Source organism: Streptomyces mauvecolor (genome assembly GCF_039532965.1).
In the GTDB taxonomy this organism is placed as follows: domain Bacteria; phylum Actinomycetota; class Actinomycetes; order Streptomycetales; family Streptomycetaceae; genus Streptomyces; species Streptomyces violascens.
On the sequence record NZ_BAAASQ010000007.1, the window covers coordinates 1 to 110882 of the forward strand.

The 110882-nt window shown below is 72.0% G+C and carries 107 protein-coding genes and 1 riboswitch (1 of these 108 running past the window's edge); of the genes, 54 read left to right on the forward strand and 53 right to left on the reverse strand.

Translation table 11 applies throughout. The annotated features are described in order from the left end of the window. Nucleotides 1–57 precede the first annotated feature (57 nt). On the reverse strand, nucleotides 58–849 hold the full coding sequence (locus ABD346_RS06805; RefSeq protein WP_053724168.1) for an ABC transporter ATP-binding protein: 792 nt from the start codon (nucleotides 847–849) through the stop codon (nucleotides 58–60). Nucleotides 850–997: 148 nt separating this feature from the next. Between ABD346_RS06805 and ABD346_RS06810 the strand changes: the two genes are divergently transcribed. Continuing rightward, the gene (locus ABD346_RS06810) at nucleotides 998–1783 is read left to right on the forward strand and encodes a hypothetical protein (protein WP_344372893.1); all 786 of its coding nucleotides are present in this window, start codon (nucleotides 998–1000) and stop codon (nucleotides 1781–1783) included. A 134-nt stretch (nucleotides 1784–1917) separates the two neighbouring features. On the opposite strand, the gene ABD346_RS06815 is transcribed toward ABD346_RS06810, so the two are convergent. The 3 genes from ABD346_RS06815 to ABD346_RS06825 form a co-directional block, all read right to left on the reverse strand. After that, nucleotides 1918–2154, reverse strand: coding sequence for a chaplin (locus tag ABD346_RS06815; RefSeq protein ID WP_344372896.1), 237 nt, complete (start codon nucleotides 2152–2154; stop codon nucleotides 1918–1920). Between the two features lie 161 nt (nucleotides 2155–2315). Further along, entirely contained in the window at nucleotides 2316–2960 is a 645-nt protein-coding gene (locus ABD346_RS06820; protein WP_344372898.1) for a response regulator, read from the reverse strand. Further along, on the reverse strand, nucleotides 2953–4152 hold the full coding sequence (locus ABD346_RS06825) for a GAF domain-containing sensor histidine kinase (protein WP_344372901.1): 1200 nt from the start codon (nucleotides 4150–4152) through the stop codon (nucleotides 2953–2955). The genes ABD346_RS06820 and ABD346_RS06825 overlap by 8 nt, the downstream gene beginning before the upstream one ends. Before the next feature lie 185 nt (nucleotides 4153–4337). On the opposite strand from ABD346_RS06825, the gene ABD346_RS06830 reads away from it, so the two are divergent. The 3 genes from ABD346_RS06830 (at nucleotide 4338) to ABD346_RS06840 (ending at nucleotide 7064) form a co-directional block, all read left to right on the forward strand. Further along, a complete protein-coding gene (locus tag ABD346_RS06830; protein ID WP_344372903.1) occupies nucleotides 4338–5048 on the forward strand; it encodes an SDR family NAD(P)-dependent oxidoreductase in 711 nt (236 codons plus the stop codon). Next, nucleotides 5045–6124, forward strand: a complete 1080-nt coding sequence (locus tag ABD346_RS06835; protein WP_344372906.1) for an S-adenosylmethionine:tRNA ribosyltransferase-isomerase — start codon at nucleotides 5045–5047, stop codon at nucleotides 6122–6124. Before ABD346_RS06830 ends, ABD346_RS06835 begins: the two co-directional genes overlap by 4 nt. Before the next feature lie 268 nt (nucleotides 6125–6392). After that, nucleotides 6393–7064 (forward strand): transglycosylase SLT domain-containing protein, encoded by a 672-nt coding sequence (locus ABD346_RS06840; RefSeq protein ID WP_344372909.1) that lies wholly within the window; start codon nucleotides 6393–6395, stop codon nucleotides 7062–7064. A gap of 104 nt (nucleotides 7065–7168) precedes the next feature. On the opposite strand, the gene ABD346_RS06845 is transcribed toward ABD346_RS06840, so the two are convergent. After that, entirely contained in the window at nucleotides 7169–9682 is a 2514-nt protein-coding gene (locus ABD346_RS06845; RefSeq protein WP_344372912.1) for an ABC transporter ATP-binding protein/permease, read from the reverse strand. Between the two features lie 347 nt (nucleotides 9683–10029). On the opposite strand from ABD346_RS06845, the gene ABD346_RS06850 reads away from it, so the two are divergent. Next, nucleotides 10030–11631, forward strand: a complete 1602-nt coding sequence (locus ABD346_RS06850; RefSeq protein ID WP_344372915.1) for a streptophobe family protein — start codon at nucleotides 10030–10032, stop codon at nucleotides 11629–11631. Nucleotides 11632–11732: 101 nt separating this feature from the next. Beyond that, nucleotides 11733–12974, forward strand: a complete 1242-nt coding sequence (serB, locus tag ABD346_RS06855) for a phosphoserine phosphatase SerB (protein WP_344372917.1) — start codon at nucleotides 11733–11735, stop codon at nucleotides 12972–12974. A 79-nt stretch (nucleotides 12975–13053) separates the two neighbouring features. Here serB and ABD346_RS06860 read toward each other — a convergent pair whose 3' ends face one another. The 4 genes from ABD346_RS06860 to ABD346_RS06875 all read right to left on the reverse strand — a co-directional run bounded on the left by ABD346_RS06860 (nucleotide 13054) and on the right by ABD346_RS06875 (nucleotide 15535). Beyond that, entirely contained in the window at nucleotides 13054–13572 is a 519-nt protein-coding gene (locus ABD346_RS06860) for a SixA phosphatase family protein (RefSeq protein WP_344372920.1), read from the reverse strand. A gap of 95 nt (nucleotides 13573–13667) precedes the next feature. Beyond that, complete coding sequence (locus tag ABD346_RS06865) at nucleotides 13668–13874, reverse strand: hypothetical protein (protein WP_344372923.1); 207 nt, start codon at nucleotides 13872–13874, stop codon at nucleotides 13668–13670. A gap of 227 nt (nucleotides 13875–14101) precedes the next feature. After that, nucleotides 14102–14218, reverse strand: coding sequence for an SGM_5486 family transporter-associated protein (locus ABD346_RS06870; RefSeq protein WP_264197919.1), 117 nt, complete (start codon nucleotides 14216–14218; stop codon nucleotides 14102–14104). 30 nt (nucleotides 14219–14248) lie between these two features. Continuing rightward, nucleotides 14249–15535 (reverse strand): CynX/NimT family MFS transporter, encoded by a 1287-nt coding sequence (locus ABD346_RS06875; RefSeq protein WP_344372927.1) that lies wholly within the window; start codon nucleotides 15533–15535, stop codon nucleotides 14249–14251. Between the two features lie 93 nt (nucleotides 15536–15628). Here ABD346_RS06875 and ABD346_RS06880 point away from each other — a divergent pair, with 93 nt between their 5' ends. Further along, on the forward strand, nucleotides 15629–16321 hold the full coding sequence (locus tag ABD346_RS06880; RefSeq protein ID WP_344372930.1) for a FadR/GntR family transcriptional regulator: 693 nt from the start codon (nucleotides 15629–15631) through the stop codon (nucleotides 16319–16321). Between the two features lie 33 nt (nucleotides 16322–16354). Here ABD346_RS06880 and ABD346_RS06885 read toward each other — a convergent pair whose 3' ends face one another. The 3 genes from ABD346_RS06885 to fabG form a co-directional block, all read right to left on the reverse strand. Then, nucleotides 16355–16720: a hypothetical protein gene (locus ABD346_RS06885; RefSeq protein WP_344373323.1), complete on the reverse strand. Its 366-nt coding sequence runs from the start codon at nucleotides 16718–16720 to the stop codon at nucleotides 16355–16357. A gap of 165 nt (nucleotides 16721–16885) precedes the next feature. Then, nucleotides 16886–17656, reverse strand: a complete 771-nt coding sequence (gene fabI / locus ABD346_RS06890) for an enoyl-ACP reductase FabI (RefSeq protein ID WP_344372932.1) — start codon at nucleotides 17654–17656, stop codon at nucleotides 16886–16888. 5 nt (nucleotides 17657–17661) lie between these two features. Then, nucleotides 17662–18366 carry a 3-oxoacyl-[acyl-carrier-protein] reductase gene (fabG, locus tag ABD346_RS06895; protein WP_344372935.1) on the reverse strand — a complete coding sequence of 235 codons (705 nt, stop codon included), beginning with the start codon at nucleotides 18364–18366 and terminating at the stop codon, nucleotides 17662–17664. A gap of 209 nt (nucleotides 18367–18575) precedes the next feature. Here fabG and ABD346_RS06900 point away from each other — a divergent pair, with 209 nt between their 5' ends. The 3 genes from ABD346_RS06900 to tyrS are packed head-to-tail and all read left to right on the forward strand — an operon-like array spanning nucleotide 18576 to nucleotide 22801. Beyond that, entirely contained in the window at nucleotides 18576–20087 is a 1512-nt protein-coding gene (locus ABD346_RS06900) for a TldD/PmbA family protein (protein WP_381227082.1), read from the forward strand. Continuing rightward, on the forward strand, nucleotides 20084–21481 hold the full coding sequence (locus tag ABD346_RS06905) for a metallopeptidase TldD-related protein (RefSeq protein ID WP_344372940.1): 1398 nt from the start codon (nucleotides 20084–20086) through the stop codon (nucleotides 21479–21481). The genes ABD346_RS06900 and ABD346_RS06905 overlap by 4 nt, the downstream gene beginning before the upstream one ends. A gap of 51 nt (nucleotides 21482–21532) precedes the next feature. Next, nucleotides 21533–22801 carry a tyrosine--tRNA ligase gene (gene tyrS / locus ABD346_RS06910; RefSeq protein WP_344372943.1) on the forward strand — a complete coding sequence of 423 codons (1269 nt, stop codon included), beginning with the start codon at nucleotides 21533–21535 and terminating at the stop codon, nucleotides 22799–22801. 58 nt (nucleotides 22802–22859) lie between these two features. Here the strand turns inward: tyrS and ABD346_RS06915 are convergent, their stop codons facing one another. After that, complete coding sequence (locus ABD346_RS06915; protein ID WP_344372946.1) at nucleotides 22860–23135, reverse strand: GlsB/YeaQ/YmgE family stress response membrane protein; 276 nt, start codon at nucleotides 23133–23135, stop codon at nucleotides 22860–22862. Nucleotides 23136–23349: 214 nt separating this feature from the next. On the opposite strand from ABD346_RS06915, the gene ABD346_RS06920 reads away from it, so the two are divergent. Both ABD346_RS06920 and ABD346_RS06925 read left to right on the forward strand, forming a co-directional pair. Next, complete coding sequence (locus ABD346_RS06920) at nucleotides 23350–23724, forward strand: DUF3099 domain-containing protein (protein WP_344373324.1); 375 nt, start codon at nucleotides 23350–23352, stop codon at nucleotides 23722–23724. A 195-nt stretch (nucleotides 23725–23919) separates the two neighbouring features. Next, complete coding sequence (locus ABD346_RS06925) at nucleotides 23920–24159, forward strand: hypothetical protein (RefSeq protein WP_381227064.1); 240 nt, start codon at nucleotides 23920–23922, stop codon at nucleotides 24157–24159. Here the strand turns inward: ABD346_RS06925 and moaA are convergent. The 3 genes from moaA to ABD346_RS06940 all read right to left on the reverse strand — a co-directional run bounded on the left by moaA (nucleotide 24142) and on the right by ABD346_RS06940 (nucleotide 27297). Next, on the reverse strand, nucleotides 24142–25131 hold the full coding sequence (moaA, locus tag ABD346_RS06930) for a GTP 3',8-cyclase MoaA (protein ID WP_344372953.1): 990 nt from the start codon (nucleotides 25129–25131) through the stop codon (nucleotides 24142–24144). The genes ABD346_RS06925 and moaA overlap by 18 nt on opposite strands. Nucleotides 25132–25306: 175 nt before the next feature. After that, the gene (locus ABD346_RS06935; RefSeq protein WP_344372955.1) at nucleotides 25307–26935 is read right to left on the reverse strand and encodes a solute symporter family protein; all 1629 of its coding nucleotides are present in this window, start codon (nucleotides 26933–26935) and stop codon (nucleotides 25307–25309) included. Further along, the gene (locus ABD346_RS06940; protein ID WP_344372958.1) at nucleotides 26932–27297 is read right to left on the reverse strand and encodes a DUF485 domain-containing protein; all 366 of its coding nucleotides are present in this window, start codon (nucleotides 27295–27297) and stop codon (nucleotides 26932–26934) included. Before ABD346_RS06940 ends, ABD346_RS06935 begins: the two co-directional genes overlap by 4 nt. Nucleotides 27298–27661: 364 nt before the next feature. On the opposite strand from ABD346_RS06940, the gene ABD346_RS06945 reads away from it, so the two are divergent. Continuing rightward, nucleotides 27662–29212: a S8 family peptidase gene (locus ABD346_RS06945; protein ID WP_344372961.1), complete on the forward strand. Its 1551-nt coding sequence runs from the start codon at nucleotides 27662–27664 to the stop codon at nucleotides 29210–29212. A 53-nt stretch (nucleotides 29213–29265) separates the two neighbouring features. Here ABD346_RS06945 and ABD346_RS06950 read toward each other — a convergent pair whose 3' ends face one another. Genes ABD346_RS06950 through ABD346_RS06960 form a run of 3 tightly spaced genes read right to left on the reverse strand, consistent with a single transcriptional unit; the run spans nucleotide 29266 to nucleotide 31874 of the window. Beyond that, nucleotides 29266–30309: a zinc-dependent alcohol dehydrogenase family protein gene (locus ABD346_RS06950; protein ID WP_344372964.1), complete on the reverse strand. Its 1044-nt coding sequence runs from the start codon at nucleotides 30307–30309 to the stop codon at nucleotides 29266–29268. Nucleotides 30310–30327: 18 nt separating this feature from the next. Then, nucleotides 30328–30993, reverse strand: coding sequence for a lysoplasmalogenase (locus ABD346_RS06955; protein WP_344372967.1), 666 nt, complete (start codon nucleotides 30991–30993; stop codon nucleotides 30328–30330). Continuing rightward, on the reverse strand, nucleotides 30990–31874 hold the full coding sequence (locus ABD346_RS06960) for a sterol desaturase family protein (RefSeq protein ID WP_344372970.1): 885 nt from the start codon (nucleotides 31872–31874) through the stop codon (nucleotides 30990–30992). Before ABD346_RS06960 ends, ABD346_RS06955 begins: the two co-directional genes overlap by 4 nt. Nucleotides 31875–32035: 161 nt before the next feature. Here ABD346_RS06960 and ABD346_RS06965 point away from each other — a divergent pair, with 161 nt between their 5' ends. Both ABD346_RS06965 and ABD346_RS38770 read left to right on the forward strand, forming a co-directional pair. Further along, on the forward strand, nucleotides 32036–33553 hold the full coding sequence (locus ABD346_RS06965) for an NACHT domain-containing protein (protein WP_465270258.1): 1518 nt from the start codon (nucleotides 32036–32038) through the stop codon (nucleotides 33551–33553). A 48-nt stretch (nucleotides 33554–33601) separates the two neighbouring features. Beyond that, nucleotides 33602–34165 carry a hypothetical protein gene (locus ABD346_RS38770; protein WP_465270257.1) on the forward strand — a complete coding sequence of 188 codons (564 nt, stop codon included), beginning with the start codon at nucleotides 33602–33604 and terminating at the stop codon, nucleotides 34163–34165. Here ABD346_RS38770 and ABD346_RS06970 read toward each other — a convergent pair. The 5 genes from ABD346_RS06970 to ABD346_RS06990 are packed head-to-tail and all read right to left on the reverse strand — an operon-like array spanning nucleotide 34122 to nucleotide 39091. Next, a complete protein-coding gene (locus ABD346_RS06970) occupies nucleotides 34122–34835 on the reverse strand; it encodes a VIT1/CCC1 transporter family protein (protein ID WP_344372973.1) in 714 nt (237 codons plus the stop codon). The genes ABD346_RS38770 and ABD346_RS06970 overlap by 44 nt on opposite strands. 24 nt (nucleotides 34836–34859) lie before the next feature. Continuing rightward, nucleotides 34860–36086: an amidohydrolase family protein gene (locus tag ABD346_RS06975; RefSeq protein ID WP_344372976.1), complete on the reverse strand. Its 1227-nt coding sequence runs from the start codon at nucleotides 36084–36086 to the stop codon at nucleotides 34860–34862. Beyond that, complete coding sequence (locus ABD346_RS06980) at nucleotides 36083–37393, reverse strand: amidohydrolase family protein (protein WP_344372979.1); 1311 nt, start codon at nucleotides 37391–37393, stop codon at nucleotides 36083–36085. The genes ABD346_RS06975 and ABD346_RS06980 overlap by 4 nt, the downstream gene beginning before the upstream one ends. A gap of 13 nt (nucleotides 37394–37406) precedes the next feature. Then, entirely contained in the window at nucleotides 37407–38291 is an 885-nt protein-coding gene (locus ABD346_RS06985) for an SDR family NAD(P)-dependent oxidoreductase (protein ID WP_344372982.1), read from the reverse strand. Nucleotides 38292–38293: 2 nt separating this feature from the next. After that, nucleotides 38294–39091: an acetoacetate decarboxylase family protein gene (locus ABD346_RS06990; RefSeq protein WP_344372985.1), complete on the reverse strand. Its 798-nt coding sequence runs from the start codon at nucleotides 39089–39091 to the stop codon at nucleotides 38294–38296. 121 nt (nucleotides 39092–39212) lie between these two features. Between ABD346_RS06990 and ABD346_RS06995 the strand changes: the two genes are divergently transcribed. The 6 genes from ABD346_RS06995 to ABD346_RS07020 all read left to right on the forward strand — a co-directional run bounded on the left by ABD346_RS06995 (nucleotide 39213) and on the right by ABD346_RS07020 (nucleotide 44722). Further along, a complete protein-coding gene (locus tag ABD346_RS06995) occupies nucleotides 39213–39839 on the forward strand; it encodes a TetR/AcrR family transcriptional regulator (RefSeq protein WP_344372988.1) in 627 nt (208 codons plus the stop codon). Nucleotides 39840–39994: 155 nt separating this feature from the next. After that, complete coding sequence (locus ABD346_RS07000) at nucleotides 39995–40975, forward strand: DEDDh family exonuclease (RefSeq protein ID WP_344372990.1); 981 nt, start codon at nucleotides 39995–39997, stop codon at nucleotides 40973–40975. Nucleotides 40976–41028: 53 nt separating this feature from the next. Continuing rightward, nucleotides 41029–41262: a hypothetical protein gene (locus ABD346_RS07005; protein ID WP_078967008.1), complete on the forward strand. Its 234-nt coding sequence runs from the start codon at nucleotides 41029–41031 to the stop codon at nucleotides 41260–41262. A 78-nt stretch (nucleotides 41263–41340) separates the two neighbouring features. Next, nucleotides 41341–42129 (forward strand): SURF1 family cytochrome oxidase biogenesis protein, encoded by a 789-nt coding sequence (locus tag ABD346_RS07010; protein WP_344372995.1) that lies wholly within the window; start codon nucleotides 41341–41343, stop codon nucleotides 42127–42129. A 30-nt stretch (nucleotides 42130–42159) separates the two neighbouring features. Continuing rightward, nucleotides 42160–43962: a glycoside hydrolase family 15 protein gene (locus tag ABD346_RS07015; protein WP_344372998.1), complete on the forward strand. Its 1803-nt coding sequence runs from the start codon at nucleotides 42160–42162 to the stop codon at nucleotides 43960–43962. Nucleotides 43963–43966: 4 nt separating this feature from the next. Continuing rightward, nucleotides 43967–44722, forward strand: coding sequence for an SDR family oxidoreductase (locus ABD346_RS07020; protein ID WP_344373000.1), 756 nt, complete (start codon nucleotides 43967–43969; stop codon nucleotides 44720–44722). Nucleotides 44723–45040: 318 nt separating this feature from the next. Here the strand turns inward: ABD346_RS07020 and amaP are convergent, their stop codons facing one another. Genes amaP through ABD346_RS07045 form a run of 5 tightly spaced genes read right to left on the reverse strand, consistent with a single transcriptional unit; the run spans nucleotide 45041 to nucleotide 47421 of the window. After that, nucleotides 45041–45619, reverse strand: coding sequence for an alkaline shock response membrane anchor protein AmaP (amaP, locus tag ABD346_RS07025; protein ID WP_344373003.1), 579 nt, complete (start codon nucleotides 45617–45619; stop codon nucleotides 45041–45043). Nucleotides 45620–45622: 3 nt separating this feature from the next. After that, on the reverse strand, nucleotides 45623–46324 hold the full coding sequence (locus ABD346_RS07030) for a DUF6286 domain-containing protein (protein ID WP_344373006.1): 702 nt from the start codon (nucleotides 46322–46324) through the stop codon (nucleotides 45623–45625). Further along, complete coding sequence (locus ABD346_RS07035) at nucleotides 46321–46671, reverse strand: iron-sulfur cluster assembly protein (RefSeq protein WP_344373009.1); 351 nt, start codon at nucleotides 46669–46671, stop codon at nucleotides 46321–46323. The genes ABD346_RS07030 and ABD346_RS07035 overlap by 4 nt, the downstream gene beginning before the upstream one ends. Nucleotides 46672–46674: 3 nt before the next feature. Continuing rightward, a complete protein-coding gene (locus ABD346_RS07040) occupies nucleotides 46675–46866 on the reverse strand; it encodes a hypothetical protein (RefSeq protein WP_053730757.1) in 192 nt (63 codons plus the stop codon). Between the two features lie 57 nt (nucleotides 46867–46923). Continuing rightward, a complete protein-coding gene (locus ABD346_RS07045; RefSeq protein WP_344373012.1) occupies nucleotides 46924–47421 on the reverse strand; it encodes an Asp23/Gls24 family envelope stress response protein in 498 nt (165 codons plus the stop codon). 88 nt (nucleotides 47422–47509) lie between these two features. Here ABD346_RS07045 and ABD346_RS07050 point away from each other — a divergent pair, with 88 nt between their 5' ends. Continuing rightward, complete coding sequence (locus ABD346_RS07050) at nucleotides 47510–48172, forward strand: hypothetical protein (protein WP_344373015.1); 663 nt, start codon at nucleotides 47510–47512, stop codon at nucleotides 48170–48172. A gap of 207 nt (nucleotides 48173–48379) precedes the next feature. Here the strand turns inward: ABD346_RS07050 and ABD346_RS07055 are convergent, their stop codons facing one another. The 3 genes from ABD346_RS07055 to ABD346_RS07065 all read right to left on the reverse strand — a co-directional run bounded on the left by ABD346_RS07055 (nucleotide 48380) and on the right by ABD346_RS07065 (nucleotide 51529). Then, nucleotides 48380–49180 carry an enoyl-CoA hydratase/isomerase family protein gene (locus ABD346_RS07055; RefSeq protein ID WP_344373018.1) on the reverse strand — a complete coding sequence of 267 codons (801 nt, stop codon included), beginning with the start codon at nucleotides 49178–49180 and terminating at the stop codon, nucleotides 48380–48382. Nucleotides 49181–49330: 150 nt separating this feature from the next. After that, nucleotides 49331–49552, reverse strand: coding sequence for a helix-turn-helix domain-containing protein (locus tag ABD346_RS07060; RefSeq protein ID WP_006123601.1), 222 nt, complete (start codon nucleotides 49550–49552; stop codon nucleotides 49331–49333). A 378-nt stretch (nucleotides 49553–49930) separates the two neighbouring features. After that, nucleotides 49931–51529, reverse strand: a complete 1599-nt coding sequence (locus tag ABD346_RS07065; RefSeq protein ID WP_189961324.1) for an ABC-F family ATP-binding cassette domain-containing protein — start codon at nucleotides 51527–51529, stop codon at nucleotides 49931–49933. 388 nt (nucleotides 51530–51917) lie between these two features. On the opposite strand from ABD346_RS07065, the gene ypfJ reads away from it, so the two are divergent. Further along, entirely contained in the window at nucleotides 51918–52811 is an 894-nt protein-coding gene (gene ypfJ, locus ABD346_RS07070; protein WP_344373024.1) for a KPN_02809 family neutral zinc metallopeptidase, read from the forward strand. 90 nt (nucleotides 52812–52901) lie between these two features. Further along, the gene (locus ABD346_RS07075) at nucleotides 52902–53291 is read left to right on the forward strand and encodes a VOC family protein (RefSeq protein WP_344373027.1); all 390 of its coding nucleotides are present in this window, start codon (nucleotides 52902–52904) and stop codon (nucleotides 53289–53291) included. 108 nt (nucleotides 53292–53399) lie between these two features. Here ABD346_RS07075 and ABD346_RS07080 read toward each other — a convergent pair whose 3' ends face one another. The 3 genes from ABD346_RS07080 to ABD346_RS07090 form a co-directional block, all read right to left on the reverse strand. Beyond that, nucleotides 53400–54707, reverse strand: coding sequence for a hypothetical protein (locus ABD346_RS07080; RefSeq protein ID WP_344373030.1), 1308 nt, complete (start codon nucleotides 54705–54707; stop codon nucleotides 53400–53402). A gap of 398 nt (nucleotides 54708–55105) precedes the next feature. After that, on the reverse strand, nucleotides 55106–56233 hold the full coding sequence (locus ABD346_RS07085; RefSeq protein WP_344373033.1) for an alpha/beta hydrolase: 1128 nt from the start codon (nucleotides 56231–56233) through the stop codon (nucleotides 55106–55108). Nucleotides 56234–56296: 63 nt separating this feature from the next. Further along, entirely contained in the window at nucleotides 56297–56956 is a 660-nt protein-coding gene (locus ABD346_RS07090; RefSeq protein ID WP_344373035.1) for a class II aldolase/adducin family protein, read from the reverse strand. A 111-nt stretch (nucleotides 56957–57067) separates the two neighbouring features. On the opposite strand from ABD346_RS07090, the gene ABD346_RS07095 reads away from it, so the two are divergent. From ABD346_RS07095 to ABD346_RS07130, 8 genes are all read left to right on the forward strand, one after another. Further along, entirely contained in the window at nucleotides 57068–57847 is a 780-nt protein-coding gene (locus tag ABD346_RS07095; RefSeq protein WP_344373038.1) for a lysozyme, read from the forward strand. 131 nt (nucleotides 57848–57978) lie between these two features. After that, entirely contained in the window at nucleotides 57979–59247 is a 1269-nt protein-coding gene (locus tag ABD346_RS07100; RefSeq protein WP_344373041.1) for an inorganic phosphate transporter, read from the forward strand. A 31-nt stretch (nucleotides 59248–59278) separates the two neighbouring features. Continuing rightward, complete coding sequence (locus ABD346_RS07105; protein ID WP_189961316.1) at nucleotides 59279–59500, forward strand: hypothetical protein; 222 nt, start codon at nucleotides 59279–59281, stop codon at nucleotides 59498–59500. A gap of 101 nt (nucleotides 59501–59601) precedes the next feature. Then, nucleotides 59602–59740: riboswitch (cobalamin riboswitch) on the forward strand. Between the two features lie 98 nt (nucleotides 59741–59838). After that, complete coding sequence (locus ABD346_RS07110; protein WP_344373045.1) at nucleotides 59839–60795, forward strand: cobalamin biosynthesis protein; 957 nt, start codon at nucleotides 59839–59841, stop codon at nucleotides 60793–60795. Next, nucleotides 60777–62321: a cobyric acid synthase gene (locus ABD346_RS07115; RefSeq protein ID WP_344373048.1), complete on the forward strand. Its 1545-nt coding sequence runs from the start codon at nucleotides 60777–60779 to the stop codon at nucleotides 62319–62321. Before ABD346_RS07110 ends, ABD346_RS07115 begins: the two co-directional genes overlap by 19 nt. A 52-nt stretch (nucleotides 62322–62373) precedes the next feature. Then, a complete protein-coding gene (locus tag ABD346_RS07120; RefSeq protein WP_344373051.1) occupies nucleotides 62374–64398 on the forward strand; it encodes a putative cobaltochelatase in 2025 nt (674 codons plus the stop codon). Continuing rightward, a complete protein-coding gene (gene cobO, locus ABD346_RS07125; protein ID WP_344373054.1) occupies nucleotides 64398–65006 on the forward strand; it encodes a cob(I)yrinic acid a,c-diamide adenosyltransferase in 609 nt (202 codons plus the stop codon). The genes ABD346_RS07120 and cobO overlap by 1 nt, the downstream gene beginning before the upstream one ends. Continuing rightward, entirely contained in the window at nucleotides 65000–66532 is a 1533-nt protein-coding gene (locus tag ABD346_RS07130; RefSeq protein WP_344373056.1) for a cobyrinic acid a,c-diamide synthase CobB, read from the forward strand. The genes cobO and ABD346_RS07130 overlap by 7 nt, the downstream gene beginning before the upstream one ends. 5 nt (nucleotides 66533–66537) lie before the next feature. Here the strand turns inward: ABD346_RS07130 and ABD346_RS07135 are convergent, their stop codons facing one another. Further along, a complete protein-coding gene (locus tag ABD346_RS07135; RefSeq protein ID WP_344373059.1) occupies nucleotides 66538–67260 on the reverse strand; it encodes a ZIP family metal transporter in 723 nt (240 codons plus the stop codon). A gap of 87 nt (nucleotides 67261–67347) precedes the next feature. Between ABD346_RS07135 and cobC the strand changes: the two genes are divergently transcribed. After that, nucleotides 67348–68886: an Rv2231c family histidinol phosphate aminotransferase CobC gene (gene cobC, locus ABD346_RS07140; protein WP_344373062.1), complete on the forward strand. Its 1539-nt coding sequence runs from the start codon at nucleotides 67348–67350 to the stop codon at nucleotides 68884–68886. Nucleotides 68887–69189: 303 nt separating this feature from the next. On the opposite strand, the gene ABD346_RS07145 is transcribed toward cobC, so the two are convergent. Beyond that, nucleotides 69190–70182, reverse strand: coding sequence for an SCO1860 family LAETG-anchored protein (locus ABD346_RS07145; protein WP_381227044.1), 993 nt, complete (start codon nucleotides 70180–70182; stop codon nucleotides 69190–69192). Between the two features lie 519 nt (nucleotides 70183–70701). After that, a complete protein-coding gene (locus ABD346_RS07150; protein ID WP_344373065.1) occupies nucleotides 70702–71787 on the reverse strand; it encodes an amidohydrolase family protein in 1086 nt (361 codons plus the stop codon). A gap of 78 nt (nucleotides 71788–71865) precedes the next feature. Between ABD346_RS07150 and ABD346_RS07155 the strand changes: the two genes are divergently transcribed. The 6 genes from ABD346_RS07155 (at nucleotide 71866) to ABD346_RS07180 (ending at nucleotide 77225) form a co-directional block, all read left to right on the forward strand. Further along, complete coding sequence (locus ABD346_RS07155; RefSeq protein WP_344373068.1) at nucleotides 71866–72963, forward strand: pyridoxal-phosphate-dependent aminotransferase family protein; 1098 nt, start codon at nucleotides 71866–71868, stop codon at nucleotides 72961–72963. A 325-nt stretch (nucleotides 72964–73288) separates the two neighbouring features. Then, nucleotides 73289–73810, forward strand: coding sequence for a diaminobutyrate acetyltransferase (gene ectA, locus ABD346_RS07160; protein ID WP_344373071.1), 522 nt, complete (start codon nucleotides 73289–73291; stop codon nucleotides 73808–73810). Then, nucleotides 73807–75075 (forward strand): diaminobutyrate--2-oxoglutarate transaminase, encoded by a 1269-nt coding sequence (gene ectB / locus ABD346_RS07165; protein WP_344373074.1) that lies wholly within the window; start codon nucleotides 73807–73809, stop codon nucleotides 75073–75075. The genes ectA and ectB overlap by 4 nt, the downstream gene beginning before the upstream one ends. Before the next feature lie 82 nt (nucleotides 75076–75157). Further along, a complete protein-coding gene (locus ABD346_RS07170) occupies nucleotides 75158–75562 on the forward strand; it encodes an ectoine synthase (protein ID WP_189961302.1) in 405 nt (134 codons plus the stop codon). A gap of 2 nt (nucleotides 75563–75564) precedes the next feature. Next, nucleotides 75565–76425 (forward strand): ectoine hydroxylase, encoded by an 861-nt coding sequence (gene thpD / locus ABD346_RS07175; RefSeq protein WP_344373078.1) that lies wholly within the window; start codon nucleotides 75565–75567, stop codon nucleotides 76423–76425. A 149-nt stretch (nucleotides 76426–76574) separates the two neighbouring features. Further along, nucleotides 76575–77225: a hypothetical protein gene (locus tag ABD346_RS07180; RefSeq protein ID WP_344373081.1), complete on the forward strand. Its 651-nt coding sequence runs from the start codon at nucleotides 76575–76577 to the stop codon at nucleotides 77223–77225. A gap of 26 nt (nucleotides 77226–77251) precedes the next feature. On the opposite strand, the gene ABD346_RS07185 is transcribed toward ABD346_RS07180, so the two are convergent. Together ABD346_RS07185 and ABD346_RS07190 are read right to left on the reverse strand one after the other, a co-directional pair. Beyond that, a complete protein-coding gene (locus ABD346_RS07185) occupies nucleotides 77252–77953 on the reverse strand; it encodes a hypothetical protein (protein ID WP_344373326.1) in 702 nt (233 codons plus the stop codon). Between the two features lie 49 nt (nucleotides 77954–78002). After that, the gene (locus ABD346_RS07190) at nucleotides 78003–79076 is read right to left on the reverse strand and encodes an alkene reductase (RefSeq protein WP_344373084.1); all 1074 of its coding nucleotides are present in this window, start codon (nucleotides 79074–79076) and stop codon (nucleotides 78003–78005) included. Nucleotides 79077–79178: 102 nt separating this feature from the next. On the opposite strand from ABD346_RS07190, the gene ABD346_RS07195 reads away from it, so the two are divergent. Further along, complete coding sequence (locus ABD346_RS07195) at nucleotides 79179–79679, forward strand: MarR family winged helix-turn-helix transcriptional regulator (RefSeq protein WP_189961299.1); 501 nt, start codon at nucleotides 79179–79181, stop codon at nucleotides 79677–79679. Between the two features lie 40 nt (nucleotides 79680–79719). Here the strand turns inward: ABD346_RS07195 and ABD346_RS07200 are convergent, their stop codons facing one another. The 3 genes from ABD346_RS07200 to ABD346_RS07210 form a co-directional block, all read right to left on the reverse strand. After that, nucleotides 79720–80769: an aminotransferase class V-fold PLP-dependent enzyme gene (locus ABD346_RS07200; RefSeq protein WP_344373089.1), complete on the reverse strand. Its 1050-nt coding sequence runs from the start codon at nucleotides 80767–80769 to the stop codon at nucleotides 79720–79722. 83 nt (nucleotides 80770–80852) lie between these two features. Next, entirely contained in the window at nucleotides 80853–81560 is a 708-nt protein-coding gene (locus ABD346_RS07205) for a DsbA family oxidoreductase (protein ID WP_344373092.1), read from the reverse strand. An 85-nt stretch (nucleotides 81561–81645) separates the two neighbouring features. Further along, on the reverse strand, nucleotides 81646–82605 hold the full coding sequence (locus tag ABD346_RS07210) for a GlxA family transcriptional regulator (protein WP_344373095.1): 960 nt from the start codon (nucleotides 82603–82605) through the stop codon (nucleotides 81646–81648). 70 nt (nucleotides 82606–82675) lie between these two features. On the opposite strand from ABD346_RS07210, the gene ABD346_RS07215 reads away from it, so the two are divergent. After that, complete coding sequence (locus tag ABD346_RS07215) at nucleotides 82676–84055, forward strand: MFS transporter (RefSeq protein WP_344373098.1); 1380 nt, start codon at nucleotides 82676–82678, stop codon at nucleotides 84053–84055. 318 nt (nucleotides 84056–84373) lie between these two features. On the opposite strand, the gene ABD346_RS07220 is transcribed toward ABD346_RS07215, so the two are convergent. Continuing rightward, nucleotides 84374–84985 (reverse strand): DUF1349 domain-containing protein, encoded by a 612-nt coding sequence (locus ABD346_RS07220; RefSeq protein WP_344373101.1) that lies wholly within the window; start codon nucleotides 84983–84985, stop codon nucleotides 84374–84376. Continuing rightward, nucleotides 84982–86511, reverse strand: coding sequence for an aldehyde dehydrogenase (NADP(+)) (locus ABD346_RS07225; protein ID WP_344373104.1), 1530 nt, complete (start codon nucleotides 86509–86511; stop codon nucleotides 84982–84984). The genes ABD346_RS07220 and ABD346_RS07225 overlap by 4 nt, the downstream gene beginning before the upstream one ends. A gap of 152 nt (nucleotides 86512–86663) precedes the next feature. Here ABD346_RS07225 and ABD346_RS07230 point away from each other — a divergent pair, with 152 nt between their 5' ends. From ABD346_RS07230 to ABD346_RS07250, 5 genes are all read left to right on the forward strand, one after another. Beyond that, entirely contained in the window at nucleotides 86664–87434 is a 771-nt protein-coding gene (locus ABD346_RS07230; protein ID WP_053729383.1) for an IclR family transcriptional regulator, read from the forward strand. A gap of 89 nt (nucleotides 87435–87523) precedes the next feature. Beyond that, a complete protein-coding gene (locus ABD346_RS07235; RefSeq protein WP_344373107.1) occupies nucleotides 87524–88504 on the forward strand; it encodes a hypothetical protein in 981 nt (326 codons plus the stop codon). After that, on the forward strand, nucleotides 88504–89724 hold the full coding sequence (locus ABD346_RS07240) for a sensor histidine kinase (protein WP_344373110.1): 1221 nt from the start codon (nucleotides 88504–88506) through the stop codon (nucleotides 89722–89724). Before ABD346_RS07235 ends, ABD346_RS07240 begins: the two co-directional genes overlap by 1 nt. Then, on the forward strand, nucleotides 89721–90374 hold the full coding sequence (locus ABD346_RS07245; protein WP_344373113.1) for a response regulator transcription factor: 654 nt from the start codon (nucleotides 89721–89723) through the stop codon (nucleotides 90372–90374). The genes ABD346_RS07240 and ABD346_RS07245 overlap by 4 nt, the downstream gene beginning before the upstream one ends. Before the next feature lie 64 nt (nucleotides 90375–90438). After that, nucleotides 90439–91899, forward strand: coding sequence for a peptidoglycan D,D-transpeptidase FtsI family protein (locus ABD346_RS07250; protein ID WP_344373116.1), 1461 nt, complete (start codon nucleotides 90439–90441; stop codon nucleotides 91897–91899). Nucleotides 91900–91961: 62 nt separating this feature from the next. On the opposite strand, the gene ABD346_RS07255 is transcribed toward ABD346_RS07250, so the two are convergent. The 3 genes from ABD346_RS07255 to ABD346_RS07265 all read right to left on the reverse strand — a co-directional run bounded on the left by ABD346_RS07255 (nucleotide 91962) and on the right by ABD346_RS07265 (nucleotide 95384). Then, nucleotides 91962–92750, reverse strand: a complete 789-nt coding sequence (locus ABD346_RS07255; protein WP_344373119.1) for an HAD family acid phosphatase — start codon at nucleotides 92748–92750, stop codon at nucleotides 91962–91964. Nucleotides 92751–93279: 529 nt separating this feature from the next. Further along, nucleotides 93280–94419 carry a hypothetical protein gene (locus ABD346_RS07260; RefSeq protein ID WP_344373123.1) on the reverse strand — a complete coding sequence of 380 codons (1140 nt, stop codon included), beginning with the start codon at nucleotides 94417–94419 and terminating at the stop codon, nucleotides 93280–93282. Further along, nucleotides 94416–95384, reverse strand: a complete 969-nt coding sequence (locus ABD346_RS07265; RefSeq protein ID WP_344373126.1) for a 5-dehydro-4-deoxyglucarate dehydratase — start codon at nucleotides 95382–95384, stop codon at nucleotides 94416–94418. Before ABD346_RS07265 ends, ABD346_RS07260 begins: the two co-directional genes overlap by 4 nt. Nucleotides 95385–95644: 260 nt before the next feature. On the opposite strand from ABD346_RS07265, the gene ABD346_RS07270 reads away from it, so the two are divergent. The 4 genes from ABD346_RS07270 (at nucleotide 95645) to ABD346_RS07285 (ending at nucleotide 99994) form a co-directional block, all read left to right on the forward strand. Continuing rightward, nucleotides 95645–96457, forward strand: a complete 813-nt coding sequence (locus tag ABD346_RS07270) for an NAD-dependent epimerase/dehydratase family protein (protein WP_344373129.1) — start codon at nucleotides 95645–95647, stop codon at nucleotides 96455–96457. Nucleotides 96458–96541: 84 nt separating this feature from the next. Beyond that, the gene (locus tag ABD346_RS07275) at nucleotides 96542–97735 is read left to right on the forward strand and encodes a TerD family protein (protein WP_344373131.1); all 1194 of its coding nucleotides are present in this window, start codon (nucleotides 96542–96544) and stop codon (nucleotides 97733–97735) included. Between the two features lie 187 nt (nucleotides 97736–97922). Beyond that, the gene (locus tag ABD346_RS07280) at nucleotides 97923–99137 is read left to right on the forward strand and encodes a beta-ketoacyl-[acyl-carrier-protein] synthase family protein (protein WP_344373134.1); all 1215 of its coding nucleotides are present in this window, start codon (nucleotides 97923–97925) and stop codon (nucleotides 99135–99137) included. Between the two features lie 89 nt (nucleotides 99138–99226). Next, nucleotides 99227–99994: an SDR family NAD(P)-dependent oxidoreductase gene (locus tag ABD346_RS07285; protein ID WP_344373137.1), complete on the forward strand. Its 768-nt coding sequence runs from the start codon at nucleotides 99227–99229 to the stop codon at nucleotides 99992–99994. A gap of 65 nt (nucleotides 99995–100059) precedes the next feature. Here the strand turns inward: ABD346_RS07285 and ABD346_RS07290 are convergent, their stop codons facing one another. Further along, nucleotides 100060–101637: a TROVE domain-containing protein gene (locus ABD346_RS07290; protein ID WP_344373140.1), complete on the reverse strand. Its 1578-nt coding sequence runs from the start codon at nucleotides 101635–101637 to the stop codon at nucleotides 100060–100062. A gap of 308 nt (nucleotides 101638–101945) precedes the next feature. Further along, entirely contained in the window at nucleotides 101946–103412 is a 1467-nt protein-coding gene (locus tag ABD346_RS07295) for a hypothetical protein (protein ID WP_344373143.1), read from the reverse strand. A gap of 332 nt (nucleotides 103413–103744) precedes the next feature. Here ABD346_RS07295 and ABD346_RS07300 point away from each other — a divergent pair, with 332 nt between their 5' ends. Further along, complete coding sequence (locus ABD346_RS07300) at nucleotides 103745–105580, forward strand: endonuclease/exonuclease/phosphatase family protein (RefSeq protein WP_344373146.1); 1836 nt, start codon at nucleotides 103745–103747, stop codon at nucleotides 105578–105580. Between the two features lie 47 nt (nucleotides 105581–105627). Here ABD346_RS07300 and ABD346_RS07305 read toward each other — a convergent pair whose 3' ends face one another. Beyond that, nucleotides 105628–106071, reverse strand: a complete 444-nt coding sequence (locus ABD346_RS07305; protein ID WP_344373149.1) for a MarR family winged helix-turn-helix transcriptional regulator — start codon at nucleotides 106069–106071, stop codon at nucleotides 105628–105630. Nucleotides 106072–106138: 67 nt separating this feature from the next. On the opposite strand from ABD346_RS07305, the gene ABD346_RS07310 reads away from it, so the two are divergent. Both ABD346_RS07310 and dapA read left to right on the forward strand, forming a co-directional pair. After that, nucleotides 106139–106558 (forward strand): PPOX class F420-dependent oxidoreductase, encoded by a 420-nt coding sequence (locus tag ABD346_RS07310; RefSeq protein ID WP_344373152.1) that lies wholly within the window; start codon nucleotides 106139–106141, stop codon nucleotides 106556–106558. 85 nt (nucleotides 106559–106643) lie between these two features. Beyond that, complete coding sequence (gene dapA / locus ABD346_RS07315; protein WP_344373155.1) at nucleotides 106644–107537, forward strand: 4-hydroxy-tetrahydrodipicolinate synthase; 894 nt, start codon at nucleotides 106644–106646, stop codon at nucleotides 107535–107537. 241 nt (nucleotides 107538–107778) lie between these two features. Here the strand turns inward: dapA and dapD are convergent, their stop codons facing one another. Beyond that, nucleotides 107779–108771 carry a 2,3,4,5-tetrahydropyridine-2,6-dicarboxylate N-succinyltransferase gene (gene dapD, locus ABD346_RS07320; protein ID WP_344373158.1) on the reverse strand — a complete coding sequence of 331 codons (993 nt, stop codon included), beginning with the start codon at nucleotides 108769–108771 and terminating at the stop codon, nucleotides 107779–107781. Nucleotides 108772–108781: 10 nt separating this feature from the next. Beyond that, nucleotides 108782–110014 carry an MFS transporter gene (locus tag ABD346_RS07325; protein WP_344373161.1) on the reverse strand — a complete coding sequence of 411 codons (1233 nt, stop codon included), beginning with the start codon at nucleotides 110012–110014 and terminating at the stop codon, nucleotides 108782–108784. Nucleotides 110015–110139: 125 nt separating this feature from the next. Between ABD346_RS07325 and ABD346_RS07330 the strand changes: the two genes are divergently transcribed. Further along, nucleotides 110140–110882 carry the 5' portion of a winged helix-turn-helix transcriptional regulator gene (locus ABD346_RS07330; RefSeq protein WP_344373165.1) on the forward strand. Its footprint extends 142 nt past the window's final position, so 743 of the gene's 885 nt are visible here — the first part of the coding sequence; it begins with the start codon at nucleotides 110140–110142; its stop codon lies beyond the right edge, outside the window.

Sequence of the window (110882 nt, forward strand, 5' to 3'; positions counted from 1 at the left end):
GAGGTCTTCGCCATGATCAAGACCAACCAGCGTTAACAACGCTCGTGATCAATACACCTAGCCGAGGGGAAGGCCGGTCGCCGTGTAGCGGTCGCCGCGGTGCTCGACGAGGAGCGGGAGGCCGAAGCAGAGGGAGAGGTTGCGCGAGGTGAGCTCGGTCTCCATGGGGCCGGCGGCGAGGACCTTGCCCTGGCGGATCATGAGGACGTGGGTGAAGCCGGGGGCGATCTCCTCGACGTGGTGGGTGACCATCACCATCGAGGGCGCGTACGGGTCGCGGGCGAGCCGGCCCAGGCGCCGGACCAGGTCCTCGCGGCCGCCGAGGTCGAGGCCGGCGGCGGGCTCGTCGAGGAGGAGGAGCTCGGGGTCGGTCATCATGGCGCGGGCGATCAGGGTGCGCTTGCGCTCGCCCTCGGAGAGCGTGCCGAACTTGCGGTCCACGAAGTCCGTCATGCCGAGCCGGTCGAGGAAGGCGCGGGCGCGGTCCTCGTCGACGGCGTCGTACTCCTCCTGCCAGGTGGCGGTCATGCCGTACGCGGCGGTGAGCACGGTCTGCAGGACGGTCTGGCGCTTGGGAAGCTTGTCGGCCATGGCGACGCCGGCCATGCCGATGCGCGGGCGCAGCTCGAAGACGTCCACCTTGCCGAGCTGTTCACCGAGGATCTTGGCGGTGCCGGTGCTCGGGAAGAGGTAGCTGGAGGCGATGTTGAGGAGGGTGGTCTTGCCGGCGCCGTTGGGGCCGAGGATGACCCAGCGCTCGCCTTCCTTGACCGACCAGGAGACGTCGTCCACCAGAGCGCGTCCGTCGCGGACCACGGATACGTCCACCAGCTCCAGTACATCGCTCATGAGCGCGTTGTCTCCCCATGCCATCGTCTTGAGTTCGCGAGTGCTTGCCGGGGGCGCCTGTGGGCGCGGTCCCCAGGGAAAACCTACGCCACTGGCGAAGTGATCCCGCCTCTAGGTCCGGTCGTGCGGTTTCTCTAGGGTTGGAGGCATGTTCTCGGAACCACGTTCAGGTCGGCTGGCTGCTTGGGGAAATGCCCTGTTGGCCGGAAATGTCTCGCCGGACGATGCGGTGCTCGCGATCGTCGGGGACGACGCGGTGCACCGCGTGGAGGGGCTGCCCGGCGAGTCCGGGCCGGTGGGGCTCACGCTGGCGCTCGGCCGACTGCGCACCCTCGGGGTGACCGGATGGCGGGTCGCGCTCCCGGCGGCGGGGCATCCGCTGGGGCTCAGCGGCCCCCCGGAGTTCAACGCGCGCGCCCTCGATGCCGAGGAGGCCGTGGTCGGGTTCGGGGCGCCCTACGGTCTCGTGCCCGAGCTGTACGAGGCCGGGCCCGCCGGGGATGTGCACACGCAGGTGGTCTGGCACTGCCTGGCGGTGCGCGAGGCGCCGCCCGCGGACGTGCCCTCGCTCGGGGAGGCCGAGCGCGAGCTGGCGGAGGCGCTGCGGGAGGCGACGGTCGCGCTCACCCGGCTCGACGTGGCGGGCTCGGGTCCGGCCGCGGCCGCAGCGATCGACGCGTACCGGGCACGGGCCGAGGGCCCCGACGAGGAGGTGCTCGCACCTGGCTATCCGCCGCGGGCGGTACGGGTGCTGGAGCTGGCCCGGCGGGTCGGGCTCCTTGTGTCCCTCGCGTACGAGAGCGGGCACGGGGGCGCGGTGAGCGCCTCGGAGATCGCGGCGCGGGGCGAGCTGCTGCGCCCGGTCGAGCGGGTGGCCCGGCGGGCCAGGGTCGCGGCGTACAACGCGTATGTGGAGGAACGGGAGCGGGGCTGAGGTCGCGCGGGGACCGGGCCTGAGGGGCCGGAGCTTCGCGGGCCCGGGGCCCGGGGGCCGAAACGGTCCGGGCAAGGGACCGGCCCCCGGGTGGAACCCGGGGGCCGGAGGTCACTGCGCAGGCGCGAGGCCGGTCAGCTGTTGGAGGCCTCGTTCCCGAAGGCCGGGTTGAGCAGGCCGACCACGTTGAGCGTGTTGCCCGCGACGTTCACCGGGACGTGCACCGGCGCCTGCACCAGGTTGCCGGAGACGATGCCCGGGGAGTGCTCGGCCTTGCCGTTGGCCACCCCGTCGGCGGAGGCAGCGCCGGTCGCAGCGGCGAGGGCGCCGCCGGCGAGCACGGTGACGGCGAGAGCCTTGTTGAGCTTCATGTTCTGGATCCTCCTGGTCTTCGCCGCGGCCAACCGCCGCGGCATGCCTGGAGAACGGCCGTCGCCACCGGGGGGATGCGCTATGTGGGTGACATCCACACGACGGTATGAATCTTGCACCGGATGGTGACGATCCGGTTTACGTATGTCACACAGTCCGATCAGCCCGTCACGCCGTGCCGTACGGCCCACAGCGCGGCCTGTGTGCGGTCGGCCAGGTCCAGCTTCATCAGGATGTTGGAGACGTGGGTCTTGACGGTCTTCTCGGACAGCACGAGGTGGCGGGCGATCTCGCGGTTCGAGCGGCCGTCGGCGATCAGTGCCAGGACCTCCTTCTCCCGCTCGGTGAGGGTCGAGCCGCGGCCGGTGCCGCCGTGCCCGTCGTCCTGGCTGAGCAGGGCGCCCGCGACCTCGGGCTGGAGCAGTACATGGCCGGCGTGCACCGAGCGGATCGCTCCGGCCAGGGCGTCCGGGTCGACGTCCTTGTACACGTAGCCGGACGCTCCGGCGCGCAGGGCGGGGACCACGGTGCGCTGCTCGGTGAAGCTGGTGACGATGAGGACCTTGGCCCCGTTGGCGAGCTCGCGGAGCTTGCGCAGGGCCTCGATGCCGTCCATGCCCGGCATCTTCACGTCCATCAGGACGACGTCCGGCTTCAGCTCCTCGGCGCGAGCCACGCCCTCGGCGCCGTCGGAGGCCTCCCCCACCACCTCTATGTCGTCCTGTACTTCCAGGAACGTACGCAGTCCTCGGCGGACCACCTGGTGGTCGTCCACGAGCAGGACCCTGATCACCTTGTCAGCCACCGGGGACCTCCATCTCGATCGTGGCGCCCTCGCCGGGTGCCGATTGCACGGTGAGCCTGCCGCCGACGCCGCTCGCCCGGTGCCGCATCGACACCAGGCCGAGGTGGCGGCCCGCGCGGCGGACCCGGCTCGGCTCGAAGCCCCGGCCGTTGTCGGTGATCCGCAGGACCGCGCCCTGGCCGCGCCGCTCCAGGACGACGTCGACCCGGCCGGCGCCGGAGTGGCGCAGCGCGTTGTGCAGGGCCTCCTGGGCGACCCTCAGGAGGGCCTCCTCCTGGGCCGGGGGCAGCGCGCGCACCCCTTGGTTGTCGAAGGTGACGCGGGCCGCGTGGGCCCGGTCGAGGACCTGGATCTGGGTGCGCAGCGTGTGCACCAGGCCGTCCTCCTCCAGGGCCGCGGGCCTCAACTCGACCACGGCGGCGCGCAGTTCGTCGGCGGCTTCCGCCGCCAGGGCCGCGACCTGCTGGAGCTCGCCCTTGGCGCGGACCGGGTCGCGGTCCACCAGGGTGGCGGCCGCCTGGGCGGTGAGGCGGAGCGAGAAGAGCTTCTGGCTGACCGCGTCGTGCAGCTCGTGGGCGAGCCGGGAGCGCTCCTCGGCGATGGTCAGCTCGCGGCTGCGCTCGTACAGGCGGGCGTTGGTGAGGGCGATCGCGGCATGCTGGGCGAGCAGGCGGAGCAGCTCCTCGTCGTGCTCGGTGAAGCCGCAGCGGTCGCCCCTGCGGGAGAGGGAGACCTTGGGGCAGCGCTTGTTGGCGAGGAAGAGGGCGCCGAGCGTCTCGTCGCCGTCACGGATGGGCATGCCGAGGAAGTCGGACATGTCGGGGTGGGCGGAGGGCCAGCCCTCGAAGCGCGGGTCCTTGCGGACGTCGGCGAGGCGCTCGGCCTTCTCCTCGTGGAGCATCGCGGCGAGGATCCCGTGCTGGCGCGGCAGCGGCCCGATCGCCCGCCACTGCTCGTCGCTCACCCCGTCGACCACGAACTGGGCGAAGCCGCCGTGGTCGTCGGGGACGCCGAGCGCCGCGTACTCCGCGTCGAGCAGCTCGCGTGCCGACGCGGTGATCGTCTTGAGGACGTCGCCGACCTCCAGGTGCCTGCTCATGGCGAGCAGGGCGGTGCTCACGGCGGCGAGGCCCGCGCTCGGTGACGGACTCTCCCCTGGTCCGGGGGCGTGCGCAGGCTGGGAGCGGCTCATGTGGTCACCGTACCGGCGGGGTGTGACAGCGCGCCTCGGCCTGTGGACCACTGCCTATTAGGTCGCCGGGCCTAGGTCGAAGTGCCTTGCCGGGGTGGGGCCCGCGTCCGAGGCGGCCGGGGAGCACCCGGAGCCACTCTGAACGCATCGACGCACGGATCGACGTGACAGAGGGGTTGGTCATCATGCCGGTTGCGATCATCACGGGGGCCTCGAAGGGGCTCGGACGGGCGCTGGCCGGGGCGCTGGCGGAGCGGGGCTGGGACCTGGTCCTCGACGCCAGGACCGCCCCCGTACTGGAGGAGACGGCGCGCGGGCTCGATACGTACGGGTCGAAGGTCGTGGCGCTGCCCGGGGACGTCACCGACGCAGGGCACCGCGCGGAGCTGGTGGCCGCGGCCTGGGACCTGGGCGGGCTCGACCTGCTGGTGAACAACGCCTCCGCGCTGGGCGCCGAGCCGCTCGTACGGCTCGATGAGCTGGACCTGGCCGGTCTGCGGGCGGCCCTGGAGACCAATGTGGTCGCGGCGCTCGGCCTCGTGCAGGAGGCGCTGCCGCTGCTGCGGGAGTCTTCCGTGGGCGCGGTGGTCGCGGTCAGTTCGGACGCGGCGGTCGAGGCGTACGGGACATGGGGCGGGTACGGGGCCTCGAAGGCGGCCCTGGACCAGCTGGCGGCGGTGCTCGCCGCGGAGGAGCCGGGGCTTCGGGTGTGGGCGGTGGACCCGGGCGACATGCGCACCGACCTGTACGCCGCGGCGGTGCCGGGCGACGACTCGGGCCGGCCGGAGCCCGCGACGGTGGTGCCGGGATTCCTGCGGCTCCTCGACGAGCGGCCGGCGAGCGGGCGCTACAGCGCCCCCTCTCTTACGGAGGGCCTCGTGGAGGTGACCCGATGACCGTGCCGATGGTGGTGCGGGTGCCCGACGGCCTGCTCGCCTCGGTGCCCGCGGAGGTGCGCGGGACGGGGCGCGACGACGTACGGCTGATGGTGTCGCGCGGCACCCGGGTCTCCCACCACTCCTTCCGCGACCTGGCCGGGCAGCTGCGGGCCGGAGACGTCCTGGTCGTCAATACGTCGCAGACGATGCCCGCGGCGGTCGACGGCACGGTGGAGGACCGGCCGGTGGTGGTGCACTTCTCGACGCGGGGGCCCGACGGGCGCTGGGCGGTGGAGCTGCGTACGCCCACGGCGTCGGGGAGCACCGAGCGGCGGACCGGGGACCGGGCGGGGGCCGTGGTGGCGCTGCCCGGCGGGGAGCGGCTCGTGCTCGATGCGGCGCTGAGCCCGGACCGGCTGTGGTGGGCGCGGGTCTCCGCGGCCGATGTGCCGGGTCTGCTGCACCGGCACGGGCGGCCCATCCGGTACGGGTACACCGAGCGGGACCAGCCGCTCGCCGCCTACCAGACGGTGTTCGCGCTGCCGTCGCCCGGCGGGCTCGGCTCGGCGGAGATGCCGAGTGCGGCGCGGCCCTTCACGGTCGAGCTGGTCGCGGAGCTGGTGCGGCGCGGCGTGCAGTTCGCGCCGGTCACGCTGCACACGGGGGTGGCGTCGGCGGAGGCGCACGAGCCGCCGTACCCGGAGCGCTTCGAGGTGCCGGGGACGACGGCCCGCCTGGTGAACGCCGCCAGGGCAGGGGGCGGCCGGGTCGTGGCCGTGGGGACCACGGGGGTGCGCGCCCTGGAGTCGGCGGCCGGGGCCGACAAGGTGGTGCGCGCGGCCGCGGGCTGGACGGATCTCGTGGTGACCCCGGAGCGCGGGGTGCGGGTGGTGGACGGTCTGCTCACCGGGCTGCACGAGCCGGAGGCCTCCCACCTTCTGATGCTGGAGGCGATCGCGGGGCGCGAGGCGCTGGCCGTCGCCTACGACCAGGCACTGACCCGGCTCTACCTGTGGCACGAGTTCGGCGACGTCCACCTCATCCTTCCGGACGAGAACCCTCACCGTGTGCATTGCGACAGCAACGCCTGGTGAGACTGTTACGCGTCCGATGTGAGCCCGCGCATAGGACGCACATCACTTACGAAGCCGTTTAGTGGACAAATAAAGGCGGTGTGAGCGGGGCGAGAGTGGGTACGAGCCGACTTTCGCCCGGGCGTGATCCACTACCCGGCTTCGTATGTAGCACCTTTGCCACCAGATTTTGCGGCCGCTAACAATGGCTCCCGTCGCACAGCGCTGCGGCTCGATCGCCGCGGCGCTTCTGTGCGCCGTCCACGCCATTCGGAAGAGGTCCACAGCCATGCCCGAGTCCAGCAACCCTGGTCACAGTCGTCTGACCCAGACGCACAAGATCTCGATTGCCGGTGTCGCCGCCCTCGGCGCCGCCGCTCTCGCCCTCTCGGTCTTCCCCGGGACGGGTCAGTCGGGCAACGCCGTAGCTGCCGAGCCCGCCGCCTTCTCGGCGACCGTCGCCAGCACGAAGACCGTTTCGGAGTCCGTCTCCAAGCAGCACGTCACCGCCGCCCAGCAGGCCAAGACCGCCGCCAAGGCGAAGGCCGACGCGGACGCCAAGGCGAAGGCCGCGGCCGAGGCGAAGAAGCGGGACGAGGCGGCCGCCGCCAGCCGCTCCGCCGCCCGCAAGCCGGTGTACGCGAACAACCTCGACGGCTGGATCCGCCAGTCCCTCGACATCATGAAGAGCAAGGGCATTCCGGGCACCTACGACGGTCTGCACCGCAACATCATGCGCGAGTCGACCGGCAACCCGCTCGCCATCAACAACTGGGACATCAACGCCATCAACGGCATCCCGTCCAAGGGCCTGCTCCAGGTCATCCAGCCGACCTTCAACGCGTACCACGTGCCCGGAACGTCGTGGAACATCTACGACCCGGTCGCCAACATCACGGCCGCCGCCAACTACGCGGCCGACAAGTACGGCTCGATGGACAACGTGAACAGCGCCTACTGATCTGTTCAGGACCGCTGGTCCTCTCCGGACGGCTGATCTCTCCGGACGCAGCAGAAGGGCGGCACCCCTCGGGGTGCCGCCCTTCTCGCGTTGTCAGGCGCGGGCTACTTGCGCATGACCTCGGGCTCGTGGCGGCGCAGCAGGCGGGCGACCACGAAGCCGAGGGCGATGCCGATGAACAGCAGCACCGAGATGTTGATGAACCACTGCGACGCCTCGTGCTTCCACAGCGGGTCGAGGTTGGTCGGGTTGTTCTGGTCCATCGGCCCCATCAGGTGGGACAGGTCGAGCGTCGTGCCGACGCCCGCGATGGCCCAGCGCGACGGCATCAGCCAGGCGAACTGCTCCAGGCCGACCGAGTCGTACACCTTGAACAGGATGCCGGTGAAGACGACCTGCACGATGGCGAACATGACCAGGAGCGGCATCGTCTTCTCGGAGGTCTTCACCAGCGAGGAGATGATCAGGCCGAACATCATCGAGGTGAAGCCGAGCGCGATCACGACCAGGCACATCTCGACCGCGGGCGGCATCACGAGGCCCTCGGTGGGCAGCTTGCGGGTCGAGAAGCCGATCACGCAGAGGATCACGCCCTGGAAGGCCGTGATGACACCGAGCACGAGGATCTTGGACATCAGGTACGCCGAACGGGACAGGCCGGTGGCCCGTTCCCGCTCGTAGATGACCCGTTCCTTGATCAGTTCTCGTACGGAGTTGGCCGCGCCGGAGAAGCACATGCCGACCGCGAGGATCAGCATGATCGTGCCGGCGTCGCCGTTGAACCGGGACGGCGGCGTGGGCGGCGCGAGGCCGAACTTCGCCGGGATGACGACGCTGACCGAGCCGATCACCGCGGGCAGGGCCACCGACAGGGCGAGGAAGCCCTTGTCGGAGGCGATGACCGAGACGTAGCGGCGCATCAGGGTCCACAGCTGGGAGACCCAGCCCTGCGGCTTCGGCGGCTTCATCGCCTGGGCCGGCGGCATCTGTACGGACTGCGGGGCGACGGCGTCGATGTCCGCGGCGTACATCTGGTAGTGCTGCGAGCCCTTCCAGCGGCCCGCCCAGTCGTAGTCGCGGTAGCTCTCGAAGGCGGAGAAGACGTCGGCCCAGGTGCTGTAGCCGAAGAAGTTCAGCGCCTCCTCGGGCGGACCGAAGTACGCCACCGAGCCGCCCGGCGCCATCACCAGGAGCTTGTCGCAGATGGCGAGCTCGGCCACCGAGTGGGTCACCACGAGGACCGTGCGGCCGTCGTCGGCGAGGCCGCGGAGCAGCTGCATGACGTCGCGGTCCATGCCCGGGTCGAGGCCCGAGGTGGGCTCGTCCAGGAAGATCAGCGACGGCTTGGTCAGGAGCTCCAGGGCCACCGAGACGCGCTTGCGCTGGCCACCGGAGAGGGAGGTGACCTTCTTCTCCTTGTGGATGTCCAGCTTGAGCTCGCGCAGCACCTCGTCGATGCGCTGCTGGCGCTCGTTCTCGGTGGTGTCGGCGGGGAAGCGCAGCTTGGCCGCGTACTTCAGCGCCTTCTTGACGGTCAGTTCCTTGTGCAGGATGTCGTCCTGCGGGACCAGACCGATGCGCTGACGCAGCTCGGCGAACTGCTTGTACAGGTTCCGGTTGTCGTAGAGGACGTCGCCCTTGTTGGCGGGCCGGTAGCCGGTGAGCGCCTTGAGCAGGGTGGACTTTCCGGAGCCCGAGGGGCCGATGACCGCGATGAGGGACTTCTCGGGGACGCCGAAGGAGACGTCCTTGAGGATGTCCTTTCCGCCGTCGACCGTGACGGTCAGGTGGCGGGCCGAGAAGGAGACGTCACCGGTGTCGACGAACTCTTCGAGCCGGTCCCCGACGATGCGGAAGGTCGAGTGGCCGACGCCGACGATGTCCTGCGGGCCGAGCAGGACGCTGCCGCCCTTGGCGATCGGCTGGCCGTTGACGTACGTGCCGTTGTGGGACCCGAGGTCGCGGATCTCCATCCGGCCGTCGGGCGTCGCGTGGAACTCGGCGTGGTGGCGCGAGACCTGGAGGTCGGAGACCACCAGCTCGTTCTCCAGCGCACGGCCGATCCGCATGACGCGGCCGAGCGCGACCTGGTGGAACGTGGTCGGGCTGCGGTCGCCGTAGACCGGCGCAGCACCCGCGCCGCCGCCCTGCTGCTGCGGGACCTGCGGCTGCTGAGGCTGTGGCTGCTGCCACTGCTGCTGCTGCGGGACCTGCGCCTGCTGGGGCTGCTGCTGCCACTGCTGCGGCGGGGCCTGCTGGGGCTGCGGGTGGGCGGGCGCGGCCTGCGCCTGCTGGGCGGGGGCGGGCTGCGCGTAGGCGGCCGCGGCGGCACCGCTCAGATTCAGCCGCGGGCCGTCGGTGGCGTTGCCGAGGTGGACGGAAGAGCCGGGGCCGATTTCCATCTGGTGGATCCGCTGGCCCTGCACGTAGGTGCCGTTGGTCGATCCGTGATCCTCGATGACCCAACTGCGGCCGCCCCAGCTGATCGTGGCGTGGCGCCACGAGACTCTGGCGTCGTCGACCACGAGGTCACCCTGCGGATCACGCCCGAGGGTGTACGACCTGGACGGATCGAGCGTCCAGGTGCTGCCATTCAATTCCAGTACGAGTTCCGGCACTCCAGCCCCACTTATCGTCCCCCGAAAGACCTCCGCACCGGAGGCCTGTGACTCCCGACACAGGGAGTCTAGGGATGGTGAACATCGTGGGGAACTATTTCAGGCCCGGGCTCGTATCCGAAACCCGGGCCTTGTGAATTACGTGCACAGACCCGGCACAGTCCGGTCGCGGTCGTGCAACAGGCGCCCGCGGTCCGCCCGTTGACGTGGACCAAACACCCCCCGAGAGTAGTAAGCACCCATGACTGCGTACGGATCATGATGTCCGCCCATAAATGAACATGGGAGCGGATGAAATGGTCTCTCTGCATGAAGAGGGGCAAGTCGGCTCGTATCGGGGGGTCCTGATGAGCGTGGGCGACAACGACGTCCGAGGTGCGATCCGGTGGGGCGATGTCGTGCTCGCCTCGATCGCGTCGGTGAGCTGGGCGCTGGTCGCGATGGCGGGCACGGCCGCGCTCGGACTGCATCTGCTCGGGGCCGACGCGGCGGGGGCGCTCGGCCCGATGACCGCGGCCGTGGTGGTGCTCGGCGCGGGCGGTTCGGTCACCCCGTCCGGCGACGTCTCGGCGTTCGGGCTCACCGGCGCGGAGGCGAAAACCGCCGTCGATTTCACGCCACTGGGCGTCGGGCTCGCGGGCGCCCTGCTGCTCGCCTTCTTCTTCCTCCGCTCGCTGCGGGCCGCCGGAGCCTGGATCTCCGGCGCCGAACTCACGGCCCGCGCGGCCGCGGTGGCCGTTCTGTTCGTCGCCGTCGTCGGCGGGCTCGCCTGGGCCGGCCACGACCTCATCACGCTCGACGGATCCCAGCTGGGCCTCGGCCGGGTGAAGGTGCCCGGCGTGCCGGCCATCCCCGGCCTGGGTGACGTCGGCGGCCTGCTGCCCGGCCGGCTCGCCGATCTCGCGGACGCCCGGGCGAAGGTCGGCTTCAGCGTCCGGACGACCCGCTCGCTGGTGGGCGCGGCGTGCTGGGTGCTCGCGGTCCTGGTGATCGCCCTGCTCGCCTCGCGCCGCACCCCGCTGCCGCGCGGCTGGTCGGCGCTGCACCGGGTGGTGCGGCCCGCGGTGTCCGCGCTGGTGACGGTGGTCCTGGTGGCGGTCGTGGCGGGGCTCGCCGCGGCGGCGTACGCGGCGATCGGCGACGCCCACCCGAAGCGGATCGCGGGCGCGGCCCTGCTCGGCGCGCCCAACGGCGTATGGCCGGCGATCCCGCTCAGCCTGTTCGTGCCCTGGCACGGCCATGCCACGGGCACCCTCTCCACCGTCCTGCCCGACCCGCTCGACCGGCTCATCGGGGCGAAGAGCGACGAGCCGGTGACGCTGGGGCGGATCGCCCAACTCGACCATCGGGTCTGGCTGTTGGCGGTCGCGACGGGGGTGCTCATGCTGTACGCGGGGGTGCTCGCCGCGGCTCGTACGCCGGTGGGCGGGCGCTCGCTCGGTGCTTTCGTGGGGCGGTGTGCGCTGTCGTCGGCCGCGGCCACCGCGGTGGCGCTGCCCCTGATGGTGTGGCTCACCGGGGTGTCCGCGAACGCGTCGCTCTCGGTTCTGGGCTTCGACGCGTTCGGGGCGGGCATCGAACTGCACGGCGACGCGGGGCTCGCCCTCGCGCTCGGCGCCGGGTGGGGGGCCGCGGCGGGGGCGGCGGGCGCGCTGCTCGCGTGGACGGCGGGGGCGGCGGGGCGGCGGGCCGCGGTCCTGGCCCGCGTCTCGGCACCCGGCGCGCCCGGGCCCCCCGAGGAGACGGTGCCGGGCCCGTACAACCCGGCGGCGCCCTCCTACCGCCCGCCGAACCCCGACACCAACCCGTATCTGAAGCTGCCGCCGGGTCTGCACGGCTCCCCCACGATGCCGGGTCCCCCGGGCCGCCCCCGGGCGGAGCCCCGGCCGTACCGGCCCCCGGATGAGGGTCCGCCGCCTCCGCCCGGGGTGCCGCGGGGCCGCCGCTGAGCAGCACGCCGTCCCGGCGAGGGGGCCGTACGAGGGGGCACTGTCCGCAGGGCGGGACGGCGTGCCGGGCGTGAGCCGTGGCCGAGTACGGTGGGATCACCATGACGCCATCGCCCCTGCCCCCCGCCGGCCAGAACTCCGACGCCGGTCAGAGCTCTGACGTACCGACCCTCCTCGTCAAGATCTTCGGCAAGGACCGCCCCGGCATCACCGCCGGGCTCTTCGACACCCTCGCCGCCTACTCCGTCGATGTCGTGGACATCGAACAGGTCGTCTCCCGTGGCCGTCTCGTCCTGTGCGTGCTCGTCACCGCGCCGACGGTGGCCTCCTCGGGAGAACTGCGTGCCACCGTGCACAGCTGGGCCGAATCGCTCAAGCTCGAAGCCGAGATCATCTCCGGCATCGGCGACAACAGGCCGCGCGGCAGCGGCCGTTCGCACGTCACCGTGCTCGGCCACCCGCTGACCGCCGAGTCCACGGCGGCCATAGCGGCCAGCATCACCGCCACCGGTGGCAACATCGACCGCATCTTCCGGCTCGCCAAGTACCCGGTCACGGCAGTGGAGTTCGCCGTGTCCGGTGTGGCGACCAGCGAGCTGCGCACCGCGCTCGCGACCGAGGCGGCCGCCCTCGGCGTGGACGTGGCCGTCGTCTCGGCGGGGCTGCACCGGCGGGCCCAGCGGCTCGTCGTGATGGACGTGGACTCCACGCTCATCCAGGACGAGGTGATCGAGCTCTTCGCCGCGCACGCCGGGTGCGAGGACGAGGTCGCCGAGGTCACCGCCGCCGCGATGCGCGGCGAGCTGGACTTCGAGCAGTCGCTGCACGCCCGGGTGGCGCTCCTTCGCGGCCTGGACGCGTCGGTGGTGGACAAGGTGCGGGCCGAGGTCCGGCTCACTCCCGGTGCCCGCACCCTGATCCGTACGCTCAAGGCGCTCGGCTATCAAGTGGGCGTCGTCTCGGGCGGGTTCACCCAGGTCACCGACGACCTCAAGGACCGTCTCGGCCTCGACTTCGCCTCCGCCAACACCCTGGAGATCGAGGACGGCAAGTTCACCGGCCGGGTCACGGGTGACGTCGTCGACCGGGCCGGGAAGGCGCGGCTGCTGCGGGAGTTCGCCGCCGAGGCCGGGGTGCCGCTGGCCCAGACGGTGGCGATCGGCGACGGCGCCAACGACCTCGACATGCTGAACGCGGCGGGCCTCGGCGTCGCCTTCAACGCCAAGCCGGTGGTCCGCGAGGCCGCGCACACCGCGGTGAACGTGCCCTTCCTCGACACCGTGCTCTATCTGCTCGGCATCACCCGGGAAGAGGTCGAGGCGGCGGACGGCCTCGTCGACTGAACCGCCCGTACGTGGTGAAGGCCCCGGCGCGCATCGCGTACCGGGGCCTTCGTCGCGTACGAAAGCGTTCGTTACGAGGTCAGGAGTGCGGAGCCCAGAAGGAGACGAGCCTGCCCACCCCGTGCTCCACGGACTTCCAGGAGCCGTTGATGGTGAGCACGGCGACGGCGCACGTGGGGAAGCCGCTGCGGTTCATCCGGGCCAGTACGTCGCCCTCGGCGTCACCGGCGAGCGCGTCGGCGAGCGCGTGCATCCCGGGGTTGTGCCCGACGAGCAGAAGGTCGGCAACGTCGTCGGGGGTCTCGTTGACCAGGGCGATCAGTTCGCCGAGGGAGGCCTCGTACATCCTCTCCTCGTACACCGTCTTGGGGCGCTGCGGCAGTTCCTGGACGGCGAGCTTCCAGGTCTCGCGGGTCCTGGCCGCGCTGGAGCAGAGGGCGAGGTCCGGGGCGAGGCCGGCCCCGGCCAGCCAGCGACCGGCGACGGGGGCGTCCGCCCTGCCCCGTTCGGCGAGCGGCCGGTCGTGGTCGGACACCTGGGGCCAGTCGGCTTTCGCGTGCCTCAGAAGGACGATCCTGCGGGGTGTATCGACGCTCATGTTCCCCAGCTTCGCACGAATCGCGCCATCGGGCGCAGGGTGTTCGCGGGCTCCACCAGGGGGGTGACGAGTGGGGTGACCGATGCTTTCGCGACCTAGTGCGAGAGGCTCTCGTGGATGCGGTCGACGAGGTGGGTGAGGGTGCCGTCGCCGGACACGGCGTGGGCGTCGCCCGATCCGATGACGAGCGCGAGCAGCACGAAGAACGCGATCGCCGGCAGGACTACGCCCCACCACGGCAGCTTGAAGTCGACGCCACCCTCGGCCGGTTGGGGGGACCTGGGGTGGGTGTGGGCCGACATGACCGCCTCCGTGTGGGTTCCGGGTTCGAGTGCCGCGGGCGAACGGCGAGTTCGTCGCGGTACCTCAAAACCTACGGATCCGGCGGACGTCATCCCATCCGGTGACCCACCCACTTGACCCTGACCCTGACCCCCTAGGGGATGGTGGGGCTAGCACCACCATCCCCCCGTCCGGGGCAACGCTGCCGGGCGTCGGCCGGCCCCGGCCAGGAGTCCGTCGGGCTCGGTCAGGGGGAGGCGATCGTCGCGATGACGGCGACGACGACCGTGACGGCGAGCATCGCGCCGAGCACGAGCAGGAGCTTCTTGTGGCTGTTCTGCGGATTGGGTTCGAGCACTGGCATGCGGCCAGTGTCGCATCCGGGTTTCGCCCGCTATCGCCGGGGCCCGGCCTCGTCCTCGATCGTACGGTCGCGGCCCGCCAGGATGCCCACGACGATCTGCGGCACCATGAGGGCCGCCATCATCGCGATGGGCAGGTCCCAGCCGCCGCTGCGGTCGTGCAGGACTCCGACCAGGAGCGGCCCGGGGATGGAGAGCAGGTAGCCGACGCACTGGGCGAAGGCGGAGAGCTGTACGACGCCCGCGCCGGTCCGCGACCGCTTGCCGATCATCGTGAGGGCCAGCGGGAAGGCGCAGTTGGAGATGCCGAGCAGCAGCGCCCAGGCCCAGGCTCCGGCGGCCGGCGCGAGGTAGAGCCCGGCGTAGCCCGCCAGGCCGCAGCTGCCGAGCGCGACGACGATGGGACCCTGGCTGCGCAGCCGGTTGACCAGCCACGGGATGACGAAGCCGAGCGGCACGCCCATGACCATGGTGATGGAGAGCAGCAGTCCCGCGGTGCCGGCCGAGACGCCCGCGTCGCGGAAGATCGTCGGCATCCAGCCCATGGTGATGTACGCGCCGGTGGCCTGGAGCCCGAAGAAGCAGGCCAGTGCCCAGGCGGTGCCGCTGCGGGTGATGCGCAGCGCGGGCGCCGCCTCCTCCTTCGCGCTGAGGGCCGGGCCCGCGCTCCCGGAACGGTCGCGGGTCAGCGGGATCCAGGCGGCCACCGCGACGACGGCGAGCAGCGCCCAGATGCCGAGCCCCTGGCGCCAACTGCCGCCCAGCGCATCGGTGAGGGGCACGGTGGTGACCGCGGCGAGCGAGGTGCCCGCGGCGAGCGCCATCGAGTAGAGCCCGGTCATCGAGCCGACCCGGTCGGGGAAGTACCGCTTGACGATCACCGGCATCAGGACGTTGCTGACGGCTATGCCCATCAGGGCGAGCGCGCTGGCCGCGAGGAAGGTGACGGTGCCGCCCGCGAACGGGCGCAGGAGCAGGCCCGCGGTGATGGCGATCATGCCTGCGAAGACGACGGCGCCGGGGCCGAAGCGGCGGGCGAGGCGCGGCGCCATGATGCCGAACACGGCGAAGCAGAACGCCGGGACCGAGGTGAGGACGCCCGCGATGCCGCCGCTCATGTGCAGCCCGCCGGTGACTTCCTTCATCAGCGAGCCGAGGCTGGTGATGGCGGGGCGCAGGTTGAGCGCGGCGAGCACCAGCGCGAGCGGTACGAGCCAGCGCGTCCACGACGGCACCCGGCCCGCGTCGGCGGGGGTTTCGAGGGGCTCGGTGCGGGCGGCGGGCGCGGGGCTCAGCGTGGTGGTCTCTTCGTCGGGCATGGTGCCATCATAGAATCATGGGATGATTGGTTGTCCAATCGTCGACGCCTTCCCCTCTGCACCCCTCGTTCCCCCCTCTCGGACTGGAGCACCATGACCCTGAGCTCTCCCCGGCGCTCCGCCCTCGCCGACCAGGTGATCGCGCAGCTGCGCAACCAGATCACCTCGGGCGAGTGGGCGGTGGGCTCGCGCATCCCGACCGAGCCGGAGCTGGTCGAACAGCTCGGAGTGGCGCGCAACACCGTCCGCGAAGCCGTCCGCGCCCTCGCGCACAACGGCCTGCTCGACATCCGCCAGGGCTCGGGGACGTACGTCGTGGCGACCAGCGAGCTGGCCGGGGTGATGCACCGCCGGTTCGCCGACGCGGACCCGCGCCATGTGGCCGAGCTGCGCTCCACGCTGGAGTCGTCGGCGGCGAAGCTGGCGGCCGAGCGGCGTACCGAGCGCGAGCTGAAGCAGCTGGACACGCTCCTTGAGCGGCGCGAGCAGGCGTGGGCCTCGGGCGACCGGGAGGCGTTCGTCGCGGCCGACGCCACGCTCCACCTGGCAGTCGTCGCGGCCTCGCACAACGACGTGCTGACCGAGCTGTACGCCGACCTCGGCCATCTGCTGCGCGACTGGCTGCGGGACGACGTGGCGCTGGAGATGACCCCGGAGAACCACATGGACCACGGCCGGATGCTCGACGCGATCCGGGCCGGCGACGCGGAGAGAGCCGCCTCCGAGGCCGCGGCCCACGCCTTCATCTGCCTGCCGGACCGGCTCGAAGGCCGCCGAACGGGCTGACCGAGGCCGGCCGGCCGGGGCACTCCCCTCCGTTCAGGGCGCCTTCTGGTGGGTCACCCAGACCGCGCGGACGTCCTTCCAGCAGCGGTCGTCGAGCCGTACGGTCTGCCCGGGGCCCACCTCCACCGGCGACGTGTCCGCGTCCAGGTCCCACCAGTTCGCGCAGTCGGTGTGCAGGCGCACCAGGTCGGCGTCCGGATACGGGTTGTGGCAGTACGCGATGACGTGCGAGCCCTGCACGGAGGTCCGGCACGCGGCGCCGAACGGCGCGGGCGGCGCCACGGCGGGCGCCGGGTCGGGGGCGGTGGCGGCGCGCACCACGGAGGGGGCGGCGAACCCGGCCGCCGTCGCGAGCAGCAGGAACAGCAGGGCCAGGGCCCGGCGCTGCCGCACGTTCAAGGAACGTACGCGGGGACCCGCGCGCAAGGGACGCACGCCCCCACCTCCTCCCCGGCCGACTGCCCGACATGTCCGTTTGATCAGTCTGCGGGGAAGTCGCGGTCCACGCACGGCGGCCGCCCACCGGATGGTCCGGTGGGCGGCCGCGATTCGTGCTGTGCGGGGTCAGGCACCCACGGCGTGCAGGCCGCCGTCGACGTGGATGATCTCGCCCGTGGTCTTGGGGAACCAGTCCGAGAGCAGCGCCACGACGCCCTTGCCGGCGGGCTCGGGGTCGGCCATGTTCCACTCCATCGGGGAACGGTGGTTCCACACGTCCGCGAGCTCCGCGAAGCCCGGGATGGACTTGGCGGCCATCGAGCCGATCGGCCCCGCCGAGATCAGGTTGCAGCGGATGTCGTCCTTGCCCAGGTCACGGGCCATGTAACGGGACGTCGCCTCCAGGGCGGCCTTGGCCGGGCCCATCCAGTCGTACTGCGGCCAGGCGAACTGCGCGTCGAAGGTGAGGCCGACGACGGCGCTGCCCGGGGCGAGCAGCTCGCGCAGGGCCATGGTCAGCGACTTCAGCGAGAACGCCGAGACGTGCATGGCGGTGGCGACCGACTCGAACGGCGTGTTCAGGAAGTTGCCGCCGAGCGCGTCCTGCGGGGCGAAGCCGATCGAGTGGACGATGCCGTCCAGACGGCCGCCGAGCTCCTCCTTGACCAGGCCCGGAAGCCGGTCCAGGTGCTCCTGGTTGGTCACGTCCAGCTCGATGACCTTGGCGGGCTTGGGGAGCTTCTTGGCGATGCGCTCGGTCAGGGTCGGCCGCGGGAAGGCGGTCAGAATGACCTCGGCGCCCTGCTCCTGAGCCAGCTTCGCGGTGTGGAAGGCGATGGAGGACTCCATCAGCACACCGGTGATCAGGATGCGCTTGCCTTCAAGAATTCCGCTCATGGTGATCAGTGACCCATGCCCAATCCGCCGTCAACCGGGATGACGGCTCCAGTGATGTACGAGGCGTCGTCGGAGGCGAGGAACTTCACCGCGGCGGCGATCTCCTCGGGCTGCGCGTAGCGGCCCAGCGGCACCTGGGACACGATGCCCGCGCGCTGCTCCTCCGTGAGCACCTTGGTCATGTCGGTGTCGACAAAACCGGGTGCGACGACGTTGAAAGTGATGTTCCGGGACCCGAGCTCACGCGCGAGCGACCGGGCGAAGCCGACCAGACCGGCCTTGGAGGCGGCGTAGTTGGCCTGGCCCGCCGAGCCGAGCAGTCCGACGACCGAGGAGATCAGGACCACACGGCCCTTCTTCGCGCGCAGCATGGCGCGGTTGGCGCGCTTGACCACACGGAAGGTGCCGGTGAGGTTGGTGTCGAGGACGGACGTGAAGTCCTCCTCGGACATGCGCATCAGGAGCTGGTCCTTGGTGACGCCCGCGTTGGCGACCAGCACCTCGACGGGACCGTGCTTGTCCTCGATCTCCTTGTAGGCCTGCTCCACCTGCTCGGTGTCGGTGATGTCGCACCGAACCGCCAAGAAGCCCTCGGGCGGCTCTCCGGAGCGGTACGTGATCGCGACCTTGTCGCCGCTGTCGGCAAAAGCGCGGGCGATGGCGAGGCCGATGCCCCGGTTACCTCCGGTGACGAGAACCGAGCGGCTCAACGGATCACCCTTTCGATAGGCGGATTCGTACTCCCCGCAAACTATCGGTACCGCCCGACTTACGAGGAATCGAGCCCTGACAGTGGCGTGGAACGAGCGCTGTCGGGTCCCTACAGAAAGCCGTAGTCACGAGGCCCGTCGGCGCGACATGATCGGGGCGACCGGTCTCATACGACAGGGAGACAGCTGTGCCATCTGGGACCCATTCCATCGACGAAGCCTTCACGGCGCTGCCCCTGCGGGCACTCGCCGACGCGGCGCTCGCGCGGGCCCGCGCACTCGGCGCCGACCACGCCGACTTCCGGTTCGAGCGGGTGCGCAGCGCCGCCTGGCGCCTTCGGGACGCCCGGCCCGCCGGATCCTCCGACACCACCGACCTCGGCTACGCGGTCCGGGTCGTGCACGGCGGGGCCTGGGGGTTCGCCTCCGGGGTCGATCTGACGATGGACGCGGCGGCCAAGGTCGCCTCCCAGGCGGTGGCCATGGCCAAGCTGTCCGCGCAGGTCATCGCGGCCGCCGGGTCCAAGGAGCGGGTCGAGCTCGCGGCCGAGCCGGTGCACTCCGAGAAGACCTGGATCTCCTCGTACGAGATCGACCCGTTCTCGGTGCCGGACGAGGACAAGAGCGCTCTGCTCGCCGACTGGAGCGCGCGGCTGCTCGGCGCCGACGGGGTCGAGCACGTGGACGCCTCGCTGCTCACCGTGCACGAGAACAAGTTCTACGCGGACACGGCGGGCACCGTGACCACCCAGCAGCGGGTGCGGCTGCACCCCCAGCTCACCGCGATCGCGGTGGACCGCACGACCGGTGAGTTCGACTCGATGCGCACCATCGCCCCGCCGGCCGGGCGCGGCTGGGAGTACCTGACCGGGACCGGCTGGGACTGGGACGCGGAACTGGACGAGATCCCTTCGCTTCTGGCCGAGAAGATGCGGGCGCCCGGCGTCGAGGGCGGCCTCTACGACCTCGTGGTGGACCCGTCCAACCTGTGGCTGACCATCCACGAGTCGATCGGCCACGCCACCGAGCTGGACCGCGCGCTCGGCTACGAGGCCGCGTACGCGGGCACCTCGTTCGCCACCTTCGACCAGCTGGGCAAGCTGGCGTACGGCTCCCAGGTCATGAACGTGACCGGCGACCGGACCGCCGAGCACGGGCTCGCGACCGTCGGCTACGACGACGAGGGCGTCGAGGCGCAGTCCTGGGACCTGGTGAAGGACGGCACACTCGTCGGCTACCAACTCGACCGCCGCATCGCGAAGTTGACGGGTCTGGGCCGCTCCAACGGCTGCGCCTTCGCGGACTCCCCCGGGCACGTGCCGGTCCAGCGGATGGCGAACGTCTCGCTCCAGCCCGACCCGGGCGGCCTCTCCACCGAGGACCTGATCGGCGGCGTCGAGCGCGGCATCTACGTGGTCGGCGACCGGTCCTGGTCGATCGACATGCAGCGCTACAACTTCCAGTTCACCGGACAGCGCTTCTTCCGCATCGAGAACGGCCGCCTGGCGGGCCAGCTCCGCGACGTCGCCTACCAGGCGACCACCACGGACTTCTGGGGCTCCATGGAGAAGGTCGGCGGACCCCAGACGTACGTCCTGGGCGGCGCCTTCAACTGCGGCAAGGCCCAGCCGGGCCAGGTGGCCGCGGTCTCCCACGGCTGCCCGTCGGCCCTGTTCCGGGGCGTCAACATCCTCAACACCACGCAGGAGGCCGGGCGATGAGCTCCCGTACGACCGTCAAGCCGCACGAGATCGTCGAGCGGGCCCTGGAGCTGTCCACCGCCGACGGCTGTGTCGTCATCGCCGACGAGCACTCCTCGGCCAACCTGCGCTGGGCCGGCAACGCGCTGACCACCAACGGCGTCACCCGCGGGCGCACCCTGACCGTGATCGCGACGGTGGACGGGGCCGAGGGCACCGCCTCCGGTGTCGTGTCCCGCTCGGCCGTCACCGCCGACGACCTGGAGCCGCTGGTACGGGCCGCCGAGGCGGCCGCGCGCGGCGCCGGGCCCGCCGAGGACGCCCAGCCGCTGGTCAGCGGGGTACCGGCCTCGCCGGACTTCACCGACGCCCCGGCCGAGACCACCTCCGCCGTGTTCGCCGACTTCGCGCCCGCGCTCGGCGAGGCCTTCGCGCGGGCCAGGGCGGGCGGGCGCGAGCTGTACGGCTTCGCCAACCACGAGCTCAGCTCCACCTACCTCGGCACGTCGACGGGCCTGCGGCTGCGGCACGACCAGCCCAACGGCACCCTGGAGCTCAACGCCAAGTCCCCGGACCGGACCCGCTCGGCCTGGGCCGGACGCGCGACCGGGGACTTCAAGGACGTCGACGTGGCGGCCCTCGACGAGGAGCTGGCCCGCAGGCTCGGCTGGGCCGAGCGCCGCATCGAGCTGCCCGCCGGGCGGTACGAGACGCTGCTTCCGCCGACCGCCGTGGCCGACCTGCTGATCTACCAGCTGTGGTCGGCGGCGGCCCGGGACGCGGCCGAGGGCCGGACCGTCTTCTCCCGGCAGGGCGGCGGCACCCGTATCGGCGAGACCCTCTCCGAGCTGCCGCTCTCGCTGCGCAGCGACCCGAACGAGCCGGGCCTCGAGTACGCGCCGTTCATGGTGGCGCACGCCTCGGGCGACACGGAGTCGGTGTTCGACAACGGGCTCCCCCTCACCGCGACGGACTGGATGCGCGAGGGCCGCCTGGAGCACCTGGTCACCACCCGGCACAGCGCCGGGCTGACCGGCCTGCCCCTCGCGCCCGCGCCCGGGAACCTGGTCCTGGACGGCGGCGGCGAGCGCACCCTGGACGAGATGGCCGCCGCCACCGAGCGGGGCCTGCTCGTGACGTGCCTCTGGTACATCCGCGAGGTGGACCCGGCGACGCTGCTGCTCACCGGCCTGACCCGGGACGGCGTGTACCTCGTCGAGAACGGCGAGGTGGTCGGCGAGGTGAACAACTTCCGGTTCAACGAGTCCCCGGTGGACCTGCTGTCCCGGGCCACCGAGGCCGGCCGCACCGCGAAGACCCTGCCCCGGGAGTGGAGCGACTACTTCACCCGGGCCGCCATGCCGGCGCTGCGCATTCCGGATTTCAACATGAGCTCGGTCAGCCGGGGCGTGTGACCCGCCTAGACTGGCGGTCCCACCCGGAACTACTACAAGGAGCCCAGAACCGTGACGGACATCGTCGACGAGCTGAAGTGGCGCGGGCTTTTCTCGCTGTCCACTGACGAGGACGCCCTGCGCAAGGCTCTCGCGGACGGTCCCGTCACGTTCTATTGCGGCTTCGACCCGACCGCGGCCAGCCTGCACGTCGGCCACCTCGTGCAGGTACTCACCGTCCGCCGGCTCCAGCAGGCCGGGCACCGGCCGCTGGCGCTCGTGGGCGGCGCGACCGGCCAGATCGGCGACCCGCGGCCGACCGCCGAGCGCACCCTGAACGACCCCGAGACGGTCGCGAACTGGGTGGACCGGCTGCGCGGCCAGATCGAGCCGTACCTGTCCTTCGAGGGCGAGAACGCGGCCGTGATGGTCAACAACCTGGACTGGACCGCGGGGATGTCCGCGATCGAGTTCCTGCGGGACATCGGCAAGCACTTCCGGGTCAACAAGATGCTCACCAAGGACTCGGTGGCCCGCCGCCTCGAGTCCGAACAGGGCATCAGCTACACGGAGTTCAGCTACCAGCTGCTCCAGGGCATGGACTTCCTGGAGCTGTACCGGCGCTACGGCTGCACCCTCCAGCAGGGCGGCAGCGACCAGTGGGGCAACCTCACGGCCGGGCTCGACCTGATCCACCGCCTGGAGCCGGACGCCGAGGTGCACTGCCTGGCGACGCCGCTGATGGTCAAGGCGGACGGCACCAAGTTCGGCAAGACCGAGGGCGGGGCCGTCTGGCTCGACCCGGAGATGACCACGCCGTACGCGTTCTACCAGTTCTGGCTGAACGTGGACGACCGGGACATCTCGACGTACATGCGGATCCTCTCCTTCAAGTCCCGCGAGGAGCTGGAGGAGATCGAGAAGCTCACCGGGGAGCGGCCGCAGGCTCGCACCGCGCAGCGTGCGCTCGCCGAGGAGCTGACGACGCTGGTGCACGGCGCCGACCAGTGCGCTGCCGTGATCGCCGCGTCCAAGGCGCTGTTCGGCCAGGGTGAGCTCGCCGAGCTCGACGCGCCGACGCTGGCCGCCGCGCTGTCCGAGCTGCCGCGCGCCCAGGTGTCCGAACTCGGCCTGGTCACGGACCTGTTCGCCGAGGTCGGCCTGGTGGCGAGCAAGTCGGCGGCCCGCCGCACCGTGAAGGAGGGCGGCGCCTACGTGAACAACGTGAAGGTGACCGCCGAGGACGCGGTGGTGGCGGCGGACGAGCTCCTGCACGGGCGCTGGCTGGTGCTGCGCCGGGGCAAGAAGAACCTGGCGGCCATCGAGGTCACCGGCGCCTGAGGTCCGTACGCGTACGAAGGGGCGGCTCCCTCCCGGGACCGCCCCTTCGTCCTGCTCGTCAGGCTCTCTGTTTGCTGCCGCGCAGCGCCATGTACAGCATGTCGCCGAGGAAGACGATCACGACGGCGGCCGCGACCTGGAGGCCGTGCCGGCCCCAGTCGATGCCCTTGGTCTCGGCGATTCCGATGGCCCGGGCGATGGAGTTGCCGACGATGCCGCCGATGATGCCGAAGATGGTGGTCAGCCAGAGGGGACTGTGCTGCTTGCCGGGAATGATCGCCTTGGCGATGAGACCGAGCACGAATCCCACGATGATGGCCCACAACCAGCCCATGGCTGCCTCCTAGTACGGCTCGACGTGAGCGGGTCCAGCCAGTGTCAGCCCGTACTCCGTACGGCGCATGTCGGACACCTCCGTACGTGGTATGTCCTGCGGCATCCGCACAGGTAAGAGCCGCCCCGGTCTCGAACCCGGCGGAGCCGCGGCGTACGGTGATAACGGTGCGGGCCGGGGAGAGCCCGCCGTGGAACTCGGGTGGTGGAACGTGATGCGGAAGCAGCGCAGCGGCCAGGTCTTCCGGATCACCGGGGCCCGTCAGGGGCTCGCCGAGGACGTCCGGGGCAGGCAGCGCCGTTATGTGATCTCGATGTCGATCCGCACCGTTTCGGTGGTGCTGACCGCGGTGCTGTGGAACATCGAGCGTCCTGTCGCCATCGTGACGCTGGTACTCGGCGCGCTGCTGCCCTATGTGGCGGTCGTGTTCGCCAACGCGGGCCGGGAGAACGTGACTTCGCTGCCCTCCACCTTCATCCCCGCCCCGGCCCGGCCGGCGCTCGGCGCGGCCCCCGTGGGCGGCGCCGCGGAATCCCCCACGGAACCCACGGCCGGTGACCAGGAGTGGCGTTCACGCGAACGCGGCTGATCCGTCACCGTCCGCGAAGCTCAGGAAAAGCTCAGATCAATCATGAAGTTCCGGTGCACCACACCGGGTCCCCCATGACATACTTCGTAGGCGCTCCGCATCCCCCGTCGGAGCGACGGACCGACGCCGGGCAGCTCCCCCCGTGGCTGCTCGGCGTCGCCTTTTGTACGGGGTCGCATGACGGACAATGTCTCTGTGAGTGACGAGACGACCGACGAGACCCCCATCTGTTCCGCCAAGGGCTGCCGTGCCGCCGCCGTATGGGTCCTGGCCTGGAACAATCCGAAGATCCACACGCCGGAGCGGCGCAAGACGTGGCTCGCGTGCGAGGAGCACCGCGAGCACCTGTCCCAATTCCTGGGCGTACGGGGCTTCTTGAAGGATGTCGTGACGCTCGCCGAGTGGGAGTCGGCCGGCTCAGCCGCCGATCGCTGACATCGGGCGGTCGGGCTGCAGGAACGAGGGGTCGTCCAGGCCGGAACCGGCCTTCTTTCCCCACATCGCCAGCTTCCACAGCCGGGCGATCTCCTCGTCACCGGCGTCCGAGCGCAGCGCCGCGCGCAGGTCGGACTCCTCGCGGGCGAACAGGCAGGTGCGCACCTGGCCATCCGCGGTCAGCCGGGTGCGGTCGCAGGCACGGCAGAACGGGCGGGTCACCGAGGCGATGACGCCCACGGTGTGCGGACCGCCGTCGACCACCCAGCGCTCGGCGGGCGCGGAGCCCCGCTCGTCGTCGCCCTCGGGGGTGAGCGTGAAGCGCGTACGCAGCGATTCCAGGATGTCGCCGGCGGTGATCATGCCGTCGCGCTTCCAGCCGTGCTGGGCGTCGAGCGGCATCTGCTCGATGAAGCGGAGCTCGTAGTCGTGCTCCACGGCCCAGGCGAGCAGGTCGGGGGCCTCGTCGTCGTTGAGGCCCGGCATCAGGACGGCATTGACCTTGACCGGGGTGAGGCCCGCCTCGCGGGCGGCCTGCATGCCCTCGATGACGTCCTTGTGACGGTCGCGGCGGGTCAGTGTCTTGAAAACGTCGGGCCGCAGCGTGTCCAGGGAGACGTTGACGCGGTCAAGCCCGGCGGCCTTCAGAGCGGCCGCGGTGCGCTTGAGGCCGATGCCGTTGGTGGTGATCGACATCTGGGGGCGCGGCTCCAGGGCGGCGCAACGCTCCACGATCCCCACGATGCCGGGGCGCAGCAACGGCTCGCCGCCGGTGAAGCGGACCTCGGTGATGCCGAGGTCGGTGACGGCGATGCGGATGAGGCGGACGATCTCGTCGTCGGTCAGCAGATCGGGCTTGGCCAGCCACTGCAGACCCTCTTCCGGCATGCAGTACGTGCACCGCAGATTGCACCGGTCGGTGAGTGAGACACGCAGGTCAGTGGCCACTCGGCCGTAGGTGTCGATGAGCACTGTGGGCCCCCTCCCCTGTCCGTCGAAGGTCAGTCGCACACTCTGTCGAATGTGTATACACCCGAGCCTACGCGTTGCGTCCGACAACCGGAGGGGCCAATTGTCACGAGGTGCGGCGAGGCCGTGTCGTAGGACTCTACGACACGGCCTCGGCCATCCACGGTGCGGATGTACGTCAGTGGGCGCCGACACCCGTGAGGGACTTGACCTCCAGCTCGGCGTACTTGCCGGCGTCGGGCTCCTCCTTGGACAGGAGCGATCCGATCCAGCCGAGCAGGAAGCCGAGCGGGATCGAGATCAGGCCCGGGTTCTCCAGCGGGAACCAGTGGAAGTCGACGCCCTTGAACATCGACGTCTTCGGGTTTCCCGAGACGACGGGCGAGAACAGCACCAGGAACACGGAGCTGAAAAGGCCGCCGTAGATCGACCACAGCGCGCCCTGGGTGGTGAAGCGTTTCCAGAAGAGGCTGTAGAGGATGGTCGGCAGGTTCGCCGAGGCCGCGACGGCGAAGGCGAGCGCGACCAGGCCGGCCACGTTCATGTCGCGGGCGAAGGCGCCGAGCACGATCGCGATCGCCCCGATGAACACGGTGGCCCAGCGGGCCGCCCCCATCTCCTCCTTCTCGGTGGCCTTCCCCTTGCGGATGACGTTGGCGTAGATGTCGTGCGCGAAGGAGGAGGACGAGGCGAGGGTGAGGCCGGCGACGACCGCCAGGATGGTCGCGAAGGCGACCGCCGAGATCACCGCGAGCAGGGTCGCGCCGCCGGTGGTGCCGACGCCGCCGCCCAGGTACTCGGCGAGCTGCGGGGCCGCGGTGTTGCCCGCCGGGTTCTGCGCCTTGATGGCAGCGGGTCCGACCAGCGCGGCCGCACCGAAGCCGAGCGCGATCGTCATCAGGTAGAAGGCGCCGATGATGCCGATCGCCCAGTTCACGGACTTACGGGCGGCCTTCGCGGTGGGCACCGTGTAGAAGCGGATCAGGATGTGCGGCAGGCCCGCCGTGCCGAGGACCAGCGCGATGCCGAGCGAGATGAAGTCGAGCTTGGAGGTGCCGTTCACGCCGTACTTCAGGCCGGGCTCCAGGAAGGCCGAGCCCTTGCCGCTCTTCTCGGCGGCCGTGCCGAGCAGGTCGGAGACGTTGAAGTGGAACTTGAGCAGCACCAGGAAGGTCATGAGGATGGCGCCCGCGATGAGCAGCACCGCCTTGACCATCTGGACCCAGGTGGTGCCCTTCATGCCGCCGATGGTGACGTACACGATCATCAGGACGCCGACCAGGGCGACGATGAGGATCTTGCCCGCGTCCGTGGTGATGCCGAGCAGCAGGGAGACGAGCACGCCGGCGCCGGCCATCTGCGCCAGCAGGTAGAAGATCGATACGACGATGGTGGAGGCGCCGGCCGCGGTGCGGACCGGGCGCTGGCGCATCCGGTAGGCGAGCACGTCGCCCATCGTGTAGCGGCCGGAGTTGCGCAGCGGCTCGGCGACCAGGAGGAGCGCCACCAGCCAGGCGACCAGGAAGCCGATGGAGTACAGGAAGCCGTCGTAGCCGAACAGTGCGATGGCTCCGGCGATGCCGAGGAACGACGCGGCCGACATGTAGTCGCCGGAGACCGCGAGGCCGTTCTGGAAGGCGGTGAACTGGCGGCCGCCCGCGTAGAAGTCGGACGCGTTCTTGGTCTGCCGGCCGGCCCACACGGTGATGCCGAGGGTCGCGGCGACGAACACCGCGAACAGGGTGATGATCAGCGGCCGGTGCTCGGTGGTCGCGGAGGCGGCGAGGGGAACGAGGGCGGGGCTCATGCGTCGGCCTCCATGCGGGACTTGATGGCCTCGGCCTTGGGGTCGAGCTTCGCCGCGGCGTGCCGCGAGTAGAACCAGGCGATGAGGAAGGTGGTCAGGAACTGGGCGAGGCCGAAGACGAAGGCCACGTTGATATTGCCGATGACCTTGGTGCCCATGAAGCCGCCCGCGTAGTTGGACAGCAGCACGTACAGCAGGTACCAGACGATGAAGCCGATGGTCAGCGGGAAGGCGAACGAGCGGTGGGCGCGGCGGAGTTCACCGAATTCCTCGCTCTGCTGCACCGCGGTGAACGCGTCGGTGCTGGGCTGGGCCGGTCGGGTGTCCGCCCCGGCTTCGGGCGGCGGCGCGTCGGTGGCCACGGAATCTCCTCGCGATGCGGATGCGGCGGGAACGGAAGCTTCGGACATAGGGGTCCTCGCTGTGGGGGTGTGATGCGGTCCCCCTGACAACGGCACGGAGCGCGGGGCGTCTCGGTTCAGTCCGGCCGTTTTTTCTCCGTGGCGCATCCGCCACCGGCGCGTGGCGCGTTCCGCGCGCCCACCGGGTCGACAACGCGACTTTCTTCGCGGACTCGGCGCAAGCCGTTGATCCGTCGAGATGATCGGCGATAGCTTCACGCTCACTGTGCCGGGCGGTACCGGTGCCGCCGGAGCAGTTGTCGCCCTTCCTCAGGTTCTTCACCTACGTACGCATCGAGAGTTCCGCCAACCCCATGGAGACCCCATGACGTTGCACATCTCCCGTACGCGCCGCGCTGTCGCCGCCTCGGCGGGCCTGGCCACCGCCGTCGCGCTGGCGCTGCTTCCCGGCACGGCCTCGGCCGCCTCGGCCGCCTCCGCCGACATCGGCTCCACGAGCGCGAAGGCCGCGCAGACGGCCGGCCCCGAGCTGAGCTACATCGTCAACGTCCGCCCCGGGCACGGGAATTCGGCCCGGGTGCAAAGAGCCGTCGCCGATGCGGGCGGCTCGGTGCTCCAGGCGTACGACCAGATCGGCGTGCTCGTCGTGCACTCCGCCAACGCGGACTTCGCGAAGACGATCCGCAAGGTCAAGGGCGTCGATTCGGCGGGGGCGACACGGACGGCGCCGCTGCCCGCGCAGTCCACCACCGATGTGGGCACGCCGAAGAATCTCACCGCCGCCGACCTCAAGGCCGCCTCCGCGAAGGCCGCGCCGGGCGAGGATCCCCTGGAGCCGCTCCAGTGGGACCTGAAGGCGATCAAGGCGGACAAGGCGCACGAGAAGACGCTGGGCAGCTCCAAGGTCACCGTCGGCGTGATCGACACCGGTGTCGACGACACCCACCCCGACATCGCGCCGAACTTCGACCGCGCCAAGTCGGTCAGCTGCATCACCGGCAAGCCGGACACCGCGGACGGCGCCTGGCGCCCGTTCACCACCGGCGGCTCCCCGCACGGCACCCATGTGGCGGGCGAGATCGCGGGCGCCAAGAACGGCGTCGGCATCACCGGGGTGGCGCCGGGCGTGAAGGTCGCGGCCATCAAGGTGTCGACACAAGGAGGCAGCTTCTTCTACACGGAGGCCGTGGTCTGCGGCTTCGTGTGGGCGGCCGAGCACCACATCGACGTGACGAACAACAGCTATTACACCGACCCCTGGTACTTCAACTGCAAGAACGACCCCGACCAGAAGGCGCTGGTCGACGCGATCACCCGGGCCTCGAGGTACGCCGAGTCCAAGGGCACGGTGAACGTGGCCGCGGCCGGCAACGAGAACTACGACTTCGCGTCGGACTCGATCACCGACCCGGCGAGCCCGAACGACACGACCCCGGGCAGCCGGGTGGTCAACCCGCGTGAGTGCCTGGACATCCCGACCCAGCTGCCGGGTGTGGTGACGGTCGCCGCGACCGGCGCCAAGGGCCTGAAGTCGTCGTTCTCCAACTACGGCTTCGGCATCATCGACATCGCGGCCCCGGGCGGCGACTCGACCGCGTACCAGCCGCCGCAGGCCCCGGCCACCAGCGGCCTGATCCTCGGCCCGGTCCCCGGCGGCACGTGGGCCTACATGGCCGGTACGTCCATGGCGACGCCCCATGTGGTGGGCGTGGCGGCCCTGCTGAAGTCGCAGCACCCGCACGCTTCGGCGCTTGAGATCAAGGCGCTGCTCGCGGCGCAGGCGGACGGGACGCCGTGCACCACGCCGTACGACATCGACGGTGACGGCACGGCGGACGCGGTCTGCCAGGGCGGCACGTTCTACAACGGCTTCTACGGGGCGGGCATCGCCAATGCCCTCAATGCCGTGAAGTAGCAAGGGAGTCGAGGGGCCGTCCGGTTCGCCGGGCGGCCCCTTCGGCGTACGTACTACGGCTTGACGAGGACTTTCAGGGCGGTGCGGTCGTCCATCGCGCGGTAGCCGTCGGGCACGCCCTCGATGCCGACCGTGAGGTCGAAGACCGGGGACGGGTCGATGGTGCCGTCGAGCACGTCGGCGAGCAGCTCGGGGATGTAGGTGCGCACGGGCGCGACGCCGCCGCGCAGGGCGATGTTGCGGTCGAACATGACACCGAGGTCGAGGCCGGTGCCGGAGCCGTGCGGGACGCCGACGTAGCCGATGGCGCCGCCGTCGCGGGTGATCTCGACCGCGGTGCGCATGGACTGCTCGGTACCGACGGCCTCGATGACGGAGTGCGCGCCCTGGCCGCGGGTCAGCTCGCGCACCGCGTCGACGGCGGCCGCGCCGCGTTCGGCGACGACGTCGGTGGCGCCGAAGAGCTTCGCGATGTCGGTACGGACCTGGTGACGGCCGAGCGCGATGATGCGCTCCGCGCCGAGGCGCTTGGCGGCGAGCACCCCGCACAGGCCGACGGCGCCGTCACCGACGACGGCGACGGTCGAGCCGCGCGTGACGCCCGCGCCGATGGCGGCGTGGTGGCCGGTGCCCATGACGTCGGACAGCGCGAGGAGCGCGGTCAGCAGGTGGTCGTCGGATGCCGCGTCGGCGGGCAGCTTGACGAGGGTGCCGTCCGCGAACGGAACACGTACGGCCTCGCCCTGCCCCCCGTCCGACCCGACCGAGCCCCAGAACCCGCCCTGCGGGCAGGAGGTGGTCAGGCCCTCGGAGCAGAAGTCGCAGGTGCCGTCGGACCAGACGAACGGCGCGACGACGAGGTCGCCCTTGCTGAACCCGCGGACCTCCGGGCCTGCCTCCTCGACGATGCCGAGGAACTCGTGCCCGATGCGCTGTCCGGGCTGCCGGGCGGACTCGCCGCGGTAGGCCCACAGGTCGCTGCCGCAGATGCAGGCCCGCAGGACGCGGACGACCGCGTCGGTGGACACCTGGACCCTCGGGTCCGGCACCTCCTCCACCCGGATGTCGTGCGGGGCGTGAATGACGGTGGCGCGCATGCTGCAGGTCCTTGCCGGTCAGGGGGTGGTACGGGACCTCTCACGGTACGCCTGTGCGAGAAGTGCCTGCGCGGCGAGATAGGTCAGCATGATGCAGAAATCGGGGCGCGGCGGCTGCGGCCAGTCGGCGACGCCGGTGGCGATTAGGGTGTCGGAGAGCAGGAACAGCGCCCCGCCGAGGCCGACGACCGGTCCGAGCCTGGACGACCGGTAGGCCATCGCGGTGAGCAGCAGGCTGTATCCGGCGACCGGGATGCGCAGCCCGGCGGGCAGGTCCGGCCAGAGCGCGGCGACGGTCCCGGCCAGGGCGATCCCGTACGCGGCGCCGAGGCCGGCATGCGTCCTGCCCCGCCCGAACAGCACGAGGTAGCAGACGTGCCCGGCGGCGAAGCAGCCCATGCCGAGCAGGAACGCGGCATCGGCGCCGGACAGCAGGAACACGTCGCCGCCCCAGCCGCACAGCAGCGCCGCGACGAGCAGCCGGGGCCCGCCCCGCGCGTGCACGTGCCCGGCGAGCAGCGGCATGAGGAGCGGCTTGGCGAGCAGGTGCCCGGTGTGCCAGCCGGCGAGCAGGGAGACGAGATCGACGGCCGACGCCACGCCGAAGGCGACGAGGAGCGGGGGGAGCGCGGCGGCCCTCGTGCTCAGCCCGCGCGGTACGGCGTCCGCGCCGGGCTGGGTCATACGGCGCGCTCCGCCACGACGGCGGGCTCGGCGGTCGTGGCCGCCTTGGGCTGCGGCTGCCAGCCCGGGCCGCGGAAGATCCGCCCGGCCCGCTCGCGCCAGGTGCGGGCGGCCCGCACGTCGCGGGCGATGGCGGCGTACTCGTGGGTGGCGACGCGCAGCGGGTTGAAGGTGGAGATGTTCTTGGTGAGGCCGAACACGGGCCGCTCGGTCTCGGCCGTGAACGAGCCGAACATCCGGTCCCAGATGATCAGGATCCCGCCGAAGTTCCGGTCCAGATATCCGCCCTGGGAGGCGTGGTGCACCCGGTGGTGGGAGGGAGTGTTGAGCACGTACTCGAACGGCCGGGGCAGCTTGCCGACCCGCTCGGTGTGCACCCAGAACTGGTAGACGAGGTTCGCCGACGAGCAGAACGCGAGCACCGCGGGATGCACGCCGAGCGCGATGAGCGGCACGTAGAAGGGCCACACGGTCCAGGTCGTCCAGGGCTGGCGCAGCGCGGTGGTGAGGTTGAACCTGCGGCTGGAGTGGTGCACCACGTGGCAGGCCCACAGGATGCGGATGACGTGGTGGCCGCGGTGCGACCAGTAGTAGAAGAAGTCCTGCCCGAGCAGCATCAGCGGCACGGTCCACCACAGAACCGGGATGGCGAGCGGCGTCAGGGCGTAGACGGCCGAATAAATCGCCACGATCGGAATCTTCCACAAAGCGTCGAAGACCAGACTGCCGAGCCCCATGCCGACGCTGGTGGCGGCGTCCTTCGTCTCGTACCCGGCGGCGTCCTCGTCCGGATGGAGCCGGTAGCTCACCATCTCGATGACGGTGAGCAGCACGAAGGCGGGTATCGACCACAGCACGACATCGGGCAGGTTCGGCGACATGCCTGCACCGTAGGGGCGGGGTGGCAGGTCCGGCTAGATGTTGTTACCGACAAGTATGCGAGACGTGTTGTCAGCAGGCTTTGGTGAGTTCTGCCAAGGGGGTGCGGCGGGCGCGGCGTACGATCGCGGACACCGGTGCGCTCACGGGGGAGGCAACTGCCGTGCCAGGACTGGAAGTTGTGATGTTGCGGCTGGCCGGCACGGTGGTGTCGGCGGCCGCGAAGGCCGTCCTGGCCCCGAGGCCGGGCGCGGGGCTGGTGCCCGCGCCGCTGCGCCCGCTCCCGAAGACGGCATCGCCGGACCGCCTCGCGAAGGTGCTGGGGCAGCGGCTCACCGAGGCGTACGGCTCACTCCCCGAGCACGAGCGGACGGCGGCCGTCGACGCGGTGCGGGACGGCTTCACGGCGGCGGGCGAGCTCGACGCGGAGCGCCTGTTCGCGCTGGCCCTGGACCCCGACCGCCTCGCCGCCGAACTGCGCCGCCCGCATCCGGGCCCCGGTGAGTCCCTCTACGAGGAGCTCCTGACCCTTTGCTGCGCGCACTGCGTCGAACAGCTCACCGCGCATCCGTCCTTCGCCGCGCGGGCGGCCGTGAAGCAGGCCAGATCGGCGGACGCCGCACGCGAACTGATCGAGGACGTGCGCGACCGGGTGGGCCCGCGCCCCGAGGCGGCCGCGCTCGCCTTCGAGGAGAAGTACGCGCGGTATGTGGAGCAGACGCACAGCCGCCTCGAACTGTTCGGCCTCACCCTCGGGCGGTCGGCGAGCGAGTGGCCGCTGGACACCGCGTACATCGGCCTGGCGGTCAGCGGTGAACCCCGCCAGGCGGTGGGCCTGCCGCACGCCAGGGTGGCCACGGTGAGCGCGGAGCAGGCCCTCGCGGGCACGGACCGGCTGCTGTTGCGGGGCCCGGCGGGTTCGGGCAAGTCGACGCTGGTGCAGTGGCTGGCGCTGAACGCGGCCCGCAGGTCGTTCGGGGCGGAACTGGCCGACTGGAACCGGTGCGTTCCCTTCGTCCTGCGCCTCCGGGCCTTCACGGCGGCGGAATCCCTCCCGCTGCCCCAGGAGTTCCTGCGGGCGGCCGGGGTGCCGCTGTCCCCCGCGCCCGGCTGGGCCGAGTCGCTCCTGGCCGAGGGCCGGGCGCTGATCCTGGTGGACGGCGTGGACGAGGTGCCGATGCGGCTGCGAGCCCGCACGGAGGCCTGGCTGAAGTCGCTGGTCACGGCCTTCCCTCGGGCCCGGTACGTGGTGACGACCCGGCCCTCCGCGGTGTCGGAGGACTGGCTGGCAGGGCGCGGCTTCGTGGCGCACTCGCTGCTGCCGATGGAGCGGGAGGACGTGCGCGCCTTCGTGGCGCACTGGCACGACTCGGCGCGGCTCGCCTGCCCGGCGCCCGACGAGCGGGCCCGCCTGGACGCGTACGAGCAGTCCCTGCTCACCGCGGTGAGCTCCCGCCGCGACTTGGGGCGGCTCGCCACCAACCCGCTGATGTGCGCGCTGCTGTGCGCCCTGAACCGGGACCGCCGCATGCAACTCCCGCGCGCCCGCAAGGAGTTGTACGACGCGGCGCTCGACATGCTGCTCGTGCGGCGCGACACCGAGCGGGAGATCACCGGCGTCGAGGGCGTCACCCTCACCCGGGACGAGCAGACGGCCCTGCTCCAGCGGCTCGCGTACTGACTGATCCGCAACGGCCTCACGGAGGCCGCCCGGGACGAGGCCGCGGAGATGGTCACGGAGTGGCTGTCCGCGATGCCGCAGGTCACCGGCGCGCCGGACCAGGTCTTCGCCCACCTCCTGATCCGCAGCGGCCTGCTCCGCGAGCCGATGCCGGGCGCGGTGGGCTTCGTCCACCGGACGTTCCAGGACTACCTGGGCGCGAAGGCGGCGGTGGAGGAGCGGGACTTCGGGGTGCTCGTACGCAACGCGCACGACGACACGTGGGACGACGTGGTGCGGATGGCCGTGGGCCATGCCCGGGTGGTCGAACGAGCCCGCCTGCTACGGCAGTTGATGCGCCGAGCCGACCACGCACCCCGCCTCCGGCACCGTCTTGTGCTGCTGGCGGCAGCCTGCCTGGAGCATGCGCCGGAGCTGGATCCTGCGGTGCGGGCCGATGTGGAGGAGCGGGCTCGGGAGTCCCCTGCTCCCGCTGGACGGTATGGCCCTTACCCTGACCGGCGACACGCCCCTCACCGGCGAGGAACTCTTCCCGCCCGAGCGGATCATCCGCCACCCCTCCTGACCCTCAACCCCCCACCGCCCCCAACAACACCCCCGCCCCATAAGTAACCCCCATGGCCACCGCGCCCCCACCCACATTCCGCACGACCGCTCGACCCACCGGGGCCGCGCCCAGGCGGGCGCTCCACCAGCCCGTCAGGGCCAGGGCTGCCAGGACCGAGCCGACCGTGACGTAGAGGCGGACGGAGGCCGGGGGCAGCACGATCGCCAGCAACGGCAGCAGGGCGCCTGCCGTGAAGGCGAAGAAGCTGGCCCAGGCCGCGTGCCAGGGGTTGGTCAGGTCGTCCGGGTTGATGCCCAGCTCGACGCTGGCGTGCGCGCGCAGGGCGTCGCGTTCGGTGAGCTGGACCGCCGCCTCGCGGGCCACCTCCTCGCTGAGCCCGCGCTCCGCCAAAAGCCCGGTCAGCTCGGCCAGTTCGGCCTCGGGGGACTCCTTCAGCTCGCGGCGTTCCGTCGCGAGCGCGGCCTTCTCCGAGTCGCGCTGGGTGGAGACGGAGACGTACTCGCCGGCCGCCATCGACATGGAACCGGCGAGCAGTCCGGCCAGGCCCGCCGTCAGGAGGGCCGAGCGGTCGTCCGTCGCGCCGGCCACGCCGACGACGAGACCGGCGGTGGACACGATGCCGTCATTGGCCCCCAGGACCGCGGCCCGCAGCCAGTTGAGCCGCGAGCCGAGGGCCCCGTCGTGCGCCTCGTCGTGCTGGTCTGTTGAGCTCATGCGGGGAGGGTCTCACCCCTCCTGTCACCACACGCGCACCGACCCACCCAGCGCGAACGCCGGGCTCGACGCCTCGGCCGGGATCTCCTTCAGCGGCTCGGCGATCTCGGCGACCGTGGGGCCGACCCGGGCCGCGACCTTGTCGAGGGAAGGCAGGTCGAAGCCGTAGACGCGGGCCGCGTTGCCGCCGACCATCGCGGCGACCTCGTCCCTCGGCAGGCCCGCGTAGGCGATCCGCAGGCCCTCCCGGGAGAACGGGGTCGTGCCCTCGTCGTGCGGGTAGTCGCTGCCCCACATGATCTTGTCGAGGCCGATCCGGTCCCGCAGCGGCACCTCGTGCGGCCGCATGAAGCTCGCGCCGACGAAGCAGTTGTCCCGCCAGACCTGGGACGGGCCCTTGCCCATGGACTCGGCGAGGCCCGCGCCGAACTTGGACTCCGCCGTGGACGCCTTCGTCGCGGCCGCCACCAGCCGGTCGTGGTAGTAGTCCAGCATGTCCAGGACACCGGGAATCCAGCCCGAGCCCTGCTCGGTGAGGATGAGCTTCAGCGACGGATGGCGGTTGAAGGCGCCGCCGAAGATCAGGTGCCACAGCGCCCGGTGCGAGAACCACGTCGTCTCCACCATGAACACCGCCCGGGCCGCCGGATCCTCCCCCAGCGGCGGGGATGCGGACCCGCCGTGGTGGTTGACCGGTACGTCCAGTTCCGCACAGACCGCCCATATGGGGTCGTACGCGTCGGAGTAGAGCTCGGGGACTCCCGAGCCCGGCGGCGCGCCCGGCAGCAGGATGCCGCCGGTCAGGCCCGCCTCCTTGGACCGGCGGATCTCCCGTACCGCCTCGTCGACGTCGTTCAGGAGGATCTGCGCGACGCCCGCCCGGCGGCCCGGCGCCTCGGCGCAGAAGTCCGCCAGCCAGCGGTTGTGGGCGCGCAGGCCCGCCCAGCGCTGCTCGAACTCCTCGCGGGTCGGCGCGGGCGCCATGAGGGACGCGGAGGGGAAGAACGGCGGGATCGTGTTCGGGAAGACGACCTCCGCCACGATGCCGTCCGCCTCCAGGTCGGCCACCCGGCGGGCCGAGTTCCAGTTGCGGTCGGCGGTGTCCGCCATCAGGTCCTCGTACGGGTTGACGTAGGTCGCCGCCCACGCGTCGAAGGCCTCGTGGTGCTTGGATTCCAGATACGGGCGGTAGTCCAGGAGGTCGGCCCCGGCGTGGCAGTCCGCCGAGATGACGGTGTAGCGCTCGCTCATTGCGACACCCCCAGGACCGGGAAGTCGTGTTCCGTGAGCCAGTGCCGGCCCACCTCGCGCGACCTCGCCCACGACGCCTCGACCGCCAACTGGTCGTCGGGCTGGCCGAGTTCGGCGGGGGTCGGCCCGATCCGGCGGGCGATCGGGGCCAGCTTCTCAGTGTCGAAGCCGAAGACCTCGGCCGCCGCCAGGCCCAGCATGCGCCGGGTCTCGCTCACCGGAATGTCGTGGAAGGTGTTGCGCAGCCACTCGCGGGTGTGGGGCCAGGTCCCTTCCGGGTGCGGGAAGTCGGAGCCCCACAGGATGTTGTCGACGCCGATCTCGTAGCGCTGGGCGAGCTCGCGGCGCTTGGTGTTGGTGGCGCAGATGAAGAGCTGCCGGTCGAGGTACTCGCTCGGCGGGCGCTTCAGCTCGGCGAACGGCGACAGCTTCTTGCCGCCGTGCGCGCCGAGATAGAGGCGGTCCATGAACCACAGCAGGTTCGGCAGCCACCAGCAGCCCGACTCCGCCACCCCGAACTTCAGCCCCGGATGCCGCTCGAAGACACCGGACCAGAGCAGGAACCAGAGGGGCCTGGCGGGCCAGAACGTCACCTCGGAGACGTAGATGCCCAGGTGGTCGCCGTACTCGTGGCGGGGGGCCGCACCCGAGTGGGTCACGAGCGGCATCCCGGTCTCGGCGGCCGCAGCCCACACCGGGTCGTAGCGACGGTCGTGGTACGGGGCCCGGTCCACCCACATCGAGGGGATCATCAGCGCGCCGAGCCCGGACGCCCTGGCCCGGTGGATCTCGGCGACGACCCGGTCGACCTCGCCGGTGACGGGCAGCAGGGCGACCCCGCAGTGCCGTTCGGGGTTCTGCCCGACGAATTCGGCGAGCCAGCGGTTGTGCGCCTGGGCGCCCGCCATGCCGAGCTCGGGGTCCTGGTCGCCGGAGAGACCGAGGCCCACGCCGAAGGGCGCGGCGGTCTGGCTGTCGACGGCGTCCGCGTCGGGGAAGACGACCTCGGCGGCCACCCCGTCGCCGTCGAGCTCCTTGAGCCGCTGCACCGCGTCCCAACCGCCGCGCAGGCCTTCCTCGTTCTCGCTGAACCACTTGTCGGCGAACGCCTCGTTGCGCACGCCGAGCCGGGTCATCTCCTCGCGGCGGCGGTCGCGCCCCGCGAGGAAGTCGTCGAAGTCCCGGTGGAACCGGGCGTCCAGATAGGGCCGGTACCGCTCGGTGGGCAGCCCGGCGTGGCAGTCGGAGGAGATGATCAGGTACGGGTCGTTCTGCGCTGTCTTCTGTGCCGTCCTCTGTGCTGTCATCGCACGTCCCTCGTCAGTCCAGAATGAAGCTTTCCAGGTACGCCGGGTTCGCCCGGTCGAGCATGGCCTGCGACCGCGCTCTGATCTGCCGGTCGCTGTGCTCGCTCGCGGGCAGCATCCAGAACCGGTCGGCGCGGATCCCGTCGACGACCTCGGCGGCCACGTCCTCGACCGGCGTGAACTCGATCTCCTGGCCGGCCGCCTTCATCGCCGCCTCCCACTGGTCGAGGCTGCGGTACGGGGTCCGGCGCGGCCGCTCCTTGGCGTACCGCTCGGGGCGGTTGCGGTGCGACTCCCACAGTCCGGTGCGCAGCATGTGCGGTCCGGGGAAGAGCACCGAGGCGCCGACCGCCACGCCCTCCGCCTTCAGGTGCGCGTACAGGGACTCGGTCATCGTGACGACGGCCGACTTGGTGATGGCGTACACGGACGCGGTCGGCAGCGGGGCGATCCCGCCGTCGCTGGACGAGGTGTTGACGACCCTGCCCGGCTCGCCGCCCGCGATCATGCGGGGCACGAAGGCCTGGATGCCGTGGAAGACGCCCCACACATTGACCGCGAAGGCCCACTTCCAGTCGTTGACCTCGTGCTCCCACATGCGGCCCTCGGCGCCGGAGCCGACGCCCGCGTTGTTGCAGAGCACGTGCACGGCCCCGAAGGTCTCGTACGCGGCGTCCGCCAGCGCGATCACGGAGTCCCGCTCGCTGACGTCGACCGTGCGGGCGAGCACCTGTGCCCCGTCCTCGCGCAGCTGCCCGGCGGCCTTCTCCAGGGCGCCCTCCTCGACGTCGGCGAGGACGACCTTGAGCCCCTCGGCGGCGAACCGCCGGGCCATCGCAAGACCGATCCCGCTCGCCGCACCGGTGACGACGGCGACCTGCCCCTGCCTGAGCTCCATGGTCAGACGCTCCCCTCGGGCGGCCCGTCGAGGATCTGCTGGGGGTCGTCGTAGCGCTGGTGGATGTACGGCAACAGGGCCTGCGCGCTGACCCGTTCGGCCACCCTGCCCTTCTGGTCGGTGGTCTTCTCGCCGATGCTGATCTCGACGACGCGGCGCACCGGAAGATCGGCGACGGGGTCGTACATCGACTCGCGAAGGACCACGTCGCCGGTGATCTTCTCCAGCTTGCGCACCTTCTCGTTGCGTACGCAGTGGACGAGGACGGGGTCGGCGTCGAAGCCCTCGCCGTCCACGGCCGGGAGGAACTTGAAGTAGAAGTCGGTCTTCTGGGTCGGCTCGGGCAGCGGCAGCGCGCCCTCGACGGCGCCGCGCACTTCCACGAACGCGATCCCGTGCCGGGCGAGCGAGGCCTTCACGACCAGCCCGTCGCGCTCGACGAGCACCTCGCCGAGCTTCTTCGGCTCGCCGAACACCTCGCGTCCGCCGATCAGGGCCCGCTCGTGCGTCATCGGCATGACCAGCGGATACCAGCCCTCCTGCCCGTCGTGCACGGCGGCGACCGCCACCGAGCCCGCGCCGAGCGGATAGCCGGGCAGGTCGACCTTGCTGATGTTGGCCCGCACCAGCGGGCGTTCGGCGGGCTTGAGCGGCGGCGGCAGCACGGCCGCGACCGCGTCGGGGTCGCTCTCCCAGACCGCCACCACGCCGGTCGACCAGATGTCGGGGAGTGTGGAACTCGCGGTGCGCGCCGCCTGGATCTCGGCCTCGGTGCGCGCCCCGTACCGTACGCGTGCCATGTCGTACCACCCTTCGCAGGCTGTTCTCCGCCGGTCCCTTCCGGGGCCTGTAACACAGTTACACCGCGGCCGATGAAGGGTAAAGACCCCTGCACGCAACGGAATTGATGGAGAGTCAGATATGGCGCGCACGTCACTCACCCGCGAGGAGGTCCTTGCCGCGGCCGGATCCCTGGTCAGACAGCACGGCCCGGCCGCCCTCACGATGCGGAAGCTCGCGGCGGAGCTGGGCACCGCGGTCACCTCGATCTACTGGCACGTCGGCAACCGCGAGTCCCTCCTGGACGCGCTCGTCGAGCGCACCGTCGAGGAACTGGGCGAGATCAGACCGCGCGGGCGCACGCCGGCCGCGCGCGTCGTGTCGGTGGCCCGCACCCTGCGCCGCGAGCTGCGCGCGCGCCCGCACCTGATCGCGATGGTCCACGAACGCGGCCTCACCGAGCGGATGTTCCTGCCCGCCCAGGAGGCGCTGGTCCACGAGATGCACGCGGCGGGCCTGCGCGGGGCCCGGGCGGCGCAGGCGGTGCGGGCGATCCAGTTCCAGGTGGTGGGGTACGTCCTGGTGGAGCGCAACCGGGAGCGCGCGCCGGTGCAGCGCCCGGCGGAGGGGGAGCTGTGGGACAGTGCGGCGGCTGAACAGGACCCTGCGCTGGCGCGTGCGCTCGGCTCTGCGGTGGATCAGGACAGGCTGTTCACCTCCTCGGTACGGGCGCTCGTGGCGGGGCTGCTCTCGGGGGCCCCGGGCTGAGCACCCTGCGGTGCGGCTCCCTCGCGGGGTCCGAGGGCACTGAGCAGGCTGAAACCAGGGGCAGTTGGCGGCGCTCGACCTGCGGCGGACGGCATCACCGGAGCCCGTACCCGACCGGGGCCGGGCCGGAGTGTCAGTGCGGACCCGTATTCTCTGTGACCATGCTCGACGACCTGACGACAGCAGCGACGTGGCCGGCCGCCTACCCACCGGGGTACGCGGTCGTCGACGTGGAGACCACCGGCCTCGCCCGCGACGACCGGATAATCTCGGCTGCCGTCTACCGGCTGGACGCGCAGGGCAACGTCGAGGACCACTGGTACACGCTGGTCAACCCCGAGCGCGACCCGGGGCCGGTGTGGATCCACGGGCTGACCAGTGACGTCCTGGAAGGGGCGCCGCTCTTCCCGGAGATCGCCGAGGAGTTCGCGGCCCGGCTCGACGGGCGGGTCCTGGTCGCGCACAACGCGATCTTCGACTGGCAGATGATCGCGCGCGAGTACGCGCGGGCCGAGCGCACCGCGCCGGTCAAGCAGCGGCTGTGCACCATCGCGCTGTCCAAGGAGCTCGCACTGCCGCTGCCCAACCACAAACTGGAGTCGCTCGCCGCGCACTACGGCGTCGTGCAGCAGCGCGCGCACCACGCCCTGGACGACGCGCGGGTGCTCGCCGAGGCGTTCCGGCCCAGCCTGCACGCGGCCGCGGCCGGCGGGGTGCGCCTCCCGCTGCTCGAATGCCGCCCGCTCACCGAGTGGACGGACTCCCCGGCGACCCCCCGCATCGGCTACCAGGCCTCCTACCGCGGCGGCTCGGCCACCTGGCGGGCCTCGCGCAAGCGCCCCGCCTGCCCGCACCCCAACCCCGGCCGCTACGAGCCGGACCGGCCGCTGAAGCAGGGCATGCGGGTGGCGTTCTCCGGCGACACCTCCGTCGACCGGGAGCTCCTGGAGGACCGGGCGATCGAGGCGGGGCTGCACGTGGCGACCAGCGTCTCGCGCCTCACCAGCCTCCTGGTCACCAACGATCCGGACTCGGCGACGTCCAAGACCGTCAAGGCGAAGTCGTTCGGCACGCCGGTCGTCGACGAGGCCGCCTTCACCCAGCTCCTGCGGGACGTGACACCGGCAGACGGGTGAGTGCCGGGCGCGGCGCCCACCGTGTGCGCCGCGCACGCCTCACCCTGTGGCGCATGGCACGTTGCGAGGTCTGCGGAAACGACTACGGGATGTCCTTCGAGGTGCACGCGCAGGGCGCGGTGCACGTCTTCGACTGCTTCTCGTGCGCCATCCACCGCATGGCGCCCATCTGTGAACACTGCCGGGTCCAGATCATCGGCCAGGGCGTCGAGGTCGAGGGCGCGTGGTACTGCGGAGCGCACTGCGCCCGCGCGGACGGAAAGGTGGGCATCGTCGACAAGGTCTGACCTCCCCCCTCCTCCCGCCACCCGGCCTCCCGCCACCCCACTCGGAGCACCCCGTGGCCCGAGTTGTACGGTCATGGGGTGTACCGCTTCCTGTTGTCCCGGCAGTGGGTGCTCGTCACCCTTCTGGCCCTCGCTCTCATCCCCACGATGATCGAGCTGGGTTTCTGGCAGCTGCACCGCCACGAGCACAAGGTCGCCCAGAACACGCTGATCGCCGACAACCTCAAGGCGAAGCCGGTCCCGGTGACCGACCTCACCTCGCCGGGCCACACCGTCCCGCGGTCGGACTACTGGCGCCAGGTCAGCGCGACCGGCACCTGGGACACCGCGCACGAGGTCGTCGTACGGCGCAGGACCGCGGCCGACGGCCGGGTCGGCTACCACGTGCTCACCCCGTTCGTCCTCGCGGGCGGCCCGACCGTGATGGTCAACCGGGGCTGGATCGCCGACAACGGCAACCAGATGGACTTCCCGAAGATCCCCGCGCCGCCCGCCGGCAAGGTCACGATCACCGGCCGCCTGATGGCCGACCAGACGACCGCGGCCAGCGGCATCAAGGACGTCAAGGGCCTGCCGCCCCGCCAGGTCATGCTGATCAGCAGCGCCCAGCAGGCCAAGGCGCTCGGCCGCACCGTGCTCGGCGGCTACATCGAGCAGACCGCCCCCGAGTCGCCCGACAACTCCCCCGAGCTGATCCCGGCCCCCGACGACAGCTCGATCGGCCCGCACATGGCGTACGCCGTTCAGTGGTGGCTCTTCTCGGCCGCCGTGCCGGTCGGCTGGTTCATCCTCGTACGGCGTGAGAAGCAGGACCGCGAGGAGGCGGCGGCCGCGCCCGTAGAGGCGCCCGAACCCGCCGCTGCTTAGCAAGGTGACCGGCCGGGAACACGCCATGGCGTGACACAACGTACTCAGCGCATCGAGGACTACGCCCTCATCGGCGATCTGCAGACCGCGGCTCTGGTCGGCCGGGACGGATCGGTCGACTGGCTCTGTCTGCCCCGCTTCGACTCCGCCGCCTGCTTCGCGGCGCTGCTCGGTGACGAGAACAACGGCCACTGGCGGATCGCCCCGGCCGAGGTGGGCCATTTCGGACAGTGCGACCGGCGCGCCTATCTGGGCGACTCACTCATCCTGGAGACGTTCTGGGAGACCCGCACCGGCACGGTGAAGGTCGTCGACTTCATGCCGCAGCGCGACCAGGCCCCCGATGTCGTGCGCATCGTGGAGGGCCTGAGCGGCACCGTCGAGATGGACTCGGTCCTGCGGCTGCGCTTCGACTACGGCCATGTGGTGCCCTGGATGCGGCGCGCGGACGGGCACCGGGTGGCGATCGCGGGCCCCGACTCGGTGTGGCTGCGCAGCGAGCCCGAGGTCAAGACGTGGGGCCAGCACATGAGTACGCGCTCCTCGTTCACGGTCGGTGAGGGGGAGAAGGTCGCCTTCGTCCTCACCTGGCACGCCTCCCACCAGCCGCGCCCCGACCTCTGCGACCCGCACGAGGCCCTGGAACAGTCGGTGGCGGACTGGCAGGAATGGGCGGGCCGCTGCCAGTACCAGGGCCCCTACCGGGAAGCGGTGATCCGCTCCCTGATCACCCTCAAGGCCCTCACCTACGCCCCCACCGGCGGCATCGTGGCGGCCGCCACCACCTCGCTGCCGGAGGAGATCGGGGGCGTACGGAACTGGGACTACCGCTACTGCTGGCTGCGCGACTCCACTCTCACCCTGGAGGCGCTCCTTTCGGCCGGCTATCTGGAGGAGGCCGCCCACTGGCGGGACTGGCTGCTTCGCGCCGTCGCCGGCGACCCGGCCGACCTCCAGATCATGTACGGGCTCGCGGGCGAGCGCAGGCTCCCCGAGACCGAACTCCCCTGGCTGAAGGGGCACTTGGGGTCCACACCGGTACGGATCGGCAACGCGGCCGTCGACCAGCTCCAGCTCGATGTGTACGGCGAGGTCGTCGACTCGCTGTTCCTGGCGCGCGAGGCGGGCCTCAAGAGCGAGTCGCACGCCTGGAACATCCAGCTCAGCCTGCTCGGCTTCCTGGAGGAGCGGTGGCGCGAGCCGGACGAGGGGCTGTGGGAGGTGCGCGGGCCGCGCCGTCACTTCGTCCACTCGAAGGTCATGGCGTGGGTGGCCGCGGACCGTGCGGTACGCACCCTGGAGGCCGAACCGAAGCTGCGCGGCGCCGCCGCACGCTGGCGCAAGATGCGCGACGAGGTGCACAAGGAGGTGTGCGAGAAGGGCTTCGACCCGGTCCGCAACACCTTCACGCAGGCGTACGGCTCGACGGAGCTGGACGCGGCGACGCTGCTCATCCCCCGGGTCGGCTTCCTGCCGCCGGACGACCCGCGGGTGGTGGGCACGGTCGACGCGGTGCGCGAGGAACTCGGCGTGAACGGCTTCGTACGCCGCTACAGCACGGACGGCACGACCGTGGACGGCTTGCCCGGCGACGAGGGAACGTTCCTGGTGTGCTCGTTCTGGCTGGCGGACGCGCTGCGCCTGACCGGCCGCGAGGACGAGGCCCGGGAACTCTTCGAGCGGCTCCTGGACCTGCGCAACGACGTGGGGCTGCTCGCCGAGGAGTACGACCCGGTGGGTGAGCGCCAGCTCGGCAACTTCCCGCAGGCCTTCAGCCACATCGGCCTGGTCGCGACCGCCTGCGCGCTGGAGTGCGGGGACGAGGCAGGATAGGCGCATGGATCTTGGACTGAAGGACCGTGTGTACGTCGTCACCGGGGCTTCGCGGGGCCTCGGTCTCGCGTCCGCCCGCGCGCTCGTCGCGGACGGCGCGAAGGTGCTGATCACCGCCCGCGACGAGAAGACGCTGAAGGAGGCCGCCACCGAACTCGGCCCCGGCGCCCTGCCGGTGACCTCCGACAACGCCGACCCGGCAGCGGCGGCGCGGCTGGTCGCCACCGCCCGCGAGCACTTCGGGCGCTTCGACGGCGTGCTGATCAGCGTGGGCGGCCCGGCGCCGGGCTTCGTCGCGGACAACACCGACGAGCAGTGGCAGTCGGCCTTCGACACCGTGTTCCTCGGCGCTGTCCGCATCGCCCGCGCGGCGGCCGACGAGCTCGACGAGGGTGGCGTGATCGGCTTCGTCCTGTCGGCCTCGGTCCACGAACCGATCCCCGGCCTGACCATTTCCAACGGCCTCCGCCCGGGCCTGGCGGGCTTCGCCAAGTCACTGGCCGACGAGCTGGGCCCGCGCGGAATCCGGGTCGTGGGACTGCTCCCCTCCCGCATCGACACGGACCGGGTCCGCCAGCTCGACGAGCTCTCCGGCGACGCGGAGGCGACCCGGGCGGCCAACGAGTCCCGCATCCCGCTGCGCCGCTACGGCACCCCGGAGGAGTTCGGCCGCACGGCCGCGTTCCTCCTCTCACCGGCGGCGTCGTACCTGACCGGCGTGATGCTCCCGGTGGACGGCGGGGCGCGACACGGGTTCTGAGCGCCCGGGGCCCATTACCCGGTGGGCCCCCGCTCCCCCGCCCCGGATCGCGCAGTTCCCGGCGCCCCTGGCAGAGTTGTTCTTCGCGGGGTGCCAGGCATACCCAGCCTGGCCGGTGGCTTGCGTGCCGCCCATGCGGGCATACCCAGCCCGTCATGGGGGGTCCCCCTGGCCCTTGAGGCCTTGGGGGAGATTGAGGACGAGCGCCCTTCAGAGGCGCGAACGGGGTCTGGGGCGGAGCACCAGGAGTCCTGCTCAGCCCACCCACACCCCCGGAGGGTCCAGGGAAGGGGCGGGGTGGGGAAGGGCCTCCCGGCGTCAGCTCACACGCCGCGCCCGATGCTTGACCGCCCGCAGCCGAACCTCCGCCGGCAGCGAGGCAAGCCCCGCAGAGTCACGGGCGTGAGCCAGCGACTCACCCTCCAGACGGGCCAGCGCCCCCGCCGGCTCGGCATGCGCCTCCAGGAGAAGCTCCACCCGCGCCGACGGGGCAGAGCGCCGGCCGCCCAGGACGACCGCCGCCCGGGACACCCCGTCAAGCCCCTCCGCCTCTCCCGCGAGCACCGCCTCCAGCGCCCGCCCCCGCAGCAACGCCCCCTCCCCGTCCCCGGAGTCGACCAGGACCTCGGCGAGCCGGGCCCGGCGCAGCTGGGCGAGCAGCCACCACAGGGCGAGCAGCACGATCAGCGCCAGCGCGGCGATGACGACCGGCCACCACCAGCCCTGGTCGTTCCAGTGGTCCCGGCGCGAACGGCTCAGGAGTACGTCGGTCTTGCCGTGCCAGGGCCACCAGGACGGCACGTCGAGCCCGAACCCGGCGGCCAGCACCGCGCCGCCCGCGAGGAACAGCACAAGTCCCGCGAGGCCGAGCAGTGCCCGGTTGACCGTCCTCAGCATGGCTCAGCCCTTCCGTACCGGACGGCTCACGTGGACCGCGAGCCCGGGCGGCCCGGCCAGGCCGAGCTCCCGGATGCCCGCACCCAGCGCCGCGTCCAAGTCGGCCCGTACGTCGTCGAGTTCGCGGAAGTGCGACAGGGCACGCACCACGACCCGGGTGCGCCCCATGCGGACCCGGACCGACTGGATGCCGGCCACCTCCATGGCCCGGTCGCGCAGCACGAGCGCCGCCGCGGCCCGGTCGAGCCCGGCGCGTACGGCTGCGGATTCGCGCCGCATCGGCAGGATGCCGCGCAGCCCCGGGGTGACGGCGAGCACGATCAGCCAGGCGCCGAGCAGCGCGACGGCCCCCGCGCCCGCGAGCACCGCCACGTCGTCGACGGGGTGCTCCGCCAGCCAGTCGGCGAGCCCGACCCGCCAGCGCATCGCGGGGCGGTGGGCGCGTACGGCGGCGATGTCGTAGAGGAGGAGCCCGGCCGCGGCAAGCACCGCCAGGGCTAGCAGTCCGGCAGGAATCCGGCGCACCGACCAGAAGCGTCCGGCCTTGCCACCCTCGCCCTCCGCGAGAACGGGCACGGCGTCATAGTCGGCGGCCGACACCGACTGGTCGAGGCCCGGGGCCCCGGCGGCGGCCGCCGGATCGGGGCTCTGCTCGATCACGGGCAGACGCTGCGTGCTGTTGTCGCCTTCGTGCGGCTGGCTCATCGGATCCTCCCCCGGTCCGCCGCGCCCGCGTCCGCCGCGTGCAGACGCTCGATCTGCACCGCCACCTCGGGCACCTCCATCCCCGCCAACGCTTTTACCCGTTCGGCGACTTGGCGACGCACCGCGCGGCACTGGCCGCCGAGATCGCCGGGGTAGCCCAGCTCGACGCTGACCCGTACCCGGGCGGACTCCTGGTGCACGACGACGGTGGCACGCGGCGGGGCGCCGCCCTCGGGGATCTCGTCGAGCGCCTCTCTGGCCGCCTGGGCGGCGATCTTCGCGACGACCCGGTCGGCGATCCGGGTGGCACCGCGCTCGGCGGGCTCGATCCGTCCGGCCACCGCCATGGGTCAGCGCCGCCGGTCGCCGCGGTCGCGGGGTCGGAAGAAGTCGCCGGGTTCGAGGTCGCCCTCCAGGAACCGGCCCACTACGAAGCCGATCGCGCCGAGCGCCGCGACCAGCAGGAAGGCCCCGAAGCCGCCGAAGTATCCGGCGAAGCCGAGTGCCATGCCGGCCATCAAGCCAACCACCGCCATGCTCATGCCGAGCTCCTCGGTCCAGTACGTTCGGATGGATCAGTACGTTCCGACAGACGGCGCCTACTGAAGCCGGGACTCCGGCTCCTCGTCCTCCTCGTCGGGCAGCTTCACATCACTCACCGCGATGTTGACCTCGACGACTTCGAGGCCGGTCATCCGCTCGACCGCGGAGATGACGTTCTCGCGCACATCGCGGGCCACGTCGGCGATGGACACCCCGTAGTCGACGACGATTTCGAGGTCGAGCGCGGTCTGCACCTCGCCCACCTCGGCCTTCACCCCGCGCGTGACGGCCGATTTGCCGCCGGGCACCCGGTCCCTGACCGCGCCGAACGTACGGGAGAGGCCGCTGCCCATGGCGTGCACGCCCACGACGTCGCGGGCGGCGAGCCCGGCGATCTTCTCGACCACACCGTCGGCGATGGTGGTGCGGCCGCGCCCCGCCGGATCGCCGCCACCGCGCCTGGTGACGGACGCCTTCTTGAACTGCTCGGCCGTTTCGCCCGCCGGGTCATTCGCGGGTGTACCGGGCCGGTTGCGCTGTGCGGTGTCGCTCATGACCGTGTGTCCCTTCGCCCTTGGACTCCATTGCCCACATTAAGCGCGGTTGCCCCGACTCGCGCCCGCGATGCGGCAGGCTGGAGCAATGACGGGTGACAGTTGGAGTTCCGCGGTACGCCGGCGGCTCGGCCTGGGGCGGCTGCTCGCTCTGGGTGACGTTCAGGACGGCGCGTGGATCACCGAACGGGCGGCGGTCTCGGTGCTGAGGGCCGCGGCGGCGACGCTGCCGGGCCTGGCGGTGGCGTCCCTACGCCTAGCCCCGGCCGACCCGGAGTCCCGCCCCGAGCCTCCGGTCCCGCCCCCACCGACCGCCCTGCCCGCCGGCCCGCTCCGCATCACGGCCGAGCTGGCGGCCCTGGGCGGCCACCCGCTGCCGGAGCTGACGGCGGCCCTGCGGGAGGCCCTGTTCACCGCGGCGGACGACCGCCTGGGCCTGCCGGTCTCGGACATCGACCTGACGGTGACGTCCCTGTTGGACGCCCTCCCGGCTCCCCCACCCGGCGGCCCCCCACCGGACCCGGCCGAACCCCCGGCAGCACCAGCCGCGACAGCGGCCCTGGCAACCCCGGGAGTGGCTCACCTGACGGCGGAACTGGGCCCGCCGGTGCACACGGCAGCGGCCCACGTAAGGGTGGAACTGGCCACGACCCACCACCCCCTGGAGGTGGCAAGAGCCGTACGGGAAGCGGTGGCAAGGGCGACGCCGGAGGCGGATTCGGTGGCCGTACTGATCACATGGGCAGGCTGACACGCCGCCTCATCCAGCCCCCTCCGGCGGCACGGGCGGGGGGGAATCTTCAGCCCGTCCGCCACCATCGAGGGTGGGGATCACAATTCAGCCCGTCCGGCGGCTGAGGACGAGCGCTCTTGAGGCGCGAACGGGGGGCCTGGGGGCAGAGCCCCCAGCGCACGGTCCGCGGAACTCAGCCGAGCCCCCCGCAGGGTGCGACCAGGCTCAGTCGGAGAGCCCGGCCAAGTCGCGCAGCCGCCGAGCCTGAGCGGCACGCTCGGCAACCCGCTGCTCCTCGTAGTCCCGCCCCACCGCACCCCGCAGCAGAGCCTTCGTCTCGACCACGGCAGAACGCGGCGCAGCCAGCAGCGCGCCCGCCAAGTCCCGTACAGCGGAGTCGAGTTCCTCGACCGGGACGGCGAGGTTGGCCAGGCCGACGCGCTCGGCCTCCTCGGCGCCGACGAACCGCCCCGTCGCACAGATTTCGAGCGCGCGGGCATAGCCCACGAGCCCGACCAGCGGATGCGTACCCGTCAGGTCGGGGACGAGCCCGAGGCTGGTCTCGCGCATGGCGAACTGCACGTCCTGCGCGACGACCCGGAGGTCGCAGGCGAGGGCGAGCTGGAAGCCGGCACCGATCGCGTGCCCCTGGACGGCCGCGATCGACACGATGTCGTTGCGGCGCCACCAGGTGAACGCCTCCTGGTATGCGGCGATTTCCGCGTCGAGGTCCTCGTCGGAGCCGCGCGCGAGGTCGATGAACGAGGGCTCGCCGTCGAAGCCTTCGGGGGTGAAGGCCTGGCGGTCGAGGCCCGCGGAGAAGGACTTGCCCTCACCGCGCAGCACGACGACGCGGACGCTGCCCGGAAGCGACCGTCCGGCGTCCGCCAACGCCCGCCACAGAGCGGGAGACTGGGCGTTGCGCTTGGCCGGATTGGTCAGGGTCACCGTGGCGACCGCGTCGTCGACGGAGAGCCGGACGCCGTCCTTGTCGAATTCAACAGCTGCGGATGCGGACGTAGCCATGGAGCGCCTCCGGGTCAGTGGCCGTCATTGAATGACCGCATCGGCGGTCATTAAGTGACTGCACAGTAACCACCCGGTCGACCGCATGGCCGACCGGGTGGCCACCACCGGACCCGGTGGGCCACAGGGAGCTGTCCGAAACTGCCTCGGTCAGGCCGAGGCGGCCTTCTTGCCCCGTGTCGCTCCGCCGCGTCCACGGAGAGTGACCCCGGACTCGCTGAGCATCCGGTGTACGAATCCGTAGGACCGGCCGGTTTCCTCGGCCAGCGCCCGGATACTCGCACCGGAGTCGTACTTCTTCTTCAGGTCTGCCGCGAGCTTGTCGCGCGCGGCGCCGGTAACCCGGCTGCCCTTCTTCAGAGTCTCGGCCACCCGTGCCTCCTCATGGGAAGTGCGCTCTGGACTTCTCATGATCACCCCTTCCGGCCTTCCTGGCCACCCATTCGGCAAGGTCCGTACAACAAGCTTTGGGGCCCAGAAGGCGGCCGGACGGCGCGGAATTTCATATTCCGGCCGAGCGCGGACATAACCCGGGCCGAAAGTCGAGGCGAAGCGCCAGGTCAGCGCTGTGTTCCGGGTCACACACGAAAAAAGGCCCGCCCCACAAGGGGCGGACCTTGATCCCGCACATGACACACCGGGGTACGAGACGCACTCACTCAGATTGAGGATCACGCGTAAGCCGAATGATCCATACGGAGTGGATCAGCGGATGGATCATGCACGGAATCCCGCGCCGGAGGCGTCCGGTCAGGCGAGGGCGACCAGGTCCGCGTAGTCCGGACCCCACAGGTCCTCGACGCCGTCCGGCAGCAGGATGATCCGCTCCGGCTGGAGCGCCTCGACGGCGCCCTCGTCGTGCGTGACGAGGACGACGGCACCCTTGTAGGTGCGCAGCGCGCCGAGGATCTCCTCGCGGCTGGCCGGGTCGAGGTTGTTGGTGGGCTCGTCGAGGAGCAGCACGTTGGCGGACGACACGACGAGGGTGGCAAGGGCCAGGCGGGTCTTCTCGCCGCCGGACAGGACGCCGGCCGGCTTGTCGACGTCGTCGCCGGAGAAGAGGAACGAGCCGAGCGTCTTGCGGACCTCGACCAGGTCCAGGTCCGGCGCGGAGGAACGCATGTTCTCCAGGACGGTGCGCTCCGGGTCGAGCGTCTCGTGCTCCTGGGCGTAGTAGCCCATCTTGAGGCCGTGACCCGGGGTGACCTCGCCGGTGTCCGGCTTCTCGGCCCCGGCGAGCAGCCGCAGCAGGGTCGTCTTGCCGGCGCCGTTGAGGCCGAGGATGACGACGCGCGAGCCCTTGTCGATGGCCAGGTCGACGTCGGTGAAGATCTCCAGCGAGCCGTACGACTTCGACAGGCCCTCCGCCGTCAGCGGGGTCTTGCCGCAGGGCGCGGGCTCGGGGAAGCGCAGCTTGGCGACCTTGTCGGAGACGCGGACCGCCTCCAGGCCGGAGAGCAGGCGCTCGGCGCGCTTGGCCATGTTCTGCGCGGCGACGGTCTTGGTGGCCTTGGCGCGCATCTTGTCGGCCTGCGAGTTGAGGGCTGCGGCCTTCTTCTCGGCGTTCTGGCGCTCGCGCTTGCGGCGCTTCTCGTCGGCCTCGCGCTGCTGCTGGTAGAGCTTCCAGCCCATGTTGTAGACGTCGATCTGGGCGCGGTTGGCATCCAGATAGAAGACCTTGTTGACGACCGTCTCGACGAGGTCGACATCGTGGGAGATCACGATGAAGCCGCCGCGGTACGTCTTGAGGTAGTCCCGCAGCCAGACGATGGAGTCGGCGTCGAGGTGGTTGGTCGGCTCGTCGAGGAGCAGGGTGTCGGCATCCGAGAAGAGGATGCGGGCGAGCTCGATACGGCGGCGCTGACCGCCGGAGAGCGTATGCAGCGGCTGGCCGAGCACCCGGTCGGGCAGGCCGAGGGCGGCGGCGATGGTGGCGGCCTCGGCCTCGGCGGCGTACCCGCCCTTGGTCAGAAACTCGGTCTCCAGGCGCTCGTACTTCTTCATCGCCTTCTCGCGCGTGGCGCCCTTGCCGTTCGCCATGCGATCCTCGTTCTCGCGCATCTTGCGCAGGACTTCGTCGAGGCCGCGGGCGGAGAGGACGCGGTCGCGGGCGAGGACGTCGAGGTCGCCGGTGCGCGGGTCCTGCGGCAGATAGCCGACCTCGCCGGACCGCGTGATGGTGCCGGCGGCCGGGATGCCCTCGCCGGCCAGGCACTTGGTGAGGGTGGTCTTGCCGGCTCCGTTGCGGCCGACCAGGCCGATGCGGTCGCCCTTGGCGACGCGGAAGTTCGCGGACTCGATGAGGACTCGGGCGCCGGCGCGCAGCTCGATGCCGGTGGCGGTGATCACGGAAAGACTCCAGGGCGGTATGGACGGCGGACGGGACGGGGGTCGCGGAGGTCGACGCCGCCTAATGCACAAGGAGAATTGCCATGGGCCAATTCTAACTGGGCCGCGCAACCCGATTTCCGCCGCGGTCCACGGGCCGCTCACCAGGGAGTTCGTTGCCCAGCGGGGTACGGCCAGGGGTGATCTTGCCGAGCCCGTCGGTGGCGGCCGGCTCCTGGCTCCAGGAGTCCCGGCCGCCACTGCCCGTAGGTGAGCACACCCACCGACGTAACAAAACGGGCGTAGCGCAATGAACCGATTGATACTCGGGGTGACTTTCCTGATACTCGGGGTGACCTTGAGCGGGCTGCCCCTCACGCCGCCCGGGTGAACAGAGAGTGGTGCGCCCATGCAGTTCGACGACGACGCCGATCTGGACACGTCCGAGGTCAACGATGTGCGCGGCAGCCGGATCCCAGGCGGCCGCGCCACGGTCGGCGGCGGAATCGTCGGCGTCATCGCGCTGCTGCTCGGCCTGTTCTTCGGCGTGGGGCCCGAGGAGCTCGGGCTCTCGTCGGGCGACACCACGCCGGGGGCGACTTCGTCGTCGCAGGCCCAGGTGAACAAGAGCTGCCGCACCGGATCGGACGCCAACACCAAGGAGGACTGCCGGATCGTCGCGGTGGTCAACAGCGTGCAGGACTACTGGGGCCAGGAGTTCCCGCGGCGCGGCGGCAAGTACTCCCCCGCCAAGACGGTCTTCTTCACCAACCGGGTCAACACGGCCTGCGGCGCGGCGAGTTCGGCCGTCGGGCCCTTCTACTGCCCGGGCGACCGGCAGGTCTATCTGGACCTCGGCTTCTTCAACGAACTGCGCACCAAGTTCGGTTCCAGCGGCGGCCCGTTCGCGCAGGCGTATGTGGTGGCGCACGAGTACGGGCACCACATCCAGAACCTGATGGGCACTCTGCAGAAGGCGCAGGACGGGCAGCAGGGCGCCAACAGCAACGCGGTGAAGGTGGAGCTGCAGGCCGACTGCTACGCCGGGGTCTGGGCTCACCACGCGACGACGACTCCCGACAAGTCGACGGGCCGCCCGCTCATCTCCAAGCTCACCGCCCAGGACATCAAGGACGGCCTGGACGCGGCGGCCGCGGTCGGCGACGACCGGATCCAGGAGAAGTTCCAGGGCCGGGTCACCCCGGAGACCTGGACGCACGGCTCGGCGCAGCAGCGCCAGCAGTGGTTCTACACCGGCTACCAGACCGGCGACATGGGCCGCTGCAACACCTTCGCGCGGTGAGTCCGGGCGCCGACGGGCGTTGTCGGTGCCGGGTGCAACACTGAGATCCAGGTCACAGTCAGCGGCTTGACCCCGGAAGGAGCGATCGGCATGAGCATGTACCCGACGATTCTCTACAGCGATGCGAAGGCGGCGATCCGCCAGCTCAAGGACGCTTTCGGCTTCACCGAGGTGTGTGCGTACGAGGGTGAGGACGGCAGTGTGATGCACGCCGAGCTGTCCTGCGGGACGGGCATGGTGATGCTCGGCTCCAAGGGCCGCGAGGGCCTCTTCGCGAAGGTGATGGCGAACGCGGGCCCGGTGGGCGTGTACGTGGTGGTGAGCGATGTGGACGCGCACTACAAGCGTGCCGCCGAGCAGGGCGTGGAGATCCTCATGGAGCCGACGGACCAGGACTACGGCTCGCGGGACTACATGGCGAGGGACGCGGAGGGCAACGTGTGGAGCTTCGGCACGTATGCGCCGGGCGGCGCGGAGTGAGGCGGTGGGCGCCCCGGCCGCCCTCGGCAGGCCTGCAGAACAAGGGGGTTGAAGACGGCGGACGGGCCGCCCCTGGGGGCGGGCGGCTGTCTCGCTACGCGCGTCGCGCTACACGGAGCCCGTATGGACCTGGAAGGCGGCCCGTCGCACTGCCTTGGCCAGGGCCGGGTCGGGATGGGCCGCGGCCAGGGCGACCAGGACCTGCACGGTGCGCGGATGCCCGACGGCCCGTACCTCGTCGAGCAGTGCCGGGACCGTGCCCTGCACCGCCGAGTCGAGGTGGCGTACGAGCAGTTCGCTCTCTCCGTGGTCGGCCACCGCTGCGGCCGTGTCGACCCACAGCCAGGTGGACTCCTCGCGGGTGAGGACGCCGAGGACGTCCTCGGGATCGGCGCCCTCGTACTCGGCGAGCCAGAGCAGGGCGTAGGGGCGCAGGCAGGTTTCGGTCGCGGCGGCGCGCACCCCGGCCTCGGCGGGCGCTCCCACGACCCGCAGCGCCTCGAAGGCGAGCCCGCGCAGCAGGGCGTCGTCGCCCCGGGCGACGTCGAGGAGCTCGGTGACGGCGCTGCCGACGGTGCGGGCGGCGGTCCAGGCCCGGTACTCGGCGCGGGCCGGGCCCGGGGTGAGGCCGGCGCAGCCGCGCAGCATGTCCTCGGCGGACTGCTCGATGTTCCCGGCGGGGCTCTGCGCGGCGACGCAGATCTGCTCCAGCTTGACCCAGACCGCCCAGTTGCCGAGCGGGGTCAGGGTGGCCTGGCCCTCGCCGAGGACCAGCGCGCCGACGGCGGCGAGCCCGCCCAGGGCCCAGCCGAGCAGGTGCGGCAGGAGCGGAGGCAGGGACACGGGGTCGGGCTGGGGGCCGTAGGGGACCTCGCAGCGTTCCTCGCGGAGTTCGGCGACCCGCTGCCCGAGCAGGTCGAGCAGCGCCGGTACGAGGACCGGCCCGTTGGAGAGCTGGAGGAGGGAGAGCACTTGGGGGACGGCTTCGACGACCTCGGCGACCGCGGTCGGGGCGATGTCCTCCGGCGCGGGGTGGACCAGGGACCAGGCGTCGAACAGGGCGACCCAGCCGCGCAGGACGGCCGCGTCGTCGCGGTCCCAGGCGCGCAGCCGCCAGCCGGGCCGCACCGTGGCGCCGTGCAGCTCGACGAGACCGGCGAGCCGGGCCCGGTCCCAGCCGGCCCGCACCTGACCGGGCGTCAAGCCCAGTGCGGCGGCGGCCCGCTCCGCCACCGGCGCGGGCAGCGGGCCCGGCCGTCCGGGCCCGGGGGCGCCGCCCCGCGCACGCTCGGCGTCGGTCCAGCGGGCGACGCGCACGGCGTCGGCGAGCACCGCCCTGGCCTGGCGGGCCAGTTCGGCGGCGGCCGGGGTGCCCGCGGGCGGCCGGGGCGCCGGCCGGGTGCGCCGGTCGGTCATGGCCCTGCGGGCGGTGGCAAGAGGTCGGGCTTGCATCGGGTGCGGAGCGCGGACAAGCCGCAGTCTGGAGTCGCGCGGCAACTTCTCTTCAGGCTTCCGGGACGTCACGCAGGCAGTCTTCCCCGTCACTGCCCGAAAGCCCAAACGGAATCGGCCACGATCGCCACGCCGGGGGCCGCGGGGGCTGCTGGGGATCCGGGGGCCGTCCCGCGGAGAGTCACGGTCCCGGCACCGCCCGAATGCCGAAACGGAATCTCCCCGTCACGCCGCACCGGGGCCATCGGGTCTGTCGGCGGTCCGGGAGCCACGCCCCGGGCAGACCCGGTCCGGGCACCGCACGAAAGCCCAACCGGAATCTGCGCTCCTGCCCTCATGCCGCACCGGGGGCCTGCCGGGTGTCACATGAGCGGGGTGAGGAAGCGGCGCAGAGTTTCTTCGTAGCGGGCCGGGTCGGCGTTCCACATGGAGGCGTGGGGGGCGTGCGGGACTGTGTGCAGGCTGATCAGTTCCGGGCGGCGGTCGGCGAGTTCGCGCGACGGGCCCCAGGGGGCGAGCGTGTCGTCGGGGCCGTGGAAGAGCAGCGTCGGGACGCGCAGGGCCTTGGGGTCGACGGCTTCCTGGAGGCGGTCGCCGTGGAGGCCGGTGCGGCCCTGGGCGGCCCGGACGGCGAGTGGGAGCAGCGCGCCCGGGGTGCCGTGGGCGGTGGCGAGGGCCTTCAGGGTGAACTCCCAGTCCAGTACGGGCGAGTCGAGCACGATGCCTGCGATGCGCTCGCGCAGTGCGGAGCGGGTGGCGGCGTGCAGGGCCATCGTGGCGCCGGTGGACCAGCCGTGCAGGATGACCCGCCGGGCCCCGGCCCGCAGGGCGTAGCGGATCGCGGCGTCGAGGTCGCGCCACTCGGAGTCGCCGAGGTGGCCGAGCCCGTCCGGTGAGCGGGGCGCGCCGTCGTCGCCGCGGTAGGCGAGGAGGAGCACCGGCAGCTGCTGGCGGTGCAGGAACTCCACGACGTTCAGGGGGTGTTCGCGGGTGGTGCCGAGCCCGTGCACGGCGATCACCCAGGTGGTGCGGGGGCCGGGCACCAACCAGGCGGGCAGCGGCCCGAGTTCGGCCGCGATCTCGACGTCCTGGTACTCGAGGCCGAGGGCAGCGCTCGGGGTGCCGCGGTGCACCTGCGGGGTGAGCCGTACCCGGTCCCCCGGCGCGAGGCTGCCGTGGGTGACCCGCTCCAGACGGCGTACCACCGTGTCGGCGGTGTGCGGGGCGCGGTCGAGGACCTCGCCGACGACGGCGTGGGCGCCCGGTCCCCGCAGGCCGTACGTGCCCGGGCGCAGCGACACGAGCGAGCGGGTCAGGGTGATCCGGCCCGGGGCCGTGGCATGCACGGTCAGCCGGGGGTCGGTGGGCAGCGGACGGCCCGGCGGCGCCTTGAGGGCGGCGTCGCTGGCATGGCGTCCGGCGACGACCGCTGCCGCGCCGACGCCGAGGAGTGTGGTGACGGCCGCGGCCGTCTTCGTAGCGGGGCGCACCCCTCCAGTCTCGGCTCGGGCCCGCCGGGGTGCCAGTGGGCGGAGCCCATCGGGGCGGCGGCCCTACTGCTGGGGCTGCCCGTAGCCGCGCAGCCGTTCGGCGACCTCGTCGAGCTGGGCGGGGCTGAGCAGGGACGGGGTGCGGCCGGGCAGCGCCGAGGCGGTGAGCCAGAGCCGGCACATCCACTCCAGTTGGGCGGTGCGGTCGTAGGCCTGGGCGAGGCCGGTTCCGTAAGTGACGGTTCCGTGGTTCTGCAGGAGACATCCGGTGCGGCTCTCCAGGGCGCGCAGCATGTTCTCGGCCAACTCCTCGCTGCCGTACAGGGCGTACGGGGCGACCCGGACCGGGCCGCCGAGCGCGGCCGCCATGTAGTGGACCAGGGGCAGCTCGGTGACCAGGGTGGACACGGCCGTGGCGTGCACGGCGTGGGTGTGGACGACGGCCCGCGCGTCGGTGTTCCGGTACACCGCGAGGTGCATCGGGATCTCGCTGGTGGGTCGGAGCGCGCCCATCACCTGGCGGCCTTCGAGGTCGACGGCGACGGTGTCGGCGGGGCCGAGCCGGTCGTAGGGGACGCCGGTCGGGGTGACCAGGACCAGCTCGCCGACGCGTACCGACACATTGCCCGAGGTGCCGACGACCAGCCCTTCCGCGGCGGTCCGGCGCGCGGTGTCGATCAGTTCGGCCCATGCCGCGGCGGTCGCCGCCTCGTCGTCGCTCATGCGGCCGATCCTGCCAGGGCCGAGCGGCCGGGATACGGGAGTTCGGTGGTGATCTTCAACTAGCCTCTGGGTGCTTTGTTCCGTACATCATCGGAATTCTCGGGGGGCACCATGGCTCGCGACCGCAATCCTCTTCCGCGCCGGGCCCGGGTGCGCGGCGCGCTCACGGGGTTCCTGGCCGCGCTGGCGCTGGGCTGTGGGGCGCTCGCGGCACTGCCCGCCGCCTCCGCCGCGGACAAGCCGCTCGGCCACGACGTCTCCTCGCACCAGAAGAACGTCGACTGGGGCTCGGCGAAGGGCCTGGGCGCCTCGTTCGTCTATGTGAAGGCGACCGAGTCGACGACGTACCGCAATCCCTACTTCGGGCAGCAGTACGACGGCGCGCGGCAGGCGGGTCTGGTGCGCGGGGCCTACCACTTCGCGGTGCCCGACCAGGCGTCCGGCCGGGAGCAGGCCGACTTCTTCGTGCGCAACGGCGGCGACTGGTCGGACGACGGCTGGACGCTGCCGCCCGCGGTCGACCTGGAGCACAACCCGTACGGCAAGAACGCCAAGGACGGCAGCGGCGGCAAGTGCTACGGGCTGAGTCCGGCCGCGATGACCTCCTGGATCACGGACTTCAGCGACGAGGTGCAGCTGCTCACCGGCCGCCGCCCGGTGATCTACACGACCGCGGGCTGGTGGAACGCCTGCACCGGGCGCAGCCGGGCCTTCGCCGCGCACCACGCCCTGTGGCTGGCCCGGTACGCCGACACGCCGGGCGCGCTGCCGGCGGGCTGGTCGTACTGGACGTTCTGGCAGTTCCAGAACGGGAGCGGGAGCCTGCCGGGTGACCAGAATCTCTTCAATGGGTCTTTTGGGCAGTTGAAGCGGTTCGCGGCGGGCCGCTGAACGGCCTCCGGGGGCCGGCCGGGGGGCCAGAAGTGGCCACGAACACCGACACGCCCGCCCCAGTTCATCTTCCGTTCACTCAGGTTACTTACGTTCGTCCAGCCACTGACGTCGAACGATTGCCTGGGTAAATGGAACACATCACGCTGCTGCTCGCGATTGTGGTCGTGACAGCTCTCGTGTTCGATTTCACGAACGGTTTCCATGACACCGCCAACGCGATGGCCACCACCATCTCGACCGGCGCCCTGAAGCCCAAGACGGCGGTCGCGATGTCCGCCGTGCTCAACCTGGTCGGCGCGTTCCTGTCGGTGGAGGTCGCCAAGACGATCTCCGGCGGGATCATCGACGAAAAAGGCATCAGAACCGAGGTCATCTTCGCGGCCCTGGTCGGTGCCATCCTCTGGAACCTGCTGACCTGGCTGCTCGGTCTGCCCTCCAGCTCCTCCCACGCCCTGTTCGGCGGCCTGATCGGCGCAGCGGTCATGTCGGCAGGATGGTCCTCGGTCAACGGCTCGACCGTGGTCACCAAGGTGCTGCTCCCCGCCGTCGCCGCGCCGATCGTCGCGGGCATCGCCGCGATGCTGGCCACCCGGCTGACGTACCGGCTCAACCGGAACACCGACGAGAAGGCCACCGCCAAGGGCTACCGCGCGGGCCAGATCGCCTCGGCCGGCCTCGTCTCGCTCGCCCACGGCACCAACGACGCCCAGAAGACGATGGGCATCATCACCCTCGCCCTGGTCACCGGCGGTGTGCTGCACCCGGGCGCGAACCCCCCGCTGTGGGTCATCGTCTCGGCCGGTCTGGCCATCGCGATGGGCACCTACCTCGGCGGCTGGCGCATCATCCGCACCATGGGCAAGGGCCTGACCGAGCTGCGCCCGCCGCAGGGCTTCGCCGCCCAGACCGGCGCCGCCACCGTCATCCTGGCCTCCTCGCACATCGGCTTCTCGCTCTCCACCACCCAGGTCTGCTCGGGCTCCGTCATGGGCGCGGGCATCGGCCGCAAGGGCGGCGTGGTCCGCTGGTCCACCGCCTCCCGGATGGCCGTCGCCTGGATTCTCACGCTGCCGGCCGCCGGACTCGTGGGCGCGGGTGCGGAGTTCCTCACCAAGCAGGGCACCTGGGGCATCGTCGCCGTCGCGATCCTCCTGGTCGCCGGTTCGGGCACCATCTGGAAGCTGTCGCGCCGCCAGCCGGTCGACCACCACAACGTCACCGCCGACGAGACCGGCGAGGCCTCCGCGGCCGAGCCCGCCGGTGTCGTCACCACCGCGATCGCCGCGGTCACCCCGCCGCCGACCGCGGCGGCCGCCGCGGCCATCGACCTCAAGGCCACGATCCAGGCCCCGGCCCCGGCGGCCCCTGCCGACCCGCCCACCCCGGCGACGGTCTGACCCGGTTCTCCGGCACAGCTAAGGAATCCTCATGCACATCGACTGGGCAGCTCTCGGCTCCGTCTTCGGCGTCAGCCTCGTGGTGACCGTCGGCCTGGTGGGCCTGTTCACCCTCGGCATCGTCGGCCTCACCAAGCACGAGGCCGCGGCATCCGGCACCGGCAATGTGGCGCTGGCCCGCACCGGCGCGTACGTCTGCTTCGCGGCCTGCGCGGCGGCCGTCGCGTACGGGATCTATCTGATCGTCGCCTGACCCACGGACATCACCCGAACCGCCCTCCGGCCCGCGCCGGAGGGCGGTTCCGTGTGGCGCCGCGCACTCTCTCGCGCCGCAGGTCAACGGCAAGTTGACGGGTGTTCTCGCAGCGTGGTGGACTGCACCGGCCAGCTACGGCGGCAGAAGAGGAAGCCGGTGCGAATCCGGCGCGGTCCCGCCACTGTCACCGGGGAGTGATCCCCGCGAGCCAGGAACTCTCACCGCCGGTCACGTCGAACCAGGGCGCGGACACCCTGAGTGAGGACATACCGCCATGCGCGCCTGCCCGTCGAGACATTCCGGCCCTTCCCGCGACGCCCTGACGGGCTGAGCGGATGCGGGCCGATCGCACCTTCGCCTACGGCGCCACGGCCGGACTCCTCGGCGACCTCCTGCTCGGCGATCCGCGCCGCGGCCATCCGGTCGCCGCGTTCGGACGCGCCGCCGGCGCCGTCGAACGCGTCCTGTGGCGCGACCACCGCGGCCGGGGCGCACTGCACACCCTGGTGTGCGCGGGCGGCGCCGCGGGCGCTGCCGTCCTCCTTTCCCGTGCCGTACGGGGCCGTCCCGCCGCATCCGTCGCGCTGACCGCCGCCGCCACCTGGACGGTGGTGGGCGGCACGTCGCTCGGCCGTGAGGCGCGGGCCATCGGCGGCGCGCTGGCCGCGGGCGACGTCGAGGTGGCCCGGGAACGCCTGCCGCACCTGTGCGGGCGCGACCCGCAGTCCCTGGACGCGGACGGCATCGCGCGGGCCGTCGTCGAGTCGGTCGCCGAGAACACCTCGGACGCGGTCGTCGGCGCCCTGGTGTGGGGCGCGCTCGCGGGCGTGCCGGGCCTGGTGGGCTTCCGGGCGGTCAACACGCTGGACGCGATGGTCGGGCACAAGTCGGCCAGATACCGCAGGTACGGCTGGGCCTCGGCGCGCCTGGACGACGTGGCGGGCTGGCCGGGCGCCCGCCTCACCGCGGTCCTCGCGGCGCTGGCGGGCCCGGACACCAGGGGCGCGGTACGGGCCTGGCGCGCCGATGCCGGCCGGCACCCGAGCCCCAACGCGGGCCCGGTCGAGGCCGCGTTCGCGGGGGCGCTGGGTGTACGGCTCGGGGGCACGCTCTCCTATGCCGGGCGCGTCGAGCACCGGCCGGTCCTCAATGGCTCGGGGCGGACCGTCGAGGTCGCGGACATCGAACGGGCGGTACGGCTCTCGCGCAGGGTGGGCTGGCTGACGCTGGCCGCCTCCGTCGCGACGAGGGCCGCTGTGAGGAAGGGACGTACATGGGTGGCGGGCTGCTGATCGCGGGCACGACCTCGGACGCGGGAAAGAGCGTCGTCACGGCCGGGATCTGCCGCTGGCTGGTGCGCCAGGGCGTCAAGGTCGCGCCCTTCAAGGGGCAGAACATGTCGCTGAACTCGTTCGTCACGCGCGAGGGCGCGGAGATCGGCCGGGCGCAGGCGATGCAGGCGCAGGCGGCGCGCGTGGAGCCGAACGCGCTCATGAACCCGGTGCTGCTCAAGCCGGGGAGCGACCGCTCCAGCCAGGTCGTCCTGATGGGCAAGCCGGTGGGCGAGATGAGTGCCCGCGGCTTCTTCGGGGGGTCCGGGGGGGCGTCCCCCGGGAAGGCTCTGCGCGGAGGGCGGCAACAGGCGCTGCTCGGCACCGTTCTGGAGTGCCTGGAGGAGCTTCGGGGCACATATGACGCCGTGATCTGCGAGGGGGCGGGCAGCCCGGCCGAGATCAATCTGCGGCGTACCGACATCGTCAACATGGGCATCGCGCGGGCCGCGCGGCTGCCCGTCGTCGTGGTCGGCGACATCGACCGGGGCGGCGTGTTCGCCTCGTTCTTCGGGACGACGGCACTGCTCGGCCCCGAGGACCAGGCGCTGGTCGCCGGATACATCGTCAACAAGTTCCGGGGCGATGTGACGCTCCTGGAGCCCGGCATCGAGATGCTGCGCGGCCTCACCGGGCGGCACACCTACGGGATCCTGCCCTACGCCCACGGCCTCGGCATCGACGAGGAGGACGGCCTCAGGGTGTCCCTGCGCGGGGCCGTGCGGGAGTCCGTGGTGGCGCCGCCGGTCGGCGAGGACGTGCTGCGGGTCGCAGTCTGTGCCGTCCCGCTGATGTCCAACTTCACCGATGTGGACGCGCTCGCGGCCGAGCCCGGCGTGGTCGTGCGGTTCGTCGACCGGCCCGAGGAGCTCACCGACGCCGACCTCGTGGTGGTGCCGGGCACGCGCGGCACGGTCCGCGCCCTGGAGTGGCTGCGCGAGCGCGGCTTGGCTGCGGAGCTGGCGCGCAGGGCCGCCGAGGGCCGCCCGGTGCTCGGCATCTGCGGCGGGTTCCAGCTGCTCGGCGAGCACATCGAGGACGAGGTCGAGTCGAAGGCGGGCTCGGTGGCGGGGCTCGGACTGCTGCCCGTACGGGTGCGGTTCGCCGCCGGCAAGACCCTGGCCCGGCCCGTCGGCGAGGCCCTCGGGGAGCCCGTCGAGGGGTACGAGATCCACCACGGCGTGGCCCAGGTGCTGGGCGGGGAGCCCTTCTTGGACGGATGCCGGGTGGGCGCGGTCTGGGGCACTCACTGGCACGGCTCCCTGGAGAGCGACGGATTCCGGCGCCGGTTCCTCGAACAGGTCGCCCGGGCCGCGGGCCGCCGGTTCGTGCCCGCGCCCGACACCTCGTTCGGCGCGCTGCGCGAGGAACAGCTCGACCGGCTCGGCGACCTGATCGAAGAACACGCGGACACCGACGCCCTGTTGAGGCTGATCGAGCAGGGCCCGCCCGCCGGGCTGCCCTTCATCCCGCCGGGGGCGCCGTGAACACCCCCGCGAGCCCGCGGCGTACAGCACTACTCGAAGGAGAGATCGGCACATGAGCACCCGGTATCCGTTCACCGCCGTCGTCGGCATGGACGACCTGCGCCTCGCGCTGCTCCTGAACGCGGTGAGCCCGGCCGTGGGCGGCGTGCTGGTGCGGGGCGAGAAGGGCACCGCGAAGAGCACCGCCGTACGCGCCCTCGCCGATCTGCTGCCCGAGGTGGCGGTCGTGGCGGGCTGCCGCTTCAGCTGCGACCCGGCCGCGCCCGACGCGCAGTGCCCGGACGGGCCGCACGAGAGCGGGCCCGGCACCGCCCGTGCGGCGCGGATGGTCGAGCTCCCGGTGGGTGCGTCCGAGGACCGTCTGGTGGGCGCCCTCGACATCGAGCGGGCGCTCGGCGAGGGCGTGAAGGCCTTCGAGCCGGGCCTGCTCGCGGACGCCCACCGCGGCATCCTGTACGTCGACGAGGTCAACCTCCTGCACGACCACCTCATCGACCTGCTCCTCGACGCCGCCGCCATGGGGTCCTCCTATGTCGAGCGCGAGGGCGTCTCCGTGCGGCACGCCGCACGGTTCCTGCTCGTCGGCACGATGAACCCCGAAGAGGGCGAGCTGCGGCCGCAGTTGCTCGACCGGTTCGGCCTGACCGTCGAGGTCGCGGCCTCGCGGGAGCCCGAGCAGCGCGTCGAGGTCGTGCGGCGCCGCCTGGCGTACGACGACGACCCGGCCGGTTTCGCCGCGCGCTGGGCCGAGGAGGAGGGCGCGCTGCGCGAGCGGATCGTGGCGGCGCGCGAGCTCCTTCCGTCTGTCGTGCTCGGGGATGCGGTGCTGCTCCAGATCGCCGCCACCTGCGCCGCGTTCGAGGTGGACGGCATGCGCGCCGACATCGTGATGGCGCGCACCGCCACCGCGCTCGCCGCGTGGGCGGGGCGCACCGAGGTGACGAGCGAGGACGTCCGCCAGGCCGCGCTGCTCGCCCTTCCGCACCGGCGCCGGCGCAACCCGTTCGACGCGCCGGGCCTCGACCAGGACAAGCTCGACGAGACGCTTGAGCAGTTCCAGGACGAGAACGAGGGCGACGACGATCCGGACCCGGGCCCCGACGGCCCGGGCGGTGGCGGCGGAGGCGGGGTGCCGCCGCAGGGCGACTCCCCGGAGAGCCCCGCCGGATCCCCCGAGTCGTCCGAATCCTCCGACACTGTGGAGCCGCCCGCCGCCCCCGCGCCGAGCGGCCCGGGCGAGCGGGCCGCGGTGAAGGCCGCCGAGCCGTTCCGTACGAAGATGCTGAGCGTGCCCGGGCTCGGCGAGGGCGCGGCGGGCCGGCGCTCGCGGGCCCGTACCGACCACGGCCGCACGACCGGGTCGCGGCGGCCCCAAGGGGCGCTCACCAAGCTGCACTTGACGGCGACCGTGCAGGCGGCGGCTCCGCATCAGCGGGCGCGCGGCCGGTCCGGTCGGGGCCTCGTCGTGCGCCGGGACGATCTGCGCCAGGCCACCCGCGAGGGCCGCGAGGGCAACCTCGTGCTGTTCGTGGTGGACGCGTCCGGGTCGATGGCGGCCCGGCAGCGGATGAGCGCGGTCAAGGGCGCGGTGCTGTCACTGCTCCTCGACGCCTACCAGCGCCGCGACAAGGTCGGCCTGATCACCTTCCGCGGCAAGGAGGCCGAGCTCGCGCTGCCGCCCACCTCGTCGGTGGACGCGGCCGCCGCCCGGCTCGAAACGCTGCCCACCGGCGGGCGCACCCCGCTCGCGGCGGGGCTGCTCAAGGCCCATGACGTGCTGCGCGTGGAGCGGCTGCGCGACCCGTCGCGGCGGCCGCTGCTCGTGGTCGTCACCGACGGCCGGGCCACGGGCGGCCCCGAGCCGGTGGCGCTCGGCGCCCGCGCGGCCCGGCTGCACGCCGCCGGGGGCACCGCGTCGGTGGTCGTGGACTGCGAGTCGGGGATGGTGCGGCTCGGGCTCGCCGGGGAGCTGGCGCGCGAACTCGGCGGCACCGCCGTCACCTTGGACGAGCTGCGCGCCGACTCGATCGCCGGCCTGGTCAAGGACGCAACTGGAACTTCGAGGAGGGCCGCTTAATGCCGCAGGGACAGGTCAGTGTCGTACCCGAGGACGGTCTGACGACCCGTCAGCGTCGTAACCGGCCGCTGGTCATGGTGCACACGGGCATCGGCAAGGGGAAGTCGACGGCCGCGTTCGGGATGGCGCTGCGCGCCTGGAACCAGGGCTGGCCGGTCGGGGTGTTCCAGTTCGTGAAGTCGGCGAAGTGGAAGGTCGGCGAGGAGAACGCGCTGAAGGTGCTCGGGGCGTCCGGCGAGGGCGGCCCCGTCGACTGGCACAAGATGGGCGAGGGCTGGTCGTGGATCCAGCGCGAGACCGCCGAGGGCGAGCCGACGCACGAGGAGAAGGCCCGCGAGGGCTGGGAGCAGGTCAAGCGGGACCTGGCCGCCGAGACGTACAAGTTCTACGTCCTCGACGAGTTCGCCTACCTGCTGCACTGGGGCTGGGTCGACGTCGACGAGGTCGTCTCGGTACTGCGCGACCGTCCGGGCACCCAGCACGTGGTCATCACCGGCCGCAACGCGCCGCAGGCGCTGCTGGACTACGCGGATCTCGTGACGGACATGTCCAAGGTCAAGCACCCGATGGACGCGGGGCAGAAGGGCCAGCGGGGCATCGAGTGGTAGCACGTCTCGTCATCGCGGCCCCGGCGTCGGGCAGCGGCAAGACCACGGTCGCGACGGGCCTGATGGCGGCGTTCGCGCGGTCCGGGCTCGCCGTGTCCCCGCACAAGGTGGGGCCCGACTACATCGACCCCGGGTACCACTCGCTCGCGACCGGGCGGCCCGGCCGCAACCTCGACGCGTACATGTGCGGGCCCGAGCTGATCGCCCCGCTGTTCGCGCACGGGGCGCGCGGCTGCGACCTCGCCGTGGTCGAGGGCGTGATGGGCCTGTACGACGGGGCGAGCGGGCTCGGCGAACTCGCCTCCACCGCCCAGGTGTCCAAGCTGCTGCGCGCCCCGGTGGTGCTCGTCGTGGACGCGTCCTCGCAGTCCCGGTCGGTGGCCGCGCTCGTCCACGGCTTCGCGTCGTGGGATCCCGAGGTGCGGATAGGCGGGGTGATCCTCAACAAGGTCGGCTCGGACCGGCACGAGGCGCTGCTGCGCGAGGCGATGGAGGACGTGGGGGTGCCGGTCCTCGGCGCCCTGCGCCGCGCCCCCCAGGTCGACACCCCGTCCCGGCACCTGGGTCTGGTGCCGGTCGCCGAGCGGCGGGCCGATGCGGTGGACGCGGTGGCGGCCATGGGGGAGCAGGTGCGGGCGGGGTGCGATCTGCCTGCCCTCCTGGCTCTGGCCCGGTCGGCTCCGCCGCTGGGTGCGGAGGCATGGGAGCCGGGGTTCGAACTCCCCCACCCCGCATCTTCCCGCTGCGACATGGGCGGCTCCGCCGCGCGGCCTCCGGCGGTGGGTGGGGACGAGGTTGTCCGGGGGCTGACGCCCCCGAACCCCCGACAGGGCACTATCCAGCCCCTCCGGCGTTTGAGGAGCGGGGGGCCGGGGACAGAGTCCCCGGTTCCGGAAGGGGCGGGGTGGGGAAGAGGCTCCGCGCGGCGGCCCCTCGTCGCCGTCGCCGGGGGGTCCGCGTTCACCTTTTCCTACGCCGAGCACACCGAACTGCTCACCGCCGCCGGCGCGGAGGTCGTCACCTTCGACCCGCTCCGGGACGAGCAACTCCCGCTCGGCACAAGCGGGTTGGTGATAGGCGGCGGGTTTCCCGAGATGTACGCCGCCGAGCTGTCGGCCAACGAACCGCTCCGCAAGGCCGTCGCCGAGCTCGCGCGGTCGGGGGCGCCCGTGGCCGCCGAGTGCGCGGGGCTGCTCTACCTCGCGCGGTCCCTTGACGGGCAGCCCATGTGCGGGGTGCTGGACGCCGACGCGCGGATGTCGGGGCGGCTCACCCTCGGGTACCGGGAGGCGGTCGCGGTGCGGGACAACAGCCTGGCCGTCGCCGGGACGAGGCTGCGCGGCCACGAGTTCCACCGCACGGTGATCGAGCCGGGCGCGGGCACCGACCCCGCGTGGGGCGTCGTGCACCCGGAGCGCCGCGTCGAGGGCTTCGTACAGCAGGGCGTGCACGCCAGCTATCTGCATACGCACTGGGCGGCCCGGCCGGAGGTCGCCCGCCGGTTCGCCGAGGGCTGCGCGAGATGACGTACTCAGCCGGCGATGCCCACCACCAGCCAGATGAACCCCACGCCCGCGACGGTGCACAGCAGCGTCGACAGGGCCGGGTGCTCGTGGTGGGCCTCGGGGAGGATCTCGGCGGCGGCCAGGTACAGGAGCACGCCGCCGAAGAACCCCAGATAGCTGCCGAGCAGCTGCTCCGGAAGGGTGAACAGCAGGGTCGAGGCGGCTCCCACCATCGGGGCGAGCGCGTCGGCGAACAGCATCGCCACCGCCTTGCGCTTCTCGTTCCCGTACAGACTGGTGATCGTGTACGTGTTGAAGCCGTCGGCGAAGTCGTGGGTGATGACGGCGAGCGCCACGGCCACGCCCATGCCGGCGCCCACCTGGAAGGCCGCGCCGATGGCGATACCGTCCATCAGGCTGTGCCCGACCATCGCGGAGGCGACGGTGACGCCGACCTGCGGCGCCCGGTGCTCCCCCGCCCCGTGGGCGGCCTGGCGCACCGCCAGGACCCGCTCGACGACGTGCGCGAAGAGGAAGCCGCCGACGAACAGGAGCAGCGCGCGGGGCACCCCGAAGATGTCGTCGCCGGCCGCGTCCAGGGCTTCGGGAAGCAGGTCGAGCCCGACCACGCCGAGCATGAGTCCGCCCGCGAGCCCGAGCACCAGGTGGCGCCGGTCGGTGACCCGCTGGGCAGTCCAGCCGCCGACCAGGGTCATCAGGAACGCGCCGAGCGCGACGAATACCGCCATGCGCCCTTGCTAACCGACGGGGCCGGTACTCCGCACGTCCACATCCGGTTCCGCCGCCGCCCCAGAGCGGCCTGAGAGGATCCCGCCATGGCCGACGACGCCCGCATCCGCCAGCGCGCCGGGGCGCCGCTCGTCGTGGGCGTCGGCGCCTCGAAGGGCGTGTCCGTCGACGAGGTGCTCGGCCTGATCGGGGCCGCCCTGTCGGACGCGGGCCTCGATCCGCTCGCCGTCGCCGAACTGGCCACCGTGGACGCCAAGTCGAGGGAGCCGGGCATCGTCGGGGCGGCGCGGAAACTCGGGGTGCCGCTCGTCGCGTACGCCGCCGACGAGCTCGCGACCGTCCCGGTGCCGCACGGCTCGGACGACGTATGCGCGGCCGTCGGGACCGGGTCCGTGGCGGAGGCCGCCGCCCTGGCCGGGGGCGGTGAACTGCTCGTCCCCAAGCGGAAGTCGAGCCCCGCGGGCCGTGCCGCCATGGCGACGTGTGCGATCGTACGTCGACCCCACCTCCGGCCGTTCGCCGACCGACGCGACGGACCCCCCACCAGGAGTGAAGCCATGTCCCTGCCCGCCACCGAGGCACAGCACGATCTGCGTCACCACGGTGACGCCGAGGTCCGCGACGACGGCGACGAGCTGACCGACCTCGCCGTCAATGTCCGCACCGGCACTCCCCCGCCCTGGCTGCGGGAGCGCATCGCCGACTCCCTGACCGGGCTCGCCGCCTATCCGGACGGGCGCTCCGCACGCGCGGCGGTGGCGGCGCGGCACGGGCTTGCGGTGGAGCGGGTGCTCCTTACCGCGGGTGCCGCGGAAGCGTTCGTGCTCCTCGCCCGCGCCCTGACGTTCCGTCATCCGGTGGTGGTGCACCCGCAGTTCACCGAGCCGGAGGCGGCGCTGCGTGATGCGGGGCACGAGGTGCGGCGGGTGCTGCTGCGGGCCGAGGACGGCTTCCGGCTCGACCCCGCGGCCGTCCCCGAGGAGGCAGACCTGGTGGTGGTCGGCAACCCGACCAACCCCACGTCCGTACTGCACCCGGCCGGCACACTGGCCCAACTCGCCCGGCCCGGGCGGACGTTGGTGGTGGACGAGGCGTTCCTGGACGCGGTGCCGGGCGAGCGCGAGGCCCTGGCGGGCCGCACCGACCTGCCCGGCCTGGTCGTACTGCGCAGCCTGACCAAGACGTGGGGCCTGGCGGGGCTGCGGATCGGTTACGTGCTGGCCGACCCGGAGACGATCTCCGCTCTCCAGCGGGCCCAGCCGCTGTGGCCGGTGTCGACCCCGGCGCTGGTCGCGGCGAGCGCCTGCATGGAACCCCGGGCGCTGGCGGAGGCCGAGGCGGCGGCGGTGCGGGGCGCCTCGGACCGGGCGCATCTGCTGGCCGGGCTTGCGGAGTTCGAGGAGGTGACGGTGGTGGAGCCGGCGGAGGGTCCCTTCGTGCTGGTACGGATCGGGGGCGCGGCGGAGGTCAGGGCGCGGCTGCGGGGGCTCGGCTTCGCGGCGCGGCGGGGCGACACGTTCCCGGGACTCGGCCCCGAGTGGCTCCGCCTGGCGGTCCGGGACCGCGCCACCACGAACCGCTTCCTCCAGGCCCTGGACCAGGCCCTGACCCTGACGACCCGCTGAGCCGGGGGGCCTGCCCCGGGGCTCTGCCCCAGACCCCGGGAGCGCCCCGCCCCGCCCCTCCCCGAAACCCGCCGGGGGTTGGGGTAGGGGCGAGGCCGGTTTCCTGCGGCTCTGCCCCGGACCCCGTTCGCGCCTGAAGGGCGCTCGTCCTCAAACGCCGGACAGGCTGCAGATGCCCAACCCGGCCAGGGGCGACCCAGCCAGGGGCGCGGGGAACTGCGCGACCAGCCACCCACGGCCCGCAGGCCGAAGGGGGCCCGGGGTGCGGCCCCGCGGGCGGGCGGCACCCCGGGCCCGGCAGGATCAGCCCCGCCCGCCCCGCGCCCGCGCGCGCATCCGGGTCAGCACCAGCGCCCCCGCGCCCCCCACGAGCAGCGCCCCCGCCCCTCCCGCGAGGTACGGCGTGGCAGAACTCCCCCCGGTCTCCGCCAATTTCGTATCCGATGCGACGCCCTGCGTCTTCACCGCCGTGGAGACAGGACCCGCCTCCGGGTCGGCCGCCGAGGCCGGGGCCGGCTTCGCGGGCACCTTCGGCGACTGACAGGTCGCCTCCGCAAGGGTGACCTCGCCCTTGACCACGGCGACGTTCAGATGGAGCGGGTTGACCGTGACCTTCAGCGCAAGGGCGACGGCCGCCGCGGTCCGCGAGGTGGTCGTGGCCTTCGACAGGTCGAGGCCCACCTCGCCGACCCCCGGCACCTGCACCCGCGTGGTCCCGCCCGCCGACAGCGTGACCTTCCTGCCGAGCACGGTCACCGCACCCAGCACATTCGACTTGGCGACCGGCGTGCGGCCCGCCTCGCAGACCGCGCTGGAGGTCACCTCCCGCACCTCGACGAGGGAGAGCAGCGGAAGCCCGGGCACGTGCAGCCGGGCGTTGACCAGCCGCGACGAGCCCTCCGCCTTCTTCGCGTCGACGCTCGCCCTGGCCGTGGCCACGTCCGCCTTCAGGACATCGACGGGCTGCCCGCCGCCGACCCCGTCCAGCTTCACGGTCAGCGCGGTCTTCTCCGCACCGGCCGGCGCCTGCACCTCGTTGAGCGTGGCCTTCAGCGGCACGTCGACGGCCTTGTTGAGCAGGGAGACGTCGAGCCCGGTGCGCAGCACGACGGCGCTCGCCCGGCCGCCTCCGTCGCCCTCGACGCCGGTCGCCCGCGCGGGCGCGGCGAGCAGCAGTGGCCCGGCGGCGAGCGCCACGCAGGCCGCGATCGCGGCGGAGCGGCGGCCGACCGGACGAGGTGCGGCCGGGCCGTTCACGGGCAGGCAGCAGGGCAGGCCGAAGTTGTTGCTGTTCAAAACGGTGGAACCCCCACAGGAGACATGGCAGTCCGGGCGCCCGCCACGGGGACTCGTGGGACTCCTGCGAATCGAGGGGCGCGCCGGCGACTTGGGACACCGAATCTTTACGCACGGAGAGTGAACTGGCGGTCACCTGGCGCGAGTTCACCCCAAAGGGTGGTTTCCGTTCCCATATTCGATTCCTCCGGCACAACACCCCCCTTCCGTCACCCCCGACACCGGCTCCCACCCCGTACGCCGCCCCACCACACCGGCGTACACATGAAGACCTTCAACGACCCAACCGCGCTCCGCGTAACGTCCGGTCAACCGGGCAACGTAAGCCGGGTCGCCGTCATCATGTCGACGTAGCGGCCGAGCGCCCGGGCGGGGCAGGCGTCAGCCGCTTCGGACTGCGGGCGCCGCTGTGGCTCGGCGTGGGGCTCGCCGCGCTCGGCATCCTCAGCCTGCTGCCCGAGCTGGCAGCCCGGCGGCGCACCCGCGAACTCCCGTCAGCGGACGTCGAGTTGATCCCCGTCAGCCCACAACGCGTCCGTTGAGCACGATCCGGCTCGGCGCGGCAAGCACCCGGACGTCCGCGCGCGGATCCTGGTCGTAGATCACCAGGTCCGCCGGTGCACCCTCTTCGAGGGCGGGGCGGCCGAGCCAGGTCCTGGCCCCCCAGGCCGTCGCGGAGAGCGCGTCGACCGGCGGGATGCCCGCCTTCACGAGCTCGGCGACCTCGGCGGCGACCAGGCCGTGGGCGAGCGAGCCGCCCGCGTCCGTGCCGACGAAGACGGGGATCCCGGCGTCGTAGGCCGAGCGCACCGTGTCGTAGCGGCGCTCGTACAACCGGCGCATGTGGGCGGCCCAGTCGGGGAACTTGGCCTCGCCGCCGTCGGCCATGTGCGGGAACGTGGCGATGTTGACCAGCGTGGGCACGATCGCGACGCCGCGCTCGGCGAACAGCGGGATGGTGTCCTCGGTCAGTCCTGTGGCGTGCTCGATGCAGTCGATGCCCGCCTCGACCAGGTCCCGGAGCGAGTCCTCGGCGAAGCAGTGCGCGGTGACCCGGGCGCCGAGCCGGTGGGCCTCGGCGATCGCGGCCTCGACCTCGCCGCGCGGCCAGCACGCGGTCAGGTCGCCCTCGTCGCGGTCGATCCAGTCGCCGACGAGCTTGACCCAGCCGTCGCCGCGCCGCGCCTCCTGGGCGACGTAGGCGACGAGGTCGCCGGGCTCGATCTCATGGGCGTAGTTGCGGATGTAGCGGCGGGTGCGGGCGATGTGCCGGCCCGCCCTGATGATCTTCGGCAGGTCCTCGCGGTCGTCGACCCAGCGGGTGTCGGAGGGCGAGCCCGCGTCACGGATCAGCAGCGTTCCGGCGTCGCGGTCGGTGAGGGCCTGCTTCTCGCTGACCTCGTCCGGTACGGGGCCGTGCTTGTCCAGCCCCACATGGCAGTGCGCGTCGACCAGGCCCGGCAGCGCCCAGCCGGTCACGGTGAGGGCCTCGCCCGGTGGCCGCTCGTAGGTGATCCGCCCGTCGACCGCCCACAGCTCGTCCCGTACGTCCTCGGGTCCCGCGAGGACGCGCCCCTTCACATGCAGCACCGTGCGATCGCTCATGGTCAGCACTGTACGAGGCGCTGGGTAGTCTCCCTCCAGAGGCTCGAACACCCCGACTTGACCGAAGAAGGCACCGCCGTGACACACCCGCTCCTGGACCTGGCCCCGCTCACCGCCGACCACTTCGCGGCGATCGAGCGCCGCGTGGCCGCCCTGCTCGACACCGGGCAGGACGTGGTGATCATGCAGGGCGAGGCGCTGCTCCCCCTGGAGGGCTGCATCCGCGGTGCCGCGCACCCCGGCTCCACCGCGCTGAACGTGGTGACCGGTCCGTACGGGCAGACCTTCGGCAACTGGCTGCGCGACTGCGGAGCCGAGGTGATCGATCTGGAGGTGCCGTTCCACGCGGCGGTCACCGCAGAGCAGATCGATCGCTCGCTCACCGAACACCCGGAGATCGATTTCGTTTCGCTCGTTCATGCGGAGGCGGCGACCGGCAATACGAACCCGGTCGCGGAGATCGGCGAGGTCGTGCGCCGGCACGGTGCCCTGTTCATGCTGGACGCGGTGGCCTCGGTGGCCGCCGAGCCGCTGCTCCCCGACGCCTGGGGCGTCGACCTGTGTGTGATCGGCGCGCAGAAGGCGATGGGCGGCCCGGCCGGCGTCTCGGCGGTCTCGGTCAGCGCCCGCGCCTGGGAGCGCATCGCTGCCAACCCGAACGCGCCGCGCCGCTCCTACCTCTCTCTCCTGGACTGGAAGCAGCGCTGGATCGACGGCGGCCGCAAGGCCCTGCTGCACGCGCCCGCGCAGCTGGAGATGCTGGCTCTTGAGGCATGCGTCGAGCGCATCGAGTCCGAGGGCCTGGACGCCGTGACGGCCCGGCACGCCTCGGCCGCCGCCGCGACCCGGGCGGGCGCCGTGGCGCTGGGCGGTGGGCTCGCCCCGTACGTCCACGAGGCCTCGGACGCCGCCCCGGTGGCCACAACTCTGCGTGCGCCGGAGGGAGTCGACGCCTCGGAGCTGGTCGCCAAGGCGCTCGCCTCCGACCCCTCGCTGCCGCTGATCGCCGGCGGCGGCGCGCTGGCCTCGACGATGATCCGGGTCAACCACTACGGCGTGGACGCCACCCGCGGCGTCGTGCAGTCCTCGCTCGCGGCGCTGGGTGCGGCGCTCGGCGAGTACGGAATCGCGGTGGACCTGGAAGCTGCCCGCAAGGCCGTTTCCGAAACCTGGTGACAAACCTGGGGGCACTTCTTCCGCGTTCCTCCGGGACGTAAAGCACAACTGAATTCCGCAAAACGTTCCACAAAACGGGAAGCTGCATATCCACCGCAGCTTCCCGTTTTCTTCTGCCCCGACTTCCCGACCTCAAACGCAAAGGTTTCAACAAGGTTCCAGGGCCGTCACAGGGGTGTGATCGACTCCACAACCCTGCCGTTTTGTCCGGTAATTCCCGGACAAAACGGTTCGCGCGCATGCTCGCGTGATAACACGAACGGCCTTCTGGCACACCCCCTCACGGGAATGCGATTTCAATTTCCGGTCGGTAAATTCCCTCGGCATGACCGCCGCGCAAACAGCAGTCCGTATCGAAAGCCCACGAGTGGAGGACGGAGCCGCGATCTGGCGCATCGCCCGTGACTCCGAGGTACTCGACCTCAACTCCTCGTACAGCTATCTGCTCTGGTGCCGCGACTTCGCCGGGACCTCCGCCGTCGCCCGGGACGAGGCCGGCGAGCCGATCGCGTTCATCACCGGCTACGTACGGCCCGAGCGCCCCAGCACCCTGGTCGTCTGGCAGGTCGCCGTCGACCACACCCACCGGGGCCACGGGCTCGCGGGACTGCTGCTCGAAGCGCTGACCGCGAAGGTCACCGCCTCGCACGGGATCACCGGCGTCGAGACGACGGTGTCGCCGGACAACATCCCCTCCGACCGGCTCTTCACCGCGTACGCCAAGCGGCGCGGCGCCGCCCTCGACCGTGAACTGCTCTTCGATGCGGGCCTGTTCCCCGACGACGGGCACCAGCCCGAAGTCCTCTACCGCATCGGCCCCCTCCACCCCCAGGGAGAATCGCTGTGACCATCACCCCGCCCGCCCTCAGTGTCTTCGAGTCGCTCGAATCGGAAGTACGCAGCTACTGCCGCGGCTGGCCCGCCGTGTTCGACCGCGCGCAGGGTGCCCGCCTCACCGACGAGGACGGCCACAGCTACCTGGACTTCTTCGCCGGGGCCGGCTCACTCAACTACGGCCACAACAACCCCGTACTGAAACGGGCGTTGATCGACTACATCGAACGGGACGGCATCACGCACGGCCTGGACATGGCGACGACCGCGAAACGGGCGTTCCTGGAGACCTTCCAGAACGTGATCCTGCGCCCGCGCGACCTGCCGTACAAGGTCATGTTTCCCGGCCCGACCGGCACCAACGCGGTCGAGGCCGCGCTGAAGCTGGCCCGCAAGGTGAAGGGCCGCGAGTCGATCGTCTCCTTCACCAACGCCTTCCACGGCATGTCGCTCGGCTCGCTCGCGGTGACCGGCAACGCCTTCAAGCGGGCCGGGGCCGGCATCCCGCTGGTGCACGGCACGCCGATGCCGTTCGACAACTACCTCGACGGCCGCGTGCCCGACTTCCTGTGGTTCGAGCGGCTCCTGGAGGACCAGGGCTCCGGCCTCAACAAGCCGGCCGCGGTGATCGTGGAGACCGTGCAGGGCGAGGGCGGCATCAACGTGGCCCGGCCCGAGTGGCTGCGTGCGCTCGCCGACCTGTGCCGACGGCGCGACATGCTGCTCATCGTCGACGACATCCAGATGGGCTGCGGCCGCACCGGCGCGTTCTTCTCCTTCGAGGAGGCGGGCATCGTGCCGGACATCGTCACCGTCTCCAAGTCGATCAGCGGCTACGGACTCCCCCTGTCGCTCTGCCTGTTCAAGGGCGAGCTCGACGTGTGGGAGCCCGGCGAGCACAACGGCACCTTCCGCGGCAACAACCCGGCGTTCGTCACCGCGACCGCCGCGCTGGACGCGTACTGGGCCGACGGCCAGATGGAGAAGCACACCCTGGCCCGCGGCGAGCAGGTCGAGCAGGCGCTGCTCGCGCTGTGCACCGAGCACGGCCGGCTCGGCGCGAGCTACCGGGGCCGTGGCCTGGTCTGGGGCCTGGAGTTCGCCGACCCGGCCCGCGCCTCCGAGGTCTGCGCCCGCGCCTTCGAACTCGGGCTGCTCCTGGAGACCTCGGGGCCGCAGAGCGAGGTGGTCAAGCTGCTTCCGCCGCTGACCATCACGCCCGAGGAACTCGACGAGGGCCTGCGGACGCTGGCCCGCGCGGTCGCCGCGACCGTCTGATCCCCCCTGCGCCCCAACTGACGTACCCGGCCCGGGCGCACAGCCTGCGCACACCGCACACACAGAAAGGCACCGACTCACCGTGCTAGTCCGCTCGTTCAAGGACATCGAGAACACCGACCGCCATGTGAAGGCCGCCTCCGGCACCTGGGAGAGCAAGCGGATCGTGCTCGCGAAGGAGAAGGTCGGCTTCTCCCTGCACGAGACCGTCCTGTACGCGGGCACCGAGACCTCCATGTGGTACGCCAACCACATCGAGGCCGTGCTGTGCACCGAGGGCGAGGCCGAGCTCACCAACGAGGAGACCGGCGAGACCCACTGGATCGCGCCGGGCACGATGTATCTCCTCGACGGCCACGAGCGCCACACCCTGCGCCCCAAGACCGACTTCCGCTGCGTCTGCGTCTTCAACCCGCCCGTCACCGGACGGGAGGACCACGACGAGAACGGCGTCTACCCCCTGCTGACCGAACCCGAGGAGGGCTGACCATGACCGCCCAGGATCTCTACCCCACCCGTGGCACCGCCGAGGTGATCACGCCCCGCCAGGACCCGGTCGTCTGGGGCCCGTCCGCCGGGCTCGAATCGTTCGAGCAGGACGGCTTCCTCGCGATCGAAGATCTGCTCACGGACGACGAAGTATCGCTCTATCGCTCGGAACTTGAGCGATTGATCGCCGATCCTTCGGTACGTGCCGACGAGCGGTCGATCATCGAACCGCAGTCGCAGTCCGTGCGTTCGGTCTTCGAGGTGCACCGGATCAGCGAGCTCTTCGGGCGGCTTGTTCACGACGAGCGGGTGGTGGGCACGGCCCGCCGGATCCTCGGCTCGGACGTGTACGTCCACCAGTCGCGGATCAACGTCAAGCCGGGCTTCGGCGCCTCGGGCTTCTACTGGCACTCGGACTTCGAGACCTGGCACGCCGAGGACGGCCTGCCGCGGATGCGGGCGGTCTCGGTCTCCATCGCGCTGACCGAGAACCACGACACCAACGGCGGCCTGATGATCATGCCCGGCTCGCACCGGGACTTCCTCGGCTGCGAGGGCGCCACCCCGAAGGACAACTACAAGAAGTCCCTCCAGATGCAGGACGCGGGGACGCCGTCCGACGAGGCACTCACCAAGATGGCCGACCGGCACGGCATCCGCCTGTTCACCGGCCGGGCGGGCTCGGCGACCTGGTTCGACTGCAACGCGATGCACGGCTCCGGGGACAACATCACCCCGTACCCGCGCAGCAATGTCTTCATCGTCTTCAACAGCGTGGAGAACGCGGCACAGGAACCCTTCGCGGCCCCGATCCGCCGCCCGGAGTTCATTGGGGCGAGGGACTTCACGCCGGTGCGGTGAGGACTCCCGGCCGGGGGTCCGGGGGTTGCCCCCGGGAGATACAGCATCGGGGCGAGGGACTTCACGCCGGTGCGGTGAGCGACTCCCGGGTGCGGCGGCATCGCTGCCGCACTCACCGTGCGCACAGAGATCGTTGGTACGGTCCCCCCATGTCCTTGGTCGATGAAACTTCGCGAACTCCCGTCACCGCCGCCGACGTCGAGCACGCCGTACGCCTTTCGGTGACCGCGCTGCGGGCCGGGCTCGCGGCGGACTGGGGCGTGCAGGCCGGAACGCTGGAGTGGGACTGCTGGGAGACCGTCGAGCACCTCTCGGACGATCTCTTCGCCTACGCGGTGCAGCTCGGTCCCGCCCAGCCGCCACTGGACGGCGAGGTGCCGTACCTGTGGGAGGCGAAACGTCCCGGCGGCCCCCGCAACGCGGTGCACGCCGATCGCTCGGCGGGGCCGGCCGGGCTCCTTCAGACCCTGGAGGCGAGCGGCGCCCTGCTCACCGCGATGGTCCGCACCACCTCGCCGGAGGTACGGGCGTACCACGGCTACGGCGTCTCGGACCCGGAGGGGTTCGGGGCGATGGGCATCGTGGAGACCCTGCTGCACACGCATGACGTGGCCGAGGGGCTCGGTCTCGCCTGGACCCCGCCCGCCGGTCTGTGCGACCGGGTGCTCGCCCGCCTCTTCCGGGACGTGCCGGACGACCCGGACCGCTGGCGGGTACTGCTCTGGGTCAGCGGCCGGGCGGACCTGCCGGGGCGGGCCCGCCCGGAGAAGTGGCGCTGGTACGGCGAGCCGGTCGGCTGACACCCGGCACTCGCACGGCGGGCCGCTCAGCCCTGGTGAAGCCACACGCTGAGCGGTCCGGTCGCGGTGAAGCCCGCGCGCAGCGCCGCGGCCAGGTCGTCGCCGCTCTCGTAGCCGACGACGGCGAGCCCCGGCCAGGCGCGGGCGACGGTGTCGAGACAGCCGGCCCAGGCGGCGTCCCGGTCACCGTCGACCGCGTACAGGTTGGAGATGCCCACCACCTGTCCGCTCCTGCTGGCGACCGCTCCCGCCACCATCCTTCCGTCCCCGTCACGTTCCGCGAGGAAGGTGTGGGCGGATTCGGCGAGCAGTGCCGGCGGGAAGAGCCCTGCACTGTCCCCGTCGGACCAGGCCCGCTCCCACTCGGCCAACTCACCCTCGGTACGCACGAGTTGCCAGCCCTTACCGGCGGCTTGCGGGGCCGGGCGGTGGATCCACTGCGCGTCGAAGAGCACCTCGAAGCCGTCGCCGGTCAGGTCGAGCCGGGCGAAGCTGTCCTTCACCGAGGCGCCCGGTGCCGCGAGATCGATACGGCCGACGATGTCGCGGGGCGAGGCCTCGGGGGTGAGCGTCACCGCGTCCGGATAGTAGAGCGGGGTTCTGCGCGGGCTGGTCCAGGCGTACGGTCCCGGCTCCCCCGCGATGCCGTGTGCGCGGCAGAGTGCGGCGCACCACTCGGCGTTGTTGCGGACGGCTTCGCGCACCGGCCCGGTGTTGCTCGTGTGCATGGTCACGGCCCGATACTGCATCGCACGCCCGGGCCGGGACCAGCGGATTTCACGCGTCGAGCGCCGGGTAGTCGGTGTAGCCGCGGTCGTCGCCGCCGAAGAACGTGGCGGGGTCGGGGGTGTTGTAGGGGCCGCCCGCCCTGAGCCGGGCCGGCAGGTCCGGGTTGGCGAGGAAGAGGGCGCCGTAGGAGATGAGGTCGGCGGTGCCGTCCTCGACGAGGGCGAGCGCGTCGGGCCCGGTCGGCCCTTCGGTCGCCGCGTTCAGGATGAACGTACCCGAGAACGACTTGCGCAGCTGAAGGGTGAACTCCCGCTGCTCCGGGCTGCCTTCGAGGACGTGCAGATAGGCGAGGCCCAGCGGTTCGAGGGCGGCGACGAGCGCGGTGTAGGTCGGCTGCGGCTCGGGCTCGGCGATGTCGTTGTACGGGTTGCCCGGCGAGAGGCGGATGGCGGTGCGCTCGGGGCCGATCTCGGCGACGACGGCCTTGGTGACCTCGACGGCGAAGCGGATGCGGCCTTCGACCGAGCCGCCCCAGCCGTCGGTGCGCACATTGGAGTTGGGCGCGAGGAACTGGTGGATGAGGTAGCCGTTGGCGCCGTGCAGCTCGACCCCGTCGAAGCCCGCCTCGACGGCGTTGCGGGCGGCGGAGACGAACTCGCCGATGGTGACCCGGATCTGGTCCTCGCTCAGCGCCTGCGGGGTGACGAACGGCTTCGGGCCCTCGTGGGTGTAGACCTGCCCGGCGGCGGCCACGGCGGACGGTGCCACGTTGATCAGCCCGTCGGGCAGCAGATCGGGGTGGCCGATCCGGCCCGCGTGCATCAGCTGGGCGAAGATCCGGCCGCCCTTGGCGTGCACGGCGTCGGTGACCTTGCGCCAGGCGGCGATCTGCTCGGCGCTGTGCAGTCCGGGGGTGTCGGGGTAGCCCTGGCCGACCACGGAGGGCTGGACGCCCTCGGTGATGACGAGCCCGGCGGAGGCGCGCTGGGCGTAGTACTCGGCCGTCGAGGAGGTCGGCGAGTTGCCCGGGCCATGGGCGCGGCTGCGGGTCATGGGCGCCAGGGCGATGCGGTTGGCGAGCCGGGTGCCGGCCAGGTCGATCGGGTCGAAAGCGGTGGTCACAACGGCCTCCAAGGAGACGTACAGGAAATATGTGGTCGGCCAAGTAATGGCGACGGGAGCCACTGTAACGCATTAATTGGCCGACCAAGGTAATCTTGGCGCATGACGTCCGAAGACCCCGCCTGTACCCAGTACTCCCGTCTGCCGAGCGCCGCCGCCTGCGGGCCGTTCAGCCATGCGGTCTCCCGGGTGGCCCGGCTGCACCGCATCGCCGCGGGCCGCCTGCTGCGCGCCATCGGGCTCTACCCGGGGCAGGAGTTCCTGATGATGCACCTGTGGGACGCGGGGGCGACCCGGCAGTCCGAGCTGATCAAGCTGCTCGAACTCGACCCGTCGACGGTCACCAAGATGCTCCAGCGCCTGGAGCAGGCGGGCTATGTGCGGCGCAGCCCGGACCCGAAGGACCGGCGAGCCTCGCTGGTCGAGTCGACCGAGGACGGCTTCGTACTCCACGAGCGGGTGAAGGCGGCCTGGAGCGAGCTGGAGGAACAGACCCTGACTGGCCTCGACCCGGCCGAACAGGCCGAGCTGGCACGGCTGCTGGGGAAGGTCGAGGCCAATCTGTGCCGCACGGCGGGCGACGAGGCCGGCTGCGGGAAGTGACACGTCCGGGGAGCCTCGGCTCCCCGGACGCACCCCGGGCTCAGCGGGCGGGCAGCAGGTCGAGCAGCCGGTCCACGTCCTCGGCCGAGGTGTAGAAGTGGAAGGCCGCGCGCAGGTTGCCCGCACGGTTGGAGAGTTCGATGCCCGCGCGGCTCAGCTCCTCCTGGCGGTGGCCGAGCCCGGGCACCGCCACGATCGCCGAGCCGGGCGCGGCCACCGGCTCGTATCCGAGCGGCGCGAGCCCCGCGCGGAAGCGGTCGGCGAGCGCGGTGTTGTGCGCGCGGATGCGTTCGGTGCCCAGCTCCTCGACGAGCGCGAGGGAGTAGCGGGCCCCGGTGTACGAGAAGAGGGCGGGGCTCTCGTCGAACCGCCGCGCGGAGTGGGCGAGCTCCTCGACCGGTCCGTAGCAGCTGTCCCAGGGATGCTCGCCGGCCACCCAGCCCGCGAAGACCGGGGTCAGGCCGCCGAGGTCGTCGGGGACGGTGAGGAAGGCGACCCCGCGCGGGGTGGTCAGCCACTTGAAGCCAACGGTCACCGTGAAGTCGTACGCGTCGGCGTCGACGGGGTACCAGCCCGCGCCCTGGGACACGTCGACCAGGGTCCGGGTGCCGTGGGCGCGGGCGGCCTCACCGATCGCGGCGAGGTCGGCGATGCGGCCGTCGGCGGACTGGACCGCACTGACCGCGACCAGGGCGGTACCCGGCCGCACCGCCTCGGCGAGCCGCTCCAGCGGGGCGGTGCGCACCTTCAGGTCGCGGCGCATGTGGAACGGGTTCACCACCGAGCTGAAGTCGGCCTCCGCGACGAGGACTTCGGCGCCTTCGGGCAGGGAGGCCGCGACGAGCCCGGTATAGACGGCGACCGACGCACCGGCCGCGACGCGCCGCACGGGCACGCCGGCGAGCCGGGCGTAGGTGGCGCGGGCCGCCTCCACGTCGCCGAACATGTCGGTCGGCGCCCCGGCGGCCGAGGCGGCCACGGCTTCGCCCATGGCCGCCACGGTCCGGGCGGGCAGCAGCCCGGTGCTCGCGGTGTTGAGGTAGGTGGTCTGCGGCGCGAACTCGCTGCGCGCGAGGGAGTCCAGTTCCATGACTCCACCCTGAATCCCCGCCCACCCCAAGTCAATTGGGCAAAATTGACTGAGACCCCTAAGCAACGCTTATGAAAGGGCCCTCAGCGGGGAACCTCGCACCCCTCGGGGCCGCAGGCCTCGGCGTCGCCCTCGACGATCTTCAAGGCCGGGGTGTGCGCCTGCCAGGCCTGCTCCAGAGCCTGTGTGAAGACCTCGGCGGGCTGGCCGCCGGAGATCCCGTACTTCCGGTCGAGCACGAAGAACGGGACGGCGTTGGCGCCGAGCTCGGCCGCCTCGCGCTCGTCCGCGCGCACCTCGTCGGCGTAGGCGTCCTCGTCGGCGAGCACCGTACGGACCTCGTCGGCGTCCAGACCGGCCGCGACCGCGATCTCGACCAGGACCTCGGCGTCGAAGACGGAGCGCTCCTCGGCGAAGTTGGCCCGGTAGGCGAGGTCGAGCAGTTCGCTCTGGCGGCCGCGCGCCTTGGCCAGGTGCAGGACGCGGTGGATGTCGAAGGTGTTGCCGTGGTCGCGGCCGTCGGCCAGGTAGCCCAGGCCCTCGGCGTGCGCGTTGGACGCGACGTGCGCCTCCATCTCACGGGCCTCCTCGATGGTGCGGCCGTACTTCTTGGCCAGCATCGGGATCACCGGGCCGATGTCGCCCTTGGGGCGGCTCGGGTCGAGCTCGAAGGAGCGGTGGACCACCTCGATGTCGTCGCGGTGGGCGAACTCCGCCAGGCCCTTCTCGAAGCGGGCCTTGCCGATGTAGCACCACGGGCAGGCGATGTCGCTCCAGATCTCGACGCGCATGTCACTTCTCTCAGTTTGTTGAAGGTCGTACGTTTTAGGCCAACGCGCGGGGTGCCCGACCCATTCCCGAGCGCGTCCGCCCAGGTCAGGCCGCCGGAGCCAGCCTGCTGAAGGTGGCCCGGTAGGCGCTCGGGGTGAGGCCGGTGCGCCGCACGAGATGGCCGCGCAGGGAGTCGGCGCTGCCCAGGCCGCTGGACTCGGCGACCTGGTCCATGGCGAGGGTGGTCGTCTCCAGGAGCTCCTTGGCCCGCTCGATGCGCTGGTGCAACAGCCACTGGAGCGGACTGACCCCGCTCTCGGCATGGAAGCGCCGGGTCAGGGTGCGCACGCTGACGCCCGCGTGCCGGGCCAGGTCGGTCAGGGTGAGCGGCTTGTCGAGGTTGCGCATCGCCCAGCCCCGGGTGTCCGCGCAGACCGTGCCGCGCTCGGCGGGCAGCGGGGTCTGGGTGAACTGGGTCTGCCCGCCCGGCCGCACCGGCGCGACCAGCGCCTGGCGGGCCACCGTGTTGGCGACGGCGGCACCGTAGTCGGTGCGGATGATGTGCAGACACAGGTCGATCCCGGCCGCATATCCGGACGAGGTCATGACATTGCCGTCCTGGACGTACAGGACGTCGCCCTTCAGATCGAGCGCCGGGTAGCGCCTGCCCAGTTCCTCGGCGAGTTCCCAGTACGTGGTGGCGCTGCGGCCGTCGAGCAGCCCGGCCTCGGCGAGCACGAAGGCGCCGCTGCAGATGGACGCGATGCGCACGCCCTCGGCGGCCGCCTTCGCGACCACGGCCACGGTGCGCGGGTCGGGCTCGTAGCGCTGTCCGGTCCCGGCGACGAGCACCGTATCGGCCCCCTCGACCGCGTCGAGCCCCCGCCCCACCGACAGATCGAGCCCACCGGTGGTGGCGATCGGCCCCGGGTCGGGCGTGCAGACGACCAGCTCGTACCCGGGCTCCCCCGCCACCTCGACCTTGCCGAAGAGCAGTTCGGGGATGGCGAGGTTGAACATCGAGACGGGCGAGGGCGCGATGACGGCGACCCGGTGCAGCGGCATGGCCAGAACCTCCGGACGTATGGCATTCAGGCCACTACTGTACGCGGCCGGCGCTCGCCAAGCTGGAGGCATGTCACCGAACACCGCACTCCAAGCCCCGCCCGCCGACCGCCAGTTGACCCCGAGGCCGCCGCGCGGGCCCTCCCCCGCCCTGACCCTCGCCGCCTCCCTGCTCGGCTTCGCGCTGATCACCCTGGACGCGTCCGTGGTGAACGTGGCGCTGCCCGCGATCGGCGACGACCTCGGCGGCGGCATGTCGGGCCTCCAGTGGGTGGTGGACGCCTACACGCTCGCGTTCGCCGCGCTGATGCTCTCGACCGGGGCCTTCGCCGACCGGATCGGCTCGGCGAAGGCGTACGCGCTGGGCACGGTGGTCTTCACCCTGGCCTCGGCGGCCTGCGGCCTGGCCCCGAACCTGGACGTACTGATCGGCGCCCGCGTCGTCCAGGGCGTGGCGGCCGCCGTGGTCCTGCCCGCCTCCCTCGCCCTGGTCCGCCAGGCGTATCCGGACCCGGCGCGGAGGGCCAGGGCGGTGGCACTCTGGGCTGCCGGGGGTTCGGTCGCCGTCGCGCTCGGCCCGGTCGCGGGCGGCGCGCTGACCACGGTGTGGGACTGGCGCGGCATCTTCTTCATCAACCTGCCCCTCGGCCTCGCGGCCCTCGCCCTGACCGCCCGCGCACCGCGCACCGAGCGCCGCCCCGCGCCGCTGGACCTGCCGGGCCAGCTGACGGCGGCGATCGCTCTGGCCGCACTCGCCTTCGCGGTGATCGAACAGGGCACGGTAAGGGTCGTGGCGGGCGCGGTGGCAGTGGCCGCGGGGGTGGCGTTCTGGCTGATCGAGCGCCGCGTCGCCCACCCCGTGGTGCCGCTCGGCCTGTTCCGCAACCGCACGGTGGTCGTCGCCATCGGCGCGGGCGCGGCGGCCAGCGTCGCGTTCTACGGGGTGATCTTCGTCTTCAGCCTGTACTTCCAGCGGGTGCGGGGGGAATCGGCCCTGACGGCCGGCCTGATGTTCCTGCCGATGACGGCACTGATCCCGGTGGTGAACGTGTTGTCGGGCAAGCTGTCGAACCGGTACGGGGCGCGGGTCCCGATGCTGGCCGGCCAACTCCTGTCCCTGGTGGGCCTGTTGGTCCTCCTTCTGGCCGACGAGCACACCCCCACGCTGCTCGCCGCGTTCCTGATGGTTCCGCTCGCGCTGGGCTGCGGCATCTCGGTGCCCGCGCTGACCGCGGCGATGATGGAGGCACTGCCGCAGGAGCGGGCGGGGCTGGCGGCGGGTGTCCTCAACGCGGGGCGGCAGGTGGCGGGGGCGCTGAGCATCGCGGTGTTCGGGACGCTGGTGGCGGGCGGGGGCGGGTTCGTGCCGGGCCTGCGGACGAGTCTGCTGGTCGCGGCGGGGCTGTTCGGCCTTTCGGCACTGGGCACCCTGCGTCTGCGGGCGAGGTAGCACACCCCTCCCCGCCCCTTCCCGAGACCCTCCGGGGGTGTGACTCGGCTGCGGCTCGCCGGTGGCCCTGGGGCTCCGCCCCAGACCCCTTTGTCGCGCCTCAAGGGCGCTCGTCCTCAAACTCCCCCAAGGCCTCAAGGGCCAGCCCGGCAAGGATCGACCCGCTGGGGACAACCCAGCCAGGGGCGCGGGGAACTGCGCGACCAGCCACACACAACCCGCACCCGAACCACCAACACACCCCCGGCGGGTTCAGGGAAGGGGTGGGGTGGGGGCCTCCCGGGGTCTGGGGCGCAGCCCCAGGGACGGCCCCCAGGGTCAGCTTCCGTCGCGCAGATCCGGCGACGCACACCCCCGGAACTCCACCGAGTCGAACGCCACCCCGCACCCCTCACCCGCAGGCGACTGCGCCAGGAAGCCGACCCGGGCCACAGCACTCTCCTCCGGCGTCCCCAGCGCGAAGACCCGGACGAAGATCCAGCGCTCGCCGTCCGTCGAGGCGTGGAAGGCGAACGCCTTGCCGGTCCGGCTGACCCGCAGCCAGACGCTGTCCCCCTCCACCTCCCAGGAGTTCGCGTCGTCGGACAGCCCCCGTGTGACGACCGTGCAGATCGTCGGCCGCCGCGGCGAGAGCTCCAGGCAGAGCTTGGCCCACTGCCGCTCGCCCACGTGGACGTACAGGACGCCCGCGTCGAAGGGCGCCTCGAAGGAGACGGTCGCCCGGGCGATCAGCTGGAAGTCGCCCGCGGGGGCGACCCCGAGCAGCCGGGGCGCGTCGGAGGCGGGCTCCAGCCTCTCCCCGCCCGGCGGCACGAACCGGTCCTGGCGGGCTCCGGCGCGTACCGAGAGGACCCCGTCGTCGTACGTCCAGGGCGCCTCCGGCCCGAACGGCTCCAGCGGGAAGGGCAGTTCGGGCAGACGCACCGTCACCCGAGGGTGCCGTTCACGCGGCGGGGCAGCCCCAGCGGGTTCTCGTCGCGCAGTTCCGGCGGCAGCAGGGCCTGGGGGGTGCTCTGGTACGTGACCGGGCGCAGCCAGCGTTCCACGGCGGTGGCGCCGACCGAGGTGGAGGTGGAGGTCGTCGCCGGGTACGGGCCGCCGTGGTGCTGGGCGGGGGCCACCGCGACCCCGGTGGGCCAGCCGTCCACCAGGACACGGCCCGCCAACTGGGTCAATTCTGCGAGGAGTCGGGACCCCGAACCCTCGCCCGCCGCCTCCGCCGAGGACAGTTGGAGGGTCGCGGTCAGGTTGCCCGGAAGGCGCGAGAGCACCGCGCCGATCTCGGACGCGTCCGCGTACCGGGCGACGACGGTGACCGGGCCGAAGCACTCCTCCAGGAGCAGGTCGTGCTCGCCCTCCGTGGCCAGCAGGGCCGCCGGTACGGTCAGGAATCCGCCGCTCACGGTGTGCTCGCCGCCCGCGCCGGGCGTGACCGGGGCCTCGACGCCGGGCAGCGCGGCCCGCTCGGCGACCCCGGCGACGAACGCGTCCCGCATCCGGTGGTCGAGCATGACCCCGGCGTCGGTGTCGCTGACGGCCGCCGTGAGGGCCTTGATCAGCGCGTCGCCCGCCTCGCCCTGGGGGGCGAGCACGAAGCCGGGCTTGGTGCAGAACTGGCCGACACCCATGGTCATCGAGGTGCCGAGCCCGGCCCCGATCTGCTCGCCGCGCTCCTCGGCGGCGGCCGCCGTCACCACGACGGGGTTCAGCGAGCCGAGCTCGCCGTGGAAGGGGATCGGCACGGGCCGCGCGGCCGCCGCGTCGAACAGCGCCCGCCCGCCGCGCACCGACCCGGTGAACCCGGCGGCCGACACCAGCGGATGACGTACGAGCTCGACGCCCGCGGTGAAGCCGTGCACCAGGGCCACGACGCCCTCGGGGAGGCCCGACCGGACGGCCGCGCGGCGCAGCAGCGAGACGCAGAGCTCCGAGGTCGCCGGGTGGTCCGGGTGCGCCTTGACGACGACCGGGCAGCCGGCCGCGAGCGCGCTCGCGGTGTCACCGCCGGGCACGGAGAAGGCGAGCGGGAAGTTGGAGGCCGAGTAGACGGCGACGACACCGAGCGGGATCTTGACGCGCCTGAGGTCCGGCCACGGCGGGGTGCGGGACGGGTCGGCGTGGTCGATGCGTATGTCGAGGAAGGAACCGTCCTCGACGGCCTCGGCGAACGCCCTCAACTGGGCGGTGGTCCGGGCCAGTTCGCCCTTGAGCCGGACCGGGCCGAGCGCCGTCTCGGCGTCGGCGGCCTCCACCACGTGCTCGGCCGAGGCGTCCAGGAGGTCGGCCGCGGTCCGCAGGAAGACGGCCCGTACGCTCAGGCCGGCCAGCGCCCCGCGGGCGGCGTGGGCGGCCCTGACGGCCTGGTCGACCTCTTGGGGCGTGGCTTCGACCGCAACCTCTTCACGCGGCTTCCCCGTTCGGGGGTCGACACTCCAGACTGGTGCTGCTGCGCTCACCACGTTGTCCTTCCACTGCCGGTCCGCTCCTGCCACCCACCAGGACTTGTTCGGTATTCTGAACAGAGTTCCCGATGCTGAATATGCTGGGACTCTATTGACGGGCGTTCCGCCTTGGCAAGAAGCCTCGGCGAGAAGGAGCGGGGTGCTGGATGTCGGCTGCCGATTCAGGTGGAGCACAGGTCAAGTCCGCGGTGCGGACCGTCGAGTTGCTCGAGTATTTCGCAGGGCGGCCCGGAATGCACTCCCTCGCCGCGGTCCAGGAAGCGGTTGGCTACCCGAAGTCCAGTTTGTACATGCTTCTGCGCACGCTGGTCGAGCTCGGCTGGGTGGAGACCGACGCGACGGGCACCCGGTACGGCATCGGCGTGCGGGCCCTGCTGGTCGGCACCTCGTACATCGACGGCGACGAGGTGGTGGCGGCGGCCCGCCCCACCCTCGACCGGCTCTCGGACGACACCACCGAGACGATCCACCTCGCCCGCCTCGACGGCACGAACGTGGTCTACCTCGCCACCCGCCAGTCCCAGCACTACCTGCGCCCCTTCACCCGGGTCGGCCGCCGCCTGCCGGCCCACTCGACCTCGCTCGGCAAGGCGCTGCTCGCCACCCACAGCGACGAGCAGGTGCGCAAGCTGCTCCCGGAGACCCTCCAGCAGCTCACCGAGCACACCATCACCGACCGCGAGAAGCTCATCGAGGAGCTGCACCTCATCCGCGAGCAGGGCTATGCCGTGGACCGCGAGGAGAACACGCTCGGCCTGCGCTGCTTCGGCGTCGCGATCCCGTACCGCACCCCGGCCCGCGACGCGATCAGCTGCTCGGTGCCGGTGGCCCGGCTCACCCCGGCCCACGAACAGATGGTGAAGGACGCCCTGTTCGACGCCCGGGACCGCCTGACGCTGGCGACCCGCCGCCTCTGACGGGTCCCCCCTCCCCTCCCCCGTACGGCGGAGGCGGATCATCGGGGCGCAGGACGCGGCGGGGTGCGGCCGCGCGGGAGCGTGAGGTCATGACAACCGCCGCTCTCACGCGCCCCGCGCTCCGTCCCGCCCTGCGGGCCGTCGCCATCGCTGCCTGCCTGCCCTACCTCGCCCTCAAGATCGCCTGGGTCGCGGGCAGCCACCTGGGCATCCCGGACCACAGCGTCCTGCTCGCACACCGCGGCCGGATGGCGGCGGCCAACAGCGCCTCGGTGCTCATGGACTCGTGCGTGGTCGTCCTCGCGCTGCTCCTGACCCGGCCGTGGGGGCTGCGGGTGAAGGCCTGGCTGCTCGTGCTGCCGATGTGGCTCGCCACCGGACTGCTCGCGCCGGTCATGACCGGATACCCGCTCCAGCTCCTGGTGCGCGCGCTGAGCGGCACCGCCGTCGGGACGTCTTCCGGCCCCGCGAGCACCCCCTTCCTCGACGAGTGGGTCTTCGGTGTCGTCTACACCGGTTTCATCGTCCAGGGCCTCGCGCTCGGCACCCTGTTCGCGCTGTACGCCCGCGACCGCTGGGGGCACCTGTGGCGCGGCCGGCTCGGCGAGCTCCCGGACGGCGCCGTACGGCCCGCACAGCGGACGGCCGCCGTCGCCGTGGCGGTGCTTTCGCTGCTTCCGGCCGGAACGCACCTGCTGTGGTCGACGGGGTCGGCGGCGGGCCTGAGCCCGTCCATGGCCGAGGGGCGGACCTGCGACCAGTACGTCGTGGAGGCGGTGTTCGCGGCGTTCGCCGTCCTTGGCGCGGCCGGGGTGCTCATGGTCGCCCTCGGGCTCGGCCGGTCGCTGCCGCTCCGGGTGCCGCTGGCCCTGGCATGGCTGGGCTCGGGCGCCACCGCATGCTGGGGCGGCTGGCTCTCCGCCCTCACCGTCACGGACGGCTCGGCAGACGGCCCCACCGTGACGATGGACCTCACTTACGCTGTGCAGATGATCGCCGGGATACTTGCCGCCGCCATCGGCGCCCACTTCTTCGCCGGACGCTCCCGCCGCCCGGGCCGTATGCCGTGATGCGCGCGCTGTTCGGCGTGCGGGCGCGCCACCGCTGGGTCCATCTGGTCATCGGCGGGGCCCTGTTGATGCCGTACTTCCTGGTGAGCTCGGTCATCGTCGGCTCTTCCGCGCCCGGGGTCAGCTCCTTCGACTCGTTCCCGCGTGCGCTCGTCACCTTCGCCGTGGCGCTGCCGTTCGCGGCCGTCACCGGCCTGGTGCCCATCGCCCGGCCGCTGCTCGTGTTCGGCGCGCGGGCACTGTCCGGGGTGGATCCGGCAGCGCTCGCCGACGGGCCCGCGCGCTCCCGGGACGCCCGCCTGCGCACCTCCGCCTGGTACACGCTGCATGTCGCGCTCGGCGGGATCCTGAGCGGGATGAGCCTGGCGCTGCCCCCGTTCACGGTGTTCCTGATCGTGCTGCCCGTCTCCCCGGGCCTGCGCCACACCGTGTACAGCACCTCCGGCCCGCTCGCCGGCGGCTGGGGCATCGCGTGCGCCCCGGTCGCCGGGGTCGCGATGCTGATTGCCCTGGCGGCCTGTTCGGCGGCGGCCGGGGCGCTGCTCGCCCGGCTCGCGCCGGTCCTGCTCGGCCCGTCACCCGCCGACCGCCTGGCCGCCGCCGAGCAGCGCGCGGCGGAGCTGGCCGTACGCAACCGGCTCGCGCGCGAGCTGCACGACTCGGTGGGTCACGCCCTGAGCGCGGTGACGCTCCAGGCGAGCGCGGCCCGCCGCGTCCTGGACTCGGACCCCGAGTTCGTACGCGAGGCGCTCGCCGCCATCGAGGAGACCACCCGGCGCACGGTCGGCGAACTCGACTCCGTCCTCGGCCTGTTGCGCCAGGACGACGGCGATCTCGCGACGCCGGACCTCGCTGCCCTGGAGGGCCTGCTGTCCCGCACGGGTCTGAAGGTGGCGTACTCCCTGAAGGGCGATCCGGCCTCGGTGCCCGAGCTGGTCTCCCGGGAGGCGTACCGGATCGTCCAGGAGGGCCTGAGCAACGCCCTTCGCCATGGCGGGAGTTCCCCCGTCACCCTTCAACTCGCCCTGGATGGCGGAGAGTTGGCTCTCATGATGGAGAACCCCCTGTCCGGGGGCGCGCCGGTGGTGCGGCCGGGCGGCGGACGCGGCCTGCGCGGCATCGCCGAGCGGGCCGTGCTGCTCGGCGGACACGCCTCGGCGGGCCCGGCCGGAGATGTCTGGCGGCTCAGCGCCCGCCTCCCGCTCGGCGGTGCGCGATGAGCGACGCGGTCCGGGTGGTGGTCGCCGACGACGAGCGGATGGTGCGCACGGCGCTGCGGGTGATCCTCGACGCCGAGCCCGGCCTGGAGGTCGTCGGCGAGGCCACCACGGGCGCCGAGGCCGTCTCGGTCGTCCGCGACAGGCTTCCCGACGTCGTTCTGATGGACGTCCGGATGCCCGAGATCGACGGCATCCGCGCCACCGAGCAGATCCTGGCCACGCTGGCCGCGCCGCCGAGGATCGTGGTGGTCACGACCTTCGAGAACGACAGTTACGTGTACGACGCGCTGCGCGCGGGCGCCTCCGGGTTCCTCCTGAAGCGGGCCGCCGCCGAGGAGCTGATCCAGGCGGTCCGCCTGGTCGCGCGCAGCGACTCGCTCCTGTTCCCCGCGAAGGTCCGCGAGCTGGCCGCCCAGCACGCGTCCGCCCGCGCCGCGGCCCCCTGGACAACCCGGCTCACCGAGCGCGAGGCGGAGGTGCTCCGCCTGATGACGACGGGCCTCACCAACGCGGAGATCGCCGGACGGATGGGGGTGGGACCTGCCACCGTGAAGACCCATGTCGCCTCGGTCCTGGCCAAGACGGGCACCCGCGACCGCACCCAGGCGGTGATCGCGGCGTACGAGTCGGGCTTCGTACGGCCCCGATGAAGGTTTCCTGAGAAACCGGGACAACAGGAACTCCGCGCTCCGGCCCGTCCGTCTTGCGTACGGGATGAACAAGACAATCAGGCGCGCCTCGGTCTTCTGTCTGCTGATGGTGCTCGCCCTCCTCGGACGAGCCACCTATGTGCAGTTCTACAAAGGCCAGGCCCTCGCGGACGACAAGCTGAACCGGCGGAACACCATCGCGGAGTACTCGCAGCCGCTCGGGGACATCATCGTGGCCGGCTCGCCGGTCACCGGCTCGGAAAGGACGAAGAGCGGCGATCTCGCCTACCAGCGCAGCTACAAGGACGGGCCGATGTACGCGCCGGTCACGGGCTTCGCCTCGCAGGTGTACGGATCGACCCAGCTGGAGGGGATCTACTCCAAGGTCCTCGACGGCAGCGACCCGCGCATGCAGAACCCCTTCGACGCGCTCACCCGGCAGCGCGCGCCCGGCGGTGACGTCCTGACGACGATCGACCCGGCGGTGCAGAAGGCCGGCTTCCAGGCACTGGGCAACAAGGAGGGCGCGGCCGTCGCGATGGACCCGAAGACCGGGCGCATCCTCGGCATGGTCTCCACCCCGTCGTACGACCCGTCGAAGATCGCGGGATCCTCCTCCGCCGACGGCGACGTGTGGAAGCAGTTGTCCGAGGACAAGAGCCAGCCGATGCTCAACCGGGCGCTGCGCCAGCCGCTGGCGCCGGGCTCCACGTTCAAGCTGGTGGTGGCGTCGGCGGCGCTTGAGAACGGCCTCTACTCCTCGATCGACGAGAAGACGACGAGCCCCAACCCGTACCGGATGCCGGGCACGACGACGGATCTGCGCAACGAGTCGGCGTCCGCGCCCTGCGAGAACGCCTCGATCCGTACCGCGCTCGAATACTCCTGCAACAACGTCTTCGGCAAGATGGCCGTGGACCTGGGCCAGGACAAGGTGCGGGCGATGGCCGAGAAGTTCGGCTTCAACGACGCGAAGCTGGACGTTCCGGTACGCGCCCAGGCGAGTGTGTACCCGAAGAACATGAACGCGTCGTCGACGGCGTTGTCCGGCATCGGCCAGTTCGATGTGACGGCGACGCCGATGCAGATGGCGATGGTGTCGGCCGCCATAGCCAACGACGGTGTCATGTCCTCACCCCACATGGTGTCCAAGGTGACGGACTCCAAGGGAAGCACCCTCCAGTCCTACTCGGACTCGGACGGGAAACGCATCATGTCGTCGAAGACGGCTCAGCAGATGTACAGCGCGATGGTCTCGGTCGTCACCGACGGCACCGGGTCCAACGCGAAGATCGGCGGCCTGGAGGTCGGCGCCAAGACGGGCACGGCCCAGCACGGAGTGGACAACTCCAAGAAGCCGTACGCCTGGTTCACCTCGTTCGCCAAGGACGCGAAGACCGGCAAGGAGGTCGCGGTGGCCGTGGTCATCCAGGACTCCGACGCCGAGCGCTCCGAGGTCAGCGGCAACGGCCTGGCGGGCCCGGTCGCCCAGGCGATGATGAAGGCCGCACTGGCCTCGCAGTGAAGCCCGGCCCGGGGCGCACGCGGACGGACGGCGCCCCGGACCGGAGTGGTCGGCACCAAGGGCTACGGCAGGAAGTACATCGGGTTCGGGATCTTGTACGTGTTGTCGGCGTAGCCGCCCGCGAGGTCGGTGTACTGGTCGCCGAGGTTGGCGACGATGTTGTAGCCGAGCGACTCGATGTGCTTGCGGGTGCCGGCCTTGTAGTCGACGGTCGAGCAGGTCCAGGTGGGCTTTCCGCAGCTCAGGTAGGCCGGCGGGTTGGCCTTGTCCTTGAGGAAGAAGTGCGCGGCGTCGACCGGCACGTTGTAGCCGGCCTTGGTCAGGTTGGCGGCGCTGGCGTTGCGCTGGGAGGCGTCGCGGCCGGTGAGGAAGAAGACGGTGACGCCCTTCTTGGCCGCGTAGTTGACCAGGTCCGGCATGCCGAACACGGCTATCGACTGCGCGCTCTGCACATAGGCGTCGAAGGCGGCGGCGTTGTAGGCGAAGCCGTTCTTCTTCTCGTAGTCGTACGTCAGGAGCGTCGTGTCGTCGACGTCGAGCACGATGGCGGGCTTACGGCCGTCCCGCCCGGGGTGCTCGGCGGCGTGCTTGATCTGCCGCTTGGCGCGGGCCTCGATGTCGGCAACCTGCTTGGCGTAGTTGCTCTTGGGCGACGCCTGGAAGTGCCCGGAGGCGTCGGCGGTACCGCCGTAGTACGCGTTGATCTTGTCTTCGACCTTGGTGATGTTCGGGATCTCGCGGTCCGACTTCGGCGCGGCGTTGTCGGCGGAGGCCGCGCCGACGCCGTAGAAGGCGACGCCGGTGACGGCGAATGCGGCGGCGGTGGCTGCGGCTTTGGTGAGAGTGCGCATGGGGATTGTCTACGCGCATCACATGGCCTCCCGCCAGGGGAAATACGGAAATCTTTGCCGCACTGTGTCCTACCGGGGGTAGGGCCGTGCGTCGAGTGCTGCCCTCGGACCAAACGCCCTGGGGCTCCGCCCCAGACCCCGTTGAGCCCCCACCCCACCCCTTCCCGAAACCCGCCGGGGGTGGGGTGGTTCGGCTGCGGACCGGGGGTGGCTGCTCGCGCAGTTCCCCGCGCCCCTGGCAGGGTCGACCTTTGCAGGGTGCCCCGGGCAGGCATACCCAGCCCGTCCGGCGTTTGAGGACGAGCGCCCTTAAGGCGCGAACGGGGTCTGGGGCTGAGCCCCAGGGGACCAGCTCAGCCCACCCACACCCCCGGAGGGTCTCGGGAAGGGGCGGGGTGGGGGCATCCGGGGTCTGGGGCGGAGCCCCAGCGCACCCCGCCGGGCCGCACCCCCGCCCCCGGAGCCACGCGGCGGAGCCGCAGAGTGTCACAGCCGGGAAGGGGCGGGGTGGGGATCGCGCCGCGGGCCGCTACCCCAGCACCCCCGCCCTCCGCACCGCCTCCAGGTCCGTCCGCGACGCCAACCCCGTATGGTAGAGGCGGAGTTCGGTCGCGCCGAGCGCCGCCACCCGAGCCGCCTCCCGCGCCAGCTCCCCCGGCCGGCCCCCCATCCCCGACACCACCGTAAGGTTCGCCGCAAGCACCCCCGCGGAGCCCAGCGCCGCGAAGGGCGCGAGGAGGTCCGGCCCGCCCGCGCAGGGCACCACCACGCCGTCGGCCACGCCGAGCACGTGCCGCGCGTCGACCCCCGCGTTGGCCCCGCACCGCTCCGGCCGCGGATCCGCATGCAGCAGCACCTGGAAACCCGGCCCGCCCCGCTCCCGTACCGCCGCGACGGCCGCCTCCTGGAGCTCCCGGGCGGCGCGCGTACGGAACTCCAGCGTGGCCGCGAGCAGTTCCGCGCCGGACGCCCCCACCGGGCCGCCCCGCCACACCGGCTCCAGCGCCCCGCGCACCCGTACCCTCAACTCACCCGCGTCCAGGCCGACTTCGCCGTACCCCCGCTCGCACGACGCGCAGAAGCACAGCGACATCAGATACTCCGCGGTGCCGTCCAGCGCCACCCCCGCGATCTTGTCGTGGCCGTGCAGATGCGCGAGGCCGTACCAGCCGCAGGATTCGAGTTCGGTACCGCCCGCGCCGGGGCGCGCCGCCGCCTCCGCCGCCAGGGCGACGAGATACGCGCGGACCCGGGGCTGGGCGATGCAGGGCGCCCACGGGTAGCGGTCGCCGTACGCGTTGACCACCGACGTCTCGGGGTGCTCCGCGCCCAGCCGGGAGTTGTGCGCGAGCACCACCCAGGAGTGAACGTCGAGACCGGCCGCCGCCAACGACGCGGCAGCCTCGCCGTACGCGTCGCCCGGCGCCCAGGCCCCGGCCGGACATGGTCTCAACTCCCTTCCCTGCCAGTGTGGTTCGTCCGGCGGGTACAGCACCGCCGCGTACTCCGCCGTGACGATGCGGTGGCCCGGGTGGTGCGGGGTCAGGGCGCGGGTCGAGTGGTAGGCGGAGGCCAGCGTCACCTGGCGTACGCCGAGGTCGGCGATGCGGGCGGGGGCGTCCGGGTCACCGAGGACGTCCCACGGATAGAGGAACGCGGACGCCTTCACGCGCCCGCCCCGGGTGCGGCCGACCCGCCCTCCCCCGGCGCCAGCAACCCCCGCCCCCGCTCGATCAGCGCGGCCAATTGCTTGACGTGGTCGGCGTCGGGCTCGCTCAAGGGCGGCCGCACCTCGCCCACCTCCAGGCCGCCCAGCCGCACCCCCGCCTTGACCAGCGACACGGCGTACCCGCGCCCCTGGTTGCGCAGTTCGACGAGCGGTACGAAGAAGCCGTCCAGGAGGCGGTTGGCCAGGGCGTCGTCGCCGGATTCGAGGGCTCGGCAGAAGGCCAGCGCGATGTCGGGGGCGAAGCAGAACACCGCCGACGAGTACAGGGTGATGCCGATGCCCCGGTAGGCGAGGCCGGTCAGTTCGGCGGTGGGCAGGCCGTTGAAGTACAGCGGGTCCAGGCCGGCCGAGCGTACGGCGCTCACGATCCGCTGCATCAGGTCGAGGTCGCCCAGGCCGTCCTTGAAGCCGATGATGCCGTCGACGCGAGCCAGCGCCACGGCCGTTTCGGGGGTGAGGACCGCGTTGTCTCGCTGGTAGACGATGACGTCCAGCGAGGTCGCCGCGGCCAGTTCGGTGTAATGGCGCAGCAGGCCCGCCTGGTCGGCGACGACGAGGTAGGGCGGCATCGCGAGCAGCCCGTCGGCGCCGGCCCCCTCGGCGAGGCGGGCGTACTCGACGGCGAGAGCCGTGCCGTATCCGGCGCCCGCGACCACCGGGACGCGGCCCGCGCTCTCCTCGACGGCCGCGGCGACGCAGGCGCGGAACTCCCCCGGGGTCAGGGCGTGGAACTCCCCCGTACCGCAGCAGGCGAACACGGCGGCGGCACCCGCCTCGATCCCCTGGCGCACGTGCACGCGGAAGATGTCGAGGTCGAGGCCGCCGTCGGGCCCGTACGCGGTCACGGGGAAGAACAGCGGTCCGCTGACGTGAGTGAGGCGGGCGGCGAGCGGGGCTGAGGTCACGGGCTGCTCCCTGGGCAAGGACCGTCGTGCACAATTCTGACTGACGTCTATATTTCTGAACGGAGTCACGCTAAGCCCGCGCCCTGGCGGCGGTCAAGGCGAACAGCCTTGACGCGCGGGCGGATTCGACACCTTCGCGGGCCACTTGACGACCCTCCGCCTCGCTCCCTAGCGTGTCCACGCATGTGAATCACGTCCATGGATGCGGTAAGCCACCCCTCCGTATCCCCATGAACGGCCCCGCACCCCGAGGAGAGCCCATGCCCCGTCCCCGCACCGTCCTGCTCACCGGCGCCGCCGGCGGGCTCGGCACCCTGATGCGCGGGCTGCTCCCGGCGTACGGATACGAGCTGCGGCTCCTGGACATGCTGCCCATCCCCGGCGAGCCGGACGCGATCACCGCCGACCTCGCCGACACGGACGCGCTGCGCGAGGCGGTGCGCGGGGCCGACGCGGTCCTGCACCTCGCGGGGATCTCCCTCGAAGCCTCCTTCGACAAGATCCTCAAGGCCAACATCGAGGGCACGTACCACCTCTACGAGGCCGCGCGCCGGGAGGGCGTCGGGCGCATCGTCTTCGCCTCCTCCAATCACGCGGTCGGCTTCACGCCCCGCCCGCAGGAAGCGGACGACCCGCTGATTCCGGTCGCCACCACGCACCGGCCCGACACCTTCTACGGGCTTTCCAAGGCCTTCGGCGAGGACCTCGCGCAGTTCTACTGGGACAAGTACGGCCTGGAGACCGTCTCGGTCCGCATCGGCTCCTGCTTCCCGGAGCCCACCTCCGTGCGGATGCTGTCGATCTGGATGAGCCCCGGCGACGGGGCCCGGCTCTTCCACGCCGCGCTCACGGCCGAGCGGGTCGGGCACAGCGTGGTGTACGGATCGTCCGCCAACACCCGCCTGTGGTGGGACCTCTCATCGGCGCGGGCGCTCGGTTACGAGCCGCGGGACGACTCCGAGCCGTACGCCGACAAGCTCGTCGCCGAGCAGGGCGGGCTCGACCCGGACCTGCCCGAGCACGCCTGCCTCGGCGGCCACTTCACCACCGACCCGCCGATCTGGCCGCACTGACACCGCCTGGAGCAGGGAAAACGCGGCGCCGACATTCGGGCGAGGTTCAAGGAACCGTAAAGCGGCGCCGCTCGTTTCCGGGACATGACCGCAATGACCCCTGGCTCGAACCTTCCGCTCCCGACCACCCGCGTGACGGTGGACGTGGCCGCCCCCGTGCGGCTCGACGTCTCGGGCCTGCTGCTCACCGCCGACGGCAAGGTGCGCTCGGACGACGACTTCATCTTCTACAACCAGCCGCAGGGTCCCGGTGTCACCCACCGCTCCGGCGGCGGCACCGCACCCGACGCGATCGTCGTGGACACCGCCGCGGTGCCGCCCGGCATCGAGAAGATCGTGGTGACCGCGAGTCCGGACGCGGCGGGCCAGACCTTCCAGGGCATCGAGCCCACGGCCACGGTGCGCAACGGGGACGACGGCAGTGTGATCGCCACCTTCACCCCGCCCCGGCTCGGCACCGAGACGGCCCTGGTGGTCATGGAGATCTACCTGCGCGGCGGCGCCTGGAAGGCCCGCGCGGTGGGCCAGGGGTACGCGAACGGCCTGGCCGGGATCGCCACGGACTTCGGCGTCTCGGTCGAGGAGCCCGCGGCGCCGCCTGCCGCACCCCCGATGCCGTCCGCCCCGCCGGCCGACCCGCGCCTCGCCGCCCCGGCCCCGGCGGCACCGGCCGCTCCCGCCGCCGCGCCCGCGAGCAGCGGGAAGATCAACTTGGACAAGGGCCGGGTCAGCCTCCAGAAGAACCAGACGGTCTCCCTGGTCAAGGGCGGCCGCCCGCTGCTCTCCCAGGTCAAGATGGGCCTCGGCTGGGAGCCCGCGTTCCGCGGCAAGGACATCGACCTGGACGCGTCGGTGATCGCGTACGGCCCGCAGCGCAACCATCTGGACAGCTGCTACTTCGGCAAGCTCTCCATCCTGAACGGCGCGATCAAGCACTCCGGCGACAACCTGACGGGCGAGGGCGCGGGCGACGACGAGGTGATCACGGTCGACCTCGGCCGCATCCCCGCCGAGGCCACCGGCCTGGTCTTCACCGTCAACTCCTTCTCCGGCCAGAAGTTCACCGAGGTCGCCAAGGCGTACTGCCGCCTCATCGACGCGGCGAGCGGCGAGGAGCTGGTGCGCTTCGACCTGACCGGTGCGGAGCCGCAGACCGGCGTCATGATGGCGAAGCTCATCAAGCAGTTCTCCGGCGAGTGGGAGATGACCGCGCTCGGCTCGTTCGTGAAGTCCCGTACGGCCCGCGGCATGGTGAAGCCCGCGGCCGAGGTGCTGTAGCGCGCCACTCCGACCGGGTGAGGGCGGCGGGGCCACGGGCCTCGCCGCCCTCACCCGTGCGCCCCCACCCGGGCCGCCCCTCGCCCACTCCTACGACCACCCCTGTTGGAACCCCACAACACCCCTGGGACAAATCGCTGCCTCCCTACCATTCGCGCGAAGCCACCTCCCCTGGCAGAGTCGGAGCATGAGCGATCTTGCAGAAGTACTCGTCACCGGGCTCGGCGCGATCACCCCGCTCGGCGCCGACACCGCGACCACCTGGGCCGGGATGCTGGCCGGTACGTCCGGAGCCGGCCTGATCGAGGAGGAGTGGGCGGACGGCCTGCCGGTCCGGGTGGCCGCCGGGCTTTCCGTGGACCCCCTCTCGCTGCTCACCCGGGTCGAGGCACGCAAGCTTGACCGTTGTGAACAACTCGCGATGATCAGCTCCCGCGAGGCCTGGCAGGACGCGGGCACCCCGGAGGTCGCACCCGAGCGGCTCGCCGTGGTGATCGGCACCGGCACCGGGGGCGTGCTGACCACGCTGGGCCAGGACGACACGTTCGAGCAGGGCGGGGCCCGGAAGCTCTCCCCGTACGCCGTCCCGATGCTCATGCCCAACGGGCCCGCCGCCTGGGTGTCCATGGAGCTCGGCGCCCAGGGCGGGGCCCGCACGCCGGTCAGCGCCTGTGCGTCGGGCGCCGAGGCGATCGCGATGGGCCTGGATCTGATCCGCGCGGGGCGAGCCGATGTGGTGGTGGCCGGTGGCACCGAGGCCTGTCTGCACCCGTTCACGATCGCCGCGTTCGCGCAGATGAAGGCGCTGTCGACCGAGGACGCGGACCCGGCGTCGGTGTCCCGGCCGTTCGACAGGGACCGCAGCGGCTTCGTGATGGGCGAGGGCGCGGGGATAGTGGTCCTGGAGCGGGCCGAGTTCGCGCGGGCCCGGGGAGCGCGGGTGTACGGGTCGGTGGCCGGGGCGGCCGTCACGTCCAGCGCGGACCACATCACGGCCTCGGACGTGGCCGGTCAGGTCCGGGCGATCGAATCGGCGCTGCGGGACGCCCGGTTGAGCCCCGCCGACATCGGCGTGGTGCACGCGCACGCCACCTCAACGCCGTCGGGCGACCTCGCGGAGGCGGAGGCGGTCGCCAAGGCCATCGGCACGCACCCGGTGGTCACCGCCACCAAGTCGATGACCGGCCACATGCTGGGCGCGTCCGGCGCGGTGGGAGCGATCGCGGCGCTGCTCGCGCTGCGCGACGGCACCGTGCCCGCGACCCGCAACCTGGACCACCTCGACCCGGCGGTGACCCTCGACGTGGCCGGCGAGAACCGTACGGGATCGTGGGACGCGGCGCTCGCCAACTCCTTCGGGTTCGGCGGGCACAACGTGAGCCTGGTGCTCGGGCGGGCCTGACCTCCCGTCCGGCGGGGCCCCCTGGGGGGGCGGCAAGCCGCCGCCGCGTATAAACGGCAGGGCAACCGCCTTCGATCTGGGGAGAGTTCATGAATCTGCCGGCCACCGACCGTCGCGTACTCGTCAGCGGGGCCTCCCGGGGGCTGGGCCGCGCCGTCGCCCAGGCGTTCGCGGCCCAGGGGGACCGTGTGGCCGTGCACTTCGGGTCCCGGGAGGAGGAGGCCCGCGAGACCCTCGACTCGCTGAAGGGGTCGGGGCACGCGCTGGTCGGCGGCGATCTCACCGACCCCGCCGGGGCGCGGCGCGTCGCCGATGCCGCGGCCGGCGCGCTCGGCGGCATCGACGTCCTGGTGAACAACGCGGCCGTGAACCTCCGCCATCCGCTCGCCGAGACCCCGTACGAGGAGTGGGCCGAGCTGTGGCAGCGGCACGTGGGCGTGAACCTCCTCGCCACCGCCAACCTCAGCCATCTCGCCGCGTCCCGGATGATCGAGCAGGGCACGGGCGGGCGGATCGTGAACATCGGCTCGCGCGGCGCCTTCCGCGGGGAGCCCGACCACCCCGCCTACGGGGCGACCAAGGCGGCGGTGCACGCGCTCGGCCAGTCGCTCGCGGTGTCGCTCGCCCCGTACGGGATCGGGGTCGCCTCGGTCGCGCCCGGGTTCTTCGAGACGGAGCGCGTCGCGGGGCGGCTGGGCGGGGCGGAGGGCGAGGCGATCCGGGCGCAGTCGCCGTTCGGGCGGGTCGCCTCCGCCGAGGAGATCGCGGAGGCGGTCCGCTGGCTCGCCTCGCCGCTCGCCCAGTGGTCGTCGGGCGCGGTGCTCGACCTCAACGGGGCGTCCCACCTGCGGACTTGAGCCCGAACCGCACACAGACGGGTGCCCCCCCGATCGATCGATCAGGGGGGCCACCCGCATCAGCCCTACAGCCAAGGCCAGTTGGCCGACCGGCCTGCTTCGAGCAGCGGCACCATGCGGAACGCCGCGTCCGTGAGGCCCGCGAACACATGGCGGTTGTCCGTGCCGGACGGGCCGTGACCCACCCGGTACCCCGCGAGGTTCCAGGTGTAGACGGGCACGTCCGCCGGGACCAGCGCCGTCGGGTCGCCGCCGTAGTGGTACGAAGCCTGCTCGTCCGTCACGATCAGCACCCGGTCGTGGCGGCGGTAGTGCCCCCGCACCGCGTCAGCCGTGTTGGTGCCGCCCAGCTCACCGAAGCGCTCCAGGACCTTCAGGACGGACTCCCCCGCCCTGTACTTCACCCGCGCGCTGTCGGTGCCGAACTCCACGAGGTCCGCGTCGGCGGCCCGCAGCGCGAGCGCCGTACCGAAGATCGCGGCCGCGTCCGCCCGGTTGAGCTTCGAGCGGTCCGAGAGCGGCGACCACATCGAGCCCGAACGGTCCACCAGGATCAGCGTGCGCCCGCCCAGCGACGGCACGTTGGCCAGCGAGTGGCCGAGCGCCTTCTCCAGCGGATACGACCAGCGCAGCGACGGCGCGTGCTGGTACGCGGCGAGGTAGCGGAACGGGAACTGCCGGGACTTCGCGACGACTTCGGGGTCCGATATCTTCGCGGCGACCGAGGCTGCCACCTCGTCCGAGACGCCCGCCTCGTCGAAGTTGCGCAGGTTGCGCACCAGGGCCATCGGGCCCATCGACGGGATGACCGCCTCCCAGGCCTCCTTGTCCATCGGCCCCTGCAGCCAGCCCGCGAGCGCCTCCCACGTCAGGCCCGCCCCGGCAAGCCGCTCGGCGCCGTCCGGCGCGAGCACGACCGCCCGGCGCTCCTGGACCGGCAGCTCCATCAGCTCGCGGTGCGCGCTCAGCACCCGGTCGCCGGCCGGCGGCACCGCGGTGTCGGGGTGGTGGCGGCGGTCGAGCGCGTACCGGAACAGCTCGCCCTGCCAGGGCTTGGCCGGGTCGGGCGCCGCGTGCACCAGGTTGAGGATGTCGCCGAAGCGGTACCCCTTGGACGCGGTGTCGTACTTGAGCAGCGACCTCCCGCTGTAGAGGCGGCGTACGGCGTCGGCGATCCCGCGCTTCACGGGCTTGGGCACGTTCCGGCCGTACATCGAGGTCCAGTACCCGAGCAGCTCGCCGGGCTCGTCCGGGCGGAGCAGCACCGAGGCGACGACCTGCCGGTTGGACGGGCCCTCCGCGGCGCCCGCGTCGAGGCGCGCCTTGACGTACTCGGCGGCGCCGACGACCGAGGCGGTACGCATCCCGCCCTCGCCCCGCAGCCAGCCGAGCAGGCCCGCGGTCCACTCGGGGTCCTCGACGGCGAGCCCCCGCACGAGCGCCGCGAACCGGCTGTCGCGGGCGTCGCCGGTCTCGTAGAAGGTCTGCTGGGACACGAAGTTGGCGACCGCGAGCAGGAAGAGCTCGGAGCGGGCGTCCCGCAGGTGGCCGGGGCCGCCCTCGTGGGTGAGGGCGGTGGCGCCGGTGGACGCCACGGGCGACGTGGTACGCGACTTGGTGGCGCGCAGGTTGAACCGAGCCATGGTGAATGGCCTCCCGAGATCGAATTCGGCGACGGCGGATTTCGTTGGAGGAAGTAGCCGTGGCCTGCGCACCGGGAGGTGCACAAACTGGTGAGTGTGGGCGCCTCGGAAGCAGGTCCCGCCTGCGCATCCGGACGAGTTCGACCTTAGGCGGCGGCCCGGACGGCACGCCAAGTATTTTCGGCGGGCGGCTCCGTCGAGAGCTCCACACAGGCTCAACCAGGCGCGAGACAGGCACAGTCGGGGTATCGGACATGCCACCGCCCGGAGGCCGTGCGGCCCCCGGGCGGTCGGGGTGTGACGAGGCGTCAGGCGCGGGAGCGGGCCTTGAAGGCCGCCTTGCGGGCCTCCTTCGCCGTGGGCTTGTCGGGGTGGAGGCGGCCCATCGCCTCCAGGACGTCGGCGGTCGCGGGGTGCTCCACCCGCCAGGCCTCGTCGAAGAACCCGCTGTGCTGGCCGACCAGACCCTCGACGAGTTCCTGGAGCTCCTCCAGGTCACCCTCCACGGCGAGCTGCGCGGCGATGGTGTCGATGGCCAGCCAGAAGATCATCGCCTCGGAGGGCGGCGGCACGTCGGGGGCACCGCGCTCGGCGAGCCAGACCCGGGCGAGGCCGCCCAGTTCGGGGTCGGGCAGCACCTCGCGCACGGCGGATTCGGCGGAGGCGCCGGTCAGGGCGAGGGCCTGCTGGCAGTGCAGCCGGCGCAGCGGGCCGCCCTCGTCGCCGCCCCGGGCCGCGGTGAGCAACTCCCTTGCCGCTTCGGCCGGTTCGCGCCGCGCGAGCCACTGCTCGGTCTCGGCGCGGGCCGAGAGTTCGGGGAAGAAGGCGATGCCGTCGAGCAGGGCGTCGGCGCCCTTGTCGGCCAGGTCGCCGACGGCCGGGGCGTCCACGCCGGCCTCCAGCATCCGGGCGCGCACGCCGTAGAGGCCGAGCGGGGTGAGGCGGACCATGCCGTAGCGGGAGACGTCCTCGTCGTCGACCGGCGGGGCGGGCTCGTCGCCGACCTCGGCCATCAGGGCCTCGTCGACGGGCTCGTACTCGACCAGGCCGATCGGCTCCAGGAGCCGGAACTGGTCGTCGAGGCGCATCATCGCGTCGGAGACCTGCTCCAGGATGTCGTCGGTGGGCTCGCCCATGTCGTCGGGGACGATCATCGAGGCGGCGAGCGCGGGCAGCGGCACGGGCCCCTCGGGGGTGCCGCCCTCGCTGACGGTGAGCAGGTACAGGTTGCCGAGGACGCCCTCCAGGAAGTCGGCCTCCTCCTCGGGGTCCCATTCGAGGCGGTCGAAGTCGATCTCGCCGTTCTCGCCGACCAGGTCGGCGAAGTCGTCGATCATCGGGGCGGTGGCGTCCGCGAAGACCACGTCGAAGGCGTCGAGCCAGACGGCGAGCACGTCGTGCGGCGAGCCGGAGGTGAGCACGGAGAGGTTGTCACCGGCACAGGCGGTGCCCTCGGCGTCCTCGTCCTCCTCGCCCGCGGAGTTCGGCGTGCCGGGGGCGTCCTCGATGTCGACGAGGCCGGTGTCGACCGCGACCCGCCAGGCCTCGCTCGCGTACGCCGGGCCGTCCTGGTCGTCGCCCAGGCCGAGTTCGGCGGCGGCCGCGGGCAGCTGCTCCTCGACGAGTTCGCCGCCCGCGCCGACCCGGGTGTCGGGCCCGGCCCAGCGGGCGAGCCGCACGGCGCGGGCGAGCAGCGGGGCGGACAACGCGTCCCGGGCCAGCTCCGCCTCGGAGTTCAGCCGTACCGGCGGCAGGGTGGGGCGGTCTCCGGACATCTGGGGGTACTCCTCGGCCGTACGGTCTGGGCGCTCTGGGTCGCGCTGGGTCAGCGATGGTTGAGCGGCACCCAGCGTAGACGCATTTCACCGGGTTCCGCTGCGCCGGCCGTGCGCACCCGGCGCCGCCCCCCGCTTCCCCCGGCTCCACCGCGGCGCGCCCCCGGCGGCGGCCGCACCCGGTCCCCGGGGGTTCATCTGCCCGTCGGTTTTGATCCACCCAAGAACTCTTGACAACTCCCCACTCCAGACAAGAGATTGACGCGCGTAGAACTGCATCGCCGCACGCACCTTTCTCTCATCTCCTCCCTCATCACCTCCGGAGTACCTGAATGCCCGTTCCCAGAACCGCCGCCGTGTCCGCCGTGGTCGCCACCGCACTCGCCGCCGGACTGGTCTGCGCCGCCTCCTCGCAGGCGGCCCCCGCGGCCCCCGTGCAGGCGAAGATCCATGACATCCAGGGCACCACCCGGATATCCCCGCTCGCGGGCCAGCAGGTCACGGGCGTGACCGGCGTGGTCACCGGCGTGCGCGCCTACGGCTCCTCCAAGGGCTTCTGGTTCCAGGACACGGCGCCCGACAAGAACCCCGCCACCAGCGAGGGCATCTTCGTCTTCACCGGCTCGAACCCGACCGTCGCGGTGGGCGACGCGCTGGAGGTCTCGGGCACCGTGACCGAGTACGTGCCCGGCGGCCCGTCCTCGGGCAACCAGTCGCTGACGCAGATCTCGAAGCCGACCATCACGGTGGTCTCCCAGGGCAACGCCGTGCCCGCGCCGGTCGTGATCACCGCCCGCTCGGTGCCCGACCGCTACACGCCGAACGGCGACCCGGCCGCCCAGAACAGCGTCAACGGCCTCACGCTCCAGCCGAAGAAGTACGCCACGGACTACTACGAGTCCCTGGAGGGCATGAACGTCCGCATCGGCACCTCGCGGGTGGTCGGCGCCACCGACCCGTACTCCGAGCTGTGGGTGACGGTGAAGCCGCAGGAGAACCGGACCGCCCGCGGCGGCTCGCTCTACTCCTCGTACGACGACCAGAACACCGGCCGCCTCCAGATCCAGAGCCTGATCCCGACCGCCCAGCAGGCCTTCCCCACCGCGAACGTGGGCGACACCCTGACCGGGACCACCGAAGGCCCCCTGGACTTCAACCAGTTCGGCGGCTACACGATCACCGCGCGCACGCTCGGTACGGTCAAGGACAACGGTCTCAAGCGCGAGGTCACCCGCAAGCAGCGCACGGGCGAGCTGGCGGTCGCCACGTACAACGTGGAGAACCTGGACCCGAGCGACCCGCAGTCGAAGTTCGACGCGCTGGCGCAGGGCGTCGTCACCAACCTGGCCTCGCCGGACATCGTGGCCCTGGAGGAGATCCAGGACAACAACGGCGCGAAGAACGACGGCACGGTGGACGCCTCGGCGACCGTGAAGAAGTTCACGGACGCGATCGCCCTGGCGGGCGGCCCGGCCTACCAGTGGCGCTCGATCGACCCGGAGAACAACAAGGACGGCGGCGAGCCGGGCGGCAACATCCGCCAGGGCTTCCTCTTCAACCCGGCGCGGGTCTCCTTCACCGACCGTCCGGGCGGCGACTACAAGACCGCCGTCGGCGTCACCGGCACCAAGGGCCACCCGGCCCTCACCCTCTCGCCCGGCCGGATCGACCCGGCCAACCCGGCGTGGACGGACAGCCGCAAGCCGCTGGCCGGCGAGTTCGTCTTCAAGGGCAAGACCGTGTTCGTGATCGCGAACCACTTCGCTTCGAAGGGCGGCGACGAGAGCCTTCTCTCGCAGCACCAGCCGGTGCCGCGCTCCTCGGAGGCCAAGCGGCTGCAGCAGGCACAGGCCGTCAACGCCTTCGTGAAGCAGCTGCTCGCGGCCGACAAGCACGCCGCCGTGCTGGCCGTCGGCGACATCAACGACTTCGACTTCTCGGGCACGACCAAGGCCCTGGAGGACGGCGGCGCGCTGCGCTCGGCCTACCGCACGCTGCCGAAGAAGGAGCGTTACTCCTACGTCTACCAGGGCAACACCCAGGTCCTGGACCAGGTCCTGACGAGCCCTGCCGTCCGGGGCTTCGACTACGACAGCGTGCACATCAACGCGGAGTTCGCGAACCAGACCAGCGACCACGACCCGCAGATCATCCGCTTCCACCCGTAGCGGGTACGGGGCCGGCCGGGCAGCACGTGACCCCGGCCGGCCCAGCCTCACCCGGCAGCGTCGCCGCCCCGGATCGCGGCGACGGCCCGGCCGAGCAGCGAACGGAGCAACTCCCGTTCCTCTGCGGTGAATGCACGCTCGATGCGGCGCTCGATGGCCACCGCCCGCTCATCGGCGGTGGCCAGTGCCGTACACCCCTTCTCGGTGAGCCGGGTCTCCAGGACGTTGCGATGCCAGGGGTGCGGGGTGCGCTCGACCAGGCCGCGCTCTTCGAGGTTCTTCAGTACGACGTTCATGGCCTGCGGGGTGACCAGGCAGGCCCGGGCCAGCGCGGCGGCCGAGATGCCGGGCGCGCCGGAGAGCCCGAACAGCGCGGCGTACTGCGGCACGGTGAGCCCGGCCGCCTTCACCGCCGCGCTCTTCGCGGCGATCAGCTCCTGCTCGGCGCGCTTGATGTCGAAGCCGAGGCGCTCCTCGGGCGGCATGGTCATGCCCCGAGGATACGACGCGAAGATAAAACCCTTGCGCATCATCAATACATTGATAACGTTCAGCTCCATGACGACGAAGGCGATCTCGACCGACAGCAACTCCGTTATCCCCGCCAGCCACGCCGATCTGCTGACCCGCCCCCTCTTCGTACACCTCGCCACCAAGGGCCCGAACGGCACCCCGCACGTCAACCCCGTCTGGCAGGAGTGGGACGGCGAGTTCCTGCGCTTCACCACGACCACCACGCGCCGCAAGTGCAAGAACGTCACCGCCGACCCCAAGGTCTCCGTCTCGGTCAACGACCCCGACCAGCCCTACCGTTACCTGGAGGTCCGGGGCACGGTCGAGCGCATCGAGCCGGACCCGACGGGCGCGTTCTTCGACGTCCTGGCCAAGCGGTACGGCCTTGAGTACGAGGCTCCGGTGGGCGACGCGGAGCACCGGGTGGTCCTGGTGGTGCGCCCGGAGCGCACGACGTCGCAGTGACGGGCCGCATTGATTCAGCAGCACTACGGGCAGCCGCCAGAAACTCTAAGTAGACGTTAACTCTCGGCCGGGCAAAACTGCCCGTATGACGACACCTTCGAGCCCGCTCTCCCCTCCTCGCCCCTTCGGACGCGCGCTGTGCGCCATGGTCACGCCGTTCACGGAGTCGTACGAGCTGGACCTGCCGGCCGCGCAGAAGCTGGCCGCGCACCTGGTCGACAACGGGTGCGACGGCCTGGTCCTGAACGGCACGACCGGGGAGTCGCCGACGACCTCCGACGAGGAGAAGACCGCGCTCGTGCGGGCGGTGGTGGAGGCGGTCGGCGACCGGGCGGCGGTCGTGGCGGGGGTGGGCAGCGCGTCCACGGACCACACCGTCGCGCTGGCCCGCGCGGCCGAACGGGCGGGCGCGGACGGCCTGTTGGTGGTGACCCCCTACTACAGCCGCCCCCCGCAGTCCGCCGTGGAGGCCCACTTCCGCACCGTGGCCGACGCGACTGCGCTGCCGGTGATGCTGTACGACATCCCGGGCCGCACGGGCACGCGGATCGAGGTCGCCACGATGCTGCGGCTCGCGGAGCACGAGCGGATCGTGGCGGTGAAGGACTGCGCCTACGACCTGCTCGGCTCGACGAAGGTCATCGGCGGTACGTCACTGGCGTACTACTCGGGCTCGGAGGAGCTGAACCTTCCGCTGTACGCGGTGGGCGGGGCGGGCTATGTGAGCACGGTGGCGAACGTGGCGCCGCGCGAGCTGAGGGCGGTACTGGATGCGCACGACGCGGGTACGCCCGCGGAGGCGGCCCGCCTCAACCGACTCACCCTGCCGCTGACGGAGTTGATGATGGCATCGGGCCTGCCGGGCGCGGTGACGGCGAAGGCGCTGCTGGACCATCCGGTGCGGGCGCCCTTGCAGTCGGCCGCCCCGGACGAGGTGTCCCGCTTGCGGGCGGCGCGGGATGCGCTGCGCGCGGGGTGAGCCGGGGTTCACGATCCGGCCGCGGCCCGGGTGCATCCCGCCAAGGCCGACCCTGCCAGGGGCGCGGGGAACTGCGCGACCAGCCACCCAGGGCCCGCATCCGAACGGCAGGGGGCACAGGGGGCGAAGCCCCCTGTGCCCAGCTCGTCCAACCGCCCTGTACGGGCAGGCGGGCGGACGGGTGAACCCGCCGGGGTCCGGGGCAGCGCCCCGGTGACCCCGGCCCGCCGGGCGAACCCGGCTAGTTGTGGGCGTGCAGGACCTCGTTCAGCCCGCCCCACACCGCGTTGTTCGGCCGGGCCTCGACCGCCCCCGTCACCGAGTTCCGGCGGAACAGGATGTTGGACGCCCCCGACAGCTCACGGGCCTTCACGATCTGCCCGTCCGGCATCGTCACCCGCGTGCCGGCCGTGACGTAAAGGCCCGCCTCGACGACGCACTCGTCGCCCAGCGCGATCCCCACGCCCGCCTCGGCGCCGACCAGGCACCGCTCGCCGATGACGATGCGGACGTTGCCGCCGCCGGACAGCGTGCCCATGGTGGACGCGCCGCCGCCGATGTCGGAGCCGTCGCCGACGACGACGCCGGCGGAGATGCGGCCCTCGACCATGGACGTGCCGAGCGTGCCCGCGTTGAAGTTCACGAAGCCCTCGTGCATGACCGTGGTGCCCTCGGCGAGGTGGGCGCCGAGGCGCACCCGGTCGGCGTCGGCGATGCGTACGCCCTTGGGAGCGACGTAGTCCGTCATGCGCGGGAACTTGTCGATGGAGGTGACCTGGAGGTGCAGCCCCTCGGCACGCGCGTTCAGCCGCACCGTCTCGACCTCGTCCACCGCGACCGGGCCGAGCGAGGTCCAGGCCACGTTCGCGAGGAGGCCGAAGAGGCCGTCCAGGTTCTGGCCGTGCGGCTTGACGAGCCGGTGCGAGAGGAGGTGCAGACGCAGGTAGGCGTCGTGCGCGTCCAGGGGCTTGTCGTCGAGGGAGGCGATGACCGTGCGGACGGCGACGACCTCGACCCCGCGGCGCTCGTCGGCGCCGACGGCCCCCAGCGCACCCGCGCCGAGGAGTTCGGCGGCGCGCTCGGCGGAGAGGCGCTCGGTTCCGGCGGGGCCGGGCTCGGCGACGGTCACGAGCTCGGGGGCGGGGAACCAGGTGTCCAGGATGGTGCCGTCGGCGGCGATGGTGGCGAGGCCGGCGGCCGCGGCGCCGGTCGTAGCAGTAGTCGTGTCGGTCATGACCCAAAACCTAACCGGCCGCGGCCCGCCGGGGCGAACCGGTCTCAAGTGACGGTCCCGTGTCCGCCCCGGCCGGCGCCCCGGGCAGCCGCCGCGCCCCCAGCACGGCGAGACCGGCGAGTGCGGCGAGCCCCGCGCACAGCGGCCAGAGCAGTCCGGGCGCCGAGGCGTAGAGGGCGCCGCCGAGCGGCGGGGCCAGCACCTGCCCGCTGATGGAGGCGCCCGCGTACAGGCTCTGGAAGCGCCCCTGGGCGTGGGCGGGCGCCTGGTCGGCGACGTACGCCGTGGCGGTCGTCTTGTAGAGGATCTCGCCGAGGGTGAGCGACACCATCAGGGCGACGGCCGCGCCGAGCGAGGCGCTGGGCACGAGCGCCGCGTATCCGAGCCCGACCAGGAGCAGCCCCGAGCCGATCACGGTCAGCGGGGCGCGCTTGCGCAGGGCGTGCGCGGCCGGGAGTTCGAGGCAGAGGATGACGCCGCCGTTGATGGCGATCAGCCAGCCGTAGACGCGGGCGTCGAGGCCGTGGTCGCCGAGGAACACGGGCAGGGTCGCATACTGCTGGCGGTAGACGAGGTCGACGCAGACGATCGCGGCGAGCAGCACGAGCACGGCGGGCCGGGCCCGCAGTTCGCTGCGGAAGGCGGGCGCGTCCGCGGCGCGCGGCCGGGGCGACTGCACGGCGCCGTGGGCGGGCAGCACCCGCGCGGCGTACGCCGCGAACAGCAGGGTGCCGATGCCGTCGGCGACGAAGAGCCAGTCGTACGAGAACCGGGCCGCGGCCAGCGCGCCGAGCGGCGGCCCGACGGTGAACCCGGCGTTGCTCGCGAAGCGCATGACGGCGAAGCCCTGGCGGCGGCTGCCTTCGGGGACGCTGACCGCGACGAGCGCGGAGTTCGCCGACCTGACGACTCCGGAGGCGTACTGGGCGAGCGGCAGCGCCGCATACAGCGCGGCCACCGGGAGCAGCGCGATGACGCACAGGACGCTGCCGCTGACGGCGGCGCCCGCGAGCAGCGCACGTCGGTGTCCGTAGCGGTCGCCGAACCAGCCGCCCGTGAAGTTCCCGGCGACAAGCCCGATGCCGCCGATGCCGCTCAGCACTCCGGCCTGGGCGACGGTGAGCCCGCGCGGTCCGGTCAGCCATACGAACAGGTAGACGAAGGTGAAGCTGACGACCGCGTTGAAGAAGATGCCGCAGCACAGCAGCCGAACCGTCCTCGGTACCTCGCGCAGTGTCCTCACGCCGCCCGCCCCCAGTCCCGGAATCGCAGTAAGTTCCTTATGGGAACGGACTATGGCAGCATGGATCCCGGCAGGTCAACCGCCGCGAGGACGGGGCCGGCACAGGATCGCGAAAGGATGGGCGCATGCCTCAACGCACCCGGCTCGACGACGAACACTGCGCCATCGCCCAGGCCCTGGACGTGGTGGGCGACTGGTGGACCCTCCTGATCGTGCGCGACACGGCACGCGGGGTGCACCGGTTCGACGCGCTCCAGCGGGAGCTCGGCATGTCCCGCAAGGTCCTCGCCGAACGCCTGAAGCTGCTCGTGGAGTGCGGGGTCCTGGTGCGCGAGCCGTACCAGGAGCGCCCGGTGCGCCACGAGTACCGGCTCACCCCGCGCGGCCGCGCCCTGCTGCCCGTACTGATCGCACTCCAGGACTGGGGAGACACCTGGGTGCTGGGAGAAGGAGAGACGATGGCCACCTCGACCGAGACGTCAGGGGAGACCGAGCGGGTGCGCGAGCTGGTCGGCACCCGCGTTCCCGAGCTCCACCTGACCGATTTCGACGGTGAGTCGAGGGATCCGGTATCGGCGTCGACGCCGTACACGGTCCTGTACTGCTTCCCCGGCGCCTACGCCCGCGCCGAGTCGTACCCGCCCGGCTGGGCCGGGATTCCCGGCGCGCGCGGCTGCACCCTGGAGTCCTGCACCTTCCGCGACCAACTGGCCCACTTCACCGCGGCGGGCGCCACCGTGCACGGCGTCTCCACCCAACGCCCGGACGAGCAGCGGGCGTTCGCGGACAAGGAGGCCCTGCGCTTCCCGCTGCTCTCGGACGCCGGGCTCGACCTGACGGCGGCGCTGCGCCTGCCGACGTTCCGCAC

Bases quoted from the DNA above. Each gene is read 5' to 3' on its own strand.
- ABD346_RS06805 (WP_053724168.1), bottom strand. From the start codon at position 849: ATGAGCGATGTACTGGAGCTGGTGGACGTATCCGTGGTCCGCGACGGA.
- ABD346_RS07275 (WP_344373131.1), top strand. From the start codon at position 96,542: ATGACCGCAATGACCCCTGGCTCGAACCTTCCGCTCCCGACCACCCGC.
- ABD346_RS06815 (WP_344372896.1), bottom strand. From the start codon at position 2,154: ATGAAGCTCAACAAGGCTCTCGCCGTCACCGTGCTCGCCGGCGGCGCC.
- ABD346_RS06835 (WP_344372906.1), top strand. From the start codon at position 5,045: ATGACCGTGCCGATGGTGGTGCGGGTGCCCGACGGCCTGCTCGCCTCG.
- ABD346_RS06865 (WP_344372923.1), bottom strand. From the start codon at position 13,874: ATGTCGGCCCACACCCACCCCAGGTCCCCCCAACCGGCCGAGGGTGGC.
- cobC (WP_344373062.1), top strand. From the start codon at position 67,348: ATGGCCGACGACGCCCGCATCCGCCAGCGCGCCGGGGCGCCGCTCGTC.
- amaP (WP_344373003.1), bottom strand. From the start codon at position 45,619: ATGCTGAGGACGGTCAACCGGGCACTGCTCGGCCTCGCGGGACTTGTG.
- ABD346_RS07205 (WP_344373092.1), bottom strand. From the start codon at position 81,560: ATGCGCGTCGAGATCTGGAGCGACATCGCCTGCCCGTGGTGCTACATC.
- ABD346_RS07055 (WP_344373018.1), bottom strand. From the start codon at position 49,180: ATGGCTACGTCCGCATCCGCAGCTGTTGAATTCGACAAGGACGGCGTC.
- ABD346_RS06825 (WP_344372901.1), bottom strand. From the start codon at position 4,152: ATGAGCCGCTCCCAGCCTGCGCACGCCCCCGGACCAGGGGAGAGTCCG.
- fabI (WP_344372932.1), bottom strand. From the start codon at position 17,656: ATGAGCGGAATTCTTGAAGGCAAGCGCATCCTGATCACCGGTGTGCTG.
- ABD346_RS07105 (WP_189961316.1), top strand. From the start codon at position 59,279: ATGCACATCGACTGGGCAGCTCTCGGCTCCGTCTTCGGCGTCAGCCTC.
- dapD (WP_344373158.1), bottom strand. From the start codon at position 108,771: ATGACCGACACGACTACTGCTACGACCGGCGCCGCGGCCGCCGGCCTC.
- ABD346_RS07180 (WP_344373081.1), top strand. From the start codon at position 76,575: ATGTCCTTGGTCGATGAAACTTCGCGAACTCCCGTCACCGCCGCCGAC.
- ABD346_RS06950 (WP_344372964.1), bottom strand. From the start codon at position 30,309: ATGCGCGCCACCGTCATTCACGCCCCGCACGACATCCGGGTGGAGGAG.
- ABD346_RS38770 (WP_465270257.1), top strand. From the start codon at position 33,602: ATGGTCACGGAGTGGCTGTCCGCGATGCCGCAGGTCACCGGCGCGCCG.
- ABD346_RS07045 (WP_344373012.1), bottom strand. From the start codon at position 47,421: ATGAGCGACACCGCACAGCGCAACCGGCCCGGTACACCCGCGAATGAC.
- ABD346_RS06905 (WP_344372940.1), top strand. From the start codon at position 20,084: ATGAGCTCCCGTACGACCGTCAAGCCGCACGAGATCGTCGAGCGGGCC.
- ABD346_RS06935 (WP_344372955.1), bottom strand. From the start codon at position 26,935: ATGAGCCCCGCCCTCGTTCCCCTCGCCGCCTCCGCGACCACCGAGCAC.
- ABD346_RS06830 (WP_344372903.1), top strand. From the start codon at position 4,338: ATGCCGGTTGCGATCATCACGGGGGCCTCGAAGGGGCTCGGACGGGCG.
- ABD346_RS06990 (WP_344372985.1), bottom strand. From the start codon at position 39,091: ATGGCACGCGTACGGTACGGGGCGCGCACCGAGGCCGAGATCCAGGCG.
- ABD346_RS07110 (WP_344373045.1), top strand. From the start codon at position 59,839: ATGCGGGCCGATCGCACCTTCGCCTACGGCGCCACGGCCGGACTCCTC.
- ABD346_RS07005 (WP_078967008.1), top strand. From the start codon at position 41,029: ATGGCACGTTGCGAGGTCTGCGGAAACGACTACGGGATGTCCTTCGAG.
- ABD346_RS06945 (WP_344372961.1), top strand. From the start codon at position 27,662: ATGACGTTGCACATCTCCCGTACGCGCCGCGCTGTCGCCGCCTCGGCG.
- ABD346_RS07270 (WP_344373129.1), top strand. From the start codon at position 95,645: ATGCCCCGTCCCCGCACCGTCCTGCTCACCGGCGCCGCCGGCGGGCTC.
- cobO (WP_344373054.1), top strand. From the start codon at position 64,398: ATGCCGCAGGGACAGGTCAGTGTCGTACCCGAGGACGGTCTGACGACC.
- ABD346_RS07020 (WP_344373000.1), top strand. From the start codon at position 43,967: ATGGATCTTGGACTGAAGGACCGTGTGTACGTCGTCACCGGGGCTTCG.
- ABD346_RS06850 (WP_344372915.1), top strand. From the start codon at position 10,030: ATGAGCGTGGGCGACAACGACGTCCGAGGTGCGATCCGGTGGGGCGAT.
- ABD346_RS07305 (WP_344373149.1), bottom strand. From the start codon at position 106,071: ATGACCATGCCGCCCGAGGAGCGCCTCGGCTTCGACATCAAGCGCGCC.
- ABD346_RS06975 (WP_344372976.1), bottom strand. From the start codon at position 36,086: ATGAGCGAGCGCTACACCGTCATCTCGGCGGACTGCCACGCCGGGGCC.
- ABD346_RS07245 (WP_344373113.1), top strand. From the start codon at position 89,721: ATGAGCGACGCGGTCCGGGTGGTGGTCGCCGACGACGAGCGGATGGTG.
- ABD346_RS07255 (WP_344373119.1), bottom strand. From the start codon at position 92,750: ATGCGCACTCTCACCAAAGCCGCAGCCACCGCCGCCGCATTCGCCGTC.
- ABD346_RS07250 (WP_344373116.1), top strand. From the start codon at position 90,439: ATGAACAAGACAATCAGGCGCGCCTCGGTCTTCTGTCTGCTGATGGTG.
- ABD346_RS07150 (WP_344373065.1), bottom strand. From the start codon at position 71,787: ATGAGCGATCGCACGGTGCTGCATGTGAAGGGGCGCGTCCTCGCGGGA.
- ABD346_RS07185 (WP_344373326.1), bottom strand. From the start codon at position 77,953: ATGCACACGAGCAACACCGGGCCGGTGCGCGAAGCCGTCCGCAACAAC.
- ABD346_RS07310 (WP_344373152.1), top strand. From the start codon at position 106,139: ATGACGACGAAGGCGATCTCGACCGACAGCAACTCCGTTATCCCCGCC.
- ABD346_RS07215 (WP_344373098.1), top strand. From the start codon at position 82,676: ATGTCACCGAACACCGCACTCCAAGCCCCGCCCGCCGACCGCCAGTTG.
- ABD346_RS07300 (WP_344373146.1), top strand. From the start codon at position 103,745: ATGCCCGTTCCCAGAACCGCCGCCGTGTCCGCCGTGGTCGCCACCGCA.
- ABD346_RS07230 (WP_053729383.1), top strand. From the start codon at position 86,664: ATGTCGGCTGCCGATTCAGGTGGAGCACAGGTCAAGTCCGCGGTGCGG.
- ABD346_RS07050 (WP_344373015.1), top strand. From the start codon at position 47,510: ATGACGGGTGACAGTTGGAGTTCCGCGGTACGCCGGCGGCTCGGCCTG.
- ABD346_RS07115 (WP_344373048.1), top strand. From the start codon at position 60,777: ATGGGTGGCGGGCTGCTGATCGCGGGCACGACCTCGGACGCGGGAAAG.
- ABD346_RS06980 (WP_344372979.1), bottom strand. From the start codon at position 37,393: ATGACAGCACAGAGGACGGCACAGAAGACAGCGCAGAACGACCCGTAC.
- ABD346_RS06840 (WP_344372909.1), top strand. From the start codon at position 6,393: ATGCCCGAGTCCAGCAACCCTGGTCACAGTCGTCTGACCCAGACGCAC.
- ABD346_RS06970 (WP_344372973.1), bottom strand. From the start codon at position 34,835: ATGAGCTCAACAGACCAGCACGACGAGGCGCACGACGGGGCCCTCGGC.
- ABD346_RS06955 (WP_344372967.1), bottom strand. From the start codon at position 30,993: ATGACCCAGCCCGGCGCGGACGCCGTACCGCGCGGGCTGAGCACGAGG.
- ABD346_RS06870 (WP_264197919.1), bottom strand. From the start codon at position 14,218: ATGCCAGTGCTCGAACCCAATCCGCAGAACAGCCACAAGAAGCTCCTG.
- ABD346_RS07075 (WP_344373027.1), top strand. From the start codon at position 52,902: ATGAGCATGTACCCGACGATTCTCTACAGCGATGCGAAGGCGGCGATC.
- ABD346_RS07090 (WP_344373035.1), bottom strand. From the start codon at position 56,956: ATGAGCGACGACGAGGCGGCGACCGCCGCGGCATGGGCCGAACTGATC.
- ABD346_RS07195 (WP_189961299.1), top strand. From the start codon at position 79,179: ATGACGTCCGAAGACCCCGCCTGTACCCAGTACTCCCGTCTGCCGAGC.
- ABD346_RS07120 (WP_344373051.1), top strand. From the start codon at position 62,374: ATGAGCACCCGGTATCCGTTCACCGCCGTCGTCGGCATGGACGACCTG.
- ABD346_RS06960 (WP_344372970.1), bottom strand. From the start codon at position 31,874: ATGTCGCCGAACCTGCCCGATGTCGTGCTGTGGTCGATACCCGCCTTC.
- ABD346_RS07100 (WP_344373041.1), top strand. From the start codon at position 57,979: ATGGAACACATCACGCTGCTGCTCGCGATTGTGGTCGTGACAGCTCTC.
- ABD346_RS06920 (WP_344373324.1), top strand. From the start codon at position 23,350: ATGCGGAAGCAGCGCAGCGGCCAGGTCTTCCGGATCACCGGGGCCCGT.
- ABD346_RS07280 (WP_344373134.1), top strand. From the start codon at position 97,923: ATGAGCGATCTTGCAGAAGTACTCGTCACCGGGCTCGGCGCGATCACC.
- thpD (WP_344373078.1), top strand. From the start codon at position 75,565: ATGACCGCCCAGGATCTCTACCCCACCCGTGGCACCGCCGAGGTGATC.
- dapA (WP_344373155.1), top strand. From the start codon at position 106,644: ATGACGACACCTTCGAGCCCGCTCTCCCCTCCTCGCCCCTTCGGACGC.
- ABD346_RS07235 (WP_344373107.1), top strand. From the start codon at position 87,524: ATGACAACCGCCGCTCTCACGCGCCCCGCGCTCCGTCCCGCCCTGCGG.
- ABD346_RS07040 (WP_053730757.1), bottom strand. From the start codon at position 46,866: ATGAGCATGGCGGTGGTTGGCTTGATGGCCGGCATGGCACTCGGCTTC.
- ABD346_RS07200 (WP_344373089.1), bottom strand. From the start codon at position 80,769: ATGGAACTGGACTCCCTCGCGCGCAGCGAGTTCGCGCCGCAGACCACC.
- ABD346_RS06985 (WP_344372982.1), bottom strand. From the start codon at position 38,291: ATGGAGCTCAGGCAGGGGCAGGTCGCCGTCGTCACCGGTGCGGCGAGC.
- ypfJ (WP_344373024.1), top strand. From the start codon at position 51,918: ATGCAGTTCGACGACGACGCCGATCTGGACACGTCCGAGGTCAACGAT.
- ABD346_RS06880 (WP_344372930.1), top strand. From the start codon at position 15,629: ATGACCCTGAGCTCTCCCCGGCGCTCCGCCCTCGCCGACCAGGTGATC.
- ABD346_RS06995 (WP_344372988.1), top strand. From the start codon at position 39,213: ATGGCGCGCACGTCACTCACCCGCGAGGAGGTCCTTGCCGCGGCCGGA.
- ABD346_RS07135 (WP_344373059.1), bottom strand. From the start codon at position 67,260: ATGGCGGTATTCGTCGCGCTCGGCGCGTTCCTGATGACCCTGGTCGGC.
- ABD346_RS07240 (WP_344373110.1), top strand. From the start codon at position 88,504: ATGCGCGCGCTGTTCGGCGTGCGGGCGCGCCACCGCTGGGTCCATCTG.
- ABD346_RS07295 (WP_344373143.1), bottom strand. From the start codon at position 103,412: ATGTCCGGAGACCGCCCCACCCTGCCGCCGGTACGGCTGAACTCCGAG.
- ABD346_RS06810 (WP_344372893.1), top strand. From the start codon at position 998: ATGTTCTCGGAACCACGTTCAGGTCGGCTGGCTGCTTGGGGAAATGCC.
- ABD346_RS07030 (WP_344373006.1), bottom strand. From the start codon at position 46,324: ATGAGCCAGCCGCACGAAGGCGACAACAGCACGCAGCGTCTGCCCGTG.
- ABD346_RS06915 (WP_344372946.1), bottom strand. From the start codon at position 23,135: ATGGGCTGGTTGTGGGCCATCATCGTGGGATTCGTGCTCGGTCTCATC.
- ectA (WP_344373071.1), top strand. From the start codon at position 73,289: ATGACCGCCGCGCAAACAGCAGTCCGTATCGAAAGCCCACGAGTGGAG.
- ABD346_RS07210 (WP_344373095.1), bottom strand. From the start codon at position 82,605: ATGCCGCTGCACCGGGTCGCCGTCATCGCGCCCTCGCCCGTCTCGATG.
- serB (WP_344372917.1), top strand. From the start codon at position 11,733: ATGACGCCATCGCCCCTGCCCCCCGCCGGCCAGAACTCCGACGCCGGT.
- ABD346_RS06860 (WP_344372920.1), bottom strand. From the start codon at position 13,572: ATGAGCGTCGATACACCCCGCAGGATCGTCCTTCTGAGGCACGCGAAA.
- ABD346_RS07095 (WP_344373038.1), top strand. From the start codon at position 57,068: ATGGCTCGCGACCGCAATCCTCTTCCGCGCCGGGCCCGGGTGCGCGGC.
- ABD346_RS07035 (WP_344373009.1), bottom strand. From the start codon at position 46,671: ATGGCGGTGGCCGGACGGATCGAGCCCGCCGAGCGCGGTGCCACCCGG.
- ABD346_RS06875 (WP_344372927.1), bottom strand. From the start codon at position 15,535: ATGCCCGACGAAGAGACCACCACGCTGAGCCCCGCGCCCGCCGCCCGC.
- ABD346_RS07290 (WP_344373140.1), bottom strand. From the start codon at position 101,637: ATGGCTCGGTTCAACCTGCGCGCCACCAAGTCGCGTACCACGTCGCCC.
- ABD346_RS07080 (WP_344373030.1), bottom strand. From the start codon at position 54,707: ATGACCGACCGGCGCACCCGGCCGGCGCCCCGGCCGCCCGCGGGCACC.
- ABD346_RS07285 (WP_344373137.1), top strand. From the start codon at position 99,227: ATGAATCTGCCGGCCACCGACCGTCGCGTACTCGTCAGCGGGGCCTCC.